The following is a 115,343-nucleotide window of genomic DNA, read 5'->3' as shown; positions in this document are numbered from 1 at the left end:
AGTTCGTCAGCAACAGCGCGCCAGGCTTCATCACGGCATCGAGTTTGGTGAATACGTCCTTCTTCAAATCTATCCGTTCAAACACCGCTTCAACCACGACATCGCAGTCGCCGATTTCTTCGTAGTGGGAGACAGGCTGGACAAACTGAAGGCACGCATCCATCTCTTCCACGGTCATGCGTCCGCGCTTGACCTTTACGGCGTAGATGTCACGTATGCGCTGCAGGCCCCTGTCCAGTGCTTCGGCACTCGCTTCCAGGAGCTTCACCACAATGCCTGCGTCAGCGAAGCAAATGGCAATACCCGCGCCCATTGTTCCCGCGCCGATCACCGCAGCGGACGTCACACCAGCAGGCTTGAAACCCGGGGGCGCATCCGGAACCTTGGCAGCCTCACGCTCAGCAAAAAATGCATAGCGAAGTGCCTTGGCAACATCAGACCCCTCCAGCTCAGAAAACAAGCGGCTCTCAACCTCTAGAGCCTCATCAAACGACAGGCTGAAAGCTGCTTCGATACAGTCGATCGCGTACTGTGGCGCTTTGTTGTGAGGAGACTTTTTGGCTGCTTCGCGGCGTGCCGCTTGCAGCACATCCATGGTTGTCGCATCCATCGGTTCGAGCACCAAATCGCGTACGCGCTGCGGTTGAGCCTGCGCCACGGCCTTTGCATAGCTTACGGCGGCATCACGAAGCTCTTGGCTTTGTGTTCCTGGAACAATCTGGGAGATAAGCCCGATCTTCAATGCTTCGACGGCATGGACATGGCGGCTTGAGACGAGCAAATCGGTGGCTACGGCAGCCCCGACCAGCCTCGGCAAGCGCTGCGTACCGCCGCCTCCCGGTATCAACCCGAGAGCGACCTCGGGCAATCCGAGCTTGGCTGCGGGCAATGCAATCCGGTAATGGCAAGCGAGGGCGTGCTCGAGACCGCCTCCCAGCGCATATCCATGAATAGCCGCGACAGTCGGCTTGGCGCCGGCGTCAAGTGCCGCGGCGCTCATGCGGGTAGTGATTGTTCTCGCCTTGCCAAACTGTCGAATATCAGCACCCGCGATGAAATTCTGACCGCCCCCCATCAACACGATCGCCGCGACAGCCGGGTCGGCGTTCGCATGGGCAACGGCGTCAATGATGCTCCCTCTCATCTCGGGAGTCAGGGCGTTGACGGGCGGATTGTTGACTGTGATTACGGCCACAACGCCTTCGACTTCGTAACTGACCATCAGGCTTTCGCTCATCTCATCTTCCTGTCAAAAAAAAATAAGGCCTGCCCCTACCCCGCGACCGCTCGCATCCAATGAGCATCCTGGTTTGGCCCGGAAATTTGAGTGCAGCGCCATCCTGCGCTCCAAACAACGTTGAATCGATGGTAGCATGAGTTTTGATAATCAGCACAGATTTCACTGACCGGAACTTTGCGTCATACTACTTTTGTCTTTTACGGTGGGCCGCCCCCCCCTGAACGAAGGTACCGGAAAGCACATTCGAGCTTCATCTTCATGCACTGAGGAAACCCTAGAGATGACAATAAAAGGCAGGGCATACATCGTCGGAGCGTATGAGCACCCCCTACGCAAGGCCCCCCATCATTCGGTGGCGCAGCTACATGCGGAGGCGGCGAAAGGAGCAATTGAAGACGCGGGATTAAGCAAAGATGACATCGACGGATATTTCTGCGCGGGCGATGCACCCGGCGGGAATGTATGGTCGATGGCCAACTACCTGAATCTGGACAAGCTGAGGCATGTCGATTCGACCGATATGGGAGGATGCTCTTATCTCGCCCATATCGCCCACGCTGCAGAATCAATAGCAGCGGGCAGATGCAACGTGGCGCTGATTACACTGGCCGGTCGCCCCAACTCTGAAGGCATCTCTGGGATACAGGCGCGCGTACGAGGCGTCAATCTACCGGACGCGCCATTCGAGATGCCCTATAACCCAGTCACGTTGAACCTCTATGCCATGTGTGCGATGCGCCACATGCATGAGTACGGCACAACCAGCGAGCAACTGGCCTGGGTCAAGGTCGCTGCCTCTCATCATGCGCAACACAACCCTCTGGCGATGTTGCGCAAAGTGGTCTCGGTCGAAGATGTATTGGCATCGCCGATGATTTCTGACCCCCTGCGGCGTCTCGACTCCTGCGTCGTGAGCGACGGCGGCGGCGCAGTTATCGTTGCCCGCCCGGAGATTGCCAAGGCCCTCAACAGACCACGGGTACGGATACTTGGCTGCGGTGAATCCACTAAACACCAGATGGGTGGACGCCTCGACTTGAGCTATACCGGCGCCGCGTGGACCGGCCCTCGAGCTTTCGAAGAGGCAGGTGTGACGCCGGCCGACATCCAGTACGCCTCCATCTATGACAGCTTCACCATCACCGTCATCCTGCAACTTGAAGACCTGGGATTCTGCAAAAAAGGCGAAGGCGGAAAATTCGTGTCGGACGGCAACCTTATTTCGGGCATCGGCAAGTTGCCGTTCAACACCGATGGCGGCGGCCTGTGCAACAACCATCCCGCCAATCGCGGCGGGATCACAAAAATAATCGAAGCCGTACGACAGCTTCGAGGCGAGGCTCATCCAAAGGTGCAAGTTCCCAACTGTTCGCTAGCCCTCGCCACCGGCATCGGCGGCGCGATAGGTCATCGGCACGGTGCAGCCACCGTCATCATGGAAAGGGAGTAAAAACATGTCGACCCCCTACACAGAACGCCCCATCAGCGACCCCATCCTGAACCCCGGTGATGAACCCTATTTCGACGCGGCGACCGAGGGGCGTCTGCTCTTGAAGAGCTGCAATGCCTGCCATCAACCGCATCATTATCCTCGTGCGTTGTGCCCGTTTTGCTGGAGCACCGATGTCGAATGGATCACCGCAAGCGGGACTGGGGCGATCTACACCTTCAGCATCACACGACGTGGCGCATCAGCACCGTACTGCATTGCCTATGTGCGCCTCGACGAGGGACTGATGATGCTTACGAACATTGTCGATGTTGATCTGGACAGTGTTCGCATCGGGCAGCGGGTCAGGGTCGCGTTTAAAGAATCAGAAAGCGGCATGTCCGTTCCCATGTTCACCATTGACCATTCGGAGGCTTGAATGAGCAGCCGCGCCGTACTCTACAGCGCCGTAGGTGATGTCATCACGCGCTATATGATTGACGTAGACAGCGCAACGCTCCACAGGATGGAAAGCGTCACTGTGGCCTCAAAGGTGCAATACGCATGGCCTCATCCATCCGGCGGCTTCCTGTATGTCTCAACAAGCGACGGTGGCCCGAGGGTGGAGTCCCATCACAATCAAGTCAGCGCTTACTCGTTGGGACCTGACGGGCAACTCAACACTCACGGCTTACCTGCGCGACTTCCCTACCGAGCGGTACATTTGTGTATCGACCCCCTGGGACGATTTATCGTCAATGCCCACAATTTCAAGCGCGGCTCATTGACTGTGCACCGCATCAACGCAGACTGCACAATTGGCAGCTGCCAGGCTCAGGATCCGAACACCGACTTTGGGGTCTATCCGCACCAGGTCATGTTTTATCCATCCGCCAAACACGTCCTGGTAGTTGACCGCGGCAATAACGCAACGACAGACAAGCTGGAAGATCCCGGGGCACTCCGTTCATTTCGGCTAACTGAAGAACATCTCCAAATGAGCGATGTGGTTGCGCCGAATCATGGCCATGACTTCGGCCCGCGGCATGTCGACTTTCATCCGACGCATCCATGGCTTTACGCAGCCGACGAGCGAACCAACCGTCTCTACATGTTCCGACATGACGGTGACCGGATCGAGGCCGAGCCAGCCTTCACGCGGGGAACGCTGCGAACCCCTGAGCACGTGCACCCACGACAACTCGCCGGTGCAATCCATGTCCATCCAAGCGGGAAGTTTGTTTACCTGGTAAATCGCGCAGATGCGACGCACTCCCACCAGGGGCGCCCAGTGTTCTCCGGAGGTGAAAACAACATAGCCGTCTACGCTATCAACCCTGAAACAGGCGAGCCCACACTTGTTCAGCATGTGGACACTCGTTCCTTTCACGTCCGAACATTTGCCTGTGATCCCAGTGGCCGCTTGCTCGTCACGGCGAGTATCAAGGCCTTGGCCGCATACGATGATGAAAAAGGGCTGACCGTAACGCCCGCGACACTGTCGATATTCCGGATAGGTGATGACGGGCATCTCAAGTACGCTCGAAGCGTTGATGTCGAGACGCCAGGAAATCAACTTCAGTACTGGATGGGTATTGTCGGGCTACGTTGATTGAGCGGTAATGCGCCGATGGTCCCCCACTGCCAGCAGTGGGGGACTACGATTAAATACGATTGAGCAACCGGCCGCCGTCCACCGCCAATGAGATACCCGTGATGAAATTGGCTTCATCGGACGCAAGAAACAGGGCCGCGTTCGCAACATCCCAAGCGGTTCCCTGGCGGCCGAGCGGCACCTTGGCGTTGCGCTCCGCGCTGACCTGCTCACGCGTCTGGTTCCACGCTTGAATACGCGCCTCGACCGCCATCGGCGTCGAGATCAAGCCCGGCAGGATGCAGTTCGCCCTGATCCCATAAGGGGCATTTTGAAGCGCCAACTGCTCGGTGAAAGCAATGACACCCGCTTTTGTAGCCTTGTACGTTACATAGGGATACTTACCCAATGCCGCCGCGGATGACACATTGACGATAACCCCGCCCCCTTGTTCACGCATGATTGCTACTGCGTGCTTACAAGCAAAGACGGTACCGCGAAGATTGATACGGCAAATGTTATCGAACTGATCTTCGGTGATGTCCATCAAGTCGCCGTCACCACCGGCGAGGCTGACCCCCACATTGTTGTGCAGGACGTCCAGGGACCCCCAACGTTTTTTTGCCATCTGCATGGCAAGGGCCAACTCGTGTTCCCGGGTCACATCCGCAGAAAATGCTGCAGCGGAGCCGCCCTCTTGAATGATCATCGCCGCAGTTTCCTCAGCGGACTCGATTTGCCGATCAACGGCCAGGACGTGCGCCCCTTCACGCGCAAATCGAATGGCCGCCGCTCGACCGTTACCCATGCCTTCGCCCGGGCTTTGTCCAGCACCAATAACAACAGCAACTTTCCCGGCAAGCCGCCCTGCCGGTGTGTGCCCCTGCGTTTGATCCAGTGACCTTGCCATTTCCGCCCTCTCTTATTTTCATGTAAGCGATTGAACTAACTGATAATTTCAAATAGTAGACTGGCACCAACGTCGTTTTCCTGAACAGGTGTCGACCCTCGACCTGCCATAGAGACGGTCAGGTAGGTAACGCCTGCGCCCGGACGGATGTCAAAATCGATACTATCACATGTTCTTATTATCGATACCTGTTCCAATCATCAGAACCACGAAAATCCAGACTGACTCTTTATCCAACGACATGATGCCTGTACAAATCGTGGTCATGCCGTTTTCGCGGTGCTATTATTAGTTCTATCTAGCAGCATCTGTTTCATTGATCGAAACCATAAATTTCCCACAAAAATAATAGGAGGGAAAAATGACATCGAACGCCACCATACTGATCGGCGGGGACTGCGGCCCCACGCATGGAGCGAAAGACGGCTTCCCGGTGGAGGGGTACACAGAACTCGTCCTGCCGACTCTTGCCTCGGCCGATATGCGTTTCATCAACTGCATGCGCACCTACTCGGATCGCACCGTGCGCGCAGACCATGCCCCTCAAGTCGGTCAGCCCGTTGAAATGGCTGCTATTTTCACCAATGGCAGGTTCGACGCGGTGACTCTGGCAAACAATCACAGCTACGACAGCGGCCCGGATGCCCTCGTGGATACCCGGGACTTTTTTGTCTCGCGCGGCATCCAGGTGACAGGCGCAGGTCGGGATCTGGAAGAAGCACGACGTCCAGCCATCATTGAACACGACGGCATCAAGGTCGGTTACTTGGGCTATACCTCGCTCGGTCCTGCCGGCAGCGAGGCAGGACTGCAAAAACCTGGCGTGACCAGTATCAAGGTCGATACCTCCTATGAAACACGAGGTCCCCACCAGCCCGTTCGCATTCGCACGGAACCTGACTCCAGCGACCTGGCGAACCTGGTCGAGGACATCAAGAAGCTGAAAGGTGAGGTAGACGTCGTTATCCTGGCTTTTCACTCCGGCGTCATCCGGCTGCCGCGCGTGATCTCCGATTACCAGGTGACCGTAGCCCATGCTGCCATTGATGCAGGTGCAGATATGGTGGTGTGCCACGCACCGCATATTCCCAAAGCGATCGAGATGTATAAGGGCAAAGCCGTCTTCTACAGTCTCGGCGTGTTCGCAATGACCAAGTCGTTTCCCGCGCCTTCATGGAGCGAGCCCGCCTGGTCTCACGGTGCGGTTCGCAATCACGCGGACCTCGATCCCGAATATCCTTTTATGCCCTACGGCAAGGCCTGTACGTTGAGCTTGCTCGCCAAAGCAGTGGCGACCAAAGACGGCATACAAAAGGTTTCGTTCCTTCCGATGGTCATGGACGCACGGTATCGGCCTGAAGTGCTGAATCACGACGATCCTCGATTCCAGGAAGTGCTTTCCTACCTGGAGTGGGCCTCCGAAGACATGCCACATCGATTCAGCGTCGAAGGCAATGAAATCATCGTGTCGGAGTAAATCATGGACTTGAAGATCAACGGAAAAGTGGCAGTCATCACCGCCGCCAGCGCAGGTTTAGGCAAAAACATTGCTCACGCGCTGGCAGCCGAGGGCGTTCATGTGGTGCTGTTTGCACGTTCGGCGGACAAACTGACCGCCCTCGCCCAGGAAATAACGGCAAAGCACGGCGTGCGTGCAGTCGCGGTTCCCGGCGACATGCGCGTCGCCGCTGATGTAAAGCGCCTCGCCGACACGGTGAACGCTACATTCAACGGCACCGACATCCTCGTCCTGAACACGGGACGAGCCCCCAATCCGCTGCGGGCGACGCTCGACGAAACTGAAGAGGAACGGTGGCAAGAGGCCTATCAAAATCAACTCTGGGGGACCATCCAGGTCGCCAAGGAAATGGTTCCTCAGATGCTCAAGAAACAATGGGGTCGCGTCATCGCCATTACCTCGGCATCGGTGAAGCAGCCCATGCCGCACCATAGCCTTTCAACCGTTTTTCGCGCCGGCGTCACCGCGTACATGAAACATCTCGCGAACGAGGTGGGCTCTTGCGGCATCACTGTCAATTGTGTAGCGCCGGCATTGATCGACACATCGCACCGCACCGGCACCGCCGCGTACACCCCGGAGCAGGCAGAGGCACGCCGCAAACTCACACCGCTCGGCCGCATGGGGGAGCAAGACGAGGTCTGTGGCGTGGTCGCGTTTCTCGCATCCACACAGGCGGGTTTCATCACTGGATCGAGCATCAGCGTTGATGGCGGCATGATCGGTTCATTGCTTTAGCGTTCAGGCAATACGCTTTCATCGCACCCCAGGACAATAAAAGTATCTGCACCATTCCCCCGATACGCCGCATGCGTCGGTTGAATGGTCACAAGAGAGGCGACAGGCAATGAAAATCGGATACATCGGACTCGGTGCCCTCGGCAGTCAACTCGCTCGTCGATTCCTGTCTCACTCGTTATGCGTGTGGGATATCAACACGGCCGCCGTCGACACGTTCAAGAAACTGGGCGCCGACGTCGCGCCCACGGCGGCCGACCTGGCTCGCCGGTGTGACGTCATCTTCCTGTGCCTGCCACGCAGCTCGGACGTCAGGTCTGCGCTGTTCGGTCCAAACGGCCTCGCGGCCGGATTGGTGCCGGGGACACTGATCATTGATCAGACAAGTGGCATTCCGGGTGAGACCAGACGTATGGCCGAAGAACTGGCCGAACGCGGTATCGACATGATGGATGCTGCGGTGTCTGCAAGTCCGCTGGTCGTTGCCGAAGGCAAAGCCACGCTGATGGTTGCGGGCTCGGATACGGTTTACGAGCGCGCCCTCCCCGTTTTACAAGTTATTACCCAAACGATTTATCGTTGTGGCGACAGGGTCGGCGACGGCCAAGCCATGAAAATGGTCAACAACGCCATGAATGCTGGCTGCCGACTAGGGACCCTTGAGGTCGTGGCCATGGGCAAAAAAGCCGGCCTTTCACTGCCCCTGATGGCGGACGTGTTGAACCGCAACAAAGCGCGAAATCAAACCACAGACAGGATGCTGCCCGCGCTCGCCCAGGGAAAACCCTCCACCAATTTCGCCCTCGCTTTGATGCTCAAAGACGTCGATCAAGCCGTCGCGCTGGGAATGTCCAGGGATGTCCCGATGCCGCTAACCGCTCTGGTCAGGGCATTGTTGCAAATCGGAACCAACACCTTGGGGCCAAACGCGCAGCTCGAAGACATGGTCGGGCTCATCGAAAGCATGGCGGCGACAAAATTGTACGACGGCGATGCCGTGACGCCGAACACGGATGGTGCCCCTCAAGCGTGCCCTGAAGATCACGCCATCGAGCTGGTCACAGGTGCGATCGCATCGCTATGCAGCGCGATTACTTATGAATGCACGGCGGCAGGCCTGCGATATGGGCTGGCATTGGAAGACATGGCACTGGTCCTGGAAAAGACATCGGGATGGAGTGAATCCTCTCGCTCTATTTATACCCAATTGTTATCCAGTCACGCCCTGGATAACACGGCACTCTCGAGCGAAAAAACCATCCTCAAAGCGGCCTGTTTGCGCGGCAACGATCTTGGCGCTCCCATGTTGATCGCCAATGCTGCACGAAGCCTCTTCGAGCAAGCGGATCATCAGATCAGCGAACCCGTCCCGATAAAAGACTTGAGCACGTTCTACAGCTCTATTTCCGCGGTTCAGTTCAAGCCCTCCTCCAACTGCAATTGATTGGCGGCTCACGAATAGTGAGCGTGGAATCGATCGAGGTCTATATGAAAACCAAAATCTGTCCTGATGCGGCGGTAAGCCAGTGGCACCTTCTGCAGGAAACAAGCCCACGCTCGGCTACCTGCCTGGCCCGGCAAACCTCGCCAACCTATTAACAAATAGTGAACGCGTATTGCTTTTAAACCCCAGCAACACGCGTCTTTCTAACATAACCTCCGTTAGCGGATTGCGTCATCGCAGAAACGCTTTTCACAAACGTTACGCTCGCTGACTACCACGATTCATCCGGCGAAAACGCAACATTGATCCACGCCTCGAACATCTCTAAGGCCTGATGGCGAAGCAACACTGTTTCATCCTGCAGTCTTGATGCATCAGCTTTGCATCAACTAATAAAAACCATCCTGTCACAGGAGAAGACGCATGACGAAGACGAAAACGACCAGTTCTCGGCGATCGCTAGCCGCTGGCGCTATCGGGAACTTCGGTGAGATCTACGATTTCGCTGTATTCGGGTTCTCAATACCCATTTTATCCGTCCATTTTTTTCCCGGCTCAGATCGAACTGCCGCGCTTCTGAGCACGTTCGCAGTCTATGCAGTGGCCTTCGTAGCCCGCCCCCTGGGTGGCTTGATGTTTGGCTATCTGGCGGACCGCCTTGGCCGTATCAGGGTCATGGCGATGACCGTTTGGCTCATGGCACTAGGCACCGCGATCATCGGGCTGCTTCCGACCTATGCAACCATCGGGATCGCCGCACCGTTACTGCTGTTGCTCTGTCGAATCGCACAAGGCTTGGCACTGGGTGGCGAAACGACCGGCTCGACCAGCTACATCGTCGAGTCGGCACCGGAGAATCGCAGAGGATACTGGCTTGGCTTCACGCTGATTTTCTCTCACCTGCCCAACGCCGTCGTGGCCGGTTTGGTCGTCGCACTCCAGCTTGGAGCGGGGGATCAAGCGTATTCAGACTGGGCGTGGCGCGTCCCTTTCCTTCTTGGAGGCATTATCGGAGTGGTCGGGTTCTGGCTGCGCCGCAACATCGATGAGCCTGAAGAGTACAAGCAAGCCCGCCAGGCCAGTAAAGCCAGCAAAATCAAGAAGAATCCGCTGATAGCGGCCATTCGCTGCGGTGGATTGAGGGGTATGTTGCACGTGTTCATGGTCCAACCGGTTTTTTCGGTAGGGGCTTACCTATTGCTCGGCTTTATGTACACCTTTCTAATTGAGGTCGGAAAGCTGGATTCCACCTCGGCTTTGATCTCAAACGCCATCGCCGTCATCGTACTTTCAGCCCTACTTCCGTTAGGAGGTTTATTGAGTGATCGGTTTGGCCGCAAGCGAGTACTGACATTTGGTGCGGCATGGATAGCGCTCTCGGCATATCCGGCCATGTACTTGGCTGCCTCGGGTTCTTTCGCTAGCGCCGTGGCCGGGCAAACACTCCTCGCTGCCGGATTGGGGATTTATGGGGCAGCCAGCTTTGTGGCCGCAGCGGAATTTTTCCCGACATCGTTCCGTGCAACCGGACACGCCATTTCCTATCAGACAAGTGTCGCGATGTTCGGCGGAACGTGCCCATTGATCGCTGCGTACCTGTCCCAGGCGTTTGGCTCCCCGCTGGCGCCGGCCTTTTACGTCACGTTGATTGCCGTGCTCTGTCTGATCACAACTCAGTTTGTTCCTGAGACTCGTGGAATAAACCTGCGCACCTCAGTGGGCAACAAGGCAAGCAACAAGGCGAGTGAACTACCGCAGCCCCAGAAGACAATGCGGCAAGAGCTCTCTACATAACCCTTTTTGCAATCAACTGATCGGTGAGCGGCTCAAGATGTGTGCGGACTGAAAACAGTCCGCTTCATCGGCGGAGCCGCCGAACATATCGCACCCGAGCAGAATCGGGTGTAAAGGCGACTACCGCGTGAAATTGGCCGTTTGCCCGTCCTCCCTGTTTATGGGCTTCACAATGAAAATAAAAAACAAGCTTGTGCTGACGTTCGTATTGGTCGCCTTTATACCCGTGAGCCTGGTCGCAGTGGTTTCCGTGACCAACACGCGAACGCTAGCGGCTGATCAGTTTATGGATGGCAGTACGCGGGAAATACGCCAGATCGATGGCAACATTCGCCAGTTTTTCGAGGCAAGCCTGCAAAATGTCGATCAAATGGCAACCGATCCAGTTTATGTATCGGTTGGCGCGCTGAAGAACTATCAGACCGGTGATGCCGCCAGCCGGCCATTGCCTCCTGCGGCCCAGCAACTGATCGAAAGGTTTGCTCATTACGGTGCAGCCCACCCGTCCGCGGCGATTCTCTCCATCGGCCTGGAGGACGGCTCCTATGCCAAATGGCCAGATGATCCTCAGTTGGCCAACTACGATCCACGTTCACGCCCCTGGTATAAAGCGGCGATGGCGAGCCCTGGCAAAACCGTACGAACACCCGCTTTTTACCCGGCTTATGATTACGGTAAGGAAGATGCAGCACTGGTGGGGACAGCCAGGGCAATGATCACGAGCGATGGCATCGTCAAAGGTGTGTTAGCCGTGAACGTGTCTTTGAAAAACCTCACCGAGCTGGTCAAAAGCATCAAGCTTGGCGAAAGCGGCTACGTGATGTTGATCGAGGACGGCGTCGTACTGGTAGACCCCCGCGACACAACGCATAGCTTCAAGCCGCTCAAGGACCTGGGCGAGGCCTATGCAAAGTTGGCCGCCACCCCGCAGGGATCAACCGAGGTTGAACTCAATGGGATCCCTTACATGGCCAACGTCTGGACGTCGCCTGATCTTGGCTGGCGCTATATCGGCTTGATCGAGCGCAGTGAAGTCATGAGCGCGGCCACTCGCATGACCTACCTCACCGCCCTCATCGTGGGAGGATTGACAGTCATTTTTGCCCTGGTCGCCGTGGCATTTTCCAAGTCCATCGTCAAACCCATCAGCCAGGTCAGCACCGGACTGCAATCGATCGCACAGGGCGAGGGAGATCTGCGTCGCGAACTAGAGTTTCAGGGTAACGACGAAACCGCTGAGCTGGCAGGCTGGTTCAATAAGTTTCTCACCGCCATACGTCAGTTGATCCAACACATCGGCGCCGCATCGAGCAATCTGCAAAATGCCTCGAGGGTTAACAGCGAGGTTGCCAACAACATGAACGAGGCCGCCGGGAGACAGCGCGAAGCGGTGGAATTGGTGTCGACCGCGTTCAACGAGATGGTCGCAACCGCCAATGAGGTGGCCCGCTCATGCAGCGGCGCAGCAGAGTCCGCCGAGAACGGACATCGCCGTGTGGCGGAGGGCAAGCAGCAGATCGAGATCACCACGGACAACGTGAATCGCCTGGGACGCCGTCTGACCGAGTCGTCGCAGTCCATGACAGAGCTCGAAGCCGGCAGCCGCAGCATCAACCAGATCCTTGGCACCATTCGCGCCATTGCCGAGCAAACCAATCTGCTGGCCCTGAATGCAGCCATCGAAGCCGCCAGGGCGGGTGATCAAGGTCGAGGATTTGCAGTGGTGGCAGATGAAGTCAGAGCACTGGCCAAACGCACATCCGATTCGACCGGCGAAATCGAGCAACTGCTCGGCGCCCTAGGCAGCAAGACCCAGGAGGTGATGGGCAAAATGGGAAGTTGCCTTGAGCTTTCGCGAGCCAGTGTGTCGTCCATCGAAAGCACCCGGGACAGCTTTGAAGGCATCCAATTGTCGGTCAATGAAATAAGGGATCAAAACCTGCAGATATCCGCCGCCGCTGAAGAGCAGCATAGCGTGGCCGAAGAGATCAATCGGCATATCCAGCAGATTTATGACGAGGCTCGGCTGGTGGAGAGCTTGGCCAACTCTGCACAGGATGACTCCGGCAAGTTGTCGAGTCTGTCAGATGAGCTGAACGGTCTGGTGGGACGCTTCAAATCGTGAACCGTCGTCGTTCGCCTGGAAGTCCCAACTGGTCCATTCGCATGGAAGTGACCAGCGGAGCGTTTCGTTCTCGCGATGAGCCGCTGTCAAGACATCCAGGCTTGAGGTCAGGCGCACATCATCAGTCGGATGTAGGGGCGGGCAAGGCCACCTCTCCACCGAATTGTCGCGATATGACTTCGGCACCTTTGACTGCCAACTCGATAAACTCCTTTTCATTCATGTTCATTCGGACAGTCGGTGCCCCCACCGACAAGCAATAGTGCACTTCTTGATTGACGTCCTTGATGGGTACCGAGATCGCCGAGATGCCTAACAGCCGTTCGCCATGGGAAACGGCATAACCCTGCTCCCGGATCATGGCGAACTCTTCAAGCACCGCGCCATTGGTGCGCTTCGTCGCTTTGGCAACATTTTTGACTAACGGGGTGAGCTGGGCTTTGGGCATATAGGCCATCAAGACCTTTGAAGCAGACCCTACCAACAAGGGAATCTGTTCACCCGCCTGGACCACCGCGCGCAACGGTGCCGAGCTGGTAGTGACCGAGTCGAGACAGACTCGATTGCGATCACTCACCGCATGGATGGAGACTGTTTCTTCAGTCTGCTCAGCGAGTTCTTGCAATACGGGTCGAGCGATCTCACGAATACCCAGGGTACTTTTTACCAGGCCAGCCAAGCGCGTGAACCGGAAGGACAAGCAATATTGCTGCTCGAGACGTACCAGGTAGCCAGCCTTTTCAAGACTCTGGACAATACGAAACGTCGTCGACTTCGGTAGCTCGATACGGTCTGCAATGTCTTGAAGCGTAAGGCTGCTGCGGTCTGAACTAAAGCTTTCGAAAACTGCCAAGATACGTTGCACAGAGCGCATCATTCTTGAAAAACCCCATCAAAATCGTTGATCGTAACGATCCTCCTCGACACGAAATGCTTCATTCGCCAACAAACGAGAATCAGTCTCAAAATAACATACTAGCATGACGCTATTTCACTCGCCAACTTCAGTTCCACCCACCGAACTCGAGAACGGAGGCACATCGAGACGGCTGGCGACCGCGCCTTGTTCAGTCGGGCACCGTTACCAGTTGCGTGCCCAGCCAACGTTTATCCGAAACCAACGTGCGAACGACGTCAGCCAAAACAACACGTGCTGCCAAACCCGCCGGCGACAACTCATCGTCCGACAAACTGGCGACTTGATTCAAGCGGGTAAAATTGAACTCGGAAATGGGTACCGTATCGAAACGGTCTTTATCATGCCTTGCAAGTGCCGCGCTAGGTTGCACCGTCATCCCCAAGCCCGCCCCCACCGCGTCCATGAGTATCGCAAGCCCGTCGATTTCCGCGATGACGTTCATCGTGCAGCCTTCTCTTTCAAAAGCATTGTTTATCAGCGCCCTGAGGCCGTGCGTACTGCCGGGCAATATAAGGGGGACGTTGGAAAGCTCACTGATTGACAGCGATTCACTCTTGCGGACCAGGGAAAAGTCAGCTGCGGAAATAGCGAAAAGACGTTCATTTACCAGCGGTTGAGTGCTGAATCTGCGCCCATGATCAGCGCCAAACAATATCGCAAGATCGATCTGTCTAGCACTCAGCATCCGCTCCAGGTTGCCCGATAACGCCTCGACAATACGAAGGGAAATATCCGGGTATCGCTCTCGCATCGCCTCCATGAACGGCAGTGCAACGACGCCTGAGGTGGATGGAGCCAATCCCACCGTGACATGCCCGGCGAACCGTCCAGTCCTGGCCGCGTGGGCCGCATCCTCTGCGTTGCGCAACACCAGTTGTGCTCGATGCCAGAATGCCAATCCGGCGCTGGTGGGCTGCACGCCGCTCTTCTTTCTTAGCAGCAACCGAACGGACAGTTCATTCTCCAGTCGACTGATTTGTTGACTGAGGGCCGAGGTGACAACATCGAGTTCAAGCGCTGCTCGCCCCATGCTTCCACACTCAACTACCCGGACAAAGTAGCGCAGTTGACGCAGTTCCATCGGACACCTCCACTATCACAACGATGCCTGGACCGGTCGGTCCAGGCACGACACGCTATTTGCCGATAAAACGCGGTTTCCTTTTTTCCTTGTAAGCTTTGATGGCCTCCTTGTAATCATCCGTGGATTGCACCACGGCCATCTGCGCAGCCACCGACTCCAAGCTCGTCCGTAAATCGGTCCGCAGCGATTGGTATAGCAGCTTCTTTATGCTGCGTTGCTGGATGGGAGGGCCATCCGCCAGGCGTGTAGCAAAATCCAGCGTTTGCTGCATGAGCTCGTCATCACTGAATACTCGGTTGACGATGCCCAATGCCAACGCCTCTTCAGCACTGACGAAATCGCCCGTCCATAATAATTCCAGGGCTTTCGCGGTACCGACTATGCGCGGCAGCAAATAGCAACCGCCATTTCCAGGGATCAGGCCAACACGAATATAAGCCTCAGCAAATCGAGCCGACTCTGATGCGAAACGCATATCGCACTGCAACGAAAGATCCATGCCCGCCCCCACCGCCGCGCCGTTTACCGCCGCAATGAGTGGCTTTTCAAAGCTCTCGATCGCTAATGCCACCTGGTGGGTGACTTTTTGCAATCTGATTTTACGCTCGAGCGGCGTTGGATCCCCCTCTGCGCTTTCGGCGGCCCGACGGCCCAGGTCGCCTCCGGAGCAGAATGCATCACCGGCACCGGTGATGACGAAACAACCGATGTCATCATTTTCATCGGCAGCCAGCAATGCAGTGCGAAGTGAATCCAGCATGCTCTCGCTCAAGGCGTTCTTTTTTTCGGGCCGGTTTAGCTTGGCTACCATGACCCGGCCAACGGTACTGACTTCTAGATCAGACATCATATTCCCTCAGTTCGATATGGACACGCCGCCCGTGCAAAACCACACTCGTTGCCCGCTGCGCTATTGCTCGGCCTGAGCCAGTGCACGGTGTCGTGCATGCTCGTCCCGAGCCTGCAACAATGCAGCTCTCAGCGAACGATTGAGCCACCGCTTGTTTTCGGCAAACGTGCGCGGGTTCTTTGCCCCCAACGCCTGCCCCAGCGCCGAAGCTTTCAAATGGAGTTCGTCTCGCAGGGCTACCTCGCGGACCAGCCCTCTCGCCAATGCTTCGGTAGCCTTCATCGCCCTGCCGCTCTGAATCAGATCAAGCGCCAAAGCGCGTCCGCCGATGACCTCTAAAATGTTCGCACCCGAGAAGGTGGCGATACCCAAATCAATTTCGGGCAACGACAGTTTCGCGGTATCGACGGCGACACAGGCATCCGCCAAGAGCGCAAGCATCGCGCCACCTCCCGTCGCGGTACCATTGAGCACTGTGACAACTGGCTTGGGGCAGTCCATCACGGCGTCCTGCAGCGCCGCCAACGCTAACGACCTTCGTTCACGCTGGCGTGCCGTATCACCGTCCGCCGGTTGTTCACGAATATCGACCCCTGCGCAGAACACGCGCTCGCCAGAGCCGGTCAGCATCACCGCGTTTATCTGCGGGTCATCAGTGGCTGCCTGCAGTGCAGCCGTCACACGCTCCATCATATCCACCGTCATGGCATTCGCCTTGGCGGCACGATTCAGAGTGATCCACAGGAGCGACTCATGTCGCTCAACCGTCAACTCGCTGGCTAGTTCATCCACGGACATCTTCCTCCACGTGCTTGTTTTTATTTTCAATCGAGACACACGACACGAGTTCTACTGGACAGCCTTTTGTCCCGACACAAACATGTCCGCGAAGAACTCTTCCTCGGGGAGGTTGCGTAACGCCACAAAATCCTGCCTTGCCGATTGCACGACGATGGGCGCTCCACAGGCATAGACCTGATGCTGGGAAAGATCCTCGTAATCTTCCATGACTGCACGGTGAACAAAGCCGACCCGACCTTCCCATAGGTCGTCGGGGTGCGCTTCTGACAGGACAGGTATGAACGTGACGTTGTGACTTTTCGTCCAAGCCTCGGCAACGGAACTCAAATACAGATCCGAGGCCCTTCGCCCGCCCCAATAGAGCGTTATTTCACGACTCGATGCTTTTTCAAGTTCGCGCTCAATCATGGCTTTGATCGGTGCGAACCCTGTGCCGCTGGCAACGAAGACCATTGGTTTGCTGCTGTCTTCACGCACAAAAAAAGTACCTAGCGGGCCTTCAAGGCGCACCAGGTCGTTTTCTTTCATGACATTGAAAACGTGTTGGCTAAACGGGCCACCGTAATTCCTGAGATGCAATTCCAACACGTTGTCGTCGGGCACGTTTGCCAGCGACAAACTGCGACGAATACCGCCTGGCATCACGACGTTGATGTATTGCCCAGGCAAAAACCTGAAAGACTCCTTGGCAGGGAGGCGTAGGCGAATTCTCATCACATCCTCGGCCAGGCGCTCAAGACGATCGACACGGGAAACAAGCCGTCGAATAGGGATGTCTTGTGTTGCTTCCACCACCTCGCAGGCGATCGTCAATGCGGTTAAAGCCTTTGCCTGGCACAGGAGCGCGTATCCCTGCTGCCGGTCCTCGTTGGAAAGTATCGCCATGCTGGACTCCGCATGATCGACCACCCCGTCGAGTACTTTGGCCCGACAGGTTCCGCAGATGCCATTTTGACAACTGTAGGGCAGTTGACACCCGCTTTTGAGGGCGGCAGCAAGTATCGTATCGTCTTGCTGCACCTCGAACGTGCGGTCGATAGGCTTCACATTGACCCGATGCGTCAATGTGGCGGACAGACTGTCATTCATAGCGATTCACCCCTTTACAGAATGTTTTGTACATTGCTCTTTCTCGCGACAAGCTTGGGGGCGGTTCATTAACCGCGCACAATCAAGGCGTCCGCGGCAATCACACCGTGGGGCAATACAAACATTGGATTGATGTCGATTTCGGCTATATCGCTGCGCTGCTCCCAGGCAAACTGCGATAACGCCACCAACGCGCGGGCAACAGCATCGACGTCAAGGGGAGGCGCGCCCCGAACCCCGTTCATGATCACGCTGCATTGCAATTCATCGAGCATTTCCATAGCGGTTGGCAGGCCGAAAGGGGCGATTCGACACGCGGAATCCTTCAGTACTTCCGCATAAATCCCACCTGCGCCGACTACCACCACCGGGCCAAATGAAGGATCCTTGACCACCCCGGCAATCAGTTCGAAGCCACCTGTCACCATCTCGGAAACGAGGACACCTTCAATGTGGGCGGCAGGCACATGCCGTTGCGCGTTGGCTAACACCTGCTCGATCGCTGACTCCAGCTCCTGGGCAGTCCGAATGCCGACCTTTACGCCGCCTATTTCGGTTTTGTGCGCAATGTCCGCAGAGACAATCTTGACGACTAGTGGCGCTTTGACTTTGTCGAACAGCGCAGCGTCAAAACCCTTCACGATCAGGTCGGTTGTGACGGGGATCCCGATGGAACGCAGCATTTCCTTGGACTCGACCTCGGACAACGATGACCGACTGCCAACGGCGGTGCTAAGCGGTACAGAAGCTCGCTCTACTTTGAGCCCCTCATCCTCTTGCATCTGCAAAATGCGCGATTGAGTCCGCTTGAATCGCATCAGCATTGCGATAGCTTTGGCGGCTCGCGACGGCGAAGGCAACACCGGAATTCCCGCATCAGCGAATACACGCAGCGCCTCTGCAATCTGAACGCTGGGGGCTGAGGAAAAAACCAGGATCGGCTTCGACGCCGACGCGGCAATTCGGGCCAATACCTGGGCTGCCGCCAGGCTGCCAGAGGCGCCTGTGGTTGCCAGGTTAATGCAAAGCGATCCTACGGCGGGGTCTTCAAGCGTCGCGCTTACAGCGGCTTCCAACTTCTGCGCATTGGCCGCTGAAAAATACCCTGCGGTAAGGTCGATTGGATTATGGACGGCCCCGATGTTAGGTACGACCGCCAGCAGCTTTTGCTGGGTATCGTTACCAAGTTCACACAAGGTCAGACCTTCAGGCTCACCCGCATCTGCGAATACGATCGCAGACCCGCCCGATACCCCCATCACCGCGACCCCCCCATTGTCCGGGTATTTTTTGCTTTCCAATGCCTTGAGGAAATCCACCGCTTCATGGATCTCTCTGATCTCGACGATCCCCGTTTGCTTGAACAGGGCACGATAGAAATCATAGACACCCGTCATGCTGGCGGTATGCGATGCGGCCGCTAGTGCGCCCTGCTCGGTGACGCCCCCCTTCCACAGCAGGATCGGCTTGCCGCGCGCCGTAGCCTTGCGGCCGATTTCCAACAGCGCACGACCGTCATTGGTTCCCTCGATATAGGCGACGATGGTGTGTGTCTCGTCATCATCAAGCAGCGCCTCAATGAGCTGTACCGTGTTGACATCGCTTTCGTTGCCCGTCGCGATGACATGCCGGAAACCAATACCGGCTTCGGCACATGCAAGGGCGATGCTGTAGCCGAATCCCCCACTCTGCGTCACCAGCGATACCGACCCTTTCTCGAGTTTCGGTTCACGCGTAATGCTGCCGAATGCGGCGTAGACACGAGAATGGATGTTGGCAAAACCGAGGCAGTTGGGCCCGATAATACGCATGCCCGCCGCCCGGGCAATCGCGAGCATTTTCTCCTCACGGAGAATCCCTTCCGGACCGCTCTCTCGAAAGCCACCGCTCAGAACCACCGCAAAAGGAACCTTCTTCTGCGCACTCGATTCCAGCACGGCTAAAACGCCCTGCGCAGGAACGCCAACCACCACGAGGTCGACGTCGCCTTCGATATCGGCAACGGACCCATAGCACTTCAAACCTTCAAAGGTTTCGTATTTGGGATTCACCGGATAGATCGCGCCGGTGTATCCATTGCTCATCAGAGCTCTTACGGCCTGAGAGCCGGGACGTCCCGCATCCTCCGACACGCCTACAACCGCAATCGAACGTGGTTCAAGCAAGTTTTTGTAATTATTCATATCGGTACTGAAGCCCTTGATCGCTATCGAAAATCGGGAGACGAGGTAAAGAGATGCAGTCGTTTCTCTGCTCTCCCCAAAAGCAGAGCTGCCACGGTGCACTGTCGTCCGCAGCCAGACGAAAGTCAATTATTTTTGGAATAGGTTTCAATGAATGAAACCACAAACACCATCTTACACAAGCTTGCACCGGCGCTAACTCAGCACGAATCTGCCACTCACAAGTTTCACCTATTGAAACTTGTGCTAATTATCAAAACACATGCTAGTATGATTTTGCGTCGACCGAGGGCACGCTACGGCCTCGTATGGACGGTTGATTTGTCCTGCATACATGCAGATTCAATAGGAGCATTGGTGATGATTTACACGCGCAGTGGGGCAGACGCCCTTGCAAATCGGAGCGTTATCGTTTCGCCCGGTACCGGAAACCAGCATTGGGGAACGACCTTCTTTGGCCCGCGGAGCTCTCAAGAGCGGGCCCCAGGCCCCCAGGCGACAATGTCTGAACTCAGAGCACACGAAGCAGTAGTGCCTCATTTCCACGGGGTGTCGATGTTTCAGTTGTTCATCGCTGGCAGTGGCACACTGGGTAATCGCGGGCAGGTACTTGAACCGCTCACCGTCCAGTTCAAAGATCATCACACGGCTTACGGACCGATCGTGGCGGGTCCGCAAGGGCTGTCCTTCGTTGCCATGCGGATGTACACCGGAAACTCCCAACCGGTCTATTTGAGTGAACCTGGCTACCGGGAGCAACTGCGTCCCAGCAAACGCCGGCACCTGACGTCCGAGCCCATCAAGTTCTCCATTGCCCCTGTGATGCAGGCCCGCGAAGAAGCGAGTTGGGAACTGCTTTTTGAAGATGAGGCAGATGGGCTGCGCGCTCAGGTATTGCGATTGGGCGCTGGTATGAAAGTGGACGGTCCGCCCCCTGGTATTGCATCCGGTTATTACGTTTTCGTCGGAAACGGCAGCGTGCTGCATGGCGAAGAAGAGCTTCCTCTCTGGTCCATGATCGTCGTGGAATCAACTGAGGAAAAGTTCGAGATCCAAGCAGGTGGCGAAGGTGCCGAGGTCCTCGTGCTCCAGTACCCACGGGAAGAGATTTGAAGTAGGGGTTCCCTCCGGCGGACTGACATTCGCTGGTCGTGTGCCCAACGTTAGCGCGCAAGAAACACAGCTTCACCCTATCAAACAATAAACAAGTCTACGCCCCTGAGGGGGAGTAAAAGGCTTTGCACAATGGAGTTCGTTATGAGCATTGGCGTAACGTTCAATTTCAAAGGGCTGGTCGCGCCGATATCCGGCGCGCCCCCCAGCCGGCTATTCGCTACGACCGCTTTACCCACGCTGACACAACTCGACATGCCTGCGGTGCACACAGCGATCAACACGACAAGCATTCATGCCGGTAGGAAACGTTCGGATAGAAGAAGCAGCGCTCGTGTCCCTGGAGTGCTCAGAAAGCTCCAGCTAAGCAGCCTGCTGGCCTGTCTGGCTATCGGCGCCGCCGGCATCGCTACAGGCGCATACGCTGGACAACTCCCCGCCTCTTCAGCATTGGCCTACGACAAGCAGACACAAAGCCCTGTACCCATTCCAGTATCGGAACGAGGCCTTCCAACGGTTACTGCTCAAACCTGGTTCAAAGCATCCAACGAAGGTCGGATACTGGAAGGCGCGATATTTGACCGCGAGGGCAACCTGCTTTTCTGTGATGTTTCGGGTAAACGCGTACTTCGCCTCTCGCCGACCAAACAGCTTTCAATCGTAGCCACGATAGAGAACCTCTCCCCTGGCGGACTGGCATTTCATCCCGACGGACGTCTGTTCATCGCGGCTCTCGATCTGAACCGCAACCTCGGCGCGATTTTCGCGGTCAAACCCGATGGCACGGGAATGCAAACCATCATCGCGCAAGACACCGGATTCATGCCCAATGACTTGGCGTTCAACAAACAGGGTGGTTTCTACTTCAGTGATTTCAAAGGTATCTCGACCGAGCCAAAGGGCGGGATCTATTACGTTTCTCCCGATCTTTCGCCTCCTGTTGTCGTCTTGCCCCATCTCTCGATGGCCAACGGCGTAACGCTAAGTCCAGACGGAAAAACGCTGTGGGCAACCGAATTTGGCCGCAACCTTCTACATCGCATCGACCTGGCCAACGCTACTACCATCGCCACCATCAGTTCGTCCATCCCCTACCGTTTCACGGGGCCCTCCCCCGATTCGATGCGGGTCGACGCCGATGGCAATGTCTATGTGGCGATCTATGGGCAAGGTCGTGTAATGGTCTTTAACCAGATCGGTATCCCGATTGGCCAGGTGCTGCTGCCGGGGCGCGAACAAGGGCACAACCTGCTATCGACTAGCCTCGCCATTGATCCCAATACGAACACCTTGTACTCCGTCACCAGTGATGGAGATAAGGGGCAAGGAGCGACAATATTCAGCGCCAAGGTGTTCACCCATGGCTTGCCTCCGGCGTCATTCAAATGAGCCGCCTCAATGCTTGTTCCCAACACGTGTGTCCTATTGATCACATGGAGAAACCCTTATGACCCCTATTGGCGCAGAGCCTGACTCTTTGAATGCCAAGCGCGATACGACGAAAGCTTCACGATGGGTGTGTCGTATCTTTGCCATTGTATTACTGATACTCGGCCTGGCCCTTTCCATTGGCGGTGTCATCTTGGTTGCGGACGCAGGTTCTGCGTACTACCTGATCACCGGACTAGCCTTCATCACAAGCGCTGTATTTCTCTGGCGCGGCGATGCGCGAGGGATTTGGGTCTATGCCGCAATGCTGGTCTGGACCACGGCCTGGAGCTTGTGGGAAGTGGGTTTTAACGGCTGGCAGCTGGCGCCCCGACTGATTGGTCCGTTCGTTCTCGGCGCAGTACTTCTGCTACCGCATTTCACCCGACTCACGCCTGCGCCGAACACCCGGAAGCTTCCACGCGGCTGGCCATCGTTTGCCGGCGGCCTGGCCGCTGCAATCGCCTTGGGGAGCGTCAGTCACGCTTTCGGACCTGACGCACCGGACTTTCCGATGTTGAGACGCGGCTTGCAATCGCAGGCGCCAGCGAAACTGCCTGAGCCAATGGCCAACAACGAACGTACCGACTGGCAAGCCTACGGCAATGACCAGGGTGGGACCCGCTTCAGCCCGCTTGCCGACATAGACACAACCAACGTCTCGAACCTGGTCAAAGTCTGGGAAGCCGACATGGCGCCGGTGAACGGCGATCTCAACGCGATCGAAGGCACCCCCATCATGATGGGTAGTTCCCTGTACGCGTGTGATGGCAATAACGGCATCCATGCATTCGATGCGGAAACCGGAAAAGAATTGTGGCGCCGCGACATTTCCAACGGCGTACCGCAGTCGGGTAAACCTTGTCGGGGTGTGGCGTACTACAAAGTGCCTGACGCCAATGGGTTTTGCTCGGAACGCATCTACGCCCCCAGCCACAACCCCACGCTGGTGGCACTGGATGCGAAAACCGGTGAATATTGCCCAGGGTTTGGTAACAACGGCGCGGTCGATCTGACAAAGGGCGTCGCACCTTACCCACATGGCTTGTTCTACGTCAGCTCGGCACCGCAAGTTATCCGCGGCAAGATTGTCGTCGGTGGCGGCATCCCCGACGGGCAATATTGGGGTGGTCCGTCGGGCGTCATCAGGGCTTTCGATGCGGTGACAGGCGAACTCGCCTGGGCTTTTGATGCCGGCGCGCCGAATCGCCTCGGCCTGCCACCTGAAGGACAGTATTACACGCCTTCCACGCCCAACAGCTGGGCCCCCATCAGCGCGGATGAGAAGCTCGGCCTGATTTATTTGCCCGTGGGCAACGCGACACCTGATGCTTACGGTGGCCAGCGCCGTCCCTATGACGAGGACATCTCCAGTGCGGTGATCGCTCTCGACGCGGAGACGGGTCGGCTGCGCTGGAAATTCCAGGCCACGCACCACGACATCTGGGATTATGACGTCGCCTCTCAGCCCACCCTGTTGAACTGGCCTACCGCAAAGGGCATGCGGCCAGCACTGATCCAACCGACCAAGCGCGGCGAGATTTTCGTGCTCGACCGCGAGACTGGCGAGCCGATCAAGGCGGTGGAAGAACAGCCTGTGCCTCAGCGTGATATTGCCAAAGGCGAATGGCTGTCCCCTACCCAACCTGCCTCTGTCGAGCTCCCTGCTTTCAGGGGGCCTCAACTGCGCGAAAAAGACATGTGGGGGGCGACGCCGATCGACCAGATGGTTTGCCGGATCATGTTCAAACAATCGCGCTACGAGGGCCAGTTCACGCCCATCACGCTCGACAAGAATGTCTTGATCGATCCCGGTTCAATGGGTGGTGTGAACTGGAATGGCATCTCGCTGGACGTTGATCGCGGGCTGATGATCGTCAACTGGACTCAGGTCCCTGACCGAATCGAGTTGGTAACACGCGAAGAAGCAACGCAACGCAATTTCAAGATTGCACCTGGTCTGGACGCAGGGGGACAAGCCGAGCAGCCTATGCTTGACACGCCATACGGTGCTTATCGGGTCAACTTCCTTTCGCAGCTTGGCATTCCTTGCAATGCGCCGCCTTGGGGCCTGATTGGCGCTGTTGATCTTGTCAGCGGCAAGCTCATCTGGTCCAAGCCATTTGGCTCACCGCGTGACATTGGCCCGTTCGGTCTGCCGACCCTGGTCTCCATCCCGATCGGTACACCGACCGCCGGTGGCGCCGTGACGACCCGTGGCGGCCTGGTATTTATCGGTGGCGCAGCAGAGCATACGTTCCGTGCCCTGGATGCCGCCACCGGTCGGGAGCTGTGGAGCAGCCGCCTGGCCACCAGCGCAAATGCTACGCCCATGACCTACCGCAGTCCGGTCAGCGGAAGGCAATTTGTGGTGGTCGCCGAGGGTGGGCGTCCGCATTATCGTACGAAGCCTGGTTCGAAGCTGGTTGCCTTTGCAATTCCAGACAGCAAGTGATCGCTGCTGACAATAGCTGATCGACTAAGGAGCCAGTCCATCGTGACCTGTCTCCAAAGTCTTGGATTGGGCAAATCTGCCTGTCTCTGAAATGGGCTATATCCATTTCAATATCAAAGCGCCCGATGCACTTGCATCGGGCGCTTTGTATTTCTGGGAGCGTGGTAATTCCTGCCACATACCCCTCTGCACAGAAACATCACCCTTCACTAAAACTGAAGCCCTCACCTCTAAATCCGCCTTTCGCCGCGATGAGCCCATCCCTATGGTTAATCCACTGGCGGCAGTCACTTCGCCCTGCCAGTGAATCGAGGAGATACGATGGTCGACGTTCTGGTGATAGGTGGCGGCAACGCTGCGTTATGTGCCGCATTGATGGCACGAGAGGCAGGCGCCAGCGTAATGCTGCTGGAAGGCTCGCCGAAAGTCTGGCGCGGCGGAAATTCGCAGCACACGCGCAACCTTCGCTGCATGCACGATGCGCCTCAGGATGTGCTGGTCGATGCCTATCCCGAAGAAGAATATTGGCAAGATCTGCTTAAAGTCACCGGTGGTCTTACCAACGAGAAACTGGCGCGCATCGCCATTCGCGCCTCGTCATCATGCCGTGATTGGATGCGTTCACATGGCGTGCACTTTCAGCCGCCCTTGTCGGGTGCTCTGCACGTGGCGCGCACCAACGCGTTTTTCATGGGCGGCGGCAAGGCACTGGTCAATGCCTACTTTCGCAGCGCCGAACGCTTGGGCGTGAAGATCCGTTATGACGCTCAGGTCACCGACATAGAACTGGAAAACGGTGCTTTCGTCGCAGCTCACCTGGCCGAACGGGTGATAGATGGACAGCGATTCCCAGCGGAGCGTATCGAAGCTCGCGCCTGCGTCCTGGCTGCTGGCGGGTTTGAATCCAATCGCGAATGGTTACGGGAGGCTTGGGGCCAAAACGAGCGTGGTGAATGGCCATCGGACAACTTTCTGATTCGCGGCACTCGCTTCAATACCGGTGTGTTGTTGCGACGGATGCTCGATCTTGGCGCCGATGCAGTCGGCGACCCGACTCAGGCACATATGGTTGCCATCGACGCCCGGGCTCCGCTTTACGACGGCGGTATATGTACCCGCATCGACTGCGTGTCCCTGGGCGTGGTTGTCAACCGCGATGGCGAACGGTTTTACGATGAGGGTGAGGATTTCTGGCCCAAGCGTTATGCGATTTGGGGCCGTCTGGTTGCGGGACAACCCAACCAGCAAGCCTACTCGATTATCGACCAACAGGCGCTTGGCCGCTTCATGCCGCCGGTTTTCCCTGGAACCACAGCCCGGACGTTGCCAGAACTTGCTCGCCTGTTGAACTTGCCGCAAACGCAGTTCGTTAAAACCATCGAAGACTACAACAACGCTTGCCATGTCGGCACGTTCGACCACACCACGCTCGACGACTGCCATACCGAAGGGCTTACTCCCGCCAAGACTCACTGGGCAAGGCCACTCACCAAACCACCCTACTACGCCTACCCCCTCAAGCCAGGTGTCACCTTTACCTATCTTGGCTTGGCGACCGACGAAACGGCCGCCGTGCACTTTGATGGCAAGGCCAGCCCGAACCTGTTTGTCGCCGGAGAAATGATGGCTGGCAACGTACTGGGCAAGGGTTATACCGCGGGTATTGGCATGGCCATCGGTACCGCCTTCGGACGAATCGCCGGCGTACAGGCCGCGCTTTGTGCGGGGTTTGGTCTTTCTCCTGTGAACTCGGAGCTTCAACATGCAGCTGTTTGATCCCCAGGTATCCAGCCAACTGATCCCGATCCTCAACCTGCAGGAAACCGAAGTCGAACGGCAGATGACCATTTGTAATGCCTGCCGCTATTGCGAAGGTTTCTGTGCCGTATTCCCCGCAATGACCCGGCATCTGGAATTCGGTCAGGCCGACATTCATTACTTGGCGAACCTTTGCCACAACTGCGGCGCGTGCCTGTCGGCTTGCCAATACGCTGCCCCGCACGAATTTGCAGTCAACGTACCCAAAGCCATGGCCAAGGTACGGCTGGAAACCTACACCAATTACGCCTGGCCGCAGCCACTGGGTAAATTGTACCAACGCAACGGCCTTACCTTGGGGCTGGCTTCAGGCGCTGGGTTGGCGCTGTTCCTGTCGCTTACCTTGATGATCATGGGCAACCTGTTCGTTGCCATGCCAGGCGGTAACTTCTACGGGATTTTTCCACACAACACGTTGGCACTGATGTTCAGCGCGGTGTTCGGTTTTGCCGTGTTGGCCCTGGGCATCGGCGTGCGTCGATTCTGGCGCGAAATCTCACCCGCCGAGGCACCTCTGCCGCTGAAAGCCAGTGCAGCACTGGAGGCCGGCGCCAACGTCGCACAACTCAAGTACCTGGACGGCGGACATGGGGAAGGCTGCAACAACGCCGACGACGCATTCACCCTATGGCGCCGCCGCTTTCACCACCTCACCTTCTATGGGTTCATGCTGTGCTTCGCAGCCACAGGCGTTGCCACTCTCTATCATTTTTTGCTGGATTGGTCGGCCCCCTACCCGGTTTTAAGCCTGCCAGTACTACTCGGCATTTTCGGTGGCGTAGGTCTGCTGATCGGCCCAGCAGGTTTGCTCTGGATGAATCTGCGGCGTAACCCGCAGCAAGGGGACGAGAATCAGAAACCGATGGATCGTGGCTTCATCGCGCTTCTGTTCCTGGTAAGCGCTAGCGGCCTGGCATTGCTTGCCGGGCGCGAAACCAGTGCGTTGGGCTTGTTGCTTGCCATCCACCTGGGCCTAGTCATGGCGTTCTTTCTGACCATGCCCTATAGCAAATTTGCCCACGGCATATTTCGCAGCGCTGCCTTGCTGAAATACACCATTGAAAAACGCCAACCCAACCCGATCAGTGCGGCCAGCGAATGACCGGTATTTTCAAGAGCGTGCCGACGGCATCATCGGCGCCGCTAAGTTGAAAGCAACCTTCATAGCAATCACAAGGAGAGCATTACCGATTCTCAAATAAATTACCGAGCTGATTCGCAAGAACAGACGAGGCATGAGTTAGGTCCCGTCGTCTCATCAACTTACCGTGTGTCACGTCAAGCTCGACGCCTTTACAAACCCAGACTCCAGTCGCTCTTCGCTGGGATCAACCCGTTGCAGACATTCTTTAATGCTCTTCCGGGCGGAAGATCAACCTGAAGATGTGTTCGATTATCTGACTAATAAAAACAAAAGCAGAGATTATCATGACCACTCATTTGAACTGCAACACGCTTAATACTTCCGTCGCATTGCTGCTGCTTTGCGGAGCGGCCAACAGTCATGCACAAGAAGCCTTCAGTCCTGAGTCCCCTTGGATGTTGGGAGACTGGGGCGGCCTACGCACAGAATTGCTGGAAAAAGGTTATACCTTTAACGTGCTCTACACGGGCGACGCCGCGACGAATCTGGCCGGTGGCTACGACTCGCACACCACGGCGCGGTATACCGACCAACTTGCACTGATGAGCAATTTTGACCTTGAGAAAATACTCGGTTGGGAAGGCGCTGATTTTCAATTCACGATATCGGATCGTAACGGGCGCAATCTCACCAATGATGTCATCACCGATCCTCGGGTAGGCGGCATCAGTCAGGTTCAAGAGGTATACGGGCGCGGCCAGACCTGGCGGCTTACGCAACTCTGGTATCGTCAGAAGTTCTTTGACGGCGGGCTGGATATCAAACTGGGCCGCATGAACTTTGGCGAAGACTTCGGCAGCTTCCCCTGCAAATTCCAGAACCTGGCATTCTGCGGCGCACAGCCGGGTAACTGGGCCGGCGATATCATTTATAACTGGCCAATCACCCAATGGGCGGGCCGCGTAAAGGTCGCGTTGAGCGATGACACTTATGCGCAGATTGGTGCGTACGAGCAGAACCCGTCCTACCTGGAAATAGGTAACGGCTTCAAACTCAGCGGCAGCGGTAATGAGGGTACCTTGGTACCTGTCGAGCTGGTCCATACCACGTCGCTGGGAGCCGGACGGCTGCCAGGGGAATACCGTGTGGGCGCGTATTACAGCAGCCGTGACGCAAATGACGTCAACACAGAAGAAAACGGCATAGCAAAATCCCGCGATAGTAAATACGGCGCATGGATTGCCGGGCAACAACAAGTCTGGAAAGATCCGGACTTCGCCGCTCGCGGGCTGACGGTGTTTGCCTATGCCACCGTGCATGACAAAGCCACCAATATGATCGATCGTTATGCGCAAGTAGGCGCTTACTACACGGCCCCCTTCAAATCTCGCCCGAATGACGAAATCGGCGTCGCCATCGCCAGTCTCCATGTGAATAACCGCTTCACAGATCATCAGCAGCAACTGAATGACCGGGCGGGTGTCAGCGATTATGACGACCCCCGCTACACACCGACACAAAGCTCAGAAACCAACATGGAAATTTACTATGGCTTTGGCGTGACCAAGTGGCTGACCGTGCGCCCCAACCTGCAATTTGTAGGCAATCCTGGCGGAGTCAGCGAGGTCAGGGATGCGTGGGTGGCCGGTTTGAAATTCGAGACCAGCCTGTAAGGGGGTTCTCCCAATGCACTTTATTTTCGTACAAACATGGGAGAGCACGACAATGACATTTTGTGCCCTGCAGAATCGAGTTCAATCGTTCGCGAAGTGCTTCGCTGCCCTGGTTGCTAAATTGTCGAGTCACTCGTTCTCGTACTTGGAGCAGTTTCCTGAAGCCGTCCTGTTATCCGATCGTCCGGCAGCAAAAGACGAGGTATGACAACCGAAACACGGCGTCGTGGGTTGGGCGCGCCTTGGAACGCTGCAAAATGATCCCAACCAAACTCAGAAATATGTACCTGACAAACGTCTCATCACTTGATAGGAGTACTTTCATGTCTTGGTCCAAACCTGCTTACACCGACCTGCGTATTGGTTTTGAAGTCACCATGTACTTCGCAAACCGTTAAGTTTGTACCTGATGGACAGCGCCTCGGCCTGCCGAGGCGTTTTATTTTCGGTTCCAGAATGATGGAGCAACCATGTTCGTCCAGATACTAGGTTCTGCCGCCGGTGGCGGTTTCCCCCAGTGGAACTGCAACTGCGCCAATTGCGCAGGTTTTCGCAACGGTAGCCTGCGGGCCCAGGCGCGTACCCAGTCGTCCATCGCCCTGTCCGATGACGGTGTGAACTGGGTGCTGTGCAACGCCTCTCCGGACATTCGCGCCCAGCTCCAGGCGTTTGCCCCGATGCAGCCGGGCCGGGCCCTGCGCGACACCGGCATTGGCGCGATCATCCTGATGGACAGCCAGATCGACCACACCACCGGTCTGCTCGGCCTGCGTGAAGGTTGCCCGCATCAAGTCTGGTGCACCGACATGGTCCATGAAGACCTGAGCACGGGCTTTCCGCTGTTCAACATGCTGACCCACTGGAACGGCGGGTTGAGTTGGAATCGCATTGAACTCGACCAGAGCTTCACCATCGCCGCCTGCCCGAACCTGCGCTTCACCCCACTGCCCCTGCGCAGCGCCGCACCACCCTATTCACCGCATCGCTTCGACCCGCACCCGGGCGACAACATCGGGTTGATCGTCGAAGACCTGCGCACGGGTGGCAAGCTGTTCTATGCCCCGGGGCTGGGCAAGGTCGACGAGTCGTTGTTGGAGATCATGGCCGGCAGCGATTGTCTGCTGGTGGACGGTACGATGTGGGACGACGATGAAATGCAGCGCCGTGGCGTCGGCACCCGAACTGGCCGGGAAATGGGCCACCTGGCCCAGAATGGTCCGGGCGGCATGCTCGAAGTGCTGGAGCATTTGCCGAAGCAGCGCAAGGTGCTGATCCACATTAACAACACCAACCCGATCCTCGATGAAGACTCCTCCGAGCGGGCCGAGTTGGTGCGACGCAATGTCGAAGTCGCTTACGACGGCATGAGCATCGAACTGTAGGAGCGCCCGAAATGACTGATACACCATTGACCACCGCAGAATTTGAAGCAGCCTTGCGCGCCAAGGGCGCCTTCTACCACATCCATCACCCCTATCACGTGGCGATGTATGAAGGCCGTGCCACTCGCGAGCAGATCCAGGGCTGGGTCGCGAACCGTTTCTACTATCAAGTGAACATCCCGCTCAAGGACGCCGCGATCCTGGCCAACTGCCCGGACCGGGAGATCCGCCGCGAGTGGATCCAGCGCCTGCTCGACCATGACGGCGCTCCCGGCGAAGACGGCGGTATCGAAGCCTGGCTGCGGCTGGGCCAGGCGGTGGGCCTGGACCCCGATCAACTGCGCTCCCAGGAGCTGGTGCTGCCCGGTGTGCGTTTCGCCGTGGATGCCTATGTCAACTTCGCCCGCCGGGCCAGTTGGCAGGAAGCCGCCAGCAGCTCGCTGACCGAACTGTTCGCCCCGCAGATCCACCAGTCGCGCCTGGACAGTTGGCCGCAGCACTACCCGTGGATCGACCCGACCGGCTATGAGTACTTCCGCACCCGCCTCGGTCAGGCTCGGCGTGATGTGGAACATGGCCTGGCGATCACCTTGCAGCACTACACCACCCGCGCAGGGCAGGAACGCATGCTGGAGATTCTCCAGTTCAAACTGGACATCCTCTGGAGCATGCTCGACGCCATGAGCATGGCCTATGAATTGAACCGCCCCCCCTACCACAGGGTGACCGGGCAACGGGTGTGGCACAAAGGGATCACCTTATGAGTTTCGACCGCAGCAAAACCCCACGCTGGCGCCCCGGCTATCGCTTCCAGTACGAACCGGCCCAGAAAGGCCACGTGCTGCTCTATCCTGAAGGCATGATCAAGCTGAATGACAGCGCTGCGCTGATCGGTGGCCTGATCGATGGTGAACGGGATGTCGCGGCCATCATCGACGAGTTGGCGAAGCAGTTTCCCGGCGTGCCGGAACTCGGTGACGACATCGAGCAATTCATGGAGGTCGCTCGTGCACAGCACTGGATCGAACTTGCCTGAGCCCTCTGGCCTGCCGCCCAAGCCTGAAGTCGGCCTGCCGCTGTGGCTGCTGGCGGAGCTGACCTATCGCTGCCCACTGCAATGCCCGTACTGCTCCAACCCGCTGGACTTCGCCGAGCAGGGCCAGGAGTTGAGCTCCGAGCAGTGGTTCAAGGTCTTTCGCGAAGCCCGCGAGATGGGCGCCGCGCAGTTGGGTTTTTCCGGCGGCGAGCCGCTGGTGCGCCAGGACCTGGCCGAGTTGATCGGCGAGGCGCGCAAGCTGGGTTTCTATACCAACCTGATCACCTCCGGCATCGGCTTGACCGAGCAGAAAATCAGCGACTTCAAGAAGGCCGGCCTCGACCATATCCAGATCAGTTTCCAGGCCAGCGATGAGCAGGTGAACAACCTCCTGGCCGGTTCGAAGAAAGCCTTCGCGCAAAAACTGGAAATGGCCCGGGCGGTAAAGGCCCACGGTTATCCGATGGTGCTGAACTTCGTGACCCATCGGCACAACATCGACAAGATCGATCGCATCATCGAGCTGTGCATCGCCCTGGAAGCCGACTTCGTCGAGCTCGCCACGTGCCAGTTCTACGGCTGGGCGCAGCTCAACCGCGTCGGCCTGCTGCCCACCCGGGAGCAACTGGTACGCGCCGAGCGTGTCACCAACGAATACCGCGCCAAGCTGGAAGCGCAAGGCAATCCGTGCAAGTTGATCTTTGTCACGCCGGACTACTACGAAGAACGCCCCAAGGGCTGCATGAACGGCTGGGGCAGCATTTTCCTCACCGTCACGCCGGACGGCACGGCATTGCCCTGTCACGGTGCCCGCCAGCTGCCGGTGCAGTTTCCCAATGTGCGCGACCACAGCATGCAGCACATCTGGTACGACTCGTTCGGCTTCAACCGCTTCCGCGGTTATGACTGGATGCCCGAACCGTGCCGCTCCTGCGATGAAAAAGAAAAAGACTTCGGCGGCTGCCGCTGCCAGGCGTTCATGCTCACGGGCGACGCCAGCAACGCCGACCCGGTGTGCAGCAAGTCCGAACATCACGGGGTGATTCTCAAGGCGCGTGAAGACGCCGAGCACGCTACGCAAACCATCGAACAATTGGCCTTTCGCAATGACCGAAACTCGCGCCTCATCGTTAAGGGCTGATCGTCTCAGCGACAGAAATGACTGACTGATCGACGATCGATTCGAACGGTAACGTCCGACGCGCAGAAAATACCACGTGCGACACCTGAGGGATTCAAGTTCTCGGCGTCGCTGATGGCACATCATTGGTGAATAAAGCTCAGCACTGCATCAATAGCTCACAGGCTAATCAATTAAAAAATAGCCTGTAGAATATCCCCATACCGACAACAAAATCATTCCAGATATCGAGTAGGCATCTTAGTCCTTGCCGTCCTCGATCATCTTGCGTCATCTGCAGAAACAATAACGGGCCCACGTTCCCAAGCCAATGCGTTATTAGGCTGAAACAGCTTATTTAAAACCTTACCTATTTAACGGTTCAGAACAAGCTTATAGCTATTCTCGGACCCCCAAAGAATTCAGGACATTTATGAACCTTGCAAAACTAACAGCTTCCATCATTTTAATCACCGGCCTGGCTGGCTGTGCGACTGAACTTCCGACGCTTAAGGATGGCGAATCCATTGTCAACCTTCACGAGCAGATCGGTGATGAAATGCTGGCCAGACGCCTGGATACACAACGCGCAGAGAACCTGACTTATTTCAAAGTATCGCCAGGGGCGCATACGATGGAACTTGGGGTGGTTACCAAGGGCTACCAGGAAAGCCAACACCGCTGTGTTGCCACCCTGTCCTATGACAATTTTTTACCGAATGAACGTTACACCCTGATGGAAAGTAGTGCGGGAAAAGAGGTAAAAATTGAACTTATGGACAGTAAAGGTAATACCTTGGCTAAAACTGACAAGATGCCCTGCTTGTAATTAACCGCCGTGTAAATGACAGCGCGGCGTCACCACTCAGCACGTAATATCATGATAGTGTCATTCACTGCTAATACAAAAACGCCCGGCCTATCGCCGGGCGTTTTTGTATAGTCGTCGTTCTCAGAGTTTTTGCACGCCCCGCTCGTCCCATCCGCCACCCAGTGCACGATACAAGTTCACTTCAGCCTGCAACTGCGCAAGGCGATCGTTGATCAGCCTTTGTTGGTTGCTAAACAGCGAGCGCTGCGCGTCCAAAAAGGTCAGGTTGCTGTCCACGCCGATTCGATAACGACGCTCGGCAAGCCGATAGTAATCCTGGCTGGCGTTGACGAGGTCATTCTGTGCCTGCAACTGGTCGACGTAAGTTTTACGTGCAGTCAACCCATCGGAGACCTCCTGGAAAGCGGCCTGGATAGCTTTCTCGTAGTTGGCCACACCAATGTCTTTCTGAATCTCCGAGTAATTCAGGCTAGCGCGTAACGCGCCTGCGTTGAAAATCGGCAAGCTGATGGTAGGGGTAAACGCCCAACTGCCTGAGCCGCTCTTGAACAACCCATCCAGATTCGCGCTCGAGGTGCCGGCATTTGCCGTAAGGCTGATGCTAGGAAAAAAAGCCGCCCGCGCCGCGCCGATGTTAGCGTTAGCGGCCAAGAGCGTATGCTCGGCGGCGAGGATATCGGGGCGACGGGTGAGTAAATCACTGGGCAGACCAGCCGGTACGTTGGCCAGCAGGTCGCCATCCAAGGACTGTGGCTCCGGCAAATCGGCGGGCAGTCCTGTACCGAGAAGAAGCACCAAAGCATTCTCGTCTTCGGCTACTCGGCGCTGGTAGTTTGCCAGGCTCGCCCGCGCACCTTGCACCGAGGTACGCGCCTGTGCGAGATCAAGCGCCGAAGCCACACCCACCTGATTACTGCGGGTGGTCAGACGTAAGCTCTCCTCGTAGGCGTCCAGCGTGTTCTCGGTGAGCTTGAGCAATTCACGGTCGGCTTGCCAGGTGAGATAGGCATTGGCCACGCTCGAAACGATGCTGATCTGGGTCGAGCGTCGGGCCTGGGCGGTAGACAGATAAGTTTCCAGTGCCTGCTGGCTTAGACTGGCGATGCGACCAAACAGATCCAACTCGTACGAACTGATTCCCAGGTTGACGTCATATTGGCTGGAAATACTGGCCTGACCGGACTGCGCCTGAGCGCTCGGCAGTCGCTGCCGTGTTCCGCTGGCGTTGGCGCCAATCGCCGGAAACAGGTCAGCTCTCTGGATTCGGTACTGCGCCCGGAAAGCCTCAACGTTCAGTGCCGCGACCTTCAGGTCACGATTATTGACCAAGGCGGTCTGGATCAATCGCTGCAATGCCGGATCGTGGAAAAACTCGCGCCACCCCTGCTCCACAGCGGCCTGGTCGGCAGCGTTGGTTGCCTGATAGGCAGGACCCTGCGGATATTGCGCCGCAACTGGAGCCTGCGGTCGCTGATACTCAGGGATCAGTGAGCAACCACTCAGAACAGCGGCGCTGATCGCGAGACCGATTAAAGAGCGAGTCATTGGCCTGCCTCCTCACGCATAGCAGTTTCGTCCTGCTTCTTGCGGCTGCCTTTAAACAAGGTTGAAACGGAAACGAAGAACAGGGGAACCCAAAAAATCGCCAGAACGGTGGCCGTTATCATGCCGCCGATCACCCCCGTGCCGATGGCGTGTTGACTGCCAGAGCCGGCTCCGCTGGAAATGGTCAGAGGTAGCACGCCGAGAATGAATGCCAAGGACGTCATCACGATCGGACGCAGACGCATACGACAAGCCTCGACCGTCGCTTCCAGCAACGGTGTACCTTTTTCATTCAATTCCTTGGCAAACTCGACGATCAGGATCGCATTCTTCGCCGCCAACCCCACCGTCACCAACAGACCCACTTGGAAGAACACGTCGTTGGACAGCCCCCGCAATGCCGTGGCCATTAGCGCGCCGATTACCCCAAGAGGCACGACCAAGATGACCGCAATCGGAATCGACCAGCTTTCATAGAGTGCCGCCAGACATAGAAACACGACGAGAATCGACAGCGCATACAGAGCAGGCGCTTGTGACCCTGAAAGACGCTCTTCATAGGACAACCCGGTAAAAGAGATGCCTACGCCGGGCGGCAGTTGCGCTGCAATTCGCTCGACTTCCGCCATCGCCTGGCCAGAGCTGTAACCCGGGGCGGGAGTCCCAAGAATTTGCTCGGCAGGGACGCCGTTGTAGCGTGACAGTTTTGGTGAGCCGAAGATCCACTCGGCACTCGCAAATGCCGAGAACGGGACCATCTGACCTTGGTTATTACGCACGAACCATTTACTCAGATCCTCTGCGGTGCTGCGCGAGTCAGGTTGACCCTGTACGTAAACCCGTTTAACTCGACCGCGGTCAACGAAATCGTTCACATAACTACTGCCGTATGCCACTGACAGCGTGGTGTTGATATCGGCCAGAGAAATGCCCATCGCCCGCGCGCGCTCGTCGTCGATGGTCAGGTGGTACTGTGGCTCGTCGGCCAAGCCGTTTGGGCGAACGCCAGCGAGGACCGGGCTCTGGGCAGCCAGCTCAAGAAACTTGCCGCGTGCCTCCATGAGTTTTTGATGGCCCACGCTATCTTGGTCCTGCAGGTAGAAATCGAAGCCGGTGGCGTTACCCAACTCCAGTACCGATGGCGGAACCACCGCATATACCAGGGCGTCGCGGTACTTCAGGAACTCTTGCTGGGCACGCTGGGCAATTTTGAACACAGTATTGTCACTGTCTCGTTCATCCCATGGCTTCAGGTTGACGAACGCAATCCCTGAATTCTGCCCGCGGCCCGCAAAGTTGAAGCCGTTAACGGTGAAAACTGTAGCAACGGCTTTACCTTCTCCGTGCTCTTTGTCCAGCAAGTACTGACTCATGCGATCAAGCACTTTTTGCGTGGTCTCAGCCGAGCTGTTGGCCGGCGTCTGCACTTGCGTAAAAATCAAACCCTGGTCTTCATCAGGCAAGAACGAGGTCGGTATCCGGGCGAACATCCAAATCGTGCCGGCGACGATTACCAGGTAAACCATAAAGCCCGGCACCCTATGCCGAATGATCTGGCCTACGCCCTGCTCATATCCGTTGACGCAGGCATCGAACCGTCTGTTGAACCATCCAAAGAAACCGCGCTTGGGCTGACCGTGTTTTGTCGGATCGATTGGCTTGAGCAGCGTCGCGCAAAGCGCCGGGGTGAATACCAAAGCAACAAATACCGAAAGCGCCATGGCCGATACGATAGTGATCGAGAACTGCCGGTAGATCACGCCAGTGGAGCCACCAAAGAAAGCCATGGGCAACAGCACCGCCGAGAGCACCAAGGCAATACCCACCAGCGCTCCCTGGATCTGCCCCATCGATTTACGCGTGGCCTCCCTGGGTGACAGGTGTTCCTCCGCCATCACCCGTTCGACGTTTTCAACCACCACAATCGCATCGTCGACGAGTAATCCGATCGCCAGGATCATCCCGAACATGGTCAAGGTATTGATAGAGAAGCCGGCCGCTGCGAGGACGCCGAACGTACCCAACAACACAACGGGCACTGTCAAAGTCGTAATGATGGTGGCACGCATATTTTGCAAAAACAGCAGCATGACCAGAAAGACCAAAACCACCGCCTCGCCCAGCGTATGCATCACACCGCTGATGGATTCGGTGACCACCGGCGTCGTGTCATACGGGTACACCGCTTCAATCCCGGCCGGGAAGAATGGTTTCAGTCGGTCGACCGTGGCGCGAATCGCCTTGGCGGTATCAAGGGCGTTGGCGCCTGTGGCCAAGCGGATGGCGATACCCGAGGCAGGCTTGCCATTGGCTTGGGCGTTGATGCTGTAGTTTTCACCGCCCAAACTGATATCGGCCACATCACTCAGGCGCACCTGGGAGCCGTCGCTATTGACCTTAAGCAAAATGTCACCAAATTGCTCGGAGGTCTGCAGTCGAGTCTTGCCAATGATAGTTGCGGTAAACACCGTACCTTTGCGCGCCGGAAGACCACCAATCGTGCCCGAAGCCACCTGCACGTTCTGCGCCTCAATCGCCTCGGTCACGTCGACTGGCGTCAACTGGAACTGGTTCAGTTTGGCCGGGTCCAGCCAGACTCGCATGGCGTATTGCGTACCCCAGATCTGAAAATCACCAACACCTGAAGTCCTCGAAATCGGGTCCTGGATGTTTGAGACGATGTAGTTGGATAGATCCTCCTTGGTGTGTTTTCCATCGGTGGAAACCAGGCCAATGAACATCATGAAATTCTGTTGGAATTTTGTGACGCGAAGCCCTTGCTGCTGCACTTCACGCGGCAACAGCGGCGTGGCCAGGTTCAGCTTGTTCTGCACCTGAACCTGGGCAATATCCGGGTTGGTGCCCTGGTTGAAGGTCACGATGATTCGCATGCTGCCATCGGCATTACTCTCCGAAGAGATGTAGCGCAGATTGTCGATGCCGTTCATCTGCTGCTCGATCACTTGCACGACCGTATCTTGCACTGTCTGCGCGGAAGCACCGGGGTAAGAAACCTGAATCGCGACAGCGGGTGGTGCAATGTCAGGGTATTGATTGATCGGCAAATTGAGGATCGACAATGCCCCAACGAGCATGATGATCAGTGCAAGCACCCACGCGAAGATCGGTCTATCAATAAAATACTTCGACATGGTCTACTCCGCCTTAGCGCTGGTGTTTAGCGCCACAGGGGCTCTGTTCGCCTCATCTGTCATCGCTTCCTGAGCGACCACGGAGCTCCCCGGCTTAATGAACTGAAGCCCTTCGACGATGATTTTGTCTCCGGCGCTCAAGCCGCTTTCCACCAGCACATTCGCACCGACGGTGCGGCCAACCTTGAGCTGGCGTTGCTCGACTTTGTTATCGGCGGTAACGACCATGGCGGTCGGGGTGCCCTTGAGATCCCGGGTCACACCAATCTGTGGAGCAAGAATGGCCTGCTCGGCGACCCCCTCCTGCAACCGCGCATGCACAAAAATCCCGGGCAGCAGCAAGTGATCGGGGTTGGGGAACACGGCGCGCAGGGTGACCGAGCCGGTTGCTTCGTCGACCGAGACTTCTGAAAACTCCAGCGAACCCTGCAGCGGGTACTGGCTACCGTCCTGAAGTGTCAGGCTAACTTTCGCAGCCTTATCAGCAGTTTTCTGCAACTGCCCGCTTTCAAGAGCCCGACGCAGTTTGAGCACCTCGCCATAAGGCTGAGTGACATCGACATAAATGGGGTCGAGTTGCTGGATAATCGCAAGGGCGGCTGCTTGGCCATTAGAAACTAGCGCACCTTCGGTCACAGCCGAACGTCCAATTCGCCCGCTGATAGGCGCGAACATTTTGGTATATCTCAGATTGATCTGGGCGCCCTTGACTTGTGCCTCTGCCTGCATCTGCTGAGATCGAGCAGTGTCATACTCCTGCTTGCTCACCGCCTGCTCATCGATCAGTTGCCGATACCGGGTGGTCAGCGAGCGAGATTGCTCCAAACTGGCCTGCGCACTGGCGAGCGTCACCTCGTAAGTTGATGGATCGATCTGATAAAGCTGCTGACCAGCCTTGATATCTGCGCCTTCCTTGAACAAGCGTTTCAGGACGATGCCATCCACCTGCGGCCGAACCTCGGCAAGGCGATAAGCACTGGTACGCCCAGGCAGATCGTTGAACAAGGTCACAGCCTGGGTTTTCAGGGTCACCACACTGACTTGGGGGGCTTGCACCGGCGCAGTAGCAGCCTGCTCGTTGTTGCATCCACTGAGCATCGTGGCAAAAGCAATGGCGGTTACCAAAGCAGGATAGATAGGCTTGAATGGCATAAAGTCCTCGAACACAGCGCTGAAAAATGCGCGCATGAGTTTGCAAACTGCCGCAGCACAGGCTGAAACAGCTGCTGGTGGCAATGGGAGAAAGAGTTCGGCAAGTACGCGCAAGAAGCGCGGTGCGAAGATCAAGCTTATTGACCGGGTTAATAAACCCGATGAGCCAATGCGCTGCGCATTGGATTGTTATGTAGGCATGCTAACAATCGAGGGGCCTGAGGATTAGCCCGACTTTACTGAAATCACCAATGAGTGATATTCAGCAATAAAATGGTTTCAGAATTTTGCAGATTACTCACAACGCTCTATATCCAGCGATTAACGAAGGACAGCATTTCGATTAGTGAGTTTTGATCAGCTTTGGCCTCTAATGCGTGCAGCGCATCGGCGAGGCTCATATCCTGCAGGAGCTTCCAACTCAAGTCTTCTACGACTCTGCCATGGATAATTCACGGGAACATCTGGGTTCAAGCTGACAAGTTTCGTGGATCGTTGACGTCCGCAACTTCAGACTTCCACCCGCTCGCCCATTCAGGACGGCCTGCATCTCCCCAAGCACCGCCATCGCCACACTTTCCGGGGTGTCCCCACCCAAATCCAAACCCATTGGATAGTGCAATCGGTCCAACGCAGGCAGGCTGTTTGTCTGTCGCGTTATTTCATCAAGCAGACGCTCGGTCCGATCACGCGGCCCGAGCTGACCGATGTAACGGGGATTACCTTGTAACGCGCCTTTCAACCAATGCGCATCCTGGCTCAGGCTATGGGACATTACCGCCACACACGCCCCCTCCACGAACTTTCGAAATTCGAAAGGCCCGCCTATATCGGCGCTCAACACCCGATCCGCTTCGGGAAAACGTTCCGGACGGGCGAAATGTGGGCGACTATCAACAACGGTGACATGCCACCCCAGGATTTTTGCGATCCGTACCAACGGCTGCGCATCATGGCCCGCCCCAAAGATCATCAGACGCGGTGGTGGCGCGACGTATTCCAGAAAAACCTCTACCTCCGCATAGCCTTCGGTATAGCGTTGCCGCGTAGATTTTTGCTGGTCCAATGTGAGACGCAGATCAGCGGTAATTCGCTCGTTCAGTGCAGGATGGTAGAGCCCTCCGAGGGGCGCCGCGCCAGATTCCAGGAACACACGGTCTCCAACATCTGCACGGCTATTGCGTGAGCCCGCTATTACCGTTGCGATTGCTACGGGTCTCTGGTTGCTTCTTACTTTGCGTAAAGCATCAAGCACAGCGCATTGCTTTGTAGCTGGTACTCGCTCAAACAACACATACACCTTGCCGTTGCAGCCCAGCCCAAAACCAAGGGACTCTTCACCGCCCTCTTCGTCTGTGGCCTCGGTCGTGCTGTAGCTACGAATCACCGGGCCCGACTCACTCAGCCACCAGGCCTTTCGCACCACATCAGCCTCCAGACAGCCACCACTGATAGTGCCCTCCGGACGTCCATATTGTGAAACGAGCATGCGCGCCCCCGGACGGCGATACGCCGACCCCTCGACCTTCACAACGGTGGCGAGTACAGACTCTCGACCCTCGTTCTGTTCGGCGTGGATGGCATCGAGCAATGCGTTCAAACTGGACATATCAGATCTCTCTCCCAAAGCGAATCCGGCGAAGTCGCTGTCGATCGCCAACTATCCAAGCGGGCGCAACTCTCTGATCAAGTCGATCAGCAAACGTAGCGTGATCGGCACCTGCCGGTAGCTTGAGTAATAGATATGGAAGCCTGGACCGACACTGACCCAATCCTCCAAAACCACTTGTAAAGTTCCTTCCGCTACAAGCGGCGCGACAATGGGTTCAGCACAATAAGTCAGCCCAGCGCCCTGGGTGACCATGGCGAGCATCATCCGCGTCTCATCCAGCACGACATTACCGGACACTGGGATCTCTAATTTTTCACCCTCTTTCTCAAACTCCCAGTTGTACATCCGGCCGTTGCCTAGCCGAAACCTTAAACAACTGTGCTGTTTCAAATCCTCGGGGTGCAGCGGCATGCCACATCGGTCGAGGTAATCGGGGGTTCCTACCACGACCCATCGAACAGGGGGGGAAAGACTTTGGGCAATCATGCCTTCAGGTACGGTAGCGCCATACCTGATCCCAGCGTCGAAGCCTCCTTCAACAATGTCCACCATACTGTTGGTGGTTGAGACTTCCACTTCGATATCGGGATAACGATGAGCAAATGTCGATAAAACGGGTGCCAACAAAAGGAGCGCCGCGTCACTGAAAACATTCAGCCGTATACGACCAGTGGGCTCATCACGGAACTTATTCAACAACTCAATGGCCTGGTCGATTTTGTCGACAGGTTCGCTTATCAATGCCAGCAGCTCCTCACCGGCTGCCGTCAGGGTGACGCTGCGGGTCGTGCGATTGAGCAAACGAACCCCCAATCTCGCCTCCAGCCCCTTGATCGCATGACTCAGCGCAGATGCACTTATCCCTACTTCAACACCCGCACGACTGAAGCTGGAATGGCGGGCGACAGCTAAAAAGTAGATAAAATCGCCAAAGTTGGCACGAGTCAGCTGCATGAGTTCTCTGCCATTGGTGTGAAACGTATGAACGAAAGGGCCTCTCCCGCCCCCTGCGCCACAGACAGTTTTTGCCGGCGTGGTTCTGACTGTTTTGGGGTATCACTCATCGACCAAGGTGATCGTTACTTCAAGGGACCCAGGACGCGCGAGTATTCCCAGGCCGGAATCAATCCTGCCGAGTTTGATAAGGTCGCTCGAATACTTGAACCCTTTATGAAAAATGGCGAGATTTCCCCAAGGCGCATAGAAGGCAATGTCACCCGCCGAAGGCGTGAACCCAGCTGGCGCGCCCTGTGTCGATAATGGCTCGGGCAGTACGCTGATCTTCTCGGTCGAGGCGTAGTCGTCCAGTGTCAGTTTCATCGGCAGCTGTTTAACGAAATCTATGGAGGAATCGTTGTTGTCGAGCGTTGCCGTAACCGGACCGCCTGAAACATCGATGCGTATTTTCATAGTTGCTCCACTTTGCTCCGATGGGCTGCGGGGCACGCCCTACCCCCGACCCGAATTGATCTGACAGCCAAATTGCTTTCCCGCCAGAAGGTATCAGCTGACAGAAAAACTGAAATACCTCGCAGCGATTGAAGTCATGAATGAGATTTATCAATCGTCCTTACACACGCAGTGCATTCATAACCAGCGTGAAGGCCCGCGACGGCTGCCTGCGACTTGGGTAATACAAATGGTACCCCGGGAAGGGAGCACACCAATCTTCCAGCACACGAACCAGGCGGCCATTTTCCAGATGCGGTGCGAATTCTTCTTCAGGAAGATAGGCGATGCCCAGGCCGGCCAAGGCTGCATCCACCATGCTGGGAGAGGTGTTGAAAACGAGCTGGCCATCCACTCGTACGTTTAACGGTTGGCCACGACGCTCAAACTCCCAAACGTATAGCCCCCCTGCTGTTTGCATACGCTGATTGATACAACTGTGCTTTAGCAGGTCCCGTGGATTTTTGGGCGTTGGATGCCTTTCGAAATACATCGGGGAGGCCGCAGCGGCCATGCGCAGTTGAGGACCGATGGGTACCGCAACCATATCCTTGTCGATGGTATCGCCCATACGCACGCCTGCATCGAAACGGTCGGCGACGATGTCTCGAAAACCATAATTGATATCGAACTCTATCTTGATATCCGGATAATCGAGCAAAAGCGGCGTGAGCTTGGGAAGCAAATGTGCTCGAAGAATGTGCTCACCACAGGTGATGCGCACGGTGCCGGCGGGTTTATCGCGCATCTCGGTCAGTTCGTCGAGTTCTGACTCGATTTCGTCAAAGCGATGACCAATGGCTTTTAGTAAACGCTCGCCCGCTGCCGTAGGCGATACGCTACGGGTGGTTCGTGTAAGCAAGCGAATCTCCAGCCTGGCCTCTAACCCGCTCATTGCCTGGCTGAGGGCAGATTGAGTCACGCCCAGTACGGAAGCTGCCCGCGTGAAGCTGCCTTCACGGGCAATCGTTACGAACGATAAGAGATCATTGAGGTTACGTCTGACCATCGCCCAAGTCTCTCATAAATCATTAATTAGCAGGCCTTATAGCCCCTTTAAGGACTGATTAGCTAGTGGCGTCGAAGGGGGCCGGTTACATTAACAACCTCTTTTTAACCAACCCTTCGTTGTATTCAGCGCGAGCGATCGCCATGGCGCTTGGGACGAGAGGCGCGAAGTGACCCGAGGGGACGTGCATGGATCGTAGAGACTTTCTCATCAGAGGCGCCGGACTGGGTTCGGCGTTGATCGCAGGCTCACTTCTGGAAGCAACGGCATCCTGGGCAGAGGCCCCAACCAATTCCCGAAGGGAGGCTCCCGCGTCCAACGCACAACGGGACAACAATGCAAGCGGCAAAGCCCGCGTATTCATTACCGGCTCGGCCGATGGACTGGGCCATGCCACCGCCAAAACCCTGCTTGCCCAAGGCCACGAGGTTGTCGTGCATGTGCGCTCCCCTGCCCGGTTGTCTGCCGTGCAAGAACTGGTGGACCAGGGCGCCATCGCGACAGTCGGCGACTTGGGCGATCTTGAACAGGTTCGCGACCTTGCCCGTCAGGTCAATGCCATCGGCGCGATGGATGCCATTGTTCACAACGCTGGCATCCTCAGCGGGGCGCAACTGCTAGTCGTCAACGTCGTCGCCCCCTATATGCTCACGGCCCTGATTCAGCGCCCCAAGCGTCTGATCTACCTGAGCAGCAGCATGCATAGGGGCGGACGAGCCAGCCTGACGGGATTGGACTGGTCGGGCAGCACCCCCACAGGCAGCTATTCGGACAGCAAACTCTTTGTAACCGCACTCGCAGCAGCCGTTGCGCGGTTGTACCCCGACGTCCTCAGTAATGCGGTCGATCCGGGCTGGGTCCCAACGAAGATGGGAGGTCCCAACGCACCTGACGACCTGCGCCTGGGACACCTGACCCAGGAATGGCTTGCCACCAGCAATGACCCTGAGGCACTCACCAGCGGCGGCTATTGGCACCATCAGCGACGCGAACAGCCGCATTCCGCGGTCCAAGACTCCCGATTCCAAGACTTGCTGCTGGCTGAACTCACGCGCGCCAGCGGCACGAACCTGTCGTGACCACCTCCACGGTAACTACTGCATGAAATTATTCTGGGGTCGTCTTCTCATGGCCGTTGTCGGTATCGCTCTGCTAGGCATCGTTGGCGCCTTCGCCTATTTACAGCAGCCGGTCTTCGGCGACCTGCCCAGCGGCGAGCGGCTGACGCGCATCGAACATTCGCCCAATCATGCCGACGGAGTGTTCCGCAACCAGATCGACACGCCCATGAAGACCACGGACCAATCCGAGATATCGATGTGGATGCAGACCCTTTTCGGGCAAGAGGGACAGCCTCGACCGCCAAGCCCGATTCCCGCCGTCAAGACCGACCTCAAAGCACTCGACCCTACACAGGATATAGTCGTTTGGCTGGGCCATTCCTCCTACTTCGTGCAACTGGGCGGACAACGCATCCTGATCGATCCGGTGTTCAGCACTTACGCCGCGCCGATCCCCGGAGTGAACAAGGCATTCGAGGGCACCAGCCTCTACACGGCCGATGACATACCCGAGATCGACGCTTTGTTGATCAGCCACGATCATTACGATCACTTGGACTATCCAACCGTTCAGGCGCTTCAGACCAAAGTCAGAAAGGTTATCGTGGGGTTGGGTGTAGGCGCGCATTTCGAGCGCTGGGGCTACGACATTGGAGTCGTACGCGAAGCCGACTGGAACGAAGTCATCGCGCTGACACCGAACGTCAGAGTCCACGTCACCACAGCTCGACACTACTCTGGACGCACCTTTACCCGCGATCAGTCGCTGTGGGTCGGCTTTGCACTTGTGTCTCCTGAGCAGCGGTTGTTTTTCAGTGGCGACTCGGGTTATGGCCCGCACTTTGCCGAGATCGGCCAGCGGCTGGGTCCGTTCGACTATGTCGCCATTGATGCAGGTCAGTACGATCCGCGCTGGGCGAATGTCCACATGAATCCGGAACAGGCCGCGCAGGCAGCCAAGGACCTGCACGCCCGAGTGCTGATGCAGACGCATGTGGGCCGCTTCTCCATCGCCCCTCACGATTGGGATGATCCGTTCAAGCGCATGCAAGTCGCCAGTCAGGGGCAAACCTTCGCGCTGTGGACGCCCGAAATCGGCCGCACGGTCTACCTTGACGGCCGTGCGCAGTCGTTCACGGCATGGTGGGAAGACGACGCAGCGAAGACTCCGCCTCAGGTCGCAACTGGAGCCAGGAAGGAGTAAGTCGTGCAGTCTCCCGTCTCGCTGTTGTGGCTACGTCAGGCAAACGTGCGCCCCGAAGAAGCACCCGCAGTCCTGTGGTCGATGCTCTACGTCATCGCGCTATTTCTGGCGTATTACCTGTTGCGACCGATCCGCGACGAGCTCGGTGTGGCCGGCGGGGTCCAGAACTTGCCCTGGTTATTCACTGGTACGTTGTTGGCGATGCTGGTAGCCAGCCCGTTGTTCGCGCTGGCCGTGCGCAAACTGCCACGTAAGCAGTTCATCGTCGTGGCCTATCGTTTCTTCGCTGCCAACCTGATGTTGTTTGCACTGCTGCTGCATCTCACCGATCCACAGTGGCAGGTGTGGCTGGGACGTGCCTTTTTCATCTGGGTCTCGGTGTTCAACCTGTTCGTCGTCTCGGTGTTCTGGTCGTTCATGGTGGATATCTTCGACAGCGAGCAGGGCAAACGGCTGTTCGGGCTACTCGCGGCAGGAGCAACGATTGGCGGCCTCTTGGGCTCGGCTATCACTTCCAGCCTGATCCAACAGTTGGACCGCTCCTGGCTGATGGTGATTGCCATCCTGTTTCTGGAAGTGGCGGTACTTGCATCACGCCGTTTATCTCGCCTTGCTCCGATGCTCAGCCACACCACGCCCAAGGAAAACCCTGACCGACCCTTGGGTGGCGGCATCTTTACCGGCATGGTCCACACGCTGCGCTCGCCCTACTTGGTCGGGTTGGCACTATTCATTCTGCTGTACTCGGTTACATCGACTTTCTTGTATTTTCAGCAGGCCAGCATCGCCGAGACCTCGTTCCCTGATCGTGCGGCCCGCACGGCGTTCTTTGCCAATATCGACTTGATCGTCAATGCGATCACACTGGTATTCCAGCTGTTCATCACCGGCAGGATGATCGCCACCGCGGGCATCGTGGCAACGCTGTGTGTCCTGCCGCTGGTCAGCCTGTTCGGCTTCGCTGCCTTGGCCGCCAGCCCTAGCGTCGCAGTCATCGTGGCCGCGCAGGTCGCCCGCCGGGTAGCGAACTTCGCACTGGCCAGACCCGCCAGGGAAATCCTGTTTACCTCCAGCACACGTGAAGATCGCTACAAAGCCAAGAACTTCATCGACACGGTCGTTTATCGTGGCGGTGACCAAATCGCCAGCTGGGGATACGCAAGCCTGATGGGCCTTGGCCTGACCCTGGCGCAGATTCCCATGATCTCGGTCCCCCTCTCAGCTATCTGGCTGGGCTTGAGTGTCTGGTTGGGACGAACCCACCTGAAGCAGGAACAGCGCGATTCTACGGTCTCACCATCATTGATTGAGGACAGGACATGAAGTCTACCCGCCGCTCCATAGTGAAATCCCTTGGCGTATTGGCCGCTCTGCCTTGGCTCATCCCCGCGAGTCGCGCCTTTGCGGTCGCGCCAACCCGCATCGGCGTGATCGGTAGCGGATCGCTGGGCGGCACGGTAGGTCGGCTGTGGGTCGAGGCTGGACATGAGGTCATGTTCTCTTCCCGCCATCCAGAGCAATTGCAAGACATGGTTGAGGCGTTAGGGCCACGCGCTTCGGTCGGCCTGCCGATGGCGGCAGCGGAATTCGGCACCGTGCTTCTGTTGGCTATTCCGTTTGAAGCGCTACCCCAGGTCGGGCGAGACCTGCACAGTGCCTACCGCGGCAAGATCGTTCTGGACTCCACCAATCCTTGGGGCACAAGCAGCAGCGATGTATACCGCGAAGCGCACAACCTGGGCGTTGCTGAAACCGTCGCGAAGTACATGATCGGCGCGCGACTGGTGCGCGCATTCAGTGCCGTCGATGCCACCGTGGTGGCAATGTCTGCCTCACGAGCGGGCGGGCGCATTGGCATGCCCGTCGCAGGAGATGACGCCGAGGCCTTGCGGGTCGCCGCCGACCTGGTACGCGATGCTGGTTGCGACCCAGTCGTCGTGGGCAACCTGGCTGCCTCCGCCTCGTTCCAGCCGGGCAGGCCGGGTTTCCGCGCCCATCTGACCGCACCGGAACTGCGCCGCCTCCTCGGCCTGTAGTGCAGAGTTCTGGTGGCCGCGTAGATAAGCAAGAAACCTTGCTGCTAGCTCCCACCTCAACAATCGGCCGGTGGATCAAACTGCCAGGCTCTCATGAGTCGGGCAGCGTGATCGCGAGGAAGCTGAATCTAACCGCCGGGTGATCGGAAAATGTGCCGCTCTCCTGTCACCCGCCCCCCCTCCTGCACTCAGCTCATCCAGTTCCCGCCATCAACGTTGTACGTTTGTGCAACGATGTAATCGCTCTCCGAGCCCGCCAGGAAAATTGCCATTCCTACCAGATCCTCTGCTGTCCCCATTCTTCCATACGGAACCTCAAGGCCGACGAGCCGCTTCTTCTCACCCAGGGGTCGGTTCTCGTGTTTGGCAAAGAGCGCGTCGACACCGTCCCAGTGTTCGCCATCGACAACCCCCGGGGCAATCGCATTGACATTGATTTTGTGCTTGATGAGGTTAAGGCCAGCAGACTGTGTAAGGCTGATGACGGCCGCCTTGGTGGCGCAGTAGACGCCTACCAACGCCTCACCGCGGCGACCCGCCTGGCTGGCCATGTTGATGATCTTACCGCCATGCCCCTGACTGATCATCTGCTTCGCCGCTGCCTGAAGCGTGAACAGCGTCCCGCTGACATTGATTGCAAAAAGCTTGTCGTAGCTTTCCCGAGTGATCTCGGTGATCGGTGCAAGATCGAACAACGCCGCATTGTTCACAAGGATGTCCAGCTTTCCTGCGTGGGCAACGACCTCCGCGATCGCTGCATCAATGGACGCCTGGCGGGTAACGTCCATCTCCACCGCGTAAGCTTGCGGCCCAAGCTCGGAGGCCGTCGCTTGAGCTCTTTCCAAATTGATGTCGGCGATAGCGACCGTAGCGCCTTCACCGATATAGGCCTGGGCAAACGAGCGTCCAATACCGCGCGCGGAACCAGTGATCAAAGCGCTTTTACCTTCGAGACGTTTCATTGAATCTACCTTTGTGGTTCGTGGCGCGCTTCATCGAAAGAGCGCGCGTGATGGAAGTCAGGCCGCGCGTGATGCCGCAGGGCTTACCGAAAGACCGCTCTCATCAAATAGATGGCAATGAGCGACATCGAGGGTGAGATAACGCCGGGCGGCGTACGGCACTTCGCAATCCCCCTGGACACGTACCGTCAGGCTTTCTCCTGAATCGACATTCACGTGGCAGAAGGTATCGCTGCCCAGGCGCTCGGTGACATCCGTCGTGACCGGCACTTGGCCTTCAGCGCCCAGGGTCAAATGCTCCGGCCGTATCCCGATCGTCACGGATTGCCCAACCGACAACGCACTGCTGTCGCGTGGAATGAGCAAAGTGGTTCCAGAGGCGAATCTAACCTCCACCCCCGATGCATGCACGGCATGCACAGTCGCCTGCAAGAATCCCATTTTTGGTGTCCCAAGGAAGCCGGCAACGAACAGGTTGGCAGGGTGATGGTAGAGCTCGAGCGGCGAACCAATCTGCTCGATCCGCCCAGCGTTAAGCACAACGACCTTGGTGGCGAGCGTCATGGCTTCGACCTGGTCATGGGTCACGTAGATCATGGTCGCCTGCAGCTCCTTATGCAGTCGGGACAGCTCCAAGCGCGTCTGTACACGCAGCGCAGCATCAAGGTTCGACAGTGGCTCATCGAAAAGGAAAATTTTCGGGTTTCGGACAATCGCACGCCCAATAGCGACTCGTTGGCGCTGACCACCTGACAACTGCTTAGGCTTGCGGTCGAGCAGAGAACCAAGTTCGAGAATCCTTGCGGCCTCGGCGACCTTCCTTTCCACATCCGGCTTCTTCTCACCGGCCAGATCCAAGGCAAATGACAAATTCTTGCGTACCGTCATGTGCGGATACAGAGCATAGGTCTGGAATACCATGGCCAGGTCTCGTTTGGCAGGAGTCACCTCAGTGATGTCTCGGCCGTCGAGCTCGATCGTGCCGCTCGTGACGTCTTCCAAACCTGCAATCAGGCGCAACAGGGTCGACTTGCCACACCCCGACGGCCCTACGAACACCACAAATTCCTTGTCCTTAACCTCGAGATCGATGCCCTTGATGATGGACAGTCCCTCGAAACCTTTCTTGAGATTTTCTATTTTCAAAGTGGCCATGCGTAAAGTCCTGTATGAAATTGGAGCCTTCGCGAAATCATTGAATGCTCGACGTCGTCATTTGACGGCGCCAAAGGACAGCCCACGAACCAATTGCTTCTGACTGATCCAGCCGAAGATCAAGATAGGTGCGCAGGCCAATGTGGAAACCGCGGAAAGCTTCGCCCAGAACAGACCCTCAGGGCTCGAGTAGGAAGCGATCAGCGCGGTCAGAGGTGCGGCGCTGGAGCTCGTCAGGTTGAGCGACCAGAAGGCCTCGTTCCAGCACAGGATCATCGACAGCAGCATGGTCGACGCCAGCCCACCCTTGCTGATGGGCAGCAGCACGCGCAGCATCTCCTGCCCCAGGGTCGCGCCGTCCAGCCTGGCCGCCTCCAGAATCTCCCGGGGGATGTCTTTGAAGTACGTGTAAATCATCCATACCACGATGGGCAGGTTGATCAGGGTGTAGATCACGATCAGCGCGATCCGGGTGTCCAGCAACCCCGCCCCCTTCGCCAGAAGGTAGATAGGCATGAGCACCCCAACTGGAGGAAGCATCTTGGTCGATAGCATCCAAAGCAGCGTCTGCTTAGTGCGCTTGGTCTCATAGAACGCCATCGAGTAGGCCGCCGGCACCGCGATCAGCATGCACAACGCTGTAGCGGAGAAGGAAATCAGCACCGAGTTCCACGCGAAGTGGAAGTAGTCACTGCGCTCCTGGATGTGCAAGTAATTCTCCAGCGTAGGCATGAAGATGAACTGTGGCGGCGTAGCGAAGGCGTCGATCTCGGTCTTGAAACTGGTAAGCACCATCCAAAAGATCGGAAAGAACAACAGCAAAGCGGTGACCCAGGCCAAGGTGCCGAGCAGTACGCTTTGCAGAGACCGGGATTGTTTAAGCGTCATCATGGCGTTGTCCTCAGGCTTTGTCGGTCAGGTTCTTGCCAATCATGCGCACCAGCACAATCGCCGCGATGTTGGCGATCACCACCGCAATCAGACCACCGGCCGAGGCCATGCCCACATCGAACTGCACCAGTGCCTGGTTGTAGATCAGATAGGCGAGGTTGGTCGAAGCGAACCCAGGTCCGCCATTTGTCGTGGTGAAGATTTCTGCAAATACCGACAGCAGGAAAATCGTCTCGATCATCACCACCACCGCGATGGGCCTGGCCAAATGTGGCAGGGTCAAATGCCAGAAGATGGCCAGGGCACCCGCCCCATCCAATCGAGCGGCCTCTTTCTGCTCTTGATCGAGCGACTGCATGGCTGTCATCAGCAACAAGATCGCAAAAGGCAGCCACTGCCAGGAAACGATGACGATGATCGAGAAGAGTGGGTAATGAGCTAGCCAATCGACGGGCTGTGCCCCGAAGAACTTCCATACCGCCGCGAGGATCCCGGAGACAGGGTGGAAGATCAGGTTCTTGAAGATCAGCGAACCCACGGTCGGCATGATAAAAAACGGCGAAATGAGCAGCACCCTGACTATGCCGCGTCCAAAGAACTCGCTTGCCTCAAGCAAGGCTGCAATCAAGACACCAAAAATCACGCTGATCAGCAGCACGCTGCCCACCAATATCAACGTGTTAAGCGCTCCGGGAAGAAAACCCGAATCTGTCACGAAATAGGCAAAGTTCTCCAGGCCAACGAACTCGTTTTCCCCTGGATTGAGCAGGTTGTACCGGATCACCGAAAAATAAACGGTCATGGCCAGCGGCACGATCATCCAGAGCAACAAAAGTGCAACCGATGGCGACACCAGAAACCATCCTGGATTGATCAAACGGCGTGCGCGTGATGGCGCCGAGGCCGCAAGCTGGGCTCGAATAATGGACGTGTTCATGATTATTTACCTGTGCGGCTGTGACCGCCGGCGCTAAGCCGGCGGAGGTAAGGGGCTATTTATTTTTTGGGATAGCCCGCACGCTTCATCTCGCGCTCGGTTGTGGACTGGGCAGAAGCCAGCGCTTGCTCAACCGACATTTGTCCTGTCAACGCTGCGGAGAAAAGCTTGCCTACCGATGTACCGATCGACTGAAACTCGGGGATCACCACGTATTGAATGCCCACGTACGGAACAGGTTTGGCTGAAGGCTGCGACGGGTCAGCGTGCTTCATCATTTGCAACGTTACCTGAGCAAACGGCGCGGCCTTGAGGTAAGCGTCACTGTAGGTCGAGATGCGTGTACCGGGTGGCACGTTCGTGATGCCATCCTTATCGGTAACTAGCTGGATGTACTCTTTGGAGGTGGCCCAGGTGACGAACGATTTGGCGGCCTCTTTGTGCTTGGAGGTGGCAGGAATTGCCAATGACCAGGCGTACAACCACGAGGACCCCTTGTCGGTAACCTCAATAGGCGCAGGAGCGAAACCTACGCTGTCCACCACCCGGCTCTGCTCCTTATCGGTGGTGAAAGATCCAGCCACGCTTGCATCAACCCAAATCGCGCATTTTCCACTGTTGAAAAGGGCCAGTGTTTCGTTGAACCCGTTACTGGATACTCCGGGAGGGCCATATTTCTTCAGGGTATCAACATAAAACGTCGCTGCTGCCTTCCACTCAGGACCATTGAGTTCAGGCTGCCATTTCTCATCGAACCAGCGCGCCCCGAAGGCGTTGGCCATCGTGGTAAGCAAGGCCATGTTTTCGCCCCAGCCAGCTTTGCCACGCAAGCACATGCCATATTGATCCTTCGAAGGATCATTGAGCTTGGCAGCGAACTCGCCCAGTTGCGACCAGGTCGGCTGCCCCGGCATCGTCAGCCCTGCAGCCTTGAACAGGTCGGTGCGGTAGTACGTGATGGTGCTTTCGCCGTAGAACGGCAGTGCGTAGAGCGTATCGTTAACAGAAAGGCCCTGACGCACGGCAGGAAAGATATCGTCGACGTCGTAGCCGGCCGGGAGGTCCTTCATCGGCTCTAGCCAGTTCTTGGCACCCCACATCGGGGTCTCGTAGGTGCCAATCGTCAACACGTCGAACTGACCACCTTGAGTGGCAATGTCAGTGGTCAGACGCTGACGCAGAACGTTCTCTTCGAGCACGACCCAGTTCAGTTTGATGTCGGGATGCTGCTGCTCGAAGATCTTGGATAGCCGTTGCATTCGGATCATGTCACCGTTGTTGACCGTCGCGATGGTCAGCGTCTCAGCGGCATGGCTGGCAAGGGCGAATGACAGACCAGTAGAAAGAATTAGCGCATTCGTAATCTTCATGGGGCTCTCCACTCCAAGCCAGATGACCGGAGCTATTATTGTTGTTGTTCACCACTTGTGAGCAAAACAAGACCGCATTGCAGTGGTGGGCGAATTGATTAGATCACCTACCCGCCCCGCCCTCAAACGAATCGCGGACGCCGAACTGATACTTTTTTGATCGCGATAACCGGCAGCCACAAGGGTTAAAAAAGTATCAACCAGCTGCAATAGTTGGGCTAGCAGTCCCGGACGAATTCGGCGTATGGTTGGCGCATTCGATCCACCGTATAACTATAAAAAGGGGCACGAGATGCCTGACAACCGCGCTGCTTTGTTCGAGCACCGACCAGCCGACCTTGAAGTCATCCTTCCTGAACCCGATCAGAGCTTTCGATGGTACGAGCACGACTATCCATACGCCCTCGCCCGCTGGAACCACCATCCGGAATATGAAATCCACCTGATTCGACAAGGAAGTGGCAAGCTTTTGGCTGGGGATTACATCGGGCCCTTCACCGCAGGACATGTCGCACTGATTGGCCCAGGTCTTCCCCATGATTGGATGGGAGATATCGCGCCGGGAGAACAGCTCGTAGGCCGCGACGTGGTGCTGCAGTTTGACGGCGCTGCCCTGCTCGACCTCCAAGGTTCATTGCCTGAGCTATCGGAGCTGAAAACGCTGTTTGAGCTGGCACAACGTGGGATCGAATTTACTGGGGGGACGGCCGTCGAGGCCGCTTTGCTGCTTGAGAGAATCGGCGAGGCGACGGGGCTTCAGCGCCTGATCATGTTCCTGCAATTGATAGACACCCTCGCAAGGGCGCCAAAGCGCGAAATTCGGGTATTGGCCAGCGCCTGCTACTCGCCTTCGTTGAACGAGCGCAGCTCGGAGCGAATAAATCAGGCATTCGACTACCTGATCAATGAGCTCACATCCGACATCCGGCTATCTGTCATCGCCGAGCGAGTTGGGATGAGCGAGGCCGGTTTTTCACGCTTTTTCAAACGAATCACTGGCCACGGATTCATGGACCTGATGCGCAAGCTGCGCATCCAGCGTGCATGTCGGCTACTCGTCCAGACACAGCTCTCGGTCGCCGAAATCTGCTTCGAGGTTGGCTATGAAAACGTCTCCAATTTCAATCGCCACTTCCGTCATGAAATGCATCAGACCCCGAGCGACTACCGGCGTACTACTGCCGTGAAGCTCTTCAACCGAGACAGTCTTCACCCATCGCTACCGATCACGCAGGTGCGGTGAGACCGCGCCTATTGATGTGACGCACGATAGTGTCCCCAGCCCGATACAAGAGAGAATGAATATGCAATTGCCGAGCGTTGTTGTGTTTGGTGAAGCACTGACCGACGTGGTTCAACACTCGCCCGGACGGTGGCAGGGCTATCCAGGTGGCGCGCCCTGGAACGTGGCCCGCGCAATGAGCCGCCTCGGCGTGCCCACTGCATTCGCCGGCTCGATCAGTACCGACTCATTGGGCGATGAGCTCGCACAGCAATCGAGGGCTGCCGGTCTGGACATGAGATTCCTCCAGAGAGTTGACGCTGACCCTCTGGTAGCGATCGTGCCCTCCAGCCACCCTCCCCGGTATTTCTTTGCGGGCGAGGCCGATCTACTTTTTGATGTGGACCAACTCCCGGCAGGTTGGTTGGATGCGGTTCGACTCTGTCACTTCAGCTGTATCAGCCTTGCCCGTCAGCCATTGGGGGACAGGCTTGTTGAGGTGGCCAGGAGGGTGAAGGAAGAAGACAAGCTGATTAGCTATGACCCGAACTGGCGCAACCTGATGGACACCCGCTACCGCGAGCTGACTTTCCCGGCCATGGTGGAGCTTGCAGACATCATCAAGCTCTCGGATGAGGATCTTCGTCAGATATACCCTGGATTGAACGAAGAACAGGCCCTTCGAGAATTGCGGACAATGAATACTCGTGCCCAGATTCTTTTCACCCGTGGAGCGAAAGGCATGGTGTTGTATGACACCGACCTAAAGTTTGAACAGCCCGCGATCGCCGTTGAGGTCGCGGATACAGTGGGTGCCGGAGATTCGAGTATGGCCGGCTGGCTCGCCTCGACGCTTCTAGGCATCCAAGAGCCGCGTGCACGATTGGAGTTCTCCGCGGCTTGTGCGTCGGTGTCTTGCTCACATGCAGGGGCTTACGCGCCTAGTCGTGAAGAAGTGAACAACTTGCTGTCATACCGCATGCAACATTGACGCTGAAATTCGCATTGAACACAGCCATCTTGTCAGGTGACGGGGCTCAAGGCGCAGTGGATAGAGTACACATGCGGGTTGAGCCAGATGGACCAGTCCACCACTAGCCAGTTGAACCCGCACCAGTGTTCGTGGCCCAGGAGCAACAAACGCTCCCCCACCAGTTATTACAAGTTTTTGATCTGGCGCCCGGCAAGTCGGGCCTGCTCCATCTGCGGAAACCCCGAAGGTGAAAAGCAGCGTGCCGCCCCCAACCGCCAAACTGTTCTCTTCATCCGTCAAATCTCTTTGCTTACTTCGTCTGTCGGCGTCCCGAGCCGTCTTTCGTTCAAAGCTGAGGTCGTCAAGAATGAATACTCGTAAGTTATCAGCTGAGTAAAACTGGCATACGTCGCAGCGATTGAGACCAGAAATGAGACCTTTCAACCTCACCGACGACGCAATGATGATATTGACGCCCAGCCATCAATTCAGCTCATGGTTATATGCAGTCACGCAGCTAGCTCTTCGTCATCCCTGTCGTAAAATCATGCCACGGTTGCGCGGTCCCCTGCCTTATCGTCAATAGGTTCCACGCCCGTCCTGATAGAAGTCATAAGGCTTCTTTTGAATGACCTGAAGCTCCCATAGGCGCGCATACCCCGGCCACTGCCATGACCGCACCAGACCAGAATGAGGATCCCAACTCATACCCTCTGGAATTTTCTGCCGCAACAAATGGAGCCCCATTGATGCCCGATCCGATCAAGCTTGAATTTTCCGAAAAGTACGACGATAAGCACGCGCAGAGTTATTTACTCAAGCATCAGGACAATCTGGCCCGCCGTTTATCCCACAAACGCGACGAGCAATTGGCGCGTAGTGCGTTGGTCGCCGCTGGCGAGCCTGGCTTGGTGCTGGACTTGCCGTGCGGGGCCGGGCGTTTCTGGCCGTTACTGGCGCAAAAGCCTGGTCGCGTGATCATCGGCGCAGACAATTCTGAGTCGATGTTGAAGGTCGCAACCATCGCCCAACCGGCGGAGGTGGTGAAACGGGTTCGCCCGTTGCAGACCTCTGCCTTTGCTATCGATTTACCGGACAACGCGGTCGACAACATATTCTGCATGCGCTTGATGCACCACATCGGCGCCCCGGAGCACAGACTCGCGATTCTGCGTGAGTTTCAACGCGTTACTCGCGACAGCGTAATTATCTCACTATGGGTGGACGGCAACTTCAAGGCTTGGAAACGCAAGCGTACCGAAGTGCGTCGTCGCAACAAAGGAGAACAGGACGGTTACCAAAATCGGTTCGTGTTGCCGGCTACTACTGTCGAGGCAGAGTTTGAACAGGCCGGTTTCCGTGTTCAGAAATCCCTGGACTTCATACCGCTCTACGCCATGTGGCGAGTTTATGTATTACGCAAAAAATAACAAAATGGCCATCAGCCACTTATCCAAGCTTTATGGAATTGATAGTTCATGCCCCCTCGAATCATATGCCACATGATCAGCTCGGTGGACGGGCGCCTCGTGTCTTCTCGTTGGACATCTCTACCCAATGGGGACAGTGAGCAAACGATTAGAAATCATTACGAGCGAATTGCCGCCCGCCTAGGCGGCGACGGTTTCATCATAGGCCGAAAGACCATGGAAGCATTTGATGGTATTTCTTCAAAACCACCGTTTGTAGGGGAACACAGCGGTGGTCTGCGGGACCACAACATAGCGCATGAACCAGGGGACCCGGTTGCGATCGTGATTGACCCCTCCGGGAAGCTGCACTACCAGACGAATACCATTGATGGCGGGCATCGGATTATCTCCATTCTCGGCGACTCGGTATCGGATGCCTATTTGCAGGCGTTGCGAAACCAGGGCATTTCCTATCTCTTCGCAGGCCCTCATTGTGAAAACCTTAAGCAAGCGTTAGCGATGCTAGGCGCCCAGTTTGGATTGAAGACCCTGCTACTCGAAGGTGGCGGCGTGATCAATGGGACCTTTTTGAAGGCCGGTCTGATCGATGAGATCAGCCTTTTGATTTACCCAGGAATAGATGGTTTGAGCGGGGTACCAAGCATATTTGAATATCACGGCCAGTCGGATGAACGCCCTGCGTCCGGCCAGTCCCTGCGCCATATCAGTACGCAAACGATTGAGGATGGTTTCATCTGGGCCAGGTACCTCGTTGCGAAGATGTCACCGCACACATGACACTCGCAACAACGGCAAACCTCTAACGGCGGGAGCCCTCGCGTCAGGCTCTAGTCGCGCAAGTGCTTACGCTTCCAGTATTTAAGACGCTCGCTCCTGCATATAGGGCCGGGTCACCTGAGTGAGCCAGTTCAGCACTGCTTCCACGCGCGGAGCAACGTGCCTACGATGAGGGAGAAGCAACGAAGCCTGTATCGGGGGCGGCCTGAACTCTGGCAGTACCTCAACCAGCTCCCCGCTATCGATCAGGCGCTGGCTTGCCGGTACGGACACTTGCATGATGCCCAACCCGTTTCTGCAGGCCGCCAGCAGGAGTGAGCCACTGTTTATGGCGAGTGCACTGACCATGGGTACTGACTGCACCTCGCCATCTACCGCATAGCGCCAAGCAGCCTCTTCACTACGCAAGTTATTTGCGTAGTGAATAACACGATGACCAGCGAGGTCAGCGAGTGAACTCGGCACACCATACTGTCGCAAGTACGCTGGACTGGCTAAATTGCAGGCCTTCATTGTGCCTAATTTTCGTGCGACCAGATCCGAATCCGGCAGCGGGCCTATCCTGATCAAGCAATCAACACCCTCCTGTATCATGTCCACCCGACGGTCGTTGATACTGATTCTGAGATCAAGCAGCGGATGCGCGGACAGCAATTCCCGCAAATGCGGCATTACCAGCTCCTGCCCAAATAAGCTCGGCATATCGAGACGCACCCTACCTTGCAAAGCTCCGGCAGCAGGCCGAAACATCCCCTGCAAATGATCTGACTCCCTCAGCAGTTCTCTGCAGCGCTCGAAAAACAGCTCGCCATCAGGCGTCAACCGAACGCTGCGGGTGTTGCGTTGCAATAGCCGGCTACCCACATCGGCTTCCAGCGTCCGCACAATGGCAGAAGCCCGGCTCTTGGCAACACCGAGCTGCTCGGCCGCTTTAGTAAAACTGCCCAATTGGGCAACGCGGCAAAAAACCCGTAGATCATTCAACTCCATCGTCGATTGTTCTCTATAGATGAACAGAGGGTTAATTTTTCCCGACTTTATTCGCGTTCTTCAGAACCGTAAAGTCTGACCTCCGAATCTTTTCCGAGAACTGTATGACGATGACTAAAAAATCAGATCGCATTGCCCTTATTACTGGTGCCAGCCGAGGAATTGGACGGAGTAATGCCTTGAAACTCGCCGAAAATGGCGTCGATGTGATCATTACCTATCTGAGTAGTGCAGACGCAGCTGCGGCAGTTGTAAGCGAAATCGAAGCCTTGGGTCGTCGCGCCGTAGCCTTGCACCTTGATGTCGGCAATGCAGGTACGTTTGCTAAATTCGCAAACGATGTGAAAACCACGCTGCAGCAAAAGTGGCAGCGCGATCGATTCGACTACCTGATCAACAACGCAGGTGGTGGTACATACGCGACGGTTGCCGACACCACCGAGCAAGAGTTCGACCTCATGATCAACACTCATCTCAAAGGCACGTTCTTTTTGACCCAAAAATTGCTTCCGCTGATAGAGGATGGCGGACGCATTCTTAACACCTCGTCAGGTTTGACCCGCTTCACAGTGAGCGGCTACGCCGCCTACGCCGCAGCGAAAGCCGGCGTCGACGTGCTGACGCGCTATATGGCCATAGAGTTAGGTTCGCGGAGGATCAGCGTTAACGCTATCGCGCCGGGCGCGACGGAAACAGACTTCGGCGGAGGCGCTCTGCGCGATGACTCGGCCCTGAACGCGCAATTTGCTGGCATGACCGCACTGGGTCGTAATGCGCGCCCGGATGACATCGGTTCTGTAGTCGCCGCATTGCTTGGCGAAGGTACCGGCTGGATTACCGGGCAACGCATAGAGGCGTCGGGGGGCCTGCTCCTCTGAGCCAACGGTAGCGGTAGCGGTAGCGGTGGAGATGGCAGATGCCTGCACTCTCCACTTGCGTGCAGCGTCAACGAATATATTTGTCAGCGGCTGGGCAGACGGTGGCTTACAGCGATGGTAGCTTAGTGAATACACCGCGCGTCTGCTCGTAGGCCTGCACAACAGGTAATGCCAACGCATACTTGTCGCGCATTATTGCTACAGAGGATCTGCGGCCCTATACATTCCCAATTTATCATTTTCGTGCATAGCAGTATTCTGTCTCACCAACTTTTAACAAGAATCCTGCCCAGATATTATCTCCGCGCGAAGCCACAACCTCATAAAACCAGGTTGCGCAACATTTATTCACGAACAACTAATGATCAAAAAGACCCGTTTGGACGCATTCAGAATGTGAGATCGTTACATAAGAGCCTCGCAATTAGGCTTCTCAGCCACTGTCTTCCATTCCTGAAAATCTCACCGTGGTTCTGGATCATAGGGCTATCCAACAAATGGAAGTTAATAATAGCTAAAGCTCTTCGTTAGATCTCCCTAGACCATCATAAGGACGGAGCTTATCAAGGGACCGATCTGAACCAAGAGACAGGCACCGCAAGGAAGCAAAGGCCAGTACAGGCGTCTAAGAAGGTACCTAGCGGTTCTGCATCCCGGATGAGGCCGCTAGCATGTACACAGCTCACAGTTTCAATCCATGGGAAAAATCGTTTTACCGGCCGATTGATGCTGCCATACGCTGGTGTGGGCTGATGGATCACGAGGCTCAAATTCTAGACAGCGCCTGGGATTGTCCAGGTTTGCTGTCAAAGCAATTTCCACAATGGCCATGTCTGCATATCAATGTAGGGAAAATTCTCGATGCCATACGAAACAACGAGATCCCTTATGGTTATTTCGGTGTGACGACTCGGCCAGACAGCCCTATCGACTGCAGACTCGTAACTGTCAGGCATACGGATCTCAAATATTGGATGATTCACTATTATCCAGACCAACGCCCCGCTTTTCTATTTGGAAGAAAGCCGCCTGATGATTCAAAAATAAGTATTGATACCTACTTGACGCTGCGAGCTGATCGAGACGCCCTCGAAGTCAAGCTTAGGGCGATAGAGCTCGCTCATGCGGCCCTCCTGGAGGAGCTCAAGGCGATAGGCTTAGAAAGGGAGCGCTTACACGATCTAGTCGAGACGCAAGGCGAGCTGAATGACCGTAGCGAGGCTGGATATTTATGCGCCATCGGAGCTTTAATCGAAACCCTTCTTGGGTCCTCACCAGGAGGAGTACCTAACTCTGTCTTCAAGTCGCAAGCCGCTATAGTTGACTCAATCACTGCGCACTTTGAAGGTGTTCCAGGATTGAGCAAGCGCTCCCTGGATAAAAAATTTGCTGCGGCAAGACGTAGCCTTTCTCGGAATTGAAGCATTGCATTGCAATCTTATCTATTGCAATGCAATGACACTCTCCCATCAGTGCTATTCAATTCAGGTCACTTCCCACTATGCGCCAACCCGCGCCAGGAGTGACCACTATGCCCAGCCAACCTTTCCCCATAGCTGAAGCGCCTCAATCCATTAACGAACGTCACATCATGCGGCGTGAAGAGGTGGAGCGGAAAACCGGGTTTAAACGGGCGCACATTTATCACTTGATGAAAGAAGGTAACTTCCCTCAAGCCAAACGCATTGGACTGCGTGCCGTAGGCTGGGACTCACTGGAGATCGAACAGTGGATCACTGAACGTTTGGCGCAGCAGGCCTGATGTCATGCGTGTGGTGTCAGTGGTATCCACCAAAGGTGGAGTAGGAAAAACAACAGTGGCTGCCAATCTTGGCGGTCTGCTAGCGGATGCTGGCCTACGCGTCCTGCTGCTCGATCTGGATAGTCAACCCACTCTCTCGAGCTATTACGCTTTGAACCACGAGGCCCCCGCCGGTGCGTACGAACTCATTGCACTCAATCAAACAGATCCTGAGCAGATAATCTCCATGACCGAGGTCGTCGGTCTCGATCTGATTCTCTCGAACGATGACCAAGGCCGACTGAGTACCTTGCTACTTCACGCCCCGGACGGGCGATTACGGCTGCACAATTTGCTCGACCATTTCCGTACCCGTTATGACCTGCTGTTGATCGACACCCAAGGCGCACGTAGCGTGCTACTGGAGATGGCCGTCCTGGCATCCGATCTCGCCCTTTCTCCCATCACACCGGAAATGCTCGCAGCGCGCGAGCTACGTCGTGGCACCTTGAAGTTGCTCAGCGAACTCGAACCGTTCCGCCACTTGGGCATTTCACCACCCCCCTTGCGATTGCTACTGAACCAAGTGAACGCCCTTCGGATGGACACTCGAATGATCATCTGCGGTCTGCGGAAGACCTTCGCTGGGGCTACCAACATCTTCGTTCTAGACACCGTAGTTCCAGACCGAGTGGCGTATCTCAATGCCGCCTCTCTCGGTCTGCCCGTACACCGAATTGAGACGCGCCGGTCTACCCTGGTGCTGGGCACTACCCGCGTTGGCAAGACCCGGCTCGCCGAGGTTTACATCACTCAAGACATTCATCGCATCGAACATGAGGTGGTCATCGTCTTCGATCCGAAGGGTGATGCCGACCTGCTCAAGCGCATGTACGTCGAAGCCAAACGCGCCGGTCGGGAGAAAGAGTTTTATGTGTTCCATCTGGGTTGGCCAGAGATCTCTGCCCGCTACAACGCCGTAGGACGTTTCGGACGCATCTCGGAAGTGGCGTCACGCATCGCAGGGCAACTCAGTGGTGAAGGTAACTCGGCGGCGTTTCGTGAGTTCGCCTGGCGTTTCGTCAACATCATCGCCCGGGCTCTGATCGAGTTGGGTCGACGTCCAGACTACCTGCAAATCCAACGGCATGTGGTCAACATCGACGCATTGTTCATCGAGTACGCCCAGCAGTTTTTCGCCAAGACCGACCCGAATGCGTGGGAAGTGATCGTCCAGCTTGAAGGCAAACTCACCGAAAAGAACATTCCCCGGCATATGATCGGGCGCGAAAAGCGCGTGGTGGCCATCGAACAGTACCTGGCGGCGAAACGGGTGTTTGATCCGGTAATGGACGGACTGCGTTCAGCGGTACGATATGACCGCACTTATTTCGACAAAATCGTTGCCTCGCTACTGCCGCTGCTGGAGAAACTCACCACCGGCAAGACGGCCCAACTGCTGGCCCCTAACTACACCGACCTAGATGACCCGCGGCCAATCTTCGACTGGATGCAGATTATCCGAAAACGCGGCATCGTCTACGTCGGCCTGGATGCACTGACCGACGCCGAGGTGGCTGCCGCCGTGGGCAATTCCATGTTCGCCGACTTGGTCTCGGTCGCGGGCCACATCTACAAACATGGTATAGACCACGGCCTGCCTCAGTCGGGTAGGAGCAGTGACAAGCTGCCAATCAACCTACACGCCGATGAGTTCAACGAGTTGATGGGAGATGAATTCATTCCGTTGATCAATAAAGGCGGCGGTGCCGGTATCCAGGTAACCGCCTACACCCAGACCCTTAGCGATATCGAAGCACGCATTGGTAACCGCGCCAAGGCCGGCCAGGTCATTGGTAACTTCAACACCCTGCAGATGCTGCGGGTGCGCGAAACCGCCACTGCGGAACTGCTCACTCAACAGTTGCCCAAGGTTAATGTGCTGACCAAGACCCTGGTGTCGGGTGCCACCGACACCTCCGATCCGGGGGCCAACACAGACTTCACCTCCTCCTCACAGGACCGTGTCAGCAGCACCAGTGTGCCGCTGATCGAGCCTGCTCACATCGTCAGCTTGCCCAAGGGGCAAATGTTTTCTTTCCAGGCCGGTGGGCAGCTCTGGAAAGTCCGCATGCCCTTACCAAAACCCTCCAACGACGACGCCATGCCCAAGGACCTGCAGGAGCTTACCCAGCGGATGCGGGCCACCTACAACGAGCAAGCGGGGCAATGGTGGAGCGCAAGCGGTGGCGGCCCAACAACCAACTTCGATCTGGATCAGGTGGGGTAGCCAGCCTCGCTCCAGGTTTTGATTCATCGGAAAACGATCCAGAAAACATCGTTACGACATTAGCCCTGCAACGCATTGGAGTGAGCGATGACGACTTCCGCACCTAACACGCCGCCACAACCGATCCAGCACCCAGGATTAATCGTCTCGCTGATTGGCTTAGTTCTACGCATCATCGGTTTGCTGATCGCCTCGTTGCTATTCTCTATCCTCATCGAGTTCGCCGGTCTGCTGTTGTTCTGGAGCGACCAAGGTTGGCGACACAGCCAAGCCATGTTGAATAGCGAACTGGAATGGCTCAACGAGCACTTCAAAGCTTCACTCATCCTCCAACAACCCGGACCAACGATTGTCCAGTGGCTGGATTTCCTCAATCAGTGGCTGCTAGTCAAGACTGGCTTTGCGGATTTTGCCCGGCAAGCGCGGGTGTCAAGCCAGGGCAACGGCTTCTGGAGTTGGACCAATCAGCTCTACGTGAACATCGAAGATTTCGTGCTGGCTGCAGTGTATGTGACCTTTACCTTCGTGGTGCGCCTGACCATTCTGGTCCTGGCCACACCATTATTTTTGTTGGCGTCGTTCACCGGTTTTGTCGATGGCTTGATGCGCCGCGACCTACGCAAATTTGGAGCTGGGCGAGAAAGCAGTTTTGTCTATCACCGCGCTAAACGAGCAGTGATACCACTGCTGATCGCGCCTTGGGTCATTTACCTGTCCCTGCCCTTTCCACTCAATCCCATAGCTATTCTTTTGCCTTGCGCGGTAGTACTTGGAACGGCAGTAGCGATCACTGCGACGACGTTCAAAAAATATCTCTAGACGCTTAGCGAAGCTATTTTCCCATTAGCCCTACGCTTTCAACTCAAGCTGCCGAAACAAATTATATTTACAGCGGACGACTCAAAAACCAACGGAAGCAGGGCAGTAGATGAACGCACAGTCAAACGCTTCAGAAGAAGCGATCAGGGCACAAAACACTGAAGCACAAAATCAAAGTTCGATAGGTTACATTCAGGTTTTCTTGGGAATTCTGAATGATGGCAAGTGGTGGTTGGCTCCCATGGCTAGCCTAATTTCGATCTTACTTCTGTCGAAGTATTTATGGGTCATCGGTCATCCAGAATTGATTCTGAGCTCCATTGGAAGCCCCTCGAATCTGCTAGTTTGGCTGATCTTTACGGTACTTGGTTTTCTATTACTGCTAGTAACCTTCTCAGTACCGTCGCTGTCATTCATGCTTTGCATGGGCTTGGTTGAACCTGGACGCGACTTAGAACCGGTGCTTGCCAAACGCTTGAGCTGGGTGATCGCATTGGGCTTCGGAATAATGGCGTTGAATCTTCTGGCCTCCACGTTTGATCTTGAGCTGACACCATGGTTGACGTTCGCGCTGGTGACGGTCATATCAATGTTGGCGGCGAAGGTATTGCTGTCTACGCACAAGGAGCTCGCCGACGCGGCATTTGAGGTACCTCAAGGTCAAAAAAAGCCGGTCCACCATAAAGCTCATCGATACCTACGAATGACGCTATTGGGCTTCCTGCTTGCGTTTACTGCAATGAGCGGAGTTCTACCTGCGCAAATCGCGCTTCTGGCTTGGCGAGGAGCTGAAAATGGCTGGGAGGCGCGAGCAGCCATTGGAGCCTGTCTACTCGTAATGATGATCTATCTAGTCCCAGTAATTTTGTTCTACTCGTTTAAGGGGAGTCTGGTACAACGCGCAGGCAAAGCATCTCTTGCGATGTTAGGGGCTATTTTTCTCAATGCCATGCTAATGCCCGCGATTTTCGATATCTGGGTATATTCAGCCGCCAACCTGCTTAAACTTCGTGACAAATCGACCTCTCGGCTATGTGTTGGATGCAAAGGACTATCCTAAAGCCCTATTTGAGTCCGCGCCCTGGGAGCGTCAGTCGTTCGAGGGCACAGAGGGTCTCTACAGCGTGAGCGCCTTTCGCCAATTCCGTTTTGGCGACGTTCTACTTCTATGTCCGGGACGTTACGCCGGACTTTCACTCAAGCTCCTTGACGCTTTTTCCGATCGTTGCATCGCAGTGTCAGATGCAAAGGTGAAAGCGGCCGCGAAGCGCACGCCGGTAGCAACACGCCCACTTCCAGAGCCATTTTGTCTACTGGCGGCACGTGTACCTACCAGGATTCCGTTGCCGATAGGAGATTCCGCGCATTGTATCTATAGGACTATTTTCTAACACCCAGGTGCTTCCTCTGCATATCCGAGCAGCCTGTCAGAGTGCACTGCTCGGATGTGACCTGGGGGTAATGTTGGTTGCGATAATCGATCACGTTCAAATTGCAGGTCTATACGCCCACGGCCGAATCAATGATGCTTGCTAGCCACTCGGGCTATCATGAACAAAAAAGCTCTGCGACGCTTACGCGTTTGACGAGCCCCGCCGTGCCGTTAAATTTTTCCCCGATCATCGGAGGTCAACAAACCCAGGGTGATTTACTACTTCTGCCTTGATTACAGAATTGCTGCATTCGCTTTCGCATCATGCTCGGCGAGCAACATATCGAAGCGCATTGGAAGTGAAATCTCCTAGCCCTCCAGCGCTTTCCACCAAAGCTGCAGGGATAGATACTGCAAGTAAACATCCTCAGTACTTCCCTTCAAAAAGCGATCCATCACACCTCATATTTCCTGCTGAATAAATCGATCTCAGACTTGATTCTGCCCTCAGATCCATATGGGGCAGCATCATGCCAACTACTACCGTCTTTCGCTGCTTACTACTCTCGTTGGCTATCGTCGATGACAGCAGCTATGCCACATCTGGTCATGAGCAGGATCAGCTCAGCCAAGTCCAGCAGCAACTCGACATAATCGAACGCGTTGCAACGAAAGCTAAGGCAGTCAGCATGCCTCAACCCGACGATCGCTATCGCTTCGACTATCCCCGCCTGTCTCAGGACATCCAACGTATTCGCCAAGGCCTGCTGGACTATCTGTCCCCCTCTCGCGCTCAACCCCGTGACCCCAGTGAACTGGTCGGTGATTACCGCCTCGACACTCCGTCTGCCGAGCCCTCGCCATGAGCATGACCGATTCCCAGACCGCGGCCTTCCAAAACGCCGCCGGTTTCTCACCGCAGAGCAGTTCCACGCTCTGGTTGTCCCTGGTTCTCGTCCTGGCTTTGCTGTGGTGTGCCTGGGTGATGTGGACGGCTTACCGGGGGTGGACATCCGGCAGTGTTCGCTTCGGAGCCTTCGGCGGCAGTGCTGCGCGCGTGCTGCTCACCTTGCTGGTCCTGATGTTCTTCACCCTGTCCTAACACCGGAGATCACCGTCATGCTCAAGTGCCTTATCCCCCTGAAAAACAACCTGCGTGATCGTGCCAGTCAGCGCTTGATCGGTCTGCTGCTAGTTCTCGGTCCAAGTTTGGCTTTTGCTGAACTCCCGACCATGGAAGCCCCTTCACGTGGTGAAGGTTCCGGGTTGATCGAGACGATCAAAAACTACGCCTACGACGGCGGCATCCTGCTCGGTCTACTGATCGCCTTGCTCGCCTTTCTTGGCGTGGCTTGGCACTCGTTGACCGTCTATGCCGACGTACAGAATCAGCGCAAGACCTGGAAGGATTTGGGTGCTGTGGTGGGCATCGGTGCCCTGCTGGTGGTGATCATTATCTGGTTTTTGACCAAGGCTGCCGCGATTCTGTGAGGTTGGCATGAACGACGCTATCGAACGCCTTGCCGACGGTACTTTGGTTTTTCTCCCGGAACGACTCAATCGCGATCCTACCGTTTTGCGCGGATTGACCAACGATGAGATGTGGGTGGCGCTCGGCACCGGCGCCGTCACTGGCCTGCTGATGGGTGTTCCTCTGGCGATCGCCACTGCCTCCATTGCCGTGGCGCCAACCGGCATGATCGCTGGCATGGCGCTGGTGTTATTTGCCGGTGGCACGCTACTGCGTCGGGCCAAACGGGCTCGCCCCGAGACCTGGTTGTACCGCAAGCTCGAATGGATATTGGCCAGCCGTTGGCGCCTGGGCCGTGGAAGTTTGATCCTCCACTCCGGCGTCTGGACGATTCGCCGCTCGCGTCGATTGCGCCCTGCCCTGTCCCGGTGGCAGCCATGAGCCGATTTCGGAACAAAGTCGATGCCCAACAGGCTCATATCCTCAGCCTGCGCCTGGCTGTAGTAATCCTCGCTCTGGTATGTGCTGGACTTTGGTATGGCTGGCGCTCGGCACCGACTGATCTGACCGTGCATGTGCCCCCGGACCTGCGTTCGGGTAGCACGCGCAAGTGGTGGGATATCCCCTCAGAGAATGTCTATGCATTTGCCCTGTACATCTTCGGCCAACTTAACCGCTGGCCCTCCGATGGCGAGCAGGATTATCGCCGCGCCATCTATAGCTTGCAGTCCTACCTGACACCCTCCTGTAAAACCTTCCTCGACGGCGACTACGAATACCGCAAGGCCGCCGGCGAACTCCGCCAGCGGGTGCGTGGCGTCTACGAAATTCTGGGCCGAGGCTACAGCGAAGATCCAGAGCTCAGGGTCAAGCAACTCGACCACGACAGCTGGCTGGTCACGCTCGACCTCAACGCCGATGAGTATTACGCCGCCGAACCGGTGAAACGGGTGGTGGTGCGTTATCCATTGCGCGTGGTGCGTTTTGATCTGGACCCTGAACGCAATAAGTGGGGACTAGCGCTGGATTGTTATCAGGGCACACCGCAAAAAATTTCCCTGCCTGGAGGTGAGCCATGAAGCGGATTGCTACCCTGGGACTCACCGTCGCACTGATGTCATGGGGAGCTGCAGCGCAGGCCGTCGAGTTGATGCGTTGGGAACGCCTTCCCCTCGCTGTCCCGCTGGTGATCAATCAGGAACGGGTGGTCTTTGTCGATGAGGCTGTTCGAGTCGGCGTGCCCTCAACCCTGACCGGCAAGCTGCGCTTGCAATCAACCGGTGGCGCGCTGTACCTGCGCGCGTCGGAAGCCATTGCTCCGACCCGGCTGCAACTGCAATCGGTCGCGACGGGCGAGATCATCCTGCTGGATATCGCAGCCATGCCTGGTGATCAACCGCTAGAGCCCGTGCGAATTATCAAAAATGCTCAGGGGCAGGCGACCGAGGCTGAATCCAGCACCGTCCCTGTTCCAGAACGTACACCGGCCCCAGTCGCTTTGACGCGCTACGCCGCGCAAAGCCTGTACGCACCTCTACGCACCGTGGAGTCGCTGCCCGGCGTACGCCGCGTCCCGCTAAAGCTGCGCACAGAATTGCCAACCCTGCTGCCGACCGAAAACGTGTCCAGCACGCCCATCGCCGCCTGGCAACTCGGAGACTACTGGGTTACAGCAGTGAAGTTACGCAATCGTGGCTCAGCGACGGTGCAACTCGATCCGCGTCGGCTACAGGCCAAGCTATTCGCCGCGGCACTCCAGCACACCTTCCTCGGACCTGTCGGCAGCGCCGAAGACACTACGGTTGCCTACCTCGTCACCCGCGGTGCCGGTCTTGAACACGCCGTGCTGCTCCTGTCTGTTCCGGAAGGTGCCGACGATGAAAGCTAACGCCTTACTTAAATGGCTAGTACCAGCTGTGCTGCTGGGCGTGGCTTTCATCATCCTGAAAACCTGGGTCGCGGGTAGCACCTCCTCTCCAGAGCACCCAGTTGATCAGGGCAATATTCAGTTATCCGCCGAGCAAGCCAAGTCGCTCGGTATCGCGGGCGACACCCCGCGCGATACGGTCGCCACCTTGATCGGCCAAGTGAAGGCCATGCGTAGCGACATGCTCGGTTTGAAGAAACACAACGATTCGCTGCAGGCGGAAAACAACCGCCTGCGCGAGCGGGAAAACAGTGTCGATTCGCGTATCCAGACGGCGCTGGGCAGCGTGACCCAGCAGGTCGACGAAGGCCGCCGACAAGCCAACGAGGCCCGACTCAAAGCAGAACAAGACAGTCGTCAGGCTCGCGGTCTGCTGACGCAATTGCAGGAACAGTTGTCGGGGCTGACCGGCAAAGGCAAGGACATGCCGATCGGATTGGGGCTTGAGCCGGGCGACGGTATTCAGTTCGAAGGGCAGCATTCTGCCAATGATGCATTGCAGTGGATTGAGCCCTCGGATGCTCTGCCCACCGACGCCCAGGGCAAAACCAAGACCGTGTCCGCGCTGAGTCTGCCTACTGCCTTCAACTCACTGGAGGGTTTGAAGGACAATGCCATCGACCGCAGCCAGAAGCAGTTACGCGAGGTCACCAAGGGTGAACGTGACCTGACACGCTCCGCTGATCGTACCGAAGGCGCGAAGCCGGTCTACACCATTCCCGAAAACGCAACGCTGATGGGCTCGGTCGCCATGACCGCGCTGATCGGCCGAATCCCGGTGGACGGCACCGTGAATGATCCCTATCCCTTCAAAGTCTTAGTCGGCCCGGAGAACCTGACCGCCAACGGGATCGACCTGCCAGACGTCGCGGGTGCCGTGTTGAGCGGCACGGCGTCCGGTGATTGGACCTTGTCTTGCGTACGCGGACAGGTCGAGTCGATCACTTTCGTATTCACAGACGGCACCATCCGCACGGTGCCTCAGCCGAAGGCAGTAGCCAGCCGCAACGCATCCACCACCCAGAGCTCGAACACTGACAAGATCCGTGGCGGACTCGGTTACCTATCCGATCCATATGGCATCCCGTGCATTGCCGGCGAACGCCGCTCAAACGCTCAACAGTACCTCGGCAGCCAGAGCTTGATTACTGCCGCCGGCGCCGGTGTCGCCGCCTTGCTCGGGGATGAACAGAACAACAGCAGCGTGATCAATTCGGGCGGCAGTACGCTCGGGGTCACCAGCAGCAGTGGCAATAGCGCGCTGAATTCAATTCTCAGTGGTGGGGTCAGCGACATCCGCGAGTGGATCAACAAATTGTATGGCGAGACCTTTGCTGCCGTGTACGTGCCACCGGCCGCCCAAGTTGCGCTGCACCTCGACCATGAAATCACTATCGACTACGAGCCCAAGGGCCGGAGCGTTCGCCATGAAAAAGACCATGCCTCTCTACCTGACCTGGATTAGCGTGTTCTGCTGGATTCTGGCGGGCTGTTCCACCGACAAGGAGACGCTGCTGCCTCATGGTGAGCAAACCATGCTGGACATATGGAACGGCGCCGGCTCACAGGGTACTCAGCAGCAACTCCTGGATGCTCGGGAACAGTTACGCCGCCCGCTGGCTCAAGCAGATATCTCCGTTGCTCTCCAGGAGCCGTACACGCGTACAGCAGCGAACGAGATCCGTAACCTGTTCCCTCGCTTGCCCAATCCCGATCTGGTGCTGTACGTGTATCCGCATTTGAGTGGTACTGAGCAGGCGCCGGTCCCGGGTTACTCGACCGTCTTTCCGTTTTACCAACGCGTGCAGTACGCATTGCCGGGTGAACGTCAGGAAGACTTGTAGTGCGTACCGGCGATGCGGGCAACCGCACTTCTGGTTGGAAAGCCTGGCGCCACCCAGCGCGCCCTCGCGCAACCTTGGCCGATGAAGCTGCACTCTATGCACACAACCCCAGCTTCACCGACCACTTGCCTTGGGTCGAGTACCTCGAGACCGAGCAGTGTTTTCTACTCGATGACAATCGCTCGGTGGGGGCAGTGTTCGAGTTGCTGCCCATCGGCACCGAAGGGCGCGAACCCGATTGGCTGATGGCCGCCCGCGATGCCCTCGAAGACGCCCTGCAGGATAGCTTTGACGAACTGGATCAAGCGCCTTGGGTGGCGCAGTTTTTCTGCCAGGACGACAACGACTTCGCCCCCTACCTGACGCGGCTCACCGATTATATTCAAGACAGCGCGCGAGGCACGGTCTTCACCGAGACGTTTTTGGAACTCAGTCGTCGCCATTTGAAAGCCATCGCCAAGCCGGGAGGTCTGTTCGAGGACAAGGCCGTCACGCGCCTACCCTGGCGCGGCAATAATCGACGGGTGCGCCTGGTGATCTATCGCTGGATTGAGTCTGGCGCCGAGGAGACGGGGCTTACCCCAGTGCAATCCCTGCAGCAGGCTTGCGAACGTATCGCGGCCTCGTTGCACGCATGCGGAGTGCAATCGGCGCGAGTCGATGACCACGGTCTGTATGCTTGGTTATTGCCCTGGTTCAATCCGGCACCCAGGCTCACCGATGAAGCACCCGAGGATTTCTACCAATGCGTGGCCTATCCGGAGTCAGGTGATGGTGAGTCGCTGGAGTTGCCCTTCGATCACGACTTCACCGAGCGGCTGTTTTTCAACGAACCGCGTTCGGATGTACAACAGGGACTTTGGTACTTCGATGGGCAACCTCATCGGGTGATGGTGGTGGACAAACTGCGGCGGCCTCCCTTGATTGGTCAACTCACTGGTGAAACTCGCAAGGGCGACGCGGTGAACGCGCTGTTCGACCAGTTACCCGAAGGCACGGTGATGGGTCTGACGCTGGTGGTCAAACCCCAAGATGTGCTCGAGGAGCAGTTGAACCGTCTGGCGCGCAAAGCCATCGGCGAAAACCTGGCCTCGACCCAGGCCCGCCAAGATGTCGAAGAGGCTCGTGCAATCATCGGTCGCCAGCACAAACTGTACCGGGGAACCCTGGCCTTCTACGTGCGCGGTCACGATGAGCAACAACTGCACCAGCGCTCGATCAGCCTGGCCAACGCGCTGTTGGGTGCGGGGCTGCAACCAGTACGTGAGAGTGATGAAGTCGCCGCCTGCAACAGCTACCTGCGTTGGTTACCGATGACTTACAACCCGGCCCGCGACACGCGCAACTGGTACACACGCCTGATGTTCGCCCAGCACCTGGCAAACCTGGTTCCGGTGTGGGGCCGCAGCACCGGCACCGGCCACCCGGGCATCACCCTGTTCAATCGTGGTGGCTCGCCGTTGAGCTTTGATCCGTTGTCACGACTAGACCGGGCCATGAACGGCCATCTGCTGTTGTTCGGCCCGACCGGCGCCGGTAAGTCGGCCACCCTGGTCACCCTGCTGATGCAGGTCATGGCAGTGTACCGCCCTCGCCTGTTTATCGTTGAGGCCGGGAACTCATTCGGCTTGCAGGGCGACTACTTCGCAACGAAAGGACTGTCGGTCAACAAGGTCCAATTGAAACCTGGTACCGCGATCAGCCTCGCCCCGTTCGTCGATGCCTGGCGCCTGGTCGAGCAGCCGGATCAGGTGGCGAGTCTGTCGATCGATGAGCTGGACGATGAGGCAGTAGCCAGTCGCGAAGACCAGCGCGATGTTCTCGGCGAACTGGAAATTACCACCCGCCTGATGATCACCGGCGGCGAGGCCAAGGAAGAGGCGCGCCTGAGTCGAGCCGATCGCAGCTTGATCCGCGAGTGCATCCTGGATGCGGCACAGACCTGTATCGCAGCGGAGCGCCAGGTACTGACCCGCGACGTGCGCGACGCGTTGCTGCGCGTCGCCGCCGACACGCACTTGCCGGAGAAACGTCGTGAGCGTGCCCAGGAAATGGGCGAGTCCATGGACCTGTTTTGCCAGGGTTTCGAGGGTGAACTGTTCGATCGTGAAGGCACGCCTTGGCCCGAGAGCGATGTGACCATTGTCGATCTGGCCACCTACGCTCGCGAAGGCTACGAGGCACAGATGTCCATCAGCTACATCAGCCTGATGAACACCGTGAATAACCTTGCCGAACGAGACCAGTACCTGGGCCGACCGATCATCATGGTCACCGATGAGGGCCATATCATTACCAAAAACCCGCTGCTGGCGCCCTTCGTGGTCAAGGGCACGAAGATGTGGCGTAAGCTCGGCGCGTGGTTCTGGCTGGCGACGCAAAACCTTGCCGACTTCCCCACTGCGGCGCAAACCATGCTCAACATGATCGAATGGTGGATTTGTTTGAACATGCCGCCATCAGAAATCGAAGAGATCGCTCGCTTCAAGAATCTCACGTCGGCACAGAAAGCCCTGTTGCTGTCCGCCAGCAAGGAGCCGGGCAAATACACCGAAGGAGTGGTGCTGTCGAAGAAGCTCGAGACGCTGTTTCGGGCCGTGCCGCCAAGTCTTTATCTCGCCCTGGCCATGACGGAGCCCGAGGAAAAAGCCGAACGCTGGACACTGATGCAGAGCACCGGCTGCTCGGAATTGGAGGCGGCTTACCGGGTAGCTGAACGGATCGATAGGATGCGAGGAATTAAGTGAAACGGAGCTGATCCTAGGTTTCGATCAACCCGGCAGCAAATCCTTGAAAACCTTCTCCACGTAGGCTTGCATGAACCAGTCAGGGAGCTCATCAGCCCTGAATTCAAGGTCAGTCCCGTCTGTTACTTCAGCGAGCAGCACCAGATCAGCGCCGGAGTTATCAAATATATAAGCCCGGTTCGAGGCTGCGATGGCTGCTGGCAATAGGTTCAGGCAACGACCGTAGCGCTGCACAATTTTTTCCGTGGGGACTGGGTGCCCACCTGCCGCGACACGGTTCTTGACCCTGTTGATATTGATGTCAGGATCTTCAGTGGCGACAAAGTAGAGGTAGGTTCGATATCCCGACGCTTTTGCCTTAAGCATAAAAGCGACTTTGTCCTCGCTAGACATCACCGTTTCGAAGGTGAAAGACAACTGGGCTTCAAGGAGCTTGTGCCGCATGAAATCAGAGAGCACGGAAGCAAAATAGGAGTTCATCGCGACGGACTGGAAATTCAGGCCGTTATTGCTGAAGCCTATTTTGGCTGCCTCTTCAACGAGCTGGGTCGACCGAATCAGTCGGTGCGCCTTGATAAAGCCGAGAACCTCGTCACCTTCGACTTCCAGTTGAAAATCGCTGAACTCCAGGCGTCCGCCCTCTTTGGCAGCCTTTTCGATTTCATCCGGGTTGATGTAGATCCCGATCAGGTGGGAAGGGACGGCACTTTTCATTGTGCTTTTACCGGAACCATTAGGGCCGGCAAACACCCTCAGCCGAGGGACGGTCATGAGCAGCGGTGCACCTTGATAATCCCGCCCAAGGTCACTTTATGCTTGGGCTTGGCCACTCGAATAACCTTGTGCTTACCGTCGGCAGTCGTCTCAACGAGCTTGCCGTCCATGACTTCCATCACGCTGCGTCCGGCCGCCAGCGCGTTGATATAGGCCGTATTGATCGCACCTTCAGCCATGGCTGGGATTTTACCCTCCAGTCGGCTCACCAGATCGTCACTCAACACTTGGTCGGCTTTCATATCGCGCTCCACGTTCTCAGAGCGTGCAGAATCTGCACTTATCAGAATCCTAGCTACGTAAATCTGTTTATCACAGACCAACGCCATTTCTGTCAGATCTCCATTCTAGAGGAATGGAGCCTGGAACCATACCTTCCAATAAATTTTCCCGTGTAGGTCATATCGTCAGGGTTGGAGCCGCACGGCTACGGTGAAACGCCTTGAAGCCGTTGCTGAATTCTCAATAAAAATCCTGCTTCGAAAGCATCCTGAGATTCTCCTGCCGGACAAGTCTTCCGTGCCTGCGCCAGTTCCCACCACAGCGGTACGTCACCGGGTGTATTAAGCCAGGCCTGGGCGCATTGCACGCCACGTTCGATCATAGGCGCAAATTCGCTGCCCCACGGTGTCAAAAGGCTCGGGCAGCCGTCCGCCGCCGGAATTGAAACGTAATTTTCGTCCATAGACACCTTAGCTTTCGATTATTTATTAATGCTCGGTCTGTTCTAAGCAGCATAGAAACAAAATTGACACTCGGCTTAAGCATCAAAAAAGCCCGAATCAGAGCCAATGTAGACTATATCCCGTGGATTGAGAGTCCCTCAAGGCGCAGTTTGCGCGCATGACTCAAGACTACGAACAGCTTCGTCTGCAACTGGCGGAAAACATCCGCTCGATGCGGCGCGTGAAGAACCTTACCCAGGAGCAATTGGCGCTCATGGCCGAGGTGGATCGTACCTATGTGAGTCAAATCGAACGGGGGGTAGGAAATCCGTCGTTATTGGTCCTCTGCAAACTCGCCAACATTTTCGAGATCAAAACGGATCAGTTGCTCATCGAGCCTGACGCGCTTGCTCGTACGCTGAGCGCTGAATGACTATCTGCTGATCTAGAAGGTCGCTGTAAACCGACTATCCTGCGTTCGGCTTTCTCACTGACACCCCTCTTTCGATCATTGAACCTGTCCAGGCCATACACCCAGAGCCTGGATCATGTCTGCTGCCTGCCCGCATATTTCGCCCCAGAAGTTACATCCTTTGGTGCTGAGCATTCTGCTGGCATCCGGGTCAAGCGTGGCGCTGGATACCGGCAGCATTACCGCCTCCGTACTTTCTCCAGACTGCCTCGAGTACAAAGTCGTCGGCATCTGCTTCTGGTTACTCTGTACCCCCTTCGGCTGCACGGTTAAAACCTCGACCAAGGTTCGTCATTTCATTCCTGAACTGGTGGTCTCGAGCTATGCCACCACCGGTGCCAATCCTTGGACCGAGATGGCCGCACTCTCCTCTCCCATCAGCGGTGCGGAAGGTGGCGGTAACCTGATCACGCCGAACACCCAACGCGATAACCTGCCTCGTTTCAAAAATGTTGATGGCATCGGCCACCCCGGTGGCTGGGCCACCACGCAACTTGCCTCGCAATCCGGCTACGCCTGCGCCAGCGGCGCCACTGCGTTCATGCCCTACTACTTGAGCACTTTGGACTCACTGGCCTGGCGTCATGGCATCCCTGAAAGCCTTTATCCCGAGTCGCTCTTACCGGGAGTCCGTGAGATCGGTCGTCAGCTCGCGGGCAACATGTGGGGCAACGTCTATCCCCGGCAAGGATTTCTGGTACAACCCGACGACTTCAAAGCCGCTGCGGTGATGGCGCAGCGGGCAGGTGATTTCATTACTCGCAACTGGCAGCCGCATGTGTACTTACCGCTCACACCCGCGCCACGCGACGGTTACTGGCCTCCCGGCCCGATAATTGAAAACGATTCTTCGACTCACAAATGGCAGTTGCTCTACCCTCAGGTTCAACCCACATGTGCCATTTTCCCCAGCAATTCGGTGCAGAGCGCGGATGGCGGCTACGCCTGGTCGCTGTGGCGCCCCTATAGCTGCTGTAAGCGTGAGGGACAGACCTTCCTGTTTAGCATCGACTTCGAAGGCGGTGCTTCATGAGTGGGCTTTTTGCAGGACCATGGTTGGGCCCGAGGAGTTTGTTGCTCTGCGGACTGCTCGCCGTGGCCACGCATGCCCACACCGCCGAGGACGATTACCGTCTAGGCACTCAAGGCGAAGTGCTCGACGACAGGGTGATGTACACCATCGGTGGTGGCTCGGCAACGGGCTCGCCGAGCTCGCTCTATCGTCCCAACGGGCTCGGTGTCGGCGGATCCTGGCAAGCGAACATGATGTGCGGAAACATGAGCCTCACCAACACCCTGCAAAACCAACTAAACGGCGTCACCGAAGGCTTCCAGCAGATCATGGGCAGCATTGTGCAGAACGCGACCCAGGCGGTGATGTCGCTGCCGGCGTTGATCATCCAGCGCGCTAACCCCGGGCTTTATGAGCTGTTGAGTAACGGGGTGATGCAAGGGCGCATCGACTTCGACCGTTCCAAGCTGACCTGCCAGGCCATGGCCGAGAAGATGGCGGATAAGGTCGGTCAAGCCGGCTGGGGCGCATTGGCCAAGAACCAGGAGATGCAGGGCAACCTCGAACAAACCGGCGGTGATGCGGTGGCCGCGGTCAAAAAAACCGAGGCCCGTAACGGCAATAATGGAGTGTCTTGGGTCGGCGGGCAGAAGGCTGGAGGTAGCGGACAACCCCCCATCCGGGCAACCTCCGATGTGGTGCGCGCGGGCTACAACCTGCTGCATAACCGGTCGGTGGATGACAGCGCCTCGATCAGTAGCAGTGATTGCCTGGACGGCGCTATTTGCCAGGCATGGACCTCACCCCGAGAGGAATCCGAATGGGCTGTTCGAGTGTTGGGCGAGACCGAAGTCGCAACCTGCGACACCTGCGAAACTCTGCGGGCTACCGCTGGCAGCGGACTGACGCCGCTGATCCAGGAGGCCTACGGTGAACATCTCAAGACCCTGCAAGGATTGCTGTCCGGATCTCTGCCGCCGAACCCTGACAATCTGGGCAAAGCCTCCAGCCCGATGCTGCCGGTGACCCGTGGTGTGATCGAAGCCCTGCGCGACGATCCTGATCAGGAGCTCCTGGCGCGGCGCCTGGCCAGTGAGACGGCCCTGTCCAGCGTACTCGACAAAGCGCTCCTGCTATTACGCACGCTGCTGGCAGGCAGCCACGAACCTAACATCGCTTCCGCCGAACCGGCCCAAACGGCCTTGACGAAAAACATCGACACGCTGGAGCGTGAAATACGCCTACTGCAGACTGAGCTGCAGGTCCGACAAATGTTGGCTACCAATACCGCCAGCCTTGCACTCGATCGACATGCCGGAGGTGCTGATGCGTCGCGTACCGTCGAGCAAGGCGACCCTGAACCCGGCCGACTCAACGACGCTGACGCCAGGCGCAAGTGAGCCATGAAACGCTCACTGCTATTCACTTTGCTTTCAAGTCTCTGGGTTGCAGCAGTGATGATCCTGACCGCCGCACTGGTCGCCTGGATCGGCCGCACTGCGCTGGGCAGTTTCGAGGTCTGGCAGCAAACTTTGGAATCGATACGGCCTTATCTGCGGTTGTGGCGCGCCCTGCTCTACGGCGTCCTCTTTGCACTCTGGTGCGACCTGCTGAGGCGCTACCGACATCGACCACAGGACCGACTGCGCGTGAACCGCGCCGGGACATTCGGGCTCTTGCTCTTTACCTGCGTCGAGCTCACTCGATTGTGAGGTCACCACCATGCTCATGAGCACCAACAGCTACCTGGAGTTTTACCTCTCCCTGCTGGCATGGATCATCAACAACGGTATCTGGAACGTCCTGTCCGATACTGGCCTGTTCGCCGCCCCCTTTGGTGCAATCATCTTGCAAGAATGGTTGTCAGCCCGTCAGCAAGGCGCGGATGAAGGCAACAAAGGATTGCTCTCGGTACCTCGAATCGAGAACCGGCTTTGGCTGGCCTACATTGTCGTATTGTTCGGCTGCGCGCCGGTCTTTCCGCTAAACCTCGCTTCAATGGCGTTCGACGATGCAGCGAGCCAACGCTGCGGTGTCAGCGTGGCCAAGCCAGCGGAAACCGCCTGGGGTACCACCTTCAACACCATCGGAGAACGCTCTGCCAACGTGCCAATCTGGTGGTTTCTGGTGCACGCCTTGAGTAAAGGAGTGACCGCAGCGGCCACCGCCTCCATTCCCTGCGCACCGGACATCCGACAGATGCGCATGGAGATCGACAGTTCTCGCATTGATAACCAAGTGTTGCTACAGGAAGTCGCCGATTTTACTCGCGACTGCTACGGCTATTCCCGCTCTCGGCTGTTCACCAATCGCCCGCAGTTGGACAAGGCACAAAGTCATGATGCGTCCTGGGTCGGCTCAAGCTATTTTCTCGACACTCCGGGCTACTACGACACCGATCGCTCACGGACACCGCGTGTCAGCTGGCCCTATGATGAAACCCGCGATGTTTCATTGCCACGGCTGGAGAATGGCGCAGGCTACCCCACTTGCAAACAGTGGTGGAGTGATAGCGTTATCGGGTTGCGAGCGCGCTTGATCGAGCAAGTCGATCCTTCGCTGCTGACCCAGCTGAAAGGCTGGTTGACTGGCCGCTCAAGCAACGAGATCGAGGATGCCACCCTGCGCGAACTGGTCAGCCCACGCCAACAATCGATGTCCATGTCGCCCGGACAGGTGTACCAGGACTATGGCTCCCGTGCTCGCGGTGGGTCGATCAATCAGGGGCTCAATAACCTGGCCACCAACACTGGGCTGGCCCTTGGCTCGTTCAGCAACTTCCCGGCAATGAATGCACTACGCGCGGCCCTGCCGATGGTGCAGGCTTTCCTGATCATGGGCGTCATCATCAGCCTGCCACTGATCCTTCTGGTCAGTACCTACCAGCTAAAGACCGTCATGACGGTGACGTTCGCGCTGTTCACGCTGCACATGCTGACCTTCTGGTGGGAGTTGGCCCGTTGGGTCGACTCCAGCATGCTCGATACCTTGTACAACCAAGTGTCGGCGTCCAATCAGGTGCTGTTGTCGCTGCCCACATCCGGCTTTATGGACGGAACCGTCACGGCGCAGGTGATTGAGTATGTGATGGGGGCGATGTTCATCGTACTGCCGATGTTGTTCCTTGGAGCCATGAGCTGGACGGGATATGCAGTAGGAAATGGGATTCAAGGCATGTTGGCCAATGGCAGCAAAGCCGCAAGTGATTCAGCAAGCAAAGGTACAGATCAAATAATCGGGGCTGCTAAGCGCTCAGTTAGATGACTTGCTATCGCCGATGTAGTGCCCGTTGTCGTCGAAGTCACCGATGTAGAGGTCGGCACCGAGATAGTCTGGGCCTGTTTCCGCCTCTTTAAGATCCCCATCAATGGCAGCCTTGGACAACAGGAGACCAATCACAGCGATCATCGTTACGACAGAAGCTACCAACCAGAAACCGATAAAGAGCAACCCAAGGATGAGTGCCAGCTTCGTAACCAGAAAGCTCCCACGAACCAATAGCCCACCCAGAGGCATACCTGTCGCCACCGCACGTTTAGCCATACGAGATTCAAATCCTTTCAACCTACGATAAACACGTTTTACCGACATACCGCATGCATATGCCCAGCGGTGTGCGCGGGAGATTTGAACTGGCTGCTGAGCCGGCATGATTGGGCCCTCTTCTGAGCGTGTTCCTGTGGAAATTGAGACTACAGCCTACTACTGAAAATCGCCCATGCTTAACCGTTTATCAGCTTGCTCGGTCAAAAAACTCTTCACTGGAAGACAGAAGACGCAACTCGTGCACCAGCGCCTCTATGGCCGTTGACCCATCCATATCATCCAGCTACATAGAGGGTACGGATCGCTGTTATCGACAGCACCTTCCCAGGTAGCCAGAGCCTTCAAAGCTACGTCACTCCGGTGATGGTTCCCCCCAAGTGCGATTAGCGTTCGGTGGCTCGCACGATCACGTTTCACGGGTGATGAACGCCTACTGCTCTCCCGAGCTTCTTTCGAGCTCGGCTCGTCCCAAACCCTCTTGTTTTTCTTCAACCCACTGCGGGGAAATTCTTTCCCCTATGGGACAGGTTTCTTCGCGCTATCAACGGAGGCACACCATGTCCGACTCACTCACAAGCAAAGCACTGAACACTCTGCGCTTGCCCGTTGTGTTCACTCCAGACGCGTGGCAACACGCAGTATTGCTCGATGGTTCAAGTCATCCTGAAAAGCTGCAGCTCGATAGGCTGAGCAACGTCGTACGCGCAGCCTTCAAAGCTCACCTGGCCGATCCAAACACACCCTACGTGGTGTTCGAGGTAGCCAAGTTCGGCTCAGTGAGTGATGCAGAACATGAACCACTGCTGCGACTGAGCCTCAGCCTGCTTCAGGCATCAGACCAACCTAACGCCTTACTGATAGCGCTTGCGGAAGAGCAGCAACGCTAAACGCAAACGGCCATACCCGGCCACTGATCCAACTCAGGCTATACGCAGTCCTGCATCAATCCAATCAACACCCACCGGGGAACCCTCCCCGACGGGCAAGGCGTTCCTGCGGTTTTTCGAGGGAAATGCCATGCGCAATATCTACCAAGACGTGACAGACAAGATCGTTACCGCGTTAGACCAAGGCGTAGCGCCCTGGATCAAACCCTGGTCCTCAAATGGCTCAACTGACTTCGCTCATCACCAGCCCTATCCCATCAACGCCATCACGCAGCGTCCCTATTCGGGCATCAATTTACCGTTGCTTTGGGCCGAGGCCAGGTTGCAGGGGTTCACTCAAGATCGCTGGCTGACCTTCAATCAAGCCAAAAAAGCCGGCGGGCACATCCGTAAGGGTGAGCACAGCACTTTGGCAGCGCTCTACAAACCGATGGAGCGCGAGGAACAAACCGAAGCAGGCCAACCCGTACTCGATGAAAACGGTCAGCCAAAAGTCGCTCACTTTGGCATTCTCAGGACGCATTTTCTGTTCAACATCGAGCAAACGGAAGGGCTCGAAACGCTTAACGAAACCGTGCTCGAGACGGAACCGAGCGATCCCGTCTTCCCCAACGCTGCTGCGGAAAGTTTGTTGCTAAGTTCGGGCGCAAATATCATTCATCGATTTGCCGACGAAGCCTTTTACCACCCGATCAGGGATCTCATCCAACTGCCGACAAAATCGCAATTCCACGATCAAGGTGGATACTACGCCACCGCACTTCACGAGCTGACGCACTGGACCGGACACCACTCTCGGTTGCAGCGCGAAGGCGTGACCTCACCTTGCCCATTCGGCTCGCCAGATTATGCATTTGAAGAGCTGATCGCCGAAATGGGTGCCGCTTTTTTATGTGCCTACGCCGGTATACAGGGAGAGCTTCGGCACGAGGGCTATATCGACTCCTGGCTCGGCCTGCTCAAGTCTGACAACCGCGCGATTTTCCGCGCCAGTGGCCAGGCCCGATGCGCCTCGGAGTATGTGCTCGACCTGGAGCAGCAACAGAAGCAGACGGTAATGGATAATTCGCGATGCATGAACGATGGAGCTTGATCGTTACCTCACTGCTGCAATCGCTTCACAGGGTCCAACACGAGTTGGACCCTTTTTCTATGCCCAGAAAAATCCCCACACTGCGGAGCTCTGACGCAAAGAACATGAGGTAATCCCGTAACCGCAGTACACCGTTACGTATCCAGATTCTCAGCCAGGTAATCCACCAGCTCGAGTGGACTTCGGCTGTCGATCACCTTGTAGATCAGATCGCGTTTGCTGCGCGGCAGCTTCTTGACCACGCTCTTCGCCGAGGCCCTAACAGCTTCGTCTGTCCCATGGATACGTGCCGCGAGCAGCAGCACGAGCGTGGCGTCAGTGAGATTCATGACAAGACCCAATAAAATTCGCACCGCAGTGTACCGACACTTTCCTTTTTCGTACCAGCATGCACATCCAATAAAACGGCCCCAGGACAAATCAATATTCCGATTGCCGCACAAAGGGACACACGGCAAAAGGACGGGTAAGGGTTGGAAGGGAATGGGGGAGTCAAGGGTAAGAGCCCTATCCGAAAAGGCTAAAAGGTCACTGACTTGCCAGTTCCCGGGAGGACCATGATGCTCAGTCTGTTTCGGCAAAAAAGGCAAAAGCCTCCTCCGCCACCCACCGGAAACGTCGCAGATGGGTACCTGTCCATCGAATCGTCCCAGGGCTTGTTAGCAGCCGAGCATCGCCGCCAGTTGCTTGATCGCATTTGGCAGTACACCGCCCTCTCCCATCCGCAATTCAGCCAGCTCTATTTAAATCCGATCCATCGCTACGCCGAGCTGGTCCAGCAGCTTCCAGCTAGCGAGACGCACCACCATGCTTATCTTGGCGGCATGCTCGACCATGGGTTGGAGCTGGTCGCTTGTAGTTTGAAATTGCGTCAGTCGTATCTGCTTCCCACCGGCGCCGCACCTGAAGACCAAGCCGCCCAGACCGATGCCTGGTCAGCTGGCATTGCCTATGGAGCATTGCTCCATGACATCGGTAAGATCGCCGTGGACCTGCTGGTCGAACGCCAGGATGGCCGCGTCTGGCATCCTTGGCAGGGTTCCCTGGATCAGCCGTATCGTTTCCGCTATCTCAAGGGGCGCGACTACCACTTGCACGGCGCGGCCGCAGGCTTGCTCTACAACCAGATTCTCGACCGGCCAATCCTCGATTGGCTCAGTGGATTTCCGCCACTGTGGGCCAATCTGCTGTATGTCCTGGCGGGTCAGTACGAACGTGCCGGCGTGCTGGGCGAATTGGTGATTCAGGCCGACCGCGTTTCCACCGCGCAGAACATCGGTGGCAATCCAAGTAAGGCGCTACAAGCGCCGACTCATTCGCTGCAACATCACTTGATCAGTGGATTGCGTCATCTGGTTCAGCACGAGCTGAAACTCAACCAGCCAGGTGCCGCCGGATGGCTGACTCAAGACGCACTCTGGCTGGTCAGCAAGACGGTTACGGACAAGCTGCGAGCCTATCTGCTGTCGCAATCGATTGAGGGCATTCCCTCTTCCAACCTCGCGGTGTTCGACGAGCTGCAATCGCATGGATTGGTTGAGTCCACTCCGGAAGGAAAAGCCATCTGGACCGCGCTTGTGGCACAGGGAAATTGGCAGCAGAGTTTCACCTTTCTGCGCCTTCAACCGGCACTGATTTGGGGGAACGAAGACCGGCCCGAGGCTTTCAGTGGAACGGTGAGCATTGCGGCTCATGAACACTCAGCTGACTCCCCGATACTAACGCTAACGCCCGAGACAGCCAGTGCAAAATCAGGTCAAAGTCAATCGCAGCCGGATACCTTGACGGTAGAGGATGCCGATTACCTTGGCACGCTGCTGGACATGTTCGAGCGGGATGAGCCTGAGGCCAGTGACACACTGTCAGAAAGCGCTGTCCAAGCTTCAACGCTTCAATCGGATAATCCAGGCCAGACATTCCTGAATTGGGTCAAGGAAGGCATTCTGAGCCATAAGCTGATCATCAATGACAGCAAGGCCAAAATCCACACGGTGGGTGGCAGCGTATTTCTGGTGACGCCTGGTCTCTTCCAACGCTATGCGCAGGAGTTTCCAGGCGTTTCGCAGGGTTCAGATCAGGAGGTTGAGGAATGGCGCTGGGTACAGAAGCAGTTTGAGAAACTAAAGATCCACAAAAAGCGTGACGACGGTTTAAATATCTGGGTCTGTCAGGTGGAAGGTCCCCGGAAGAAAGCAAAACTCAAAGGCTATTTGCTAGAAAAACCAGCACTATTGTTCGAAGCCGGGCCTGTGCCTGTCGGCAATCCTTTTCTGAAAATCGAAAGACATCAGATTCCCATAGCATCCCCACTGGACTGAGTCGACCTCCGTAGGGAAAAACCAACTCCACTTTGGAGCAAAATGGCGTATTCCCGGTCTGCAAAGTGTTGAAAATCGGACAGCAAGGGGCCCGGGCATCAGAGATTCAGATCAGATTAGGTCGGTAGAAACTGGATGCAATCATGGAAGCACTAGGAGAATGAACTTGCTATCTGGTGTTGCCCCGTCGCACTACTTGGAAGTCCTGCTCTACAACGAGCCGAGCGAGCAGTTTGGTCACAGTCATGCCGACTCTTCCGTTACGTAATGACTGGATTCAGCAGGAGGCGGCCAAGAGCGAGTTGGTGTGTACCAATGAGCAATACGACCTACTGCGAACTCGTAGGCCTACCTCATGGGAGGGCGATTATCAACGCCGCTATCAAGCTGTGGAATGTGTGGTGAGGTGCTTCGCCAATCATCTGTAGAAAGGTCAGCGCAATCAACAAACTGGAGAAGTTCTAATGGCAGGGCAAGTCATCTACCTTTTCATGTGGGGATATCAAGTTAGCTACAGAATTCACATTCGCTCGCTGGCTCGAAATGTTTTGAAGGAGCTGGGCGCACCGGCGGAGGCAGAAGTGCTTCTCGTCGGCGCTCGTAGCCCTGAAAGCAAAAACCCTAACCCGGTGTGTGTCGAGCCCGAAGATGGGAAATGGCCGCTTACTCTATTTGATGGCTTGCTCGATTCGGTCGAGTCGACTTATCGCGATCACAATCTGCAGACCATCTTTTACAGCGACGAGCCGAGCATGCGCGACAAGCCGGAATGGATCCGTCGCGACTCCGTACGCACATCGGTTGGCGAAGCACTCAAGGCCTTCGATTCCGCGCATGACGTGACATCGTTCTGCGGTGAGGTTAGGCGCATCGGTGATTACTACGTCACTCCGATCGTGCAGATTCCCAATGCAACCTTCAAGCAGTTCCCCCCGCTGCCTAACAAGCCGATTGAAAATCGGCAGCAGGGATATGGATTTCGCAGCTTGATACACGCGGCAGTGTACGCAGTTCTTCGGGAAGCAACTGAAGAGTTACACAACCCAGATCCCGGGCGTTTTACTCATCGCAGCATGAGAGATGCCGAGGAAGTCGTGCGTATGGCAGCAAAGGACTTTCTGCATACGCCGGGACTTTCGATCGAGCGGCGGTATTTTCATACCGATCTCTTCGATTCCTTGAACCTCATTTCCTCCCTCATGTACGAAGGTGCAAAAGGTGTCGGTCATCTCATCCTCGTCGACCCCAACAACGAAAGCGTCGAGTTCCTCGCTCAATTCTCTGCACCAGTTTCTTTTCGTGAGCCTCGATGGGTTCGAAAAGTTTTGCAGATGGCTACGCTAGGGGTTGGAATTATCGCGGACAGCCGCCACATCTATGGACTTGGGCAATTGAAGGGTTCGCATGACTACAGCGCACAAGATGCATTTACGGTTGCGTTCATCGATCACTATCTATGGGAGCTGCGCTACAGAGACCAAGTACTACTTCGCAGTCACTATGCGGTCCCAACACTTCCTCAGGAGCCTTTCGACAAGGCGGCCTTCCTCGCAAATTATGCTCGACTCTTTCCTTTGTCATCGCCAGAAGATGCACAGCACTTGTGGAATTTACTGATCGCGCAGATTAGTCAAGAGCGCGGCAGCATGATCGTCGTCGGGGAAGACGCTGCCAGCGAAGCACACCGTCTCAGCAAACAAGGGACCAGTATCGTGCCCACCCGCCTTACTGAAGCGCTTCTCAGGAGTTTCAGCGGCATTGATGGAACGATTTTGCTCGATCCCTCGGGGGTCTGCCACGCTATCGGAATTATTCTCGATGGTGAGGCCACAGAACAATGTACTCCCTCAAGGGGCTCACGATACAACTCAGGCGTGCGCTATGTACTGGCGCAGACTAATCGAAGGCTTGCAATTGTTGTGTCAGATGATCGTACTACCGACATCATTCCGCAGATCAGACGATTGGTCAGCCGTAAGCTAATCGAAGACCATGTTGCGGGATTGGAAGCAGCGACGCTAGACAACTACCACGACCATCGTAACTGGCTAAACAATCATCGTTTTTATGTCAATCCCGAGCAGTGCGCTCGACTTAACAAAACGATCGAGAGACTGGATGCGCTTCCGAAGGAAGTAGGCCTGATCTACCTTGGAACGGAAAAATTTGAGGCGCATCCTGACATGGAAGAGAGCTATCTCACTGACTGAATGCTGAGCTTCAGTGGCAACGCCAGCGCGACCAGATCAGTATGGCCTTACGAAATAATCACCTACTTAGGCGATCTGCATGATACTCACTGCTCGGCAGCATTACGTACCCTAGGTCAATCTATGTGTGTGGAGCTACTCAAACGGAAACCTGAGACTCTACGACAAACACAAGGACAAACAATTCTCCGTGGTTCCTGTGAATGTGCTTCTTGGAAGAATTAAGCGTCCCGCCAAGGTGCCTTGCTGATCCCAAACCTTATACTGGTCACTATGCGGACGAAACTCACTTCAAGCCGATTTCGAGCGCGTCAATGCCTGTATCGCGGGTAGCCGACGCGACATGAGGTAAGCAGAGATGTAAGCTGCACTACCCACAGACGTGGATATTCCACGAGTACACTGCCTCTCGAGTATGCAGCACCACTACAAACATGGACTCATCAGACGATCGGGTCGCCTCAGGTACACAGTTACTGACCATTGAAGGGGTACAAACGGTGCCTCACTCCATCCGACTGCATGTACTCCACACGTAAGTCCTGCCGCCCAACAATCGCCGCCAACATGGGCCTCCCATCTCGCCGAACAGCCGCAAGCTTCCGCCACTCGCTGAGATCTAAGCCAGATGGCGTCGGATGGTCTTCAGGGTGCGTGTGCCACTCCCCGACATACCTTACCAGCCCGTTGCTATCTCGCCACCGGCGTTCGGCGATACCTTGATGACCATCAAGCAAGCGCTCGAAAAAGTACTTCAGCCGACGATCCTTTGGCATGGGTATCGTGGCCTCTAATATCTCCAGATGGATACCACGAACATGACCAAGAAGGATGCCGCCCGCCTCTGCGTCATTCTCGCCTTGGATGTATCGCTCGAATACTTCGATCACCTGCGGAGCGAAATACACAACCCCTTCACTGAGCGGATCTGTCCACGTGTTTATGAACCGCATGCGGGACATCCGGGTCGGGGTAAGATAGTGACATCCCCTGTAGCAGGATCACGCGTACGGCTGATGACTCGAGTGGATAAGGAGCCCCACAACGTTGCTCCTACCCAAGCCAAAGCAGCATCCAGACCTAATGCTGCTGCCTGAACAGACACCGATGCAGGGTAAGCCACGTACTGTCCCTCACAGCCTCCTCCAGCGAGGACCGGACGCACACCACCGACTACTGAAAGAAATCGCTGCTCGATTTCGTAATCGCATAAGCAGCGGTAACATCCCTCAGACCGATGCTGCTTGAGAAGCGCCCGTACTGCCTCACCAGCACCTTCAATCCAGACATGAAGGAGCGGAGTCTGCCACTCGCCATTCGACAGACTACCATTCGCTTGTTGACCAGCTAGCCAGTTCCCGAGCCCCTGCTCACCGGTCGCATCAATGATCAGGTCAAATCCTGTAAGGTTGACCGAAAAGGCGTCCTCGGGAAGCGCTATGAGATTTGCTGAGGGCATACCGATCTTCAGTTCTGCGATTAAACCTTGTGCCTTGTTCAGTTCTAACCGATTGGCGCCGAGTCGGTGACGTCCAATATTCCCAGGAGCAAGCTTCTGATTGTCGATCAGTTGCAACTCACCTCCGCCCGTGCCGGCACCTGCCTTAACCAGCAAGTCCGCAAGGTAGCCACCAATAGTTCCGCAGCCAACCATCGCTATCCTCTTGCCTGCAAGAGTTGTCTGGCCGGGAATGTTGCGTCCTACAATATATCGATCGTCCATCCTGACCACCTGCATCAACTCAATAGGCGCTTCAAAGATCGGAGTGCCCTGATCCACCTTGGATGTGCGTTTGTACTTCTGAAGGTCCGTCACGAGGAACCCGTACTGCATCGTAGGCGCGTCAATCACAACGACGACGCCTTGCTTTCCAGCACGGTAGGTCTTGACGATTCGAGCCAGGATCTTTCGGCGACATGGAGGATCCAGTTTCGACTGCCAGTCTAGAAGCTCACCGACAGTCTTTGGCGGCCAGGCACCAATTAAAGGCCGAGGAGGAACCTTCGTCGTAATTTTCGCTGTAAGGCCAAGGAACACTTCGACGCGACCTGCTCGGTGAGCAAATTTTGACTCCGCGCGTGCCAGATCATCGGTGAAAACGAGCCCCTCCCTTTTACCCAGGCTCAATGCAGAAACCTCGCCAGATTCAGGCCTCTCGATATCGGTGTAGCAGTAGTCACCACGCCAGAACGCGAAGAACTCCTCCTCCAGATCATCCACCCGCTCCTTGGCCATGATCTGGTCAAGAACGACTGCCGCACGCTTCAGGGCAGCGATCGTTTGGCTGATCGGCCTGTATATGTCGAACACGACTGTCCCCTCCGCCACATAGCAAAGAATGCCATCCGGCCCAACATGCGGCGCAAAGGGAAGCAGGAGCTCTGGAAACGGTTGTCGGAGAATGATCGTCGGGAATGAACGAAACTCACGATCAATTAATACGTCGCACAGCACCAAACCAAACCGCGTTTCTAGCGAGCCCTCCACTGCCAGGTAGCCCGAAATGCTTTGGGATTCCTTGCGTCGAAATCCCAAAGGTTTAATGGATTGAAGAAGCAGAGGGATTACCATTGGCCATCAACCCGACTTCGAACGCTCCAGTATTTCCAGCTCGCCTGGCTCCGGTTCGACAGCCGCCATCGCGGCGGGTAGCGCGGCTACTGGCTTGTCATCAATCAGATCCGGCCGGTTCGGAAAGCGATCACCCAACATATCTCGCATCCAGCCACAAGCTGACACCTTTGCCTCGGAGCTTGCGTTGATCGCAGCCCCAAGGTAACTCTCGAACATTTCAAACTTCTTCACCGTGTCTTGGAGTTCATCCTGAGACAGCCCGGCAGTAAGGTAAACTTCAGAGTCAATCGGGCTCAAAACACCGTCTCGCAGGGCCTTTGGGATACCCTTCACTACGTTAAGCAGCGCCTCGTCATCACGCTTATTCTCAAATTCGAAGAGTGGGCAGGCGGCCGCCATCAGCAGAATCGAACTAGGTCCTTTCTCATCCCAATGTTGATCACGAAATCCCTTGATGTAACGAATCACCCGACGCAACTGTTCTCCCTTGTCCTGGACCTCCAATTCGAACCACTCTTTCATTGCCAGAGGGTCGGACTTGATCCAGCCACGGTCACACGCGAGCAAAATCTTGTCAGACGGGAGCTTCTTCCAGCTCTGTGTGGTGGCGGCGGCATTGATACCGTCCATGACTGGAATGCCACGCGCTTCCATACCGGCTTTCAAGAGCATGTACTGCACATCAGGAATCGCATAGAGCGGCAGGTCGATATGTGCGTAAGTCGAAATCACCACCCGCATACAGTTGGGTTTACGCTCCAGCGACCAACCGTTGTCATTGCACAATGGCTTCAACACCTCGTGCACCGCATCGAAGAAATCATCAATCGCTAGGTGAGGCTTCTCCTCCTCCTTCATGATGCTCAGCGGTAAATAAACCCCGTCGTCAACGTCAGACTGTTGCGGCGGAGTCTGGCACGGGCGATTCAGCGTTTTGTACGCCCAGGAACCTTGGATATAGAACTTCGGTTCACATGTGTCACCTTCGTAACCTTGGTCCCGCAGAGCTTGGGGTAGGCCATCACGTAGGGCTTGGCGAATGTCCTTCCGCGCCGCGTCTATCTTCTGCTTCTCGTCGGTCGTGAGATCCAAAGACTTCAGATACGTCGGGTGATCAGCGACCGCTCCGTCGCCATTGGGAAGGTCTTTGGTGGTGTAAAGCAAGGGGCTCAGGTTGGGCATGAAACATCTCCAGTCGATGGCTAGTGAGCACCGTGCCTGTCTTCATGCTAACCCTCGCGGTGGGAACCCTCCCCAACAACCAACCTCTTCCGTGCTGCCACAAATCGGCAATAGATTCGTAGCCAAATAGCGCGCAACTGTAGCGAAGCGGACACAAGCTGGATCCAATACTGACAGACACCTACATATTGTGCAATACATGGACGAATACAGATAGAAGACACTACATATTGTGCTATCGCTACTCAACAGCTGGACTAGCAGTGGCAGGGACCCTGGACCCACTGCGGTGGCGACAACACCCTAGCCAGGAAGCTTCAGGCGATGTATCAAAGGCGCCCGGGAATCTCCCCACACTTCGCGAATAGAATCTGCCCTGCTTAGAAGGAAGCTCCAGCAGAACTCGCTTCTTCTTGGAAATTGGCTCAAATAGTGGCAGGAAGGGAGGGATACCACATTTTATGATCGGCCCAACCTGAGCTAGCCAGCGAATGGCCGAGGCAGCAAGTGAATTACTTCAATCGCTCAAAGAAAATCATACCCGCTGTGTTTAAGCCCTTGTTCCAGTTCCGATTCGTCCAATACTCCCCATCAAGAGTTACCCCACCATCACCGTCATGAACCTCCAATCGCGCCGAACCGAGATGGCAGCCGCTATCCGTTACTTCCGGATTTCGGGTGACGTTAAGGTATGAATAGTTGAGTTCAATGGTTCCGTGCTCTGGATCGCGCCGTACCCCCACAATCGTGGTGCTCGACTTTGAGTATTTATCATCAGACTGAAACTTCATCCGTATGCCGAACAAGCGGGATGTAATGGTGACCTTGCCTTGCTTTTCAAAAAGCGCGTCGCCAGTTGGTTGGCCCGATAGCTGCCTGACCACGTTCCAGTTCGACCGGATGGTTACCAGCCAGTCTCCATCAATAGGTGGGAAAAAATTCCGAAGAAAGGGCAGCTTGCAGATCCAGGGGAACATAGGTGTCTGACCCACGCCAAGCAGGACAATCGTTGAAACGCCTACCGCCACCTTGGCTACTGACCAAAAAGCTGAAAAGCCACTGAACACTTCAGGCAGGCGCCAGAAGCTCAGCCCCCCGAAAACGATGAAACACAATAGAGCGAAGTAACCAAGACACTTTTGAATACCAAGCACCTGATACATGAAAACACCTCTACGACTAGCCAGCAGTCACAGTACACCGTTATGCATAACTGGCGCACACTCCACGGGAGTCATGGGGCTTTTTTGTACGGCAGCGACCTTCCGGTCGGGAAGGCCGCAAGCGTCCTGCTAAGTGACAGCGTCCGAACGCTCATGGCCGGTTCTGGTTTTGACTGCGTTGCTATATACAAGCACAGTCCTATCCGTTGTCACCGCTCGAAGACAGCACCTCAGCTTGGGCCCAGGGCGCTGCAAACTATTCGTGCAGTCACGTCGAAATTCTCCAGTGTGAGCACATCGATTGGCGAACGCCCCTTCAATCGCTCATGAGGCTCACAGACCGTACGATAAAGTCTCCAAGCATCGACATCCGGAAATCGCGCTAACGCAGCAAGTACCAACTTGTGCCGCAGTGGATCAAGCTGCCAATCGGGAAGGCGCTGACCTCGATTCCCCAGGCTAAGGGACAGCAGGCGCCGAGCCTTGATATCGCGGTTGATCTGATCTCGGGATTTGCCTGCCAGCTTGGCGAAGACAAGCAGCGGCAGATTACTCGAAGCTTCATAGGTGGCGAGCATCTCGGCGCGCTGACGTTGTATGTCTGATACTTGGGGTTCGCGCAGCTGTTCAGTCTGCGCTGGAGCAGGTAGGACAGGTGAATACTGAGCCGCGTTAAGGACCGGTTCGTTGCTGACGGACATTTTGGAGGCTGGAACCGTCGTCGCTGGGAAACCCCCGCTGTACAGAACGGCGTTTGCGTTCGCGCTTTCCAACGAAGGTAACGAAGCTGCACCTTCTAAACGAATAGTAAGCGGAGAGCTAGCCGCTTTCAGCTGGCCTTGCCCCCAAAGATCCAGACGGTTCGCCCAATCCTGCATCATGGTCCGGCGCTGCTCCACGTATTCCGCGTGATTGTAGGCCGCACTCACCTTGTCCGGATCGGCATGAGAAAGCTGAGCATCCACCCAAACCTTCGGGTATCCGATCTCGTTCAACGCCGTCGAGATCGTCGCCCTCATCCCATGCCCGGTGAGTTGATCGGCGTACCCCATCCGACGCAACGCGCCATTCAGCGTGTTCTCGCTGATGCGTTTGCTCAGGTTGCTTCGATGCGCAAACAAGTAGCGCTGCGCGGGAACAACCTGGTCCAGCAAGTGACGCACAATCTCCAGCGCCTGAACCGATAGCGGGACAATGTAGGGCGGTACATTTTGAATCTGCTTACCTGGCTTGCGCATCGCTAGCTGGAGTTGTTTCACCAGTTCCGCCGGTATGACCCACAAGCGCTTCTCCAGATCGAACTGGTCGGGTGTTGCCAACCGCAATTCGCCCGTCCGGACACCGGTCAGCAACAACAACCGAAGGCCAAGCCGAGTTTGATTGGCGCCACCGTAGTTTCGAAGAGCAGCCATCAATGCCGGAAGCTCGTCCATTCGGAGAAATGGATTGTGCGTAACAGGCGGCTTGGGGAGTGCGACCACATCAAGGTCTGAAGCCGGGTTATGTTCCAGCCCCTCGATTTTCACCAGCGCATAGCGGAACAATTGGTTGAACCAGGTCCGGCATTTTTCGGCTGTCGTTAAGGCCTTGCGCTGCTCGATCCTGCTCAGTAAATCCAGCAGATCGTGACGATTGATATCATAAATGGACCTCCCACCCAGTACGGGCAGGACGTCTTTATTGAAGATTCTCAAGATCTGCGAGAGCGTGCTCTGGCGCCCTTCCTTCAGGCTTAGCCTTCGGAACTCCACCCACTGATTGAACACCGCCTCGAAGGTGTGCTCCTTCGCAGCATGAACAGCAAGTCGCTGTTGTTTACGATGCTCGTAGGGGTTGATGCCCTGGGCAACCAAGGTACGGGCTTCATCACGACGGGTACGGGCTTCTTTAAGCCCAATTTGGGGGTAACTACCGAGGGACATGCGCTTCTGCTTGCCTGCCCAGTAGTAGCGGAAGAGCCAGACTTTTCCGCCTCTGGCCGTCACATTGAGTGTGAGACCATCACTGTCACCGAGGGTGTAGTCGTTACCAGTGATTCGGGCATGCCGAACTGTCATTTCTGAGAGTGCCATCGCGAGCTCCTGAACAGAGTCAGGGCCAGATGCTCATCTCGCTACACAATCTGCTCCAGCATTTAACCGATTCAGTGCTTGTCAGAATCCTGGACTCAATTCTGGACTTAAACGCACCGGATAGTGCTGGATTTCAGTGGTGCCCGCTGGAACGAAAAAAGGGCCTAAAGGCCCTGATTTCAATCGCTTACAGAATTCACTGGAACTCTGTAGCGCAATATTTGGAGCGGGAAACGAGACTCGAACTCGCGACCCCGACCTTGGCAAGGTCGTGCTCTACCAACTGAGCTATTCCCGCGTCTTGGTGAGGCGCATTCTATAGAATTCAGATGCCCCGTCAACCCCTTGATTCAAAAAAGTTTTATTTCTTTTCCACATCCGTCTTCAGATGCGGCCAGGCGGCCCGCAAGTACTGGACCATGGACCACAAGGTCAGGCCAGCGGACACCATCAGCAAGGCGTAGCCCATCAGGACCCAGAAGCTGAAGTCCGACGGATTGGCCAGCAGGATCACCAGCGCCAGCATTTGCGCGGCGGTTTTCCATTTGCCCAGGTTCGATACCGCCACATGGGCACGGGCGCCGAGTTCGGCCATCCACTCGCGCAGTGCCGATACGACGATCTCGCGACCGATGATGACGGCGGCCGGCAGTGTGAGCCACAGGTTGCCGTGTTCTTGCACCAGCAGCACCAGCGCAACGGCGACCATCAGCTTGTCCGCAACAGGATCGAGGAAAGCCCCGAACGGTGTGCTTTGTTCCAGACGTCGGGCCAGATACCCGTCCAGCCAGTCGGTCGCGGCGGCAAAGGCAAAAACCGAAGCCGACGCCAGATAGCTCCAGTGGTAAGGCAAGTAAAACAGCAAAATGAAGATCGGGATGAGCAGGACGCGTAGAACGGTAATCAGATTAGGGATATTCATCGACACAACTGGCTACGAGGTGAGTTGGGCATTCTACTCGCTGTGCAGATTTGCATAAATCAACTCTGCGAGCTTTTTACTGATCCCGGGTGCTTTGGCGATCTCTTCGATGCTGGCACGAGACAGCTCCTGCAATCCACCAAAATGTTTCAACAAATCCCGTCGACGTGTTGGTCCTACACCGGCAACCCCCTCAAGCGTCGAGGTGCGGCGGGTTTTACCACGCCGTGCACGGTGCCCGGTGATGGCAAAACGGTGAGCTTCGTCGCGGATCTGCTGGATCAAATGCAGCGCGGGGGAATCACCGCGCAAGGTGAATTCATGGGCCGCATCGTTGAGGTACAAGGTTTCGAAACCGGCCTTGCGCGTCGCCCCCTTGGCCACGCCCAGCAGAATCAGGTCGGGCACGGCCAGCTCATTGAGCACGTCACGGGCCATCGACAGCTGACCTTTACCGCCGTCGACCAGCAGAATGTCCGGCAGTTTGCCCTCTCCGTCCTTCAACTTGCTGAAGCGTCGGGTCAGGGCCTGGTGCATCGCGGCATAGTCGTCGCCTGGCGTGACGCCTTCGATGTTGTAGCGGCGGTAGTCGGACTTGATCGGGCCTTCCGGGCCGAACACCACGCACGACGCCACGGTGGCCTCGCCACTGGAATGACTGATGTCGTAGCACTCGAGACGTTGCGGCGGCTCGTCCAGGCTCAGCACTTCGGCCAGAGCATCGAAACGTGCCGCGACGTGTTGCCGGTTCGCCAGACGTGCGCCCAGCGCCTGCTCGGCATTGGTGACCGCCAATTGCTGCCAGCGCGCTCGGGTGCCCCGTACACGATGACTGATGGTCAGTTCACGACCGCGCAGCTCTTCAATGGCTGCAATCAGGGTCGGAAAGTCTTCGTGAACCACGTTGACGATCAGCTCGCTCGGCAAGTCGCGCTCGGGACTGCTGATGAAGTACTGGCCGAGAAACGCCGCCATGACTTCGGAAACGTCTTCTTCAATACCCACCTGCGGGAAGAAGTTCTTGCTCCCCAACACCCGGCCGCCGCGTACGCTGATCAAGTGCACACAGGCGCCACCCGGATTGACGAACGCTGCGATCACATCGACATCGCCCGTCCCGCCTTCCATGCTTTGCTGGTCCTGGACCCGGCGCAGCAATGAAATCTGGTCGCGCAATTCGGCGGCACGTTCGAACTCCAGATTGACCGCCGCTTCCTCCATGGCCGCGGACAACTCGTCCGCCAACGCATTGCTGCGCCCCTCAAGAAACATCACCGAGTGGCGAACATCTTCGGCATACACCTCAGGCTCCACTAGGCCGACACACGGCGCCTTGCAGCGCTTGATCTGGTATTGCAGACAAGGTCGCGTGCGGTTCTTGTAATAGCTGTCTTCACACTGACGAACAAAAAAAGCCTTTTGCAGCAGGCTCAGGCTTTCGCGGATCGCTCCCGCGCTGGGGTAAGGGCCAAAATATTTGCCCTTGGCCTTTTTCGCTCCGCGATGGATGCTCAAGCGCGGGAACTGGCCATCCGAGAGAAAGACATAAGGGTAGGATTTGTCGTCGCGCAGCAGGATGTTGTACGGCGGGCGCCATTCCTTGATCAGCGTCTGCTCGAGCAGCAAGGCCTCGGTTTCGTTGGCCGTGATGGTGGTTTCGACCTGGGCGATACGCCCTACCAGCGCGGCGGTCTTGGGAGCCAGACCGGTTTTGCGGAAGTAGCTCGCCAAACGTTTCTTGAGATTCTTGGCTTTGCCGACATAAAGCAGACGGGCATCGCTGTCGAACATGCGATAGACACCCGGCCGCCCACTGACCGTCGACAGAAAAGCACTTGGATCGAAGGTTTCAGTCATTTTCAGAGGCTGGCATCAACCATGCCGTGACGAACCGCCAACAGCGTCAACTCGACATCGCTGCTGATCGAAAGCTTTTCGAAAATACGGTAACGGTAGGTATTCACTGTTTTTGGCGACAGGCACAGTTTGTCGGAGATGATCTGCACCTTCTGACAGCCGACAATCATCAACGCAATCTGGATTTCCCGCTCAGACAAGGCGTCGAACGGCGAATCGTTGGTTGGCTGGAACGACTTGATTGCCAGTTGCTGGGCAATTTGCGGGCTGATATAGCGTTGCCCGGCAAACACCAGGCGAATGGCCTGGACCATTTCCGGCAGTCCGGCGCCCTTGGTCAGGTAGCCCGCGGCACCTGCCTGTAACAGGCGGGTTGGAAACGGATCTTCTTCGCACACGGTGACCGCGACGACTTTGATGTCGGGATGACTGCGCAATAATTTGCGCGTGGCTTCAAGACCGCCGATCCCGGGCATCTTGACGTCCATCAGCACCACATCGGGTTTCAACTCACGCGCTTTGAGCAGGGATTCCTCTCCCGACTCGGCCTGACCGACTACTTGCAGGCCATCGATGTCAGCCAGCATTCGTGTAATGCCTGTACGAACGAGATCATGGTCATCGACTACTAGCACCCTAATCAAGCAGACACCTCGCGATTTGGTCTTATTGGGTTGCCGGACACCTTAGCAAAAAGCGACTGGCAGACCTAGCGGAAAGCAGCATATAAAAAGTGTCAATTCTTCTGGCGAGGCTTGCTGGCAGTGTGTTTCAGCGGTGCAGTCCATTGATATCACGCTGCATTCTCAAGAAACACTGGTCCTTGCCGACCACCTTCAGTCCTTTTCTCTCGTAAAGAATTTTTGCCGGATTATTTTCAAATACGGTCAGACGCAATGCCGGGCGCCGTTCCTTGCAGGCCATGGCGAATACCTGATCGATCACCCAGGAGCCGGCGCCCTGCCCCCGGTACGCTTCAAGTAAATGCAATTCGCGGATATACAAGGCGCTGGCGTCACGGCTCAGGCTGACATACCCCATCAGTGTGTCATCACGCACAATCAGCCAGTTTTCGCGTCCCTCCCAAGCAACATCGAAAGCCTCGTCCTGCCACAACAGCTCATGTTGAATGTAGTAGCGCAGCATATTTCGACAAGTCAGGTCACGTGCGAAGTCCAGGTCACGAGACGTTGCCGGGCGCAATTCAAACCCCATTCAAGCCTCCGCGACCGCCACGATTTGCCCCTTCCAGCCGTCAGCATTGCGACGAGCAACCACCATGAGATTCCCCGTCCCCGGTGCCGCCGCAACCAACGAGCCGTCCAACGCCCAGATTGCACTACGCCCTGCCGACTCCCAGCCACCCGTTGCGCCACCATGGTTGGCCATCAGTACCGCCATCGAGTGGGTGCGGGCATAACCTTGCAACAGTGCGGTATCTGGAGCGTAGCCGCTTTCTGTGATCAACACGCCCGCGGCATAAAGATCAGCGCCCTGCCGTGCCGCGGCGGCTGCATGACTGGCGTGAGAAAAATCGGCGCATACCGCCAACGCGACGGTGTCGGTGCCGATCTTCAACGTCGAACCGCCTGTTCCCGGGGCAAATGCCACCTCCTCCCCTGGGTGCAAATGCTGCTTGCTGTAGATATCGAGCGAACCATCGGCCCCCAATACCAGGGCACCGATCAACACCGGCGAATCGTCCGACAGACGAATCGGCATCCCGACGACACTGGTCACACCGACCTCCCGCGCGAAATCGCGCAGAGGTTGCAGCACTCTGGCACCTGGCGCGATGGCCAGCTCCGCTGCCAGACCACGCTCGTATCCGGTCAGCGACAGTTCTGGAAACACCAGCAATTGCACGCCCTGCTCCGCGGCAACCTGCATGAAGCGCAGGTGTCGGGTAATATTGGCGGCAAGATCGCCAGCGACGGAGATCGATTGAGCGGCGGCGATGGTCAGTGTCGTCATGGTTCGTCCTTGTGACGTTGATGGTTTGGGCGCCGGTTACACGCCGCCCGTTGCGTAAAGTGTGTCACAACTCCCGACGTACCCAACCGATAGAAACGCCCTGTGATGCTCGATAGCATTTTCTGATTGAATCCGCGTACCGGCCTCTAGTAAGCTCGGCTCATTCATCGGAGACAGACCATGTTCAACGCCCTCTCACAGCTTCGTACCGCCAGCGCCCCGCGCTCGGTTGCGGCTGCCCGGGTGAATGACGTTTGTGCTTCGGTCAGCTTTTATTTTGGGTATTGGTTTAGCCACTGGCGCGCCTGATACCCACACGGCGCCCACTTTAAACGGGTCGCCACCAGAGAATTCTCAACCCCCGGTCGGCCTCCCGACCGGGGGTTTTGTTTTTTCAGCCCTGAACATTTTTTGCGTTACACCAGACAACTTGAGGATTTACGACATGAATTACGCCACTTATTACCGTTACGACACTTTTACCGCCTGGCGATTTACCAGCTTCCGCTCGGGACAGCCTGCCGCCTCCGATCGGTCACCCACAGGTGGCAAGCACACACACGCAGCCAATCCGGCCAATTGTCGAACACCCCACTAGGGCCGAGCGCGCGGGACGAACCCGCCGCCAGCCCAGGAAGCCCGAATATGAACTCGTCCGTCTCTGCTCTGCCGCTGTCCACCTTGAGCCCTGCCAATGAAGCGCTGACCTTGCGTCTGCCCAGCTCATTGCAACTCAAACAGCAACTGCCACTCAGCAATGCCCTGACCCAACAAGTCGCCGCCCACCGCCAGGCTGTCCGCGCGATCCTCAACGGTGAAGACTCCCGTCTGCTGGTGATCGTCGGTCCCTGCTCGATTCACGACCCACGTTCCGCCCTCGAATACGCCGCCAACCTGGCCCGTCTGTCTGCACAAGTCAGCGACGAGATGCTGTTGGTGATGCGCGCCTACGTCGAAAAACCCCGCACCACGGTCGGCTGGAAAGGCCTGGCCTACGACCCACACCTGGATGGCAGCGATGACATGGCGGGCGGTTTGACCCTGTCCCGCGAATTGATGCGCGAAATGCTCCAACTGGGTCTGCCCGTTGCCACCGAGCTGCTGCAACCGATGGCCGCCGGTTACTTTGACGACCTGCTGAGCTGGGTCGCGATCGGCGCCCGTACCACCGAATCGCAGATCCATCGGGAAATGGCCAGTGGCCTGAGCATGCCGGTAGGGTTCAAGAACGGCACCGATGGTGGTGTGGCTGTCGCCAGCGACGCCATGCGCTCGGCCGCTCATCCGCACCGCCATTTCGGTGTCGACAGCCAGGGCCATCCTGCGATTATCCAGACACCGGGCAACCCCGACACTCACCTGGTATTGCGCGGTGGCCATCGCGGGCCGAACTACGACCGCGACAGCATCGCCAAGGTGCACAGCGACTTGACCAGACTCAAGATTCCGGCGCGGATCATGGTCGACTGCAGCCACGCCAACAGCGCAAAAGATCCGTTGCGTCAGCCCGCCGTGTTCAACGACGTGCTTGAACAGCGCTTGCAAGGTGATCGCTCGCTGGTCGGCATGATGATTGAGAGTCATCTGTTCGAAGGCTGCCAACCGTTGAGCCCGTCGTTGCGGTACGGGGTGTCGGTAACGGATGGCTGCCTTGGCTGGACCGGGACGGAACAATTGTTGTTGCAGGGCGCCGAGCGACTTCGTGCACAACGAAGCACTCAACAGCCAAAGTAAGCTGTGGCGCCGAGATCCGCGATGCAGGGCTATCGGGTCGGTTTACACGGAAAAATGACCTACCAGAGGTAGGTCATTGAAAGAAATATCTCGGCCATCGTTAAAAAGATGTCCGGATATTCCGACCAAGACCTCACGCTCATTCGAGTTTTCGTACCATTTCTATTCCGTTTTCATCAGGTTACAGCGGCTTTTTCATACATCGCCGAGCGGTGGGTGTGCTTTAGAGTGCCCCCTTGAGCACACACCTGACCTACTGCGAAAAAGGAAATGTACATGCTACGGAATGCAACCACTGACTATCCGATCCTGCTGGTCCACGGGCTCTTCGGCTTCGATCGCATCGGCAAACTCGAACTGTTCCATGACGTCAAACAGGCCCTCAGAAGCGCCGGTGCAAGGGTTTTCATCCCGCACCTGTCGGCTACCCACAGCAATGAAACCCGTGGTGAACAACTGCTGGTACAGATCGACCGGGTTCTGCAAGGAACCGGCGCAAGCAAAGTCAACCTGATCGGTCACAGCCAAGGCGCACTGGCTGCACGATATGCGGGGGCGCTGGCGCCACAGGTGGTCGCTTCGGTGACATCGGTCAGCGGGCCGAACCACGGCTCGGAACTGGCCGACTTCCTGCGCAAGGCGCTGACGCCCGGGCGCCTGCCGGAACAAGTCGCCGGAGCGGTGGCCACCCTGTTCGCCGACTTCCTGTCGTTGCTCAGCGGCAACCGGCACCTGCCGCAGAGCGCGATCGCCGCACTCAACGCGCTGACCACCGAAGGCGTCGGTGCCTTCAACGACAAGTACCCTCAAGGGTTACCGAAGACCTGGGGCGGCAAGGGTCGCGAACTGGTGAACGGCGTACGCTACTACTCCTGGAGCGGCACCCTGCAGGGAAACATCCTCGACGAGGGGCTCTACGCGCTCAACCCGCTGCACGGGTTCCTGCGGGCGTTCTCCCACTACTTCACCACCGAAGCCGAACAGAATGACGGCATGGTTGGCCGGTTCAGCTCCCATCTGGGTAAAGTGATCCGTTCCGACTATCCGCTGGATCATCTGGACAGCCTCAGCCAGACCACCGGTCAAGTCCGCAAGGGCATCGACCCGATCGACCTGTATGTACAGCATGCCGAACGCTTGAAAAATGCCGGCCTTTAGACAATGCCTTAATCTGGACGGTATTTTGAGAAGAAATAGCCCACTGAATCCGGTAGGCTCCGCACTTTACTGAACATTGAATGGAGTATTTTCCCATGGCCAAAGCCACCGCCCGCCACATCCTGGTTTCCAGCGAAGCCAAGTGCAACGAACTCAAGGCCCAGATCGAAGCCGGCGCCGATTTCGCCGAAGTCGCCAAAGCCAACTCCAGCTGCCCATCGAGCCGCCAGGGCGGTGACCTGGGTTCGTTCGGTCCAGGCCAGATGGTCAAGGAATTCGACACCGTGGTTTTCAGCGCGCCAATCAACGTGGTGCAAGGCCCGGTCAAGACCCAGTTCGGCTACCACCTGCTGGAAGTGACCAGCCGTCAGGACTGATCAACCCCTGAGTTTTCTCCACAACGGCCCGCCTTTTGGTGGGCCGTTGTGTTTTCGTTACGTGATACGGCTGGCGAGGGACGCGCCGCTAGCGTACAAATTGTGCTTATCGATCACCCGGCTCTAAGGCTGACAATGCGACTGGCTTTCCCCTCCTTACTGTTCACTGCCGTGGCCCTGCTGTTGGGCGCCGCCGGCGTGAACGCTGAACCGCAACAGGCGTTGACCGTGTACGGTGAACCGGCGAAGTATCCCGCCGGTTTCAGTCATTTCGACTACACCAACCCGCAAGCGCCCAAGGGCGGCACGATGCGTCGCTCGGCGCTGGAAATCGGTCATTTCGACCACGTCCTGCCGTACATCGACAAAGGGATTGGCGTCACACAAGTCGATGGCTTGATCTACTCGCCCCTGGCCGTGCGCTCACTGGACGAACCCTACACCGTGTACGGCCTGGTGGCGCAGCAGATGGAGCGTTCCGACGATGGACTGTCCCTGCGTTTCTACCTGAACCCGAAGGCCCGTTTCGCCGATGGCAAGCCGATCACCGCCGAAGACGTGCGCTACACCTTCGACCTGCTGATGACCCAGGGCAGCCTGCGCTATCGCACGCAATTCGCCGACGTCAAAGGCGTCGAAGTGGAATCGCCGCGAACCATTCGGTTCGACTTCAAGAGCAACGAGAACCGCACCCTGCCCCTCGACATCGCCACTTTGCCGGTGCTTCCCGAACACTGGTGGAAAACCCGCGACTTCGCCAACGGTGGCGGTTACGAGCCGCCGCTGGGCAGCGGGCCGTACCGCGTGAGCAAGGTCGACTCCGGGCGCAGCATCACCTTCGAGCGTAACGCCGACTGGTGGGCCAGGGATTTACCGGTCAGTCGCGGCCTCTACAACTTCGATCATTTCAGCATCGAGTACTTCGGCGACACCGATGTCGCCCGTCAGGTCCTGCGTGGCGGCGCCTACGACTACAACCGCGAATTCTCCGCCACCGCCTACTCCATCGGCTACGAGAGCCCGGCCTTGCGCGACGGTCGTCTGCAAAAAGCCCACCTGGCAACGCAGGCACCACAACCGTCCCAAGGCTTTGTGTTCAACCTGCAAAACCCGATATTCCAGGACCGCCGCGTGCGCCAGGCGCTGGCCATGCTCTGGGACTTCGAGTGGAGCAACCGGCAGATGATGCGCGACCTGTACATCCGCCAGCAGAGCTTCTTTTCCAACACCGACCTCGCCGCCCGACAACTGCCCGACGCGGGTGAGCGGGCGATTCTCGAACCGCTTCGCGGGCAGATCCCCGACGAAGTCTTCACTCAGGTCTTCGAAGCACCGAAAACCGATGGCAGCGGCGTGATTCGCGACAAACAGTTGCAAGCCCTGGACCTGCTCGAACAGGCCGGCTGGAAACCCGATGGCGATCAACTGGTCAACGCCGAAGGCCAACCGCTGGCCTTCACCTTTCTGATCAGCCAGAACGGCATGGACCGATTGCTGCTGCCTTACAAGCGCACCCTGAAACAAATCGGCATCGACCTGAACATTCGTCGCATCGACGCCTCCCAGTACGTCAACCGCCTGATGTCCCGGGACTACGACATGATCGTCACCGGCTACCCGGTCACCAACTCGCCGGGTAACGAGCTGTACAACTACTTTGGCTCGGCGGCGGCCAGCGATCCGGGCTCCAACAACTACATGGTGCTGAAGAACCCGGCGGTCGATACGTTGATCAACGGCCTGGTCCGCGCTACCACCCAAACCGACATGCTGCGCTACGCCCATGCCCTGGACCGTGTCCTGCAATGGAACTTCTATTGGATTCCCAACTATTACCCGCCCGGCAGTTCAACCGTGTGGTGGAACCGCTTCGGCATTCCCTCTGTACAAGCAAGCAATGACGAAGCCATCGAGAGTTGGTGGGAAGTCAGCTCCACACCCCTGACCAACGAACAGATGACCGCCGAACTCATCAAGCGCGGCAAATCCGGAGGGTCGCACTGATGTGGGCTTACGTACTGCGGCGCTTGCTGCTGATCATCCCGACTTTAGTGATCATTCTTCTGGTCAACTTCGCCATCGTCCAGGCCGCACCCGGTGGCCCGGTGGAACAGGCCATCGCGCACTTGCAAGGCATCGGTGGCGCGAGTGTCGGCGGCGGTTCCAGTGAGACCATGCACGGCAGCTCTCGGGCCAGCCGCGGGCTCGATCCGCAGCTGATCAAGGAGATCGAAAAGCAATACGGCTTCGACAAGCCGGCGCCGGAACGCTTGTGGCTGATGCTCAAGAGCTACGCCCACCTCGACTTCGGCAAGAGCTTTTTTCGCGGTGCCACGGTCACCGACCTGATCCTGGATAAAATGCCGGTGACCATTTCCCTCGGGCTCTGGGCGACGTTGATCACTTATCTGGTGTCGATTCCGCTGGGCATCCGCAAGGCCGTGCACCACGGCAGCCATTTTGATATCTGGAGCAGCACCGCGATCATCATCGGTTACGCGATGCCGGCGTTCCTGTTCGCGATGTTCCTGATCGTGGTCTTCGCCGGCGGCACCTCGTTGAACTGGTTTCCGGTGCGCGGCCTGGTCTCGGACAACTTCGAGTCGCTGTCGACGGTGGGCAAGATCGCCGATTACTTCTGGCACCTGGTGCTGCCGGTAACGGCGCTGGTGGTCGGCGGCTTTGCGACCCTGACCATCCTCACCAAAAATTCCTTCCTCAATGAAATCACCCGCCAGTACGTGGTCACCGCCCGGGCCAAGGGTTTGAGCGAACGCCAGGTGCTTTACGGCCATGTGTTTCGCAACGCCATGCTGCTGGTGGTCTCGGGAATTCCCCAGGCCTTTATCAGCGTTTTCTTCGCCGGCTCGCTGCTGATCGAAGTGATTTTCTCCCTCGATGGCCTGGGTCGCATGAGTTACGAAGCGGCGGTATCGCGGGACTATCCGGTGGTATTCGGTTCGCTGTTCATCTTCACCTTGTTCGGCCTGCTGATAAAAATCATCGGTGACCTGTGCTACACCCTGGTCGATCCGCGTATCGACTTCGCCGCGAGGAACGCCTGATGCTCAAGCTCTCGCCGCTGGGCCGTCGCCGTTTTGAACGCTTCAAGAAAAACCGCCGGGGCTGGTGGTCGTTGTGGTTGTTTGTCGGTTTGTTCCTGCTGACCCTGGGCGGCGAACTGATCGCCAATGACCAACCGCTGGTGGTCAGTTATCAGGGCTCGCTGTACTTCCCGGCGTTCAAACACCACACCGAGCAAGAATTCGGCGGCCAGTTGCCGTTTCAGGCCGATTTCCGCAGCGATTACGTGCAGAAGCTGATTCACAAGGGCGACGGCTGGATGCTGTTTGCGCCGATCCCGTTCAGCGACGACACGCCCAATTACGATCTCAATCAACCGGCGCCAAGTCCGCCGTCGAAGGTCAACTGGCTGGGCACCGACGATCAGGCCCGGGACGTGCTGGCGCGAGTGATTTTCGGGGCACGGGTGTCGATCCTGTTTGCGCTGATGCTGACGTTTATCAGCGCCTTGATCGGTATCGCCGCCGGTGCATTGCAGGGCTATTACGGCGGCTGGGTCGACCTGCTTGGTCAGCGCTTGCAGGAAGTCTGGTCGGGGCTGCCGGTGCTGTACCTGCTGATCATTCTGTCGGGCTTCGTCGAGCCGAATTTCTGGTGGCTGTTGGGGATCATGGCGTTGTTTTCCTGGCTGGCCCTGGTGGACGTAGTGCGCGCCGAGTTCCTGCGCGGGCGTAACCTGGAATACGTCAAAGCCGCACGGGCGCTGGGCCTGACCGACCGCAAGGTGATCGTGCGGCACATTCTGCCCAACGCAATGAACGCCACCCTGAGCTATCTGCCGTTCATCCTGACCGGGGCAATTTCCACCCTCACGGCGCTGGATTTCCTCGGTTTCGGTATGCCGGCCGGCAGTGCGTCACTGGGCGAATTGATTGGCCAAGGCAAGCAGAACCTGCAAGCGCCGTGGCTGGGGCTGACGGCGTTTTTCACCCTGGCGCTGATTCTTTCTTTGCTGGTGTTCATTGGCGAGGCGTTGCGTGATGCCTTTGACCCTCGTTCTTGAAGCGGACTGGTGAAATGACTGACAACCTGATCGAAATCCGTGACCTCAATGTAGCCTTCAGTGGCCAGACCGTGGTGCGCAACCTGTGCCTGGACATCCACCCCGGCGAATGCCTGGCGCTGGTCGGCGAGTCCGGATCCGGCAAGTCGGTGACCGCCCACTCGATCCTGCAACTGCTGCCCGAAAACGGTACGCAAACCACCGGCAGCATTCGCTATCGCGGCCAGGAATTGATCGGCGCCGACGCTAACGTCTTGCGCGAACTGCGCGGTAACCGGATCGCGATAATCTTCCAGGAGCCGATGACCTCCCTCAATCCGCTGCACAGCATCGAGAAACAGATCGGCGAAACCCTGCTGCTGCACAAAGGGCTGGGTGGCAAAGCGGCGCAAGCGCGGATTCTAGAATTACTGCAACTGGTGGGCATCCAGAAGCCCGAAGAGCGGCTCAAGGCCTACCCTCATCAACTGTCCGGCGGCCAGCGACAACGGGTGATGATCGCCATGGCCCTGGCCTGCGAACCGGAATTGCTGATCGCCGACGAGCCGACCACCGCGCTGGATGTGACGGTGCAGCGCAAGATCCTGCGGCTGCTCAAATCCCTGCAACAGCAGCTTGGCATGTCGCTGCTACTGATCAGCCACGACCTCAATCTGGTGCGCAGCATGGCCCAGCGGGTGTGCGTGATGCACGCCGGGGAAATCGTCGAGCAGGCACCTTGCGAAACGCTGTTCACCGAGCCGAAACACCCTTACAGCTGCGTGCTGCTGAACGCCGAGCCGGAAGGTGAAGCCCTGCCCCGGGACGAGCGTGAAAACGTGCTGGAAGTGGAGAATCTGCAAGTGCAGTTCACCCTCGGTGGCGGGCTGTTCCAGCGTAAGACGTACCTGCGAGCGGTGGACGGCATCAGCCTGAACGTTCAGCGCGGCAAGACCCTGGGCATCGTCGGTGAGTCCGGTTCAGGCAAGTCCACGCTCGGTCAGGCGATCCTGCGCTTGCTTGATTCCGAAGGCAGCATTCGCTTTCAGGGGCAGGCGCTGGATGGCCTGACGCAAAAGCAACTGCGGCCATGGCGCAAGAAGATGCAGGTGGTATTCCAGGATCCTTTCGGCAGCCTCAGCCCGCGAATGTCCGTGGCGCAGATCATCAGTGAAGGCCTTGAGGTCCATAGCCAGTCCACCCCTGCCCAATGCGAGGCCCAGGTCATCCGGGTGCTGGAAGAAGTCGGCCTCGATCCGCAAAGCCGTCATCGCTACCCGCACGAATTTTCCGGCGGGCAGCGCCAACGCATTGCCATTGCCCGCGCGCTAGTGCTGAAGCCGGCGTTGATCCTGCTCGACGAACCGACCTCGGCGCTCGATCGCACAGTGCAAAAACAAGTGGTCGCCCTGCTCCGCCAGCTTCAGGAGAAATATGGCCTGACCTACCTGTTCATCAGCCACGACCTGGCGGTGGTGCGTGCCCTGGCCCACGACATGATCGTGATCAAGGACGGCAAAGTGGTGGAAAGCGGCGCCAGCCATGATGTGTTTGAATCGCCGCAGCATCCGTATACCAAGGAGCTGTTGGCGGCGGCGCATCCGGGGTTGGCATAATCCCTGCGATCTTTTGATCTTGATTTCCAAAAATGGACACCCCGATGAACACCACCGAAAGCCTCAAGGACTACCAGCGCGTTCGCACCCTGGCGATCCGCTCGCTGTTCGAGATCATCGAGCAATCGAGCGAAGGCACGGTGATTGTCGACCGCGATGCGAACATCGTCTGGATGAACGAGCGCTATGCCCGGCGATTCGGCCTGGAGTCGGCCGCCGGTGCCATCGGCAGGGCCTGTGAAAGCGTGATCCCCGGCAGCCTGTTGCGTGAGGTGGTGCGCACCGGACGGCCGATCCTGCTGGACATGCAAGACACCCCCAAGGAACCGCTGGTGGTGATGCGCCTGCCGATTCACGACGATGCCGGCGCGGTGATCGGCGCCATCGGTTTTGCCCTGTTCGACGAATTGCGCAGCCTGTCGCCAATGCTCAAGCGCTACCTGAGCATGCAGGAAGAACTGGCGTCCACCCGCTCGCTGCTGCGAGCACGGCAGACCAAGTACAACTTCGCGCACTTCATCGGCACCAGCGCCGCCAGCCTCGAAGTCAAACGCCGCGCCCGACGCAGCGCCAGTGCCGAGTCGCCGGTGTTGTTGCTCGGTGAAACCGGCACCGGCAAGGAACTGCTGGCCCAGGCGATCCACGGCGCATCGCCCCGGGCGCATAAGGCCTTCGTCAGCATCAACAGCGCAGCGATTCCCGAGTCGCTGCTGGAAGCCGAGTTCTTCGGCACCGCACCCGGCGCGTTCACCGGCGCCGATCGCAAGGGCCGCGCCGGCAAGTTGCAAATCGCCCAGGGCGGCACGCTGTTTCTCGACGAAATCGGCGACATGCCGCTGCCGTTGCAAAGCAAACTGCTGCGGGTGTTGCAGGAAAAGGAATTCGAACCGGTAGGTTCCAACGAAGTGATTCAGAGTGATGTGCGCGTGATCGCAGCCACCTCCACTGACCTGGTAGCAGCGATCAAACGCGGCGAGTTTCGCGCCGATCTGTATTACCGCCTCAATGTGCTGCCGATCCAGGTCCCGCCCCTGCGTGATCGCCTCGACGACCTGCCGGCCCTTAGCGAAGCAATCCTCGAAGAGCTGCGCAGTCAGCATGAATTGAACCGCGAAGCCCTGGAATTGTTGGGGCAACACGCCTGGCCGGGGAACATTCGTGAACTGCGCAACGTGCTGGAACGGGCGGCGCTGCTCAGTGATGACTTGATGCTGAACGCAGCGGATATCCGCGCGGCGATTGGCAGCTTTACCCCGGTGGAGCGTGCGGCGTCTCTGCCCCTTGAGCCGATTGCCCATGAAACCTTCAGTGAGGCTCGTGAACGGTTTGATCGGCAGTTGATTGAATCGACCCTCGCGCAATGCGGTGGGAAGGTGATCGAAGCGGCGGCGCGGTTGGGGCTGGGACGGTCGACGTTGTACAAGAAGATGGCGGCGCTGGGGATTGCTGAGTCTCCATAAAGAGACATTGATCTCCATGGGTAGACAGCGCCTCTTCGCGGGCAAGCCTCGCTCCTACAGGTCGTGCAATTTCGTAGATAACCACACTCCCGCAGGAGCGAGGCTTGCCCGCGAAAGCGTCAGCACAATCGCCAAAAGTCTCAATACAGAGACAAAAATCACCAAAATCACTTCACAAACAAATAATCTCCTTATATTTCAATAGCTTAGATATCTGGCACGAAACCCGCTATAGCCCTCCCACCAAGCTTCACCCTACAAAAATAACAATCCTGGAGAGACACACCATGAGTGTGATCATTGCCTTGGCAGCCCTCGCGCTGCTGATGGTGGCTGCTTACCGTGGCTACAGCGTTATCCTCTTTGCCCCGATCGCCGCCCTCGGCGCCGTCCTGTTCACCGACCCTTCCGCCGTCGCCCCCGTCTTCACCGGGGTGTTCATGGAAAAAATGGTCGGCTTCGTCAAACTGTATTTCCCGGTATTCCTGCTCGGCGCGGTGTTCGGCAAGCTGATTGAGTTGTCGGGTTTCTCCCGCTCCATCGTCGCAGCAGCGATTCGCTTGCTCGGCACTCGCCAGGCGATGCTGGTGATTGTGCTGGTCTGCGCCTTGCTCACCTACGGCGGTGTGTCGCTGTTTGTGGTGGTGTTTGCGGTGTACCCGTTTGCCGCCGAGATGTTCCGCCAGAGCAATATTCCCAAACGCCTGATCCCGGCGACCATCGCCCTCGGCGCGTTCTCGTTCACCATGGACGCCCTGCCTGGCACGCCGCAGATCCAGAACATCATCCCCAGCACCTTCTTCAACACCACCGCCTGGGCGGCGCCGTGGCTGGGTGTGATCGGCACGATTTTCGTGTTCTGTGCCGGCATGCTGTTTCTGCAGCGCCAGCGTAACAAGGCCCAGCGCACGGGTGAGGGTTACGGTTCAGAGCTGCGCAACGAACCGGAAACCGCACCGGACATCCAACTGCCTAATCCGTGGATCGCGCTGTCGCCGCTGTTGCTGGTGGGCCTGATGAACCTGCTGTTCACCCGCTGGATTCCAGAATGGTATGGCAAGACCCACAGCCTTTCGCTGCCGGGCATGGCCGCTCCGGTGACCACCGACATCGCCAAGCTGACGGCGATCTGGGCGGTCCAGGCGGCCTTGCTGGTGGGCATCATCATGGTGCTGGTGTTCGGCTTTAAGGCGATTCGTGGCAAGTTGGCCGAAGGCAGTAGAAGTGCGGTCAGCGGCGCGCTGCTGGCGGCGATGAACACGGCATCGGAATACGGTTTTGGGGCGGTGATCGCCTCGTTGCCAGGTTTTCTGGTGCTGTCGGACTGGCTCAAGAGCATTCCCAACCCGTTGGTCAATGAAGCGATCACCGTGACCTTGCTGGCCGGCATCACCGGCTCGGCGTCAGGCGGGATGAGCATCGCTTTGGCGGCGATGTCCGAGAGTTTCATCAGCGCTGCCCACGCCGCCAATATTCCGCTGGAAGTGCTGCACCGGGTCGCGGCGATGGCCAGTGGCGGCATGGACACCCTGCCGCACAACGGCGCGGTGATTACCTTGCTGGCGGTCACCGGGTTGACCCACCGCGAGGCCTACAAAGACATTTTCTGTATTACGCTGATCAAGACACTCGCTGTTTTTGTGGTGATCGGTACTTTCTACGCCACTGGCATTGTGTGAGGTATTCATGACGACTCTTTCGGGCAAGACCGCACTGGTCACCGGTTCCACCAGCGGCATCGGTCTGGGGATCGCCCTGAGCCTGGCCAAGGCTGGCGCCAACCTGATCCTCAACGGTTTCGGCGATGCGTCCAAAGTGATTGCCGAAGTAGAACAATTCGGCGGCAAGGTCGGCCATCACCCCGCCGACGTCAGCGACCCCACACAGATCGCCGACATGATCGACTACGCCGAGCGTGAGTTCGGCGGCGTGGATATCCTAGTCAACAACGCGGGCATCCAGCACGTGGCGGCGGTGGAAGATTTTCCGGTGGAGCGCTGGGATTCGATCATTGCGATCAACCTGTCGTCGGTGTTTCACAGCACTCGTTTGAGCTTGCCGGGGATGCGCGCCAAGGGCTGGGGACGGATCGTCAACATCGCTTCGGTGCACGGCCAGGTCGGTTCGGTGGGCAAGGCGGCATACGTCGCGGCCAAGCATGGCGTGATCGGCCTGACCAAAGTGGTCGGCCTGGAAACTGCCACCACCAACGTTACCTGCAACGCCATTTGCCCAGGCTGGGTGCTGACGCCGCTGGTGCAGAAGCAGATTGATGATCGCGCCGCGACCGGGATCGACCCGCAGCAGGCGCAACACGACTTGCTGGCCGAGAAACAGCCCTCCCTGGAATTCGTGACGCCGCCGCAGCTGGGTGAGTTGGTGCTGTTTTTATGCAGCGAAGCCGGTAGCCAGGTGCGTGGCGCAGCGTGGAATATAGATGGTGGGTGGTTGGCGCAGTAGCCTGCCGCCATACCCTGTGGCGAGGGGGCTTGCCCCCGTTGGGGCGCGAAGCGGCCCCCAGATAGACGCCGCACCCTCGCTGATGCACAGTGAGTCGAGCGGGCGACTGCTTCGCAGCCGAACGGGGGCAAGCCCCCTCGCCACAAAAGCGCTCTTGCCACAAAAGCCTGTGTGTTATGCATAAATAAGAAGAGGCCAAGCCATGTCCGACATCCTCTGGCAACCCGGCACCGAGCGCATCGGCAAGTCCCGCATGGAGGCCTTCCGGCGTTTCGTCAATCAGCGACACACCCTTGGGATCGCCGACTACCCTGCCCTGCACCAATGGAGCATCGACCAGCGGGAAGCCTTCTGGCAGGCCATCGTCGATTTCTTTGACATCCGTTTTCACGATCAGCCAGACGCGGTGCTGATCGAGGGCGCGCAAATGCCCAGCGCCCAGTGGTTCCCCGGCGCTACCTTGAACTTCGCCGAACACCTGCTGCGCCGTCGTGACGATGCCGTGGCAGTGGTCGCCATCGGTGAAAACGGCCAACGGGAACAGCTGACCTGGACCGAACTGGCAAGCCACGTCGCCGGTTTTCAAAATAGCCTGAAAGCCGCCGGTGTCGGCCTCGGCGACCGCGTGGCGGCGTGCATGCCGAACACCTGGCAAACCCTGGTGGCCATGCTCGCCACCACCAGCCTGGGCGCGATCTGGTCCTGTTCTTCACCGGATTTCGGCACCCACGGGGTGATCGATCGCTTCGGCCAGATCGAACCGAAAGTGCTGATCACCTGCGCCGGCTACCGCTACGCCGGTAAAGAGATCGACCAGACCACCAAGGTCAATGAAATCCTCGGACAGTTGCCGTCCTTGCAGCAATTGATTGTTGTGCCTTATGCGCGTCCTCAAGCGCGCATCGAGGATTTCCGCTGCCAGGCCAACGTGACGCTGTGGGACGATTTTTACGACCCGGGCGGCGAGCCGCAATTCGTTCCCGTGCCTTTCGCCCATCCGCTGTACATCCTCTACTCCAGCGGCACCACCGGCGTACCGAAGTGCATTGTGCACGGCACCGGCGGCGTGCTGCTGCAACACGTCAAGGAACATGGCCTGCACACCGACCTCGGTGCCGGTGACCGTTTGTTCTACTACACCACCTGCGGCTGGATGATGTGGAATTGGCTGGTCTCGGCGTTGGCCGTCGGCAGCGCCGTGGTGCTGTATGACGGCTCGCCGTTTCATCCAGGGCCGGAGCGCTTGATCGACCTGATCGACGACGAACGCCTCAACGTCTTCGGCACCAGTCCGAAATTCCTCACTGCGCTGGAAAGCAATGGCTTGAAGCCGTGCGACAGTCATGACCTGAGCAGCCTGAGAACCATCCTGTCCACCGGCTCGGCGCTGTCGCCGCAAAGCTTCGATTACGTCTACCGCGCGTTCAAGTCCGACCTGTGCCTGTCTTCGATGTCCGGTGGTACCGATATCGTTTCGTGCTTTGTGATTGGCAACCCGGTCCTGCCGGTGCGCCGTGGTGAGATGCAATGCAAGAGCCTGGGCATGGCGGTCGAAGTGTGGAACGACGATGGCAAGCCCGTGATCGGTGAAAAAGGCGAACTGGTGTGCACCCGGCATTTTCCGGCCATGCCCATCGGCTTGTGGAACGACCCGCAACAGGAAAAGCTGCGCGCTTCGTATTTCAGCCTGTTCCCCGGCGTCTGGGCCCAGGGCGATTACGCCGAACAACTGCCCCATGGCGGCATGCTGATCCACGGCCGCTCCGACGCGGTGCTCAACCCCGGCGGCGTACGCATCGGCACGGCGGAAATCTACCGTCAGGTGGAGAAAGTCCCGCAGGTGCTGGACAGCGTGGCCATCGGTCAGCAATGGCAGGATGACGTGCGAGTGGTGTTGTTCGTGCGCTTGCGCGAAGGCGTCGAACTGGACGAAGCGCTGCAACAACAGATCCGCCAGGTCATCCGCGCCAACACCACGCCACGGCATGTGCCAGCGAAGATTGTCGCGGTGACGGACATTCCGCGGACCATCAGCGGCAAGGTGGTCGAGTTGGCGGTGCGCAACGTGGTGCATGGCCAGAAGGTGAAGAACACCGATGCACTGGCCAACCCCGAAGCCCTGGAGCAATTTCGAAACCGCCCCGAACTGAATGACTGACGCCGGCGCTAGTCCACCAAACCCCATTCACCCGGCGGTGCATGGGGGGTGGGCGCGGCCTCGGCGTGCATTTTCAGGCGCAAGCGCAAGTTGTTCACCGAATCAGCATGCTTCAACGCCTCTGCCTCATCGATTGCGCCCTCGGCAAACAGCGCGAACAGCGCCCCGTCAAACGTCTGCATCCCCACCTCTGAAGACTTCTCCATGATCCCCTTGAGTTCGCCAAACTCATTGCGCCGGATCAGGTCGCCGATGGTCGGCGTTCCCAGCATCACCTCCACCGCCGCCCGACGCTGCCCATCGCGGGTACGCACCAGGCGTTGGGAAACAAACGCCTTGAGGTTGTTGCCCAGGTCGTTGAGCAACTGCCCCCGGCGCTCTTCGGGAAAGAAATTGATCACCCGATCCAGCGCCTGATTGGCGTTGTGCGCATGCAACGTGGAAATTACCAGATGACCGGTATCGGCAAACGCCAGCGCGTGCTCCATAGTCTCGCGGTCACGGATTTCGCCGATCAACACCACGTCCGGCGCCTGGCGCAACGTGTTTTTCAGCGCGGCGTGGAAACTGCGGGTATCGACGCCGACCTCGCGCTGATTGACGATCGACTTCTTGTGCCGATGGATAAACTCGACCGGGTCTTCGATAGTGATGATATGGCCACTGCTGTGGCGGTTGCGGTAATCGATCAGCGCTGCCAGCGAGGTCGACTTGCCCGAGCCGGTCGAACCGACGAACAGCATCAGCCCTTGTTTGAGCATCACGGTTTCAAGCAGCACCGCTGGCAAGTTGAGGTCTTCGAAGCGTGGAATGTCGAGTTTGATGTTGCGCGCCACGATGGAAACATCATTGCGCTGCTTGAAGATATTGAGCCGGAAACGCCCGACCCCGGGCAGGGAAAGTGCCAGGTTCATTTCCAGGTCCCGATCGAACTCCAGGCGCTGTTCGGCGTCCATGATGGACGCGGCAATGGCCGCCACTTCTCCCGGCTTGAACGGTTGATCGGTCAGGGCTTTGAGCACACCGTCAAATTTCGCGCTGGGTGGCGCGCCCGTGGACAGGTAAAGATCGGAGCCATGGCGGCTGGCCAGAATCTGCAGCAGTGCATCGATTTCCATGGCAAAAAGCACCCACGAAGCATTCAATAAAAAAATGACCCCATGCGGGTCATCCAGCGTCTACCGCCTTGCAAGGATAGTAGACGCCGCCACACTGACTCATGCGCAGGACATGTAGATGAACGCACCACCGACCGCCAGCGATGCCCAGGCCTTGATTGCCCGACTGGACTGGACAAACAACCCGCTGGGCGCCGCCGAAAACTGGCCGCAGAGCCTGCGCACCGCGGTGGACATCGTGATCCACTCGCCAATGCCGATGCTGCTGCTGTGGGGCCCGCAGCTCACCCAGATCTACAACGACGGCTTCGCCTTCCTCGCCGGCAGCAAACACCCTCACGCTTTCGGACAACCGGCGCACCAGATCTGGCCGGAACTCAAAGACTTTACCGACCCGATTTACAGCGCCGTCCTACAGGGCCAGGTGCGGACCTACAGCGAACAGCGCTTCACCTTGCAACGCGACGGTCGGGATTCTGACTTCTGGCTGGATTTGACCTACAGCCCCATTCGCAATGAAAGCGCCGAGGTTGCCGGGATATTGGTCACGGCCATCGAAACCAACGAACGCCGCCGCATCGCCCTCGAACTGGAACAACGCTCCGCCGCCAGCCTCAAGGCCCAGCAAGACACCGAGCAGCGCCTGCAACTGGCACTGGCCGCCACCGATGCCGTCGGCACCTGGGACTGGGACATTGGCGAAGACCGTTTCATCGCCGATGCACACTTCGCGCAATTGCATGGCGTCGATCCGGCCATGGCCAGCCAGTTGCCGATCAGCGAATACCTCCACGG

General features: G+C 57.0%; 101 protein-coding genes, 1 tRNA gene and 1 pseudogene (2 of these 103 cut by a window edge). 65 read left to right on the top strand and 38 right to left on the bottom strand.

Annotated elements, in window-relative coordinates; translation table 11 throughout:
- Positions 1-1,237 carry the 5' portion of a 3-hydroxyacyl-CoA dehydrogenase NAD-binding domain-containing protein gene (locus AC1RL4_RS00735; protein WP_304575823.1) on the bottom strand. Its footprint begins 875 nt before the window's first position, so only the first 1,237 of its 2,112 coding nucleotides appear in the window; its start codon is at positions 1,235-1,237; its stop codon lies off the left edge, out of view.
- Positions 1,238-1,520: 283 nt separating this feature from the next.
- Between AC1RL4_RS00735 and AC1RL4_RS00730 the strand changes: the two genes are divergently transcribed.
- From AC1RL4_RS00730 to AC1RL4_RS00720, 3 genes are read left to right on the top strand one after another with little or no spacing between them, the layout of a single operon-like run.
- A complete protein-coding gene (locus AC1RL4_RS00730) occupies positions 1,521-2,690 on the top strand; it encodes a thiolase family protein (RefSeq protein WP_013692824.1) in 1,170 nt (389 codons plus the stop codon).
- A gap of 4 nt (positions 2,691-2,694) precedes the next feature.
- Positions 2,695-3,108 (top strand): Zn-ribbon domain-containing OB-fold protein, encoded by a 414-nt coding sequence (locus tag AC1RL4_RS00725; RefSeq protein ID WP_304575822.1) that lies wholly within the window; start codon positions 2,695-2,697, stop codon positions 3,106-3,108.
- Positions 3,109-4,281, top strand: coding sequence for a lactonase family protein (locus AC1RL4_RS00720; protein ID WP_304575821.1), 1,173 nt, complete (start codon positions 3,109-3,111; stop codon positions 4,279-4,281). It begins immediately after the preceding gene.
- Between the two features lie 52 nt (positions 4,282-4,333).
- Here the strand turns inward: AC1RL4_RS00720 and AC1RL4_RS00715 are convergent, their stop codons facing one another.
- Complete coding sequence (locus tag AC1RL4_RS00715) at positions 4,334-5,173, bottom strand: SDR family NAD(P)-dependent oxidoreductase (RefSeq protein WP_304575820.1); 840 nt, start codon at positions 5,171-5,173, stop codon at positions 4,334-4,336.
- 361 nt (positions 5,174-5,534) lie between these two features.
- Between AC1RL4_RS00715 and AC1RL4_RS00710 the strand changes: the two genes are divergently transcribed.
- From AC1RL4_RS00710 to AC1RL4_RS00685, 6 genes and pseudogenes are all read left to right on the top strand, one after another.
- Positions 5,535-6,650: a CapA family protein gene (locus AC1RL4_RS00710; RefSeq protein ID WP_048392918.1), complete on the top strand. Its 1,116-nt coding sequence runs from the start codon at positions 5,535-5,537 to the stop codon at positions 6,648-6,650.
- A 3-nt stretch (positions 6,651-6,653) separates the two neighbouring features.
- Complete coding sequence (locus AC1RL4_RS00705) at positions 6,654-7,430, top strand: SDR family oxidoreductase (protein ID WP_048392916.1); 777 nt, start codon at positions 6,654-6,656, stop codon at positions 7,428-7,430.
- A gap of 109 nt (positions 7,431-7,539) precedes the next feature.
- Positions 7,540-8,874, top strand: coding sequence for an NAD(P)-dependent oxidoreductase (locus tag AC1RL4_RS00700; protein WP_048392915.1), 1,335 nt, complete (start codon positions 7,540-7,542; stop codon positions 8,872-8,874).
- Positions 8,875-9,297: 423 nt separating this feature from the next.
- Positions 9,298-10,668, top strand: a complete 1,371-nt coding sequence (locus AC1RL4_RS00695; protein ID WP_095058150.1) for an MFS transporter — start codon at positions 9,298-9,300, stop codon at positions 10,666-10,668.
- A 160-nt stretch (positions 10,669-10,828) separates the two neighbouring features.
- Positions 10,829-11,938: pseudogene (locus AC1RL4_RS00690) on the top strand (cache domain-containing sensor histidine kinase); the annotation flags it as partial.
- 87 nt (positions 11,939-12,025) lie between these two features.
- A complete protein-coding gene (locus AC1RL4_RS00685; RefSeq protein WP_371856347.1) occupies positions 12,026-12,793 on the top strand; it encodes a methyl-accepting chemotaxis protein in 768 nt (255 codons plus the stop codon).
- Positions 12,794-12,914: 121 nt separating this feature from the next.
- Here the strand turns inward: AC1RL4_RS00685 and AC1RL4_RS00680 are convergent, their stop codons facing one another.
- The 6 genes from AC1RL4_RS00680 to AC1RL4_RS00655 all read right to left on the bottom strand — a co-directional run bounded on the left by AC1RL4_RS00680 (position 12,915) and on the right by AC1RL4_RS00655 (position 19,719).
- Positions 12,915-13,667 carry an IclR family transcriptional regulator gene (locus AC1RL4_RS00680; RefSeq protein WP_013692815.1) on the bottom strand — a complete coding sequence of 251 codons (753 nt, stop codon included), beginning with the start codon at positions 13,665-13,667 and terminating at the stop codon, positions 12,915-12,917.
- A gap of 193 nt (positions 13,668-13,860) precedes the next feature.
- Complete coding sequence (locus AC1RL4_RS00675; RefSeq protein WP_013692814.1) at positions 13,861-14,793, bottom strand: LysR family transcriptional regulator; 933 nt, start codon at positions 14,791-14,793, stop codon at positions 13,861-13,863.
- Between the two features lie 55 nt (positions 14,794-14,848).
- The gene (locus AC1RL4_RS00670; protein WP_013692813.1) at positions 14,849-15,643 is read right to left on the bottom strand and encodes an enoyl-CoA hydratase/isomerase family protein; all 795 of its coding nucleotides are present in this window, start codon (positions 15,641-15,643) and stop codon (positions 14,849-14,851) included.
- 63 nt (positions 15,644-15,706) lie between these two features.
- On the bottom strand, positions 15,707-16,444 hold the full coding sequence (locus AC1RL4_RS00665) for an enoyl-CoA hydratase/isomerase family protein (protein ID WP_048392910.1): 738 nt from the start codon (positions 16,442-16,444) through the stop codon (positions 15,707-15,709).
- A gap of 51 nt (positions 16,445-16,495) precedes the next feature.
- Positions 16,496-17,536: a CDP-6-deoxy-delta-3,4-glucoseen reductase gene (locus tag AC1RL4_RS00660; protein ID WP_095058149.1), complete on the bottom strand. Its 1,041-nt coding sequence runs from the start codon at positions 17,534-17,536 to the stop codon at positions 16,496-16,498.
- Between the two features lie 68 nt (positions 17,537-17,604).
- Complete coding sequence (locus AC1RL4_RS00655) at positions 17,605-19,719, bottom strand: acetate--CoA ligase family protein (protein WP_315866001.1); 2,115 nt, start codon at positions 19,717-19,719, stop codon at positions 17,605-17,607.
- A gap of 555 nt (positions 19,720-20,274) precedes the next feature.
- Between AC1RL4_RS00655 and AC1RL4_RS00650 the strand changes: the two genes are divergently transcribed.
- From AC1RL4_RS00650 to AC1RL4_RS00595, 12 genes are all read left to right on the top strand, one after another.
- Entirely contained in the window at positions 20,275-20,832 is a 558-nt protein-coding gene (locus AC1RL4_RS00650; protein WP_095058147.1) for a hypothetical protein, read from the top strand.
- 144 nt (positions 20,833-20,976) lie between these two features.
- Positions 20,977-22,221, top strand: coding sequence for an SMP-30/gluconolactonase/LRE family protein (locus AC1RL4_RS00645; RefSeq protein WP_304575816.1), 1,245 nt, complete (start codon positions 20,977-20,979; stop codon positions 22,219-22,221).
- Positions 22,222-22,279: 58 nt separating this feature from the next.
- Positions 22,280-24,715, top strand: a complete 2,436-nt coding sequence (locus tag AC1RL4_RS00640) for a pyrroloquinoline quinone-dependent dehydrogenase (RefSeq protein ID WP_304575815.1) — start codon at positions 22,280-22,282, stop codon at positions 24,713-24,715.
- 321 nt (positions 24,716-25,036) lie between these two features.
- A complete protein-coding gene (tcuA, locus tag AC1RL4_RS00635) occupies positions 25,037-26,491 on the top strand; it encodes an FAD-dependent tricarballylate dehydrogenase TcuA (RefSeq protein WP_304575814.1) in 1,455 nt (484 codons plus the stop codon).
- Positions 26,478-27,635, top strand: coding sequence for a tricarballylate utilization 4Fe-4S protein TcuB (gene tcuB, locus AC1RL4_RS00630; RefSeq protein ID WP_304575813.1), 1,158 nt, complete (start codon positions 26,478-26,480; stop codon positions 27,633-27,635). The genes tcuA and tcuB overlap by 14 nt, the downstream gene beginning before the upstream one ends.
- Before the next feature lie 326 nt (positions 27,636-27,961).
- Positions 27,962-29,290 carry a carbohydrate porin gene (locus tag AC1RL4_RS00625; RefSeq protein WP_315866002.1) on the top strand — a complete coding sequence of 443 codons (1,329 nt, stop codon included), beginning with the start codon at positions 27,962-27,964 and terminating at the stop codon, positions 29,288-29,290.
- A gap of 323 nt (positions 29,291-29,613) precedes the next feature.
- Positions 29,614-29,688 carry a pyrroloquinoline quinone precursor peptide PqqA gene (gene pqqA, locus AC1RL4_RS00620; protein ID WP_020295432.1) on the top strand — a complete coding sequence of 25 codons (75 nt, stop codon included), beginning with the start codon at positions 29,614-29,616 and terminating at the stop codon, positions 29,686-29,688.
- Positions 29,689-29,760: 72 nt separating this feature from the next.
- Complete coding sequence (gene pqqB / locus AC1RL4_RS00615) at positions 29,761-30,672, top strand: pyrroloquinoline quinone biosynthesis protein PqqB (RefSeq protein WP_304576047.1); 912 nt, start codon at positions 29,761-29,763, stop codon at positions 30,670-30,672.
- An 11-nt stretch (positions 30,673-30,683) separates the two neighbouring features.
- Positions 30,684-31,436 carry a pyrroloquinoline-quinone synthase PqqC gene (gene pqqC, locus AC1RL4_RS00610; protein WP_304576046.1) on the top strand — a complete coding sequence of 251 codons (753 nt, stop codon included), beginning with the start codon at positions 30,684-30,686 and terminating at the stop codon, positions 31,434-31,436.
- A complete protein-coding gene (gene pqqD / locus AC1RL4_RS00605) occupies positions 31,433-31,708 on the top strand; it encodes a pyrroloquinoline quinone biosynthesis peptide chaperone PqqD (RefSeq protein ID WP_018607357.1) in 276 nt (91 codons plus the stop codon). Before pqqC ends, pqqD begins: the two co-directional genes overlap by 4 nt.
- Complete coding sequence (gene pqqE / locus AC1RL4_RS00600) at positions 31,680-32,849, top strand: pyrroloquinoline quinone biosynthesis protein PqqE (RefSeq protein ID WP_304576045.1); 1,170 nt, start codon at positions 31,680-31,682, stop codon at positions 32,847-32,849. The genes pqqD and pqqE overlap by 29 nt, the downstream gene beginning before the upstream one ends.
- Before the next feature lie 412 nt (positions 32,850-33,261).
- The gene (locus AC1RL4_RS00595) at positions 33,262-33,657 is read left to right on the top strand and encodes a PA0061/PA0062 family lipoprotein (RefSeq protein ID WP_095058141.1); all 396 of its coding nucleotides are present in this window, start codon (positions 33,262-33,264) and stop codon (positions 33,655-33,657) included.
- A gap of 123 nt (positions 33,658-33,780) precedes the next feature.
- Here AC1RL4_RS00595 and adeC read toward each other — a convergent pair whose 3' ends face one another.
- From adeC to AC1RL4_RS00560, 7 genes are all read right to left on the bottom strand, one after another.
- Positions 33,781-35,205, bottom strand: a complete 1,425-nt coding sequence (gene adeC, locus AC1RL4_RS00590; protein WP_095058140.1) for an AdeC/AdeK/OprM family multidrug efflux complex outer membrane factor — start codon at positions 35,203-35,205, stop codon at positions 33,781-33,783.
- Positions 35,202-38,357, bottom strand: coding sequence for an efflux RND transporter permease subunit (locus tag AC1RL4_RS00585; RefSeq protein WP_095058139.1), 3,156 nt, complete (start codon positions 38,355-38,357; stop codon positions 35,202-35,204). The genes adeC and AC1RL4_RS00585 overlap by 4 nt, the downstream gene beginning before the upstream one ends.
- A gap of 3 nt (positions 38,358-38,360) precedes the next feature.
- A complete protein-coding gene (locus AC1RL4_RS00580) occupies positions 38,361-39,509 on the bottom strand; it encodes an efflux RND transporter periplasmic adaptor subunit (RefSeq protein ID WP_095058182.1) in 1,149 nt (382 codons plus the stop codon).
- Positions 39,510-39,939: 430 nt separating this feature from the next.
- Positions 39,940-41,118 carry an XdhC family protein gene (locus AC1RL4_RS00575; protein WP_095058138.1) on the bottom strand — a complete coding sequence of 393 codons (1,179 nt, stop codon included), beginning with the start codon at positions 41,116-41,118 and terminating at the stop codon, positions 39,940-39,942.
- A 51-nt stretch (positions 41,119-41,169) separates the two neighbouring features.
- The gene (locus AC1RL4_RS00570; protein ID WP_095058137.1) at positions 41,170-42,075 is read right to left on the bottom strand and encodes a LysR family transcriptional regulator; all 906 of its coding nucleotides are present in this window, start codon (positions 42,073-42,075) and stop codon (positions 41,170-41,172) included.
- A gap of 102 nt (positions 42,076-42,177) precedes the next feature.
- On the bottom strand, positions 42,178-42,531 hold the full coding sequence (locus tag AC1RL4_RS00565; protein ID WP_079302510.1) for a cyclophilin-like fold protein: 354 nt from the start codon (positions 42,529-42,531) through the stop codon (positions 42,178-42,180).
- Between the two features lie 160 nt (positions 42,532-42,691).
- Entirely contained in the window at positions 42,692-43,579 is an 888-nt protein-coding gene (locus tag AC1RL4_RS00560) for a LysR family transcriptional regulator (RefSeq protein WP_493118877.1), read from the bottom strand.
- 188 nt (positions 43,580-43,767) lie between these two features.
- Between AC1RL4_RS00560 and AC1RL4_RS00555 the strand changes: the two genes are divergently transcribed.
- From AC1RL4_RS00555 to AC1RL4_RS00540, 4 genes are read left to right on the top strand one after another with little or no spacing between them, the layout of a single operon-like run.
- The gene (locus AC1RL4_RS00555) at positions 43,768-44,658 is read left to right on the top strand and encodes an SDR family NAD(P)-dependent oxidoreductase (RefSeq protein ID WP_088500320.1); all 891 of its coding nucleotides are present in this window, start codon (positions 43,768-43,770) and stop codon (positions 44,656-44,658) included.
- Positions 44,659-44,680: 22 nt separating this feature from the next.
- Entirely contained in the window at positions 44,681-45,844 is a 1,164-nt protein-coding gene (locus tag AC1RL4_RS00550; RefSeq protein ID WP_304576043.1) for an MBL fold metallo-hydrolase, read from the top strand.
- Between the two features lie 3 nt (positions 45,845-45,847).
- A complete protein-coding gene (locus AC1RL4_RS00545) occupies positions 45,848-47,167 on the top strand; it encodes an NTP/NDP exchange transporter (protein ID WP_304576042.1) in 1,320 nt (439 codons plus the stop codon).
- Entirely contained in the window at positions 47,164-47,880 is a 717-nt protein-coding gene (locus tag AC1RL4_RS00540) for an NADPH-dependent F420 reductase (RefSeq protein ID WP_176167048.1), read from the top strand. Before AC1RL4_RS00545 ends, AC1RL4_RS00540 begins: the two co-directional genes overlap by 4 nt.
- A gap of 188 nt (positions 47,881-48,068) precedes the next feature.
- Here AC1RL4_RS00540 and AC1RL4_RS00535 read toward each other — a convergent pair whose 3' ends face one another.
- Genes AC1RL4_RS00535 through AC1RL4_RS00515 form a run of 5 tightly spaced genes read right to left on the bottom strand, consistent with a single transcriptional unit; the run spans position 48,069 to position 53,195 of the window.
- Positions 48,069-48,842: an L-iditol 2-dehydrogenase gene (locus tag AC1RL4_RS00535; RefSeq protein WP_013692788.1), complete on the bottom strand. Its 774-nt coding sequence runs from the start codon at positions 48,840-48,842 to the stop codon at positions 48,069-48,071.
- 57 nt (positions 48,843-48,899) lie between these two features.
- Positions 48,900-49,997, bottom strand: coding sequence for an ABC transporter ATP-binding protein (locus AC1RL4_RS00530; protein ID WP_013692787.1), 1,098 nt, complete (start codon positions 49,995-49,997; stop codon positions 48,900-48,902).
- A gap of 57 nt (positions 49,998-50,054) precedes the next feature.
- Positions 50,055-50,888: a carbohydrate ABC transporter permease gene (locus AC1RL4_RS00525; RefSeq protein WP_013692786.1), complete on the bottom strand. Its 834-nt coding sequence runs from the start codon at positions 50,886-50,888 to the stop codon at positions 50,055-50,057.
- Between the two features lie 10 nt (positions 50,889-50,898).
- A complete protein-coding gene (locus AC1RL4_RS00520; RefSeq protein WP_013692785.1) occupies positions 50,899-51,825 on the bottom strand; it encodes a carbohydrate ABC transporter permease in 927 nt (308 codons plus the stop codon).
- A 59-nt stretch (positions 51,826-51,884) separates the two neighbouring features.
- A complete protein-coding gene (locus tag AC1RL4_RS00515) occupies positions 51,885-53,195 on the bottom strand; it encodes an ABC transporter substrate-binding protein (RefSeq protein WP_304576041.1) in 1,311 nt (436 codons plus the stop codon).
- A gap of 292 nt (positions 53,196-53,487) precedes the next feature.
- Between AC1RL4_RS00515 and AC1RL4_RS00510 the strand changes: the two genes are divergently transcribed.
- From AC1RL4_RS00510 to AC1RL4_RS00495, 4 genes are all read left to right on the top strand, one after another.
- Entirely contained in the window at positions 53,488-54,438 is a 951-nt protein-coding gene (locus AC1RL4_RS00510; protein WP_304576040.1) for an AraC family transcriptional regulator, read from the top strand.
- A 61-nt stretch (positions 54,439-54,499) separates the two neighbouring features.
- A complete protein-coding gene (locus AC1RL4_RS00505) occupies positions 54,500-55,408 on the top strand; it encodes a carbohydrate kinase family protein (RefSeq protein WP_304576039.1) in 909 nt (302 codons plus the stop codon).
- Positions 55,409-56,139: 731 nt separating this feature from the next.
- Positions 56,140-56,820, top strand: coding sequence for a class I SAM-dependent methyltransferase (locus tag AC1RL4_RS00500; RefSeq protein ID WP_048392867.1), 681 nt, complete (start codon positions 56,140-56,142; stop codon positions 56,818-56,820).
- A 48-nt stretch (positions 56,821-56,868) separates the two neighbouring features.
- The gene (locus tag AC1RL4_RS00495; RefSeq protein ID WP_095973849.1) at positions 56,869-57,600 is read left to right on the top strand and encodes a RibD family protein; all 732 of its coding nucleotides are present in this window, start codon (positions 56,869-56,871) and stop codon (positions 57,598-57,600) included.
- Positions 57,601-57,681: 81 nt separating this feature from the next.
- Here the strand turns inward: AC1RL4_RS00495 and AC1RL4_RS00490 are convergent, their stop codons facing one another.
- The gene (locus AC1RL4_RS00490; RefSeq protein ID WP_048392865.1) at positions 57,682-58,590 is read right to left on the bottom strand and encodes a LysR family transcriptional regulator; all 909 of its coding nucleotides are present in this window, start codon (positions 58,588-58,590) and stop codon (positions 57,682-57,684) included.
- Between the two features lie 110 nt (positions 58,591-58,700).
- Here AC1RL4_RS00490 and AC1RL4_RS00485 point away from each other — a divergent pair, with 110 nt between their 5' ends.
- From AC1RL4_RS00485 to AC1RL4_RS00415, 15 genes are all read left to right on the top strand, one after another.
- Positions 58,701-59,468: an SDR family NAD(P)-dependent oxidoreductase gene (locus AC1RL4_RS00485; RefSeq protein WP_095973926.1), complete on the top strand. Its 768-nt coding sequence runs from the start codon at positions 58,701-58,703 to the stop codon at positions 59,466-59,468.
- Positions 59,469-60,139: 671 nt separating this feature from the next.
- Positions 60,140-60,889, top strand: coding sequence for a hypothetical protein (locus tag AC1RL4_RS00480; RefSeq protein WP_095973848.1), 750 nt, complete (start codon positions 60,140-60,142; stop codon positions 60,887-60,889).
- Between the two features lie 110 nt (positions 60,890-60,999).
- Positions 61,000-61,230 (top strand): AlpA family transcriptional regulator, encoded by a 231-nt coding sequence (locus AC1RL4_RS00475; protein WP_048392860.1) that lies wholly within the window; start codon positions 61,000-61,002, stop codon positions 61,228-61,230.
- Between the two features lie 4 nt (positions 61,231-61,234).
- Positions 61,235-63,499, top strand: coding sequence for a type IV conjugative transfer system coupling protein TraD (traD, locus tag AC1RL4_RS00470; protein WP_493118871.1), 2,265 nt, complete (start codon positions 61,235-61,237; stop codon positions 63,497-63,499).
- 87 nt (positions 63,500-63,586) lie between these two features.
- Positions 63,587-64,318, top strand: a complete 732-nt coding sequence (locus tag AC1RL4_RS00465) for a TIGR03747 family integrating conjugative element membrane protein (RefSeq protein ID WP_095973833.1) — start codon at positions 63,587-63,589, stop codon at positions 64,316-64,318.
- 109 nt (positions 64,319-64,427) lie between these two features.
- A complete protein-coding gene (locus AC1RL4_RS00460; protein WP_493118869.1) occupies positions 64,428-65,378 on the top strand; it encodes a hypothetical protein in 951 nt (316 codons plus the stop codon).
- A gap of 842 nt (positions 65,379-66,220) precedes the next feature.
- Positions 66,221-66,556 (top strand): integrative conjugative element protein, RAQPRD family, encoded by a 336-nt coding sequence (locus AC1RL4_RS00455; RefSeq protein WP_095973831.1) that lies wholly within the window; start codon positions 66,221-66,223, stop codon positions 66,554-66,556.
- On the top strand, positions 66,553-66,792 hold the full coding sequence (locus AC1RL4_RS00450; protein WP_095973830.1) for a TIGR03758 family integrating conjugative element protein: 240 nt from the start codon (positions 66,553-66,555) through the stop codon (positions 66,790-66,792). Before AC1RL4_RS00455 ends, AC1RL4_RS00450 begins: the two co-directional genes overlap by 4 nt.
- 17 nt (positions 66,793-66,809) lie before the next feature.
- Positions 66,810-67,181: a TIGR03745 family integrating conjugative element membrane protein gene (locus AC1RL4_RS00445; protein ID WP_095973829.1), complete on the top strand. Its 372-nt coding sequence runs from the start codon at positions 66,810-66,812 to the stop codon at positions 67,179-67,181.
- 7 nt (positions 67,182-67,188) lie between these two features.
- The gene (locus AC1RL4_RS00440; protein WP_095973828.1) at positions 67,189-67,602 is read left to right on the top strand and encodes a TIGR03750 family conjugal transfer protein; all 414 of its coding nucleotides are present in this window, start codon (positions 67,189-67,191) and stop codon (positions 67,600-67,602) included.
- Complete coding sequence (locus AC1RL4_RS00435; protein WP_095973827.1) at positions 67,599-68,240, top strand: PFL_4703 family integrating conjugative element protein; 642 nt, start codon at positions 67,599-67,601, stop codon at positions 68,238-68,240. The genes AC1RL4_RS00440 and AC1RL4_RS00435 overlap by 4 nt, the downstream gene beginning before the upstream one ends.
- Positions 68,237-69,049, top strand: coding sequence for a TIGR03749 family integrating conjugative element protein (locus AC1RL4_RS00430; RefSeq protein WP_095973826.1), 813 nt, complete (start codon positions 68,237-68,239; stop codon positions 69,047-69,049). The genes AC1RL4_RS00435 and AC1RL4_RS00430 overlap by 4 nt, the downstream gene beginning before the upstream one ends.
- The gene (locus AC1RL4_RS00425) at positions 69,039-70,553 is read left to right on the top strand and encodes a TIGR03752 family integrating conjugative element protein (protein WP_095973825.1); all 1,515 of its coding nucleotides are present in this window, start codon (positions 69,039-69,041) and stop codon (positions 70,551-70,553) included. The genes AC1RL4_RS00430 and AC1RL4_RS00425 overlap by 11 nt, the downstream gene beginning before the upstream one ends.
- Positions 70,516-70,932, top strand: a complete 417-nt coding sequence (locus AC1RL4_RS00420; RefSeq protein WP_095973824.1) for a TIGR03751 family conjugal transfer lipoprotein — start codon at positions 70,516-70,518, stop codon at positions 70,930-70,932. The genes AC1RL4_RS00425 and AC1RL4_RS00420 overlap by 38 nt, the downstream gene beginning before the upstream one ends.
- Entirely contained in the window at positions 70,932-73,679 is a 2,748-nt protein-coding gene (locus tag AC1RL4_RS00415) for a conjugative transfer ATPase (RefSeq protein ID WP_315866003.1), read from the top strand. Before AC1RL4_RS00420 ends, AC1RL4_RS00415 begins: the two co-directional genes overlap by 1 nt.
- Positions 73,680-73,703: 24 nt before the next feature.
- Here the strand turns inward: AC1RL4_RS00415 and AC1RL4_RS00410 are convergent, their stop codons facing one another.
- The 3 genes from AC1RL4_RS00410 to AC1RL4_RS00400 all read right to left on the bottom strand — a co-directional run bounded on the left by AC1RL4_RS00410 (position 73,704) and on the right by AC1RL4_RS00400 (position 75,138).
- On the bottom strand, positions 73,704-74,450 hold the full coding sequence (locus AC1RL4_RS00410; protein WP_095973822.1) for an ATPase: 747 nt from the start codon (positions 74,448-74,450) through the stop codon (positions 73,704-73,706).
- Positions 74,447-74,695, bottom strand: coding sequence for a hypothetical protein (locus AC1RL4_RS00405; protein WP_017529804.1), 249 nt, complete (start codon positions 74,693-74,695; stop codon positions 74,447-74,449). The genes AC1RL4_RS00410 and AC1RL4_RS00405 overlap by 4 nt, the downstream gene beginning before the upstream one ends.
- Before the next feature lie 185 nt (positions 74,696-74,880).
- On the bottom strand, positions 74,881-75,138 hold the full coding sequence (locus AC1RL4_RS00400) for a LasR-specific antiactivator QslA (protein ID WP_082339956.1): 258 nt from the start codon (positions 75,136-75,138) through the stop codon (positions 74,881-74,883).
- Between the two features lie 158 nt (positions 75,139-75,296).
- Here AC1RL4_RS00400 and AC1RL4_RS00395 point away from each other — a divergent pair, with 158 nt between their 5' ends.
- The 5 genes from AC1RL4_RS00395 (at position 75,297) to AC1RL4_RS00375 (ending at position 79,866) form a co-directional block, all read left to right on the top strand.
- On the top strand, positions 75,297-75,551 hold the full coding sequence (locus AC1RL4_RS00395) for a helix-turn-helix domain-containing protein (RefSeq protein WP_315866004.1): 255 nt from the start codon (positions 75,297-75,299) through the stop codon (positions 75,549-75,551).
- A 115-nt stretch (positions 75,552-75,666) separates the two neighbouring features.
- Positions 75,667-76,623, top strand: a complete 957-nt coding sequence (locus tag AC1RL4_RS00390) for a TIGR03756 family integrating conjugative element protein (RefSeq protein ID WP_493118862.1) — start codon at positions 75,667-75,669, stop codon at positions 76,621-76,623.
- Positions 76,620-78,002 carry an integrating conjugative element protein gene (locus tag AC1RL4_RS00385; RefSeq protein ID WP_315866006.1) on the top strand — a complete coding sequence of 461 codons (1,383 nt, stop codon included), beginning with the start codon at positions 76,620-76,622 and terminating at the stop codon, positions 78,000-78,002. Before AC1RL4_RS00390 ends, AC1RL4_RS00385 begins: the two co-directional genes overlap by 4 nt.
- A 3-nt stretch (positions 78,003-78,005) precedes the next feature.
- The gene (locus AC1RL4_RS00380; RefSeq protein WP_281111760.1) at positions 78,006-78,314 is read left to right on the top strand and encodes a hypothetical protein; all 309 of its coding nucleotides are present in this window, start codon (positions 78,006-78,008) and stop codon (positions 78,312-78,314) included.
- Positions 78,315-78,324: 10 nt separating this feature from the next.
- Positions 78,325-79,866, top strand: a complete 1,542-nt coding sequence (locus tag AC1RL4_RS00375) for a conjugal transfer protein TraG N-terminal domain-containing protein (protein ID WP_493118859.1) — start codon at positions 78,325-78,327, stop codon at positions 79,864-79,866.
- Here AC1RL4_RS00375 and AC1RL4_RS00370 read toward each other — a convergent pair.
- Complete coding sequence (locus AC1RL4_RS00370) at positions 79,855-80,253, bottom strand: DUF3742 family protein (protein WP_124324815.1); 399 nt, start codon at positions 80,251-80,253, stop codon at positions 79,855-79,857. The two genes, AC1RL4_RS00375 and AC1RL4_RS00370, sit on opposite strands and share 12 nt — an antisense overlap.
- Positions 80,254-80,705: 452 nt before the next feature.
- On the opposite strand from AC1RL4_RS00370, the gene AC1RL4_RS00365 reads away from it, so the two are divergent.
- Positions 80,706-81,035 (top strand): hypothetical protein, encoded by a 330-nt coding sequence (locus AC1RL4_RS00365; RefSeq protein WP_315866008.1) that lies wholly within the window; start codon positions 80,706-80,708, stop codon positions 81,033-81,035.
- Positions 81,036-81,165: 130 nt separating this feature from the next.
- Positions 81,166-82,128: an ArdC family protein gene (locus tag AC1RL4_RS00360; protein WP_315866009.1), complete on the top strand. Its 963-nt coding sequence runs from the start codon at positions 81,166-81,168 to the stop codon at positions 82,126-82,128.
- Between the two features lie 134 nt (positions 82,129-82,262).
- On the opposite strand, the gene AC1RL4_RS00355 is transcribed toward AC1RL4_RS00360, so the two are convergent.
- A complete protein-coding gene (locus AC1RL4_RS00355; protein ID WP_025214500.1) occupies positions 82,263-82,457 on the bottom strand; it encodes a DUF7740 domain-containing protein in 195 nt (64 codons plus the stop codon).
- Positions 82,458-82,688: 231 nt separating this feature from the next.
- Here AC1RL4_RS00355 and mobH point away from each other — a divergent pair, with 231 nt between their 5' ends.
- A complete protein-coding gene (gene mobH, locus AC1RL4_RS00350; RefSeq protein ID WP_315866133.1) occupies positions 82,689-84,446 on the top strand; it encodes a MobH family relaxase in 1,758 nt (585 codons plus the stop codon).
- Positions 84,447-84,910: 464 nt separating this feature from the next.
- Positions 84,911-86,656: an anti-phage protein gene (locus tag AC1RL4_RS00345; protein ID WP_315866010.1), complete on the top strand. Its 1,746-nt coding sequence runs from the start codon at positions 84,911-84,913 to the stop codon at positions 86,654-86,656.
- Positions 86,657-87,129: 473 nt separating this feature from the next.
- Here AC1RL4_RS00345 and AC1RL4_RS00340 read toward each other — a convergent pair whose 3' ends face one another.
- From AC1RL4_RS00340 to AC1RL4_RS00290, 11 genes are all read right to left on the bottom strand, one after another.
- Positions 87,130-87,609 (bottom strand): Mov34/MPN/PAD-1 family protein, encoded by a 480-nt coding sequence (locus tag AC1RL4_RS00340; protein WP_315866011.1) that lies wholly within the window; start codon positions 87,607-87,609, stop codon positions 87,130-87,132.
- Positions 87,597-89,228, bottom strand: coding sequence for a ThiF family adenylyltransferase (locus tag AC1RL4_RS00335; protein WP_315866012.1), 1,632 nt, complete (start codon positions 89,226-89,228; stop codon positions 87,597-87,599). Before AC1RL4_RS00335 ends, AC1RL4_RS00340 begins: the two co-directional genes overlap by 13 nt.
- Positions 89,229-89,234: 6 nt before the next feature.
- Complete coding sequence (locus AC1RL4_RS00330) at positions 89,235-90,413, bottom strand: CBASS cGAMP synthase (protein WP_315866013.1); 1,179 nt, start codon at positions 90,411-90,413, stop codon at positions 89,235-89,237.
- A 512-nt stretch (positions 90,414-90,925) separates the two neighbouring features.
- Positions 90,926-91,576 carry a Cap15 family cyclic dinucleotide receptor domain-containing protein gene (locus tag AC1RL4_RS00325; RefSeq protein WP_315866014.1) on the bottom strand — a complete coding sequence of 217 codons (651 nt, stop codon included), beginning with the start codon at positions 91,574-91,576 and terminating at the stop codon, positions 90,926-90,928.
- A gap of 230 nt (positions 91,577-91,806) precedes the next feature.
- Positions 91,807-93,648, bottom strand: coding sequence for a tyrosine-type recombinase/integrase (locus AC1RL4_RS00320; RefSeq protein WP_315866015.1), 1,842 nt, complete (start codon positions 93,646-93,648; stop codon positions 91,807-91,809).
- A 222-nt stretch (positions 93,649-93,870) separates the two neighbouring features.
- Positions 93,871-93,946 (bottom strand) — tRNA-Gly (locus tag AC1RL4_RS00315).
- Positions 93,947-94,009: 63 nt separating this feature from the next.
- Positions 94,010-94,570, bottom strand: a complete 561-nt coding sequence (gene pgsA / locus AC1RL4_RS00310; RefSeq protein WP_007933765.1) for a CDP-diacylglycerol--glycerol-3-phosphate 3-phosphatidyltransferase — start codon at positions 94,568-94,570, stop codon at positions 94,010-94,012.
- Positions 94,571-94,603: 33 nt separating this feature from the next.
- Positions 94,604-96,427 carry an excinuclease ABC subunit UvrC gene (gene uvrC, locus AC1RL4_RS00305; protein ID WP_007933764.1) on the bottom strand — a complete coding sequence of 608 codons (1,824 nt, stop codon included), beginning with the start codon at positions 96,425-96,427 and terminating at the stop codon, positions 94,604-94,606.
- 2 nt (positions 96,428-96,429) lie between these two features.
- Positions 96,430-97,071, bottom strand: coding sequence for a response regulator transcription factor GacA (gene gacA, locus AC1RL4_RS00300; protein WP_008015884.1), 642 nt, complete (start codon positions 97,069-97,071; stop codon positions 96,430-96,432).
- Positions 97,072-97,198: 127 nt separating this feature from the next.
- Positions 97,199-97,642 carry a GNAT family N-acetyltransferase gene (locus AC1RL4_RS00295; protein ID WP_028940931.1) on the bottom strand — a complete coding sequence of 148 codons (444 nt, stop codon included), beginning with the start codon at positions 97,640-97,642 and terminating at the stop codon, positions 97,199-97,201.
- Positions 97,643-98,401 (bottom strand): carbon-nitrogen hydrolase family protein, encoded by a 759-nt coding sequence (locus AC1RL4_RS00290; protein WP_028940932.1) that lies wholly within the window; start codon positions 98,399-98,401, stop codon positions 97,643-97,645.
- Between the two features lie 645 nt (positions 98,402-99,046).
- On the opposite strand from AC1RL4_RS00290, the gene AC1RL4_RS00285 reads away from it, so the two are divergent.
- The 11 genes from AC1RL4_RS00285 (at position 99,047) to AC1RL4_RS00235 (ending at position 113,430) form a co-directional block, all read left to right on the top strand.
- Positions 99,047-100,135 carry a 3-deoxy-7-phosphoheptulonate synthase gene (locus AC1RL4_RS00285; protein WP_019578508.1) on the top strand — a complete coding sequence of 363 codons (1,089 nt, stop codon included), beginning with the start codon at positions 99,047-99,049 and terminating at the stop codon, positions 100,133-100,135.
- Between the two features lie 276 nt (positions 100,136-100,411).
- The gene (locus tag AC1RL4_RS00280) at positions 100,412-101,293 is read left to right on the top strand and encodes an esterase/lipase family protein (RefSeq protein WP_019578507.1); all 882 of its coding nucleotides are present in this window, start codon (positions 100,412-100,414) and stop codon (positions 101,291-101,293) included.
- Between the two features lie 95 nt (positions 101,294-101,388).
- Positions 101,389-101,670 (top strand): peptidylprolyl isomerase, encoded by a 282-nt coding sequence (locus AC1RL4_RS00275; protein WP_007933754.1) that lies wholly within the window; start codon positions 101,389-101,391, stop codon positions 101,668-101,670.
- A gap of 135 nt (positions 101,671-101,805) precedes the next feature.
- A complete protein-coding gene (locus AC1RL4_RS00270) occupies positions 101,806-103,674 on the top strand; it encodes an extracellular solute-binding protein (RefSeq protein ID WP_028940934.1) in 1,869 nt (622 codons plus the stop codon).
- Complete coding sequence (locus tag AC1RL4_RS00265; protein WP_096480592.1) at positions 103,674-104,735, top strand: microcin C ABC transporter permease YejB; 1,062 nt, start codon at positions 103,674-103,676, stop codon at positions 104,733-104,735. Before AC1RL4_RS00270 ends, AC1RL4_RS00265 begins: the two co-directional genes overlap by 1 nt.
- Positions 104,735-105,757: an ABC transporter permease gene (locus tag AC1RL4_RS00260; RefSeq protein ID WP_028940936.1), complete on the top strand. Its 1,023-nt coding sequence runs from the start codon at positions 104,735-104,737 to the stop codon at positions 105,755-105,757. The genes AC1RL4_RS00265 and AC1RL4_RS00260 overlap by 1 nt, the downstream gene beginning before the upstream one ends.
- Positions 105,758-105,771: 14 nt before the next feature.
- Positions 105,772-107,352, top strand: a complete 1,581-nt coding sequence (locus tag AC1RL4_RS00255) for an ABC transporter ATP-binding protein (protein WP_028940937.1) — start codon at positions 105,772-105,774, stop codon at positions 107,350-107,352.
- Between the two features lie 44 nt (positions 107,353-107,396).
- Positions 107,397-108,812, top strand: a complete 1,416-nt coding sequence (locus AC1RL4_RS00250) for a sigma-54 interaction domain-containing protein (RefSeq protein WP_026331596.1) — start codon at positions 107,397-107,399, stop codon at positions 108,810-108,812.
- A gap of 287 nt (positions 108,813-109,099) precedes the next feature.
- Complete coding sequence (locus AC1RL4_RS00245) at positions 109,100-110,491, top strand: GntP family permease (protein WP_230172108.1); 1,392 nt, start codon at positions 109,100-109,102, stop codon at positions 110,489-110,491.
- 7 nt (positions 110,492-110,498) lie between these two features.
- Positions 110,499-111,272, top strand: a complete 774-nt coding sequence (gene hbdH / locus AC1RL4_RS00240) for a 3-hydroxybutyrate dehydrogenase (RefSeq protein ID WP_230172107.1) — start codon at positions 110,499-110,501, stop codon at positions 111,270-111,272.
- A gap of 202 nt (positions 111,273-111,474) precedes the next feature.
- Positions 111,475-113,430: an acetoacetate--CoA ligase gene (locus tag AC1RL4_RS00235; protein ID WP_230172105.1), complete on the top strand. Its 1,956-nt coding sequence runs from the start codon at positions 111,475-111,477 to the stop codon at positions 113,428-113,430.
- 8 nt (positions 113,431-113,438) lie between these two features.
- Here AC1RL4_RS00235 and AC1RL4_RS00230 read toward each other — a convergent pair whose 3' ends face one another.
- Entirely contained in the window at positions 113,439-114,548 is a 1,110-nt protein-coding gene (locus tag AC1RL4_RS00230; protein ID WP_019578499.1) for a PilT/PilU family type 4a pilus ATPase, read from the bottom strand.
- 118 nt (positions 114,549-114,666) lie between these two features.
- Between AC1RL4_RS00230 and AC1RL4_RS00225 the strand changes: the two genes are divergently transcribed.
- Positions 114,667-115,343, top strand: partial view of a PAS domain-containing hybrid sensor histidine kinase/response regulator gene (locus AC1RL4_RS00225; protein ID WP_230172097.1) — the beginning only. The gene runs 1,861 nt beyond the window's last position; the window shows 677 of its 2,538 coding nt (coding positions 1-677); its start codon is at positions 114,667-114,669; the stop codon falls past the right edge of the window.

Source organism: Pseudomonas sp. GW822-FHT07A10 (assembly GCF_058798795.1).
The sequence above is the reverse complement of the archived record's forward strand: the minus strand, read 5'-3'. Positions and strand labels throughout refer to the sequence as shown.

Coding starts and splice junctions, on each gene's coding strand:
- AC1RL4_RS00595 (WP_095058141.1), top strand. CDS start 33,262: ATGAACCTTGCAAAACTAACAGCTTCCATCATTTTAATCACCGGCCTG.
- pqqD (WP_018607357.1), top strand. CDS start 31,433: ATGAGTTTCGACCGCAGCAAAACCCCACGCTGGCGCCCCGGCTATCGC.
- AC1RL4_RS00320 (WP_315866015.1), bottom strand. CDS start 93,648: ATGGCACTCTCAGAAATGACAGTTCGGCATGCCCGAATCACTGGTAAC.
- AC1RL4_RS00465 (WP_095973833.1), top strand. CDS start 63,587: ATGACGACTTCCGCACCTAACACGCCGCCACAACCGATCCAGCACCCA.
- AC1RL4_RS00450 (WP_095973830.1), top strand. CDS start 66,553: ATGAGCATGACCGATTCCCAGACCGCGGCCTTCCAAAACGCCGCCGGT.
- AC1RL4_RS00650 (WP_095058147.1), top strand. CDS start 20,275: ATGTTTCAGTTGTTCATCGCTGGCAGTGGCACACTGGGTAATCGCGGG.
- tcuA (WP_304575814.1), top strand. CDS start 25,037: ATGGTCGACGTTCTGGTGATAGGTGGCGGCAACGCTGCGTTATGTGCC.
- AC1RL4_RS00520 (WP_013692785.1), bottom strand. CDS start 51,825: ATGAACACGTCCATTATTCGAGCCCAGCTTGCGGCCTCGGCGCCATCA.
- AC1RL4_RS00510 (WP_304576040.1), top strand. CDS start 53,488: ATGCCTGACAACCGCGCTGCTTTGTTCGAGCACCGACCAGCCGACCTT.
- AC1RL4_RS00250 (WP_026331596.1), top strand. CDS start 107,397: ATGAACACCACCGAAAGCCTCAAGGACTACCAGCGCGTTCGCACCCTG.
- AC1RL4_RS00555 (WP_088500320.1), top strand. CDS start 43,768: ATGGATCGTAGAGACTTTCTCATCAGAGGCGCCGGACTGGGTTCGGCG.
- AC1RL4_RS00290 (WP_028940932.1), bottom strand. CDS start 98,401: ATGACGACACTGACCATCGCCGCCGCTCAATCGATCTCCGTCGCTGGC.
- AC1RL4_RS00445 (WP_095973829.1), top strand. CDS start 66,810: ATGCTCAAGTGCCTTATCCCCCTGAAAAACAACCTGCGTGATCGTGCC.
- AC1RL4_RS00335 (WP_315866012.1), bottom strand. CDS start 89,228: ATGGTAATCCCTCTGCTTCTTCAATCCATTAAACCTTTGGGATTTCGA.
- AC1RL4_RS00540 (WP_176167048.1), top strand. CDS start 47,164: ATGAAGTCTACCCGCCGCTCCATAGTGAAATCCCTTGGCGTATTGGCC.
- AC1RL4_RS00390 (WP_493118862.1), top strand. CDS start 75,667: ATGTCTGCTGCCTGCCCGCATATTTCGCCCCAGAAGTTACATCCTTTG.
- pqqC (WP_304576046.1), top strand. CDS start 30,684: ATGACTGATACACCATTGACCACCGCAGAATTTGAAGCAGCCTTGCGC.
- AC1RL4_RS00385 (WP_315866006.1), top strand. CDS start 76,620: ATGAGTGGGCTTTTTGCAGGACCATGGTTGGGCCCGAGGAGTTTGTTG.
- tcuB (WP_304575813.1), top strand. CDS start 26,478: ATGCAGCTGTTTGATCCCCAGGTATCCAGCCAACTGATCCCGATCCTC.
- AC1RL4_RS00525 (WP_013692786.1), bottom strand. CDS start 50,888: ATGATGACGCTTAAACAATCCCGGTCTCTGCAAAGCGTACTGCTCGGC.
- AC1RL4_RS00705 (WP_048392916.1), top strand. CDS start 6,654: ATGGACTTGAAGATCAACGGAAAAGTGGCAGTCATCACCGCCGCCAGC.
- AC1RL4_RS00405 (WP_017529804.1), bottom strand. CDS start 74,695: ATGAAAGCCGACCAAGTGTTGAGTGACGATCTGGTGAGCCGACTGGAG.
- AC1RL4_RS00325 (WP_315866014.1), bottom strand. CDS start 91,576: ATGTATCAGGTGCTTGGTATTCAAAAGTGTCTTGGTTACTTCGCTCTA.
- AC1RL4_RS00640 (WP_304575815.1), top strand. CDS start 22,280: ATGACCCCTATTGGCGCAGAGCCTGACTCTTTGAATGCCAAGCGCGAT.
- AC1RL4_RS00715 (WP_304575820.1), bottom strand. CDS start 5,173: ATGGCAAGGTCACTGGATCAAACGCAGGGGCACACACCGGCAGGGCGG.
- AC1RL4_RS00370 (WP_124324815.1), bottom strand. CDS start 80,253: ATGCCGGCTCAGCAGCCAGTTCAAATCTCCCGCGCACACCGCTGGGCA.
- AC1RL4_RS00355 (WP_025214500.1), bottom strand. CDS start 82,457: ATGAATCTCACTGACGCCACGCTCGTGCTGCTGCTCGCGGCACGTATC.
- AC1RL4_RS00235 (WP_230172105.1), top strand. CDS start 111,475: ATGTCCGACATCCTCTGGCAACCCGGCACCGAGCGCATCGGCAAGTCC.
- AC1RL4_RS00430 (WP_095973826.1), top strand. CDS start 68,237: ATGAAGCGGATTGCTACCCTGGGACTCACCGTCGCACTGATGTCATGG.
- AC1RL4_RS00660 (WP_095058149.1), bottom strand. CDS start 17,536: ATGAATGACAGTCTGTCCGCCACATTGACGCATCGGGTCAATGTGAAG.
- hbdH (WP_230172107.1), top strand. CDS start 110,499: ATGACGACTCTTTCGGGCAAGACCGCACTGGTCACCGGTTCCACCAGC.
- AC1RL4_RS00670 (WP_013692813.1), bottom strand. CDS start 15,643: ATGTCTGATCTAGAAGTCAGTACCGTTGGCCGGGTCATGGTAGCCAAG.
- AC1RL4_RS00565 (WP_079302510.1), bottom strand. CDS start 42,531: ATGAAAATACGCATCGATGTTTCAGGCGGTCCGGTTACGGCAACGCTC.
- AC1RL4_RS00270 (WP_028940934.1), top strand. CDS start 101,806: ATGCGACTGGCTTTCCCCTCCTTACTGTTCACTGCCGTGGCCCTGCTG.
- AC1RL4_RS00255 (WP_028940937.1), top strand. CDS start 105,772: ATGACTGACAACCTGATCGAAATCCGTGACCTCAATGTAGCCTTCAGT.
- AC1RL4_RS00505 (WP_304576039.1), top strand. CDS start 54,500: ATGCAATTGCCGAGCGTTGTTGTGTTTGGTGAAGCACTGACCGACGTG.
- traD (WP_493118871.1), top strand. CDS start 61,235: ATGCGTGTGGTGTCAGTGGTATCCACCAAAGGTGGAGTAGGAAAAACA.
- AC1RL4_RS00550 (WP_304576043.1), top strand. CDS start 44,681: ATGAAATTATTCTGGGGTCGTCTTCTCATGGCCGTTGTCGGTATCGCT.
- AC1RL4_RS00560 (WP_493118877.1), bottom strand. CDS start 43,579: ATGGTCAGACGTAACCTCAATGATCTCTTATCGTTCGTAACGATTGCC.
- AC1RL4_RS00665 (WP_048392910.1), bottom strand. CDS start 16,444: ATGTCCGTGGATGAACTAGCCAGCGAGTTGACGGTTGAGCGACATGAG.
- AC1RL4_RS00455 (WP_095973831.1), top strand. CDS start 66,221: ATGCCAACTACTACCGTCTTTCGCTGCTTACTACTCTCGTTGGCTATC.
- AC1RL4_RS00495 (WP_095973849.1), top strand. CDS start 56,869: ATGCCCCCTCGAATCATATGCCACATGATCAGCTCGGTGGACGGGCGC.
- AC1RL4_RS00655 (WP_315866001.1), bottom strand. CDS start 19,719: ATGAATAATTACAAAAACTTGCTTGAACCACGTTCGATTGCGGTTGTA.
- AC1RL4_RS00645 (WP_304575816.1), top strand. CDS start 20,977: ATGAGCATTGGCGTAACGTTCAATTTCAAAGGGCTGGTCGCGCCGATA.
- AC1RL4_RS00695 (WP_095058150.1), top strand. CDS start 9,298: ATGACGAAGACGAAAACGACCAGTTCTCGGCGATCGCTAGCCGCTGGC.
- AC1RL4_RS00365 (WP_315866008.1), top strand. CDS start 80,706: ATGTCCGACTCACTCACAAGCAAAGCACTGAACACTCTGCGCTTGCCC.
- AC1RL4_RS00265 (WP_096480592.1), top strand. CDS start 103,674: ATGTGGGCTTACGTACTGCGGCGCTTGCTGCTGATCATCCCGACTTTA.
- AC1RL4_RS00700 (WP_048392915.1), top strand. CDS start 7,540: ATGAAAATCGGATACATCGGACTCGGTGCCCTCGGCAGTCAACTCGCT.
- AC1RL4_RS00420 (WP_095973824.1), top strand. CDS start 70,516: ATGAAAAAGACCATGCCTCTCTACCTGACCTGGATTAGCGTGTTCTGC.
- AC1RL4_RS00380 (WP_281111760.1), top strand. CDS start 78,006: ATGAAACGCTCACTGCTATTCACTTTGCTTTCAAGTCTCTGGGTTGCA.
- uvrC (WP_007933764.1), bottom strand. CDS start 96,427: ATGACTGAAACCTTCGATCCAAGTGCTTTTCTGTCGACGGTCAGTGGG.
- pgsA (WP_007933765.1), bottom strand. CDS start 94,570: ATGAATATCCCTAATCTGATTACCGTTCTACGCGTCCTGCTCATCCCG.
- AC1RL4_RS00515 (WP_304576041.1), bottom strand. CDS start 53,195: ATGAAGATTACGAATGCGCTAATTCTTTCTACTGGTCTGTCATTCGCC.
- AC1RL4_RS00360 (WP_315866009.1), top strand. CDS start 81,166: ATGCGCAATATCTACCAAGACGTGACAGACAAGATCGTTACCGCGTTA.
- AC1RL4_RS00675 (WP_013692814.1), bottom strand. CDS start 14,793: ATGGAACTGCGTCAACTGCGCTACTTTGTCCGGGTAGTTGAGTGTGGA.
- AC1RL4_RS00395 (WP_315866004.1), top strand. CDS start 75,297: ATGACTCAAGACTACGAACAGCTTCGTCTGCAACTGGCGGAAAACATC.
- adeC (WP_095058140.1), bottom strand. CDS start 35,205: ATGACTCGCTCTTTAATCGGTCTCGCGATCAGCGCCGCTGTTCTGAGT.
- AC1RL4_RS00440 (WP_095973828.1), top strand. CDS start 67,189: ATGAACGACGCTATCGAACGCCTTGCCGACGGTACTTTGGTTTTTCTC.
- AC1RL4_RS00330 (WP_315866013.1), bottom strand. CDS start 90,413: ATGCCCAACCTGAGCCCCTTGCTTTACACCACCAAAGACCTTCCCAAT.
- AC1RL4_RS00625 (WP_315866002.1), top strand. CDS start 27,962: ATGACCACTCATTTGAACTGCAACACGCTTAATACTTCCGTCGCATTG.
- AC1RL4_RS00570 (WP_095058137.1), bottom strand. CDS start 42,075: ATGCAGCTGACTCGTGCCAACTTTGGCGATTTTATCTACTTTTTAGCT.
- AC1RL4_RS00245 (WP_230172108.1), top strand. CDS start 109,100: ATGAGTGTGATCATTGCCTTGGCAGCCCTCGCGCTGCTGATGGTGGCT.
- AC1RL4_RS00725 (WP_304575822.1), top strand. CDS start 2,695: ATGTCGACCCCCTACACAGAACGCCCCATCAGCGACCCCATCCTGAAC.
- AC1RL4_RS00480 (WP_095973848.1), top strand. CDS start 60,140: ATGTACACAGCTCACAGTTTCAATCCATGGGAAAAATCGTTTTACCGG.
- AC1RL4_RS00485 (WP_095973926.1), top strand. CDS start 58,701: ATGACTAAAAAATCAGATCGCATTGCCCTTATTACTGGTGCCAGCCGA.
- AC1RL4_RS00295 (WP_028940931.1), bottom strand. CDS start 97,642: ATGGGGTTTGAATTGCGCCCGGCAACGTCTCGTGACCTGGACTTCGCA.
- AC1RL4_RS00400 (WP_082339956.1), bottom strand. CDS start 75,138: ATGGACGAAAATTACGTTTCAATTCCGGCGGCGGACGGCTGCCCGAGC.
- pqqB (WP_304576047.1), top strand. CDS start 29,761: ATGTTCGTCCAGATACTAGGTTCTGCCGCCGGTGGCGGTTTCCCCCAG.
- AC1RL4_RS00460 (WP_493118869.1), top strand. CDS start 64,428: ATGAACGCACAGTCAAACGCTTCAGAAGAAGCGATCAGGGCACAAAAC.
- AC1RL4_RS00530 (WP_013692787.1), bottom strand. CDS start 49,997: ATGGCCACTTTGAAAATAGAAAATCTCAAGAAAGGTTTCGAGGGACTG.
- AC1RL4_RS00285 (WP_019578508.1), top strand. CDS start 99,047: ATGAACTCGTCCGTCTCTGCTCTGCCGCTGTCCACCTTGAGCCCTGCC.
- AC1RL4_RS00230 (WP_019578499.1), bottom strand. CDS start 114,548: ATGGAAATCGATGCACTGCTGCAGATTCTGGCCAGCCGCCATGGCTCC.
- AC1RL4_RS00425 (WP_095973825.1), top strand. CDS start 69,039: ATGAAAGCTAACGCCTTACTTAAATGGCTAGTACCAGCTGTGCTGCTG.
- AC1RL4_RS00585 (WP_095058139.1), bottom strand. CDS start 38,357: ATGTCGAAGTATTTTATTGATAGACCGATCTTCGCGTGGGTGCTTGCA.
- AC1RL4_RS00375 (WP_493118859.1), top strand. CDS start 78,325: ATGCTCATGAGCACCAACAGCTACCTGGAGTTTTACCTCTCCCTGCTG.
- AC1RL4_RS00730 (WP_013692824.1), top strand. CDS start 1,521: ATGACAATAAAAGGCAGGGCATACATCGTCGGAGCGTATGAGCACCCC.
- AC1RL4_RS00575 (WP_095058138.1), bottom strand. CDS start 41,118: ATGTCCAGTTTGAACGCATTGCTCGATGCCATCCACGCCGAACAGAAC.
- AC1RL4_RS00710 (WP_048392918.1), top strand. CDS start 5,535: ATGACATCGAACGCCACCATACTGATCGGCGGGGACTGCGGCCCCACG.
- AC1RL4_RS00435 (WP_095973827.1), top strand. CDS start 67,599: ATGAGCCGATTTCGGAACAAAGTCGATGCCCAACAGGCTCATATCCTC.
- AC1RL4_RS00410 (WP_095973822.1), bottom strand. CDS start 74,450: ATGACCGTCCCTCGGCTGAGGGTGTTTGCCGGCCCTAATGGTTCCGGT.
- AC1RL4_RS00535 (WP_013692788.1), bottom strand. CDS start 48,842: ATGAAACGTCTCGAAGGTAAAAGCGCTTTGATCACTGGTTCCGCGCGC.
- AC1RL4_RS00345 (WP_315866010.1), top strand. CDS start 84,911: ATGGCAGGGCAAGTCATCTACCTTTTCATGTGGGGATATCAAGTTAGC.
- AC1RL4_RS00680 (WP_013692815.1), bottom strand. CDS start 13,667: ATGCGCTCTGTGCAACGTATCTTGGCAGTTTTCGAAAGCTTTAGTTCA.
- AC1RL4_RS00500 (WP_048392867.1), top strand. CDS start 56,140: ATGCCCGATCCGATCAAGCTTGAATTTTCCGAAAAGTACGACGATAAG.
- AC1RL4_RS00475 (WP_048392860.1), top strand. CDS start 61,000: ATGCCCAGCCAACCTTTCCCCATAGCTGAAGCGCCTCAATCCATTAAC.
- AC1RL4_RS00275 (WP_007933754.1), top strand. CDS start 101,389: ATGGCCAAAGCCACCGCCCGCCACATCCTGGTTTCCAGCGAAGCCAAG.
- mobH (WP_315866133.1), top strand. CDS start 82,689: ATGCTCAGTCTGTTTCGGCAAAAAAGGCAAAAGCCTCCTCCGCCACCC.
- AC1RL4_RS00580 (WP_095058182.1), bottom strand. CDS start 39,509: ATGCCATTCAAGCCTATCTATCCTGCTTTGGTAACCGCCATTGCTTTT.
- AC1RL4_RS00720 (WP_304575821.1), top strand. CDS start 3,109: ATGAGCAGCCGCGCCGTACTCTACAGCGCCGTAGGTGATGTCATCACG.
- AC1RL4_RS00490 (WP_048392865.1), bottom strand. CDS start 58,590: ATGGAGTTGAATGATCTACGGGTTTTTTGCCGCGTTGCCCAATTGGGC.
- AC1RL4_RS00260 (WP_028940936.1), top strand. CDS start 104,735: ATGCTCAAGCTCTCGCCGCTGGGCCGTCGCCGTTTTGAACGCTTCAAG.
- AC1RL4_RS00280 (WP_019578507.1), top strand. CDS start 100,412: ATGCTACGGAATGCAACCACTGACTATCCGATCCTGCTGGTCCACGGG.
- AC1RL4_RS00340 (WP_315866011.1), bottom strand. CDS start 87,609: ATGCGGTTCATAAACACGTGGACAGATCCGCTCAGTGAAGGGGTTGTG.
- AC1RL4_RS00685 (WP_371856347.1), top strand. CDS start 12,026: ATGAACGAGGCCGCCGGGAGACAGCGCGAAGCGGTGGAATTGGTGTCG.